Source organism: Brevibacillus schisleri, assembly GCF_055685845.1.
This window is the reverse complement of record NZ_JBVNDM010000001.1, coordinates 4,322,905-4,438,247: the sequence shown is the minus strand read 5'-3', so window position 1 is coordinate 4,438,247 and position 115,343 is coordinate 4,322,905. Positions and strand designations below refer to the sequence as shown.

95 protein-coding genes, 5 tRNA genes, 3 pseudogenes and 2 riboswitches (2 of these 105 only partly in view) are annotated in these 115,343 nt (G+C 46.8%); of the genes and pseudogenes, 70 read left to right on the top strand and 33 right to left on the bottom strand.

Going from position 1 to position 115,343, the window contains the following annotated elements; translation table 11 throughout:
* From ACUUHJ_RS20895 to ACUUHJ_RS20870, 6 genes are all read left to right on the top strand, one after another.
* Positions 1–11,142: the 3' portion of an SDR family NAD(P)-dependent oxidoreductase gene (locus tag ACUUHJ_RS20895; RefSeq protein WP_472299795.1), read on the top strand. The gene continues 60 nt to the left of window position 1, outside the view; the window shows 11,142 of its 11,202 coding nt (coding positions 61–11,202); its start codon lies off the left edge, out of view; the stop codon is at positions 11,140–11,142.
* 18 nt (positions 11,143–11,160) lie between these two features.
* A complete protein-coding gene (locus tag ACUUHJ_RS20890) occupies positions 11,161–18,465 on the top strand; it encodes a beta-ketoacyl synthase N-terminal-like domain-containing protein (protein WP_472299794.1) in 7,305 nt (2,434 codons plus the stop codon).
* 30 nt (positions 18,466–18,495) lie between these two features.
* Complete coding sequence (locus ACUUHJ_RS20885) at positions 18,496–24,504, top strand: amino acid adenylation domain-containing protein (RefSeq protein ID WP_472299793.1); 6,009 nt, start codon at positions 18,496–18,498, stop codon at positions 24,502–24,504.
* A 26-nt stretch (positions 24,505–24,530) separates the two neighbouring features.
* Positions 24,531–26,348, top strand: a complete 1,818-nt coding sequence (asnB, locus tag ACUUHJ_RS20880; protein WP_472299792.1) for an asparagine synthase (glutamine-hydrolyzing) — start codon at positions 24,531–24,533, stop codon at positions 26,346–26,348.
* Positions 26,349–26,414: 66 nt separating this feature from the next.
* The gene (locus ACUUHJ_RS20875) at positions 26,415–27,731 is read left to right on the top strand and encodes a condensation domain-containing protein (RefSeq protein WP_472299791.1); all 1,317 of its coding nucleotides are present in this window, start codon (positions 26,415–26,417) and stop codon (positions 27,729–27,731) included.
* Positions 27,732–27,776: 45 nt separating this feature from the next.
* On the top strand, positions 27,777–28,943 hold the full coding sequence (locus tag ACUUHJ_RS20870) for a cytochrome P450 (protein WP_472299790.1): 1,167 nt from the start codon (positions 27,777–27,779) through the stop codon (positions 28,941–28,943).
* A gap of 115 nt (positions 28,944–29,058) precedes the next feature.
* On the opposite strand, the gene ACUUHJ_RS20865 is transcribed toward ACUUHJ_RS20870, so the two are convergent.
* Positions 29,059–29,283 carry a PLDc N-terminal domain-containing protein gene (locus tag ACUUHJ_RS20865; protein ID WP_472299789.1) on the bottom strand — a complete coding sequence of 75 codons (225 nt, stop codon included), beginning with the start codon at positions 29,281–29,283 and terminating at the stop codon, positions 29,059–29,061.
* 151 nt (positions 29,284–29,434) lie between these two features.
* Here ACUUHJ_RS20865 and ACUUHJ_RS20860 point away from each other — a divergent pair, with 151 nt between their 5' ends.
* Positions 29,435–30,553 (top strand): hypothetical protein, encoded by a 1,119-nt coding sequence (locus tag ACUUHJ_RS20860; RefSeq protein WP_472299788.1) that lies wholly within the window; start codon positions 29,435–29,437, stop codon positions 30,551–30,553.
* Between the two features lie 37 nt (positions 30,554–30,590).
* On the opposite strand, the gene ACUUHJ_RS20855 is transcribed toward ACUUHJ_RS20860, so the two are convergent.
* Entirely contained in the window at positions 30,591–31,481 is an 891-nt protein-coding gene (locus ACUUHJ_RS20855) for a LysR family transcriptional regulator (protein ID WP_472299787.1), read from the bottom strand.
* A gap of 110 nt (positions 31,482–31,591) precedes the next feature.
* On the opposite strand from ACUUHJ_RS20855, the gene hutG reads away from it, so the two are divergent.
* The 3 genes from hutG to ACUUHJ_RS20840 all read left to right on the top strand — a co-directional run bounded on the left by hutG (position 31,592) and on the right by ACUUHJ_RS20840 (position 35,789).
* Entirely contained in the window at positions 31,592–32,557 is a 966-nt protein-coding gene (hutG, locus tag ACUUHJ_RS20850) for a formimidoylglutamase (protein WP_472299786.1), read from the top strand.
* A gap of 12 nt (positions 32,558–32,569) precedes the next feature.
* A complete protein-coding gene (gene gltS, locus ACUUHJ_RS20845; protein ID WP_047068478.1) occupies positions 32,570–33,757 on the top strand; it encodes a sodium/glutamate symporter in 1,188 nt (395 codons plus the stop codon).
* A gap of 457 nt (positions 33,758–34,214) precedes the next feature.
* Positions 34,215–35,789: an FAD-dependent oxidoreductase gene (locus ACUUHJ_RS20840; protein WP_472299785.1), complete on the top strand. Its 1,575-nt coding sequence runs from the start codon at positions 34,215–34,217 to the stop codon at positions 35,787–35,789.
* Between the two features lie 4 nt (positions 35,790–35,793).
* Here ACUUHJ_RS20840 and ACUUHJ_RS20835 read toward each other — a convergent pair whose 3' ends face one another.
* Positions 35,794–36,387, bottom strand: coding sequence for an AAA family ATPase (locus tag ACUUHJ_RS20835; protein ID WP_472299784.1), 594 nt, complete (start codon positions 36,385–36,387; stop codon positions 35,794–35,796).
* Between the two features lie 183 nt (positions 36,388–36,570).
* On the opposite strand from ACUUHJ_RS20835, the gene ACUUHJ_RS20830 reads away from it, so the two are divergent.
* From ACUUHJ_RS20830 to ACUUHJ_RS20820, 3 genes are read left to right on the top strand one after another with little or no spacing between them, the layout of a single operon-like run.
* Positions 36,571–37,044 carry a hypothetical protein gene (locus ACUUHJ_RS20830; RefSeq protein WP_289673729.1) on the top strand — a complete coding sequence of 158 codons (474 nt, stop codon included), beginning with the start codon at positions 36,571–36,573 and terminating at the stop codon, positions 37,042–37,044.
* Between the two features lie 30 nt (positions 37,045–37,074).
* Entirely contained in the window at positions 37,075–37,659 is a 585-nt protein-coding gene (locus ACUUHJ_RS20825; protein ID WP_472299783.1) for a DUF3238 domain-containing protein, read from the top strand.
* 47 nt (positions 37,660–37,706) lie between these two features.
* On the top strand, positions 37,707–38,276 hold the full coding sequence (locus tag ACUUHJ_RS20820) for a GNAT family N-acetyltransferase (protein ID WP_472299782.1): 570 nt from the start codon (positions 37,707–37,709) through the stop codon (positions 38,274–38,276).
* Positions 38,277–38,337: 61 nt separating this feature from the next.
* Here ACUUHJ_RS20820 and ACUUHJ_RS20815 read toward each other — a convergent pair whose 3' ends face one another.
* On the bottom strand, positions 38,338–39,798 hold the full coding sequence (locus ACUUHJ_RS20815; RefSeq protein WP_289673726.1) for a flavin monoamine oxidase family protein: 1,461 nt from the start codon (positions 39,796–39,798) through the stop codon (positions 38,338–38,340).
* Positions 39,799–39,957: 159 nt separating this feature from the next.
* Here ACUUHJ_RS20815 and ACUUHJ_RS20810 point away from each other — a divergent pair, with 159 nt between their 5' ends.
* The 4 genes from ACUUHJ_RS20810 to ACUUHJ_RS20795 all read left to right on the top strand — a co-directional run bounded on the left by ACUUHJ_RS20810 (position 39,958) and on the right by ACUUHJ_RS20795 (position 43,745).
* Complete coding sequence (locus ACUUHJ_RS20810) at positions 39,958–40,521, top strand: putative glycolipid-binding domain-containing protein (protein ID WP_289673725.1); 564 nt, start codon at positions 39,958–39,960, stop codon at positions 40,519–40,521.
* Between the two features lie 22 nt (positions 40,522–40,543).
* Complete coding sequence (locus ACUUHJ_RS20805) at positions 40,544–40,930, top strand: hypothetical protein (protein ID WP_289673724.1); 387 nt, start codon at positions 40,544–40,546, stop codon at positions 40,928–40,930.
* Between the two features lie 17 nt (positions 40,931–40,947).
* Positions 40,948–41,418, top strand: a complete 471-nt coding sequence (locus ACUUHJ_RS20800; protein ID WP_472299781.1) for a macro domain-containing protein — start codon at positions 40,948–40,950, stop codon at positions 41,416–41,418.
* A 362-nt stretch (positions 41,419–41,780) separates the two neighbouring features.
* Positions 41,781–43,745 carry an endonuclease MutS2 gene (locus tag ACUUHJ_RS20795; RefSeq protein WP_472299780.1) on the top strand — a complete coding sequence of 655 codons (1,965 nt, stop codon included), beginning with the start codon at positions 41,781–41,783 and terminating at the stop codon, positions 43,743–43,745.
* Between the two features lie 80 nt (positions 43,746–43,825).
* On the opposite strand, the gene ACUUHJ_RS20790 is transcribed toward ACUUHJ_RS20795, so the two are convergent.
* The 3 genes from ACUUHJ_RS20790 to murB all read right to left on the bottom strand — a co-directional run bounded on the left by ACUUHJ_RS20790 (position 43,826) and on the right by murB (position 46,483).
* The gene (locus ACUUHJ_RS20790) at positions 43,826–45,016 is read right to left on the bottom strand and encodes a multidrug effflux MFS transporter (protein ID WP_472299779.1); all 1,191 of its coding nucleotides are present in this window, start codon (positions 45,014–45,016) and stop codon (positions 43,826–43,828) included.
* 187 nt (positions 45,017–45,203) lie between these two features.
* Complete coding sequence (locus ACUUHJ_RS20785) at positions 45,204–45,557, bottom strand: HesB/IscA family protein (RefSeq protein WP_289673720.1); 354 nt, start codon at positions 45,555–45,557, stop codon at positions 45,204–45,206.
* A 23-nt stretch (positions 45,558–45,580) separates the two neighbouring features.
* Positions 45,581–46,483, bottom strand: coding sequence for a UDP-N-acetylmuramate dehydrogenase (murB, locus tag ACUUHJ_RS20780; RefSeq protein ID WP_472301225.1), 903 nt, complete (start codon positions 46,481–46,483; stop codon positions 45,581–45,583).
* A gap of 220 nt (positions 46,484–46,703) precedes the next feature.
* Between murB and ACUUHJ_RS20775 the strand changes: the two genes are divergently transcribed.
* Together ACUUHJ_RS20775 and ACUUHJ_RS20770 are read left to right on the top strand one after the other, a co-directional pair.
* Positions 46,704–47,333 carry a helix-turn-helix transcriptional regulator gene (locus tag ACUUHJ_RS20775; protein WP_289673719.1) on the top strand — a complete coding sequence of 210 codons (630 nt, stop codon included), beginning with the start codon at positions 46,704–46,706 and terminating at the stop codon, positions 47,331–47,333.
* Between the two features lie 92 nt (positions 47,334–47,425).
* The gene (locus ACUUHJ_RS20770) at positions 47,426–48,121 is read left to right on the top strand and encodes a phosphotransferase (RefSeq protein ID WP_289673718.1); all 696 of its coding nucleotides are present in this window, start codon (positions 47,426–47,428) and stop codon (positions 48,119–48,121) included.
* Between the two features lie 55 nt (positions 48,122–48,176).
* Here the strand turns inward: ACUUHJ_RS20770 and ACUUHJ_RS20765 are convergent, their stop codons facing one another.
* A complete protein-coding gene (locus ACUUHJ_RS20765) occupies positions 48,177–49,592 on the bottom strand; it encodes a sigma-54 interaction domain-containing protein (protein WP_289673717.1) in 1,416 nt (471 codons plus the stop codon).
* Positions 49,593–49,917: 325 nt separating this feature from the next.
* Between ACUUHJ_RS20765 and fmdA the strand changes: the two genes are divergently transcribed.
* Entirely contained in the window at positions 49,918–51,099 is a 1,182-nt protein-coding gene (gene fmdA / locus ACUUHJ_RS20760) for a formamidase (protein WP_472299778.1), read from the top strand.
* A 36-nt stretch (positions 51,100–51,135) separates the two neighbouring features.
* Complete coding sequence (locus ACUUHJ_RS20755) at positions 51,136–51,447, top strand: FmdB family zinc ribbon protein (RefSeq protein WP_289673715.1); 312 nt, start codon at positions 51,136–51,138, stop codon at positions 51,445–51,447.
* Between the two features lie 19 nt (positions 51,448–51,466).
* On the opposite strand, the gene ACUUHJ_RS20750 is transcribed toward ACUUHJ_RS20755, so the two are convergent.
* A complete protein-coding gene (locus ACUUHJ_RS20750; protein WP_472299777.1) occupies positions 51,467–52,201 on the bottom strand; it encodes an SDR family NAD(P)-dependent oxidoreductase in 735 nt (244 codons plus the stop codon).
* Positions 52,202–52,475: 274 nt separating this feature from the next.
* Here ACUUHJ_RS20750 and ACUUHJ_RS20745 point away from each other — a divergent pair, with 274 nt between their 5' ends.
* The 6 genes from ACUUHJ_RS20745 (at position 52,476) to ACUUHJ_RS20720 (ending at position 59,025) form a co-directional block, all read left to right on the top strand.
* Positions 52,476–54,095, top strand: coding sequence for a helix-turn-helix domain-containing protein (locus ACUUHJ_RS20745; protein WP_472299776.1), 1,620 nt, complete (start codon positions 52,476–52,478; stop codon positions 54,093–54,095).
* Positions 54,096–54,127: 32 nt separating this feature from the next.
* The gene (locus ACUUHJ_RS20740; RefSeq protein ID WP_472299775.1) at positions 54,128–54,721 is read left to right on the top strand and encodes a nitroreductase family protein; all 594 of its coding nucleotides are present in this window, start codon (positions 54,128–54,130) and stop codon (positions 54,719–54,721) included.
* Positions 54,696–55,733: a FecCD family ABC transporter permease gene (locus ACUUHJ_RS20735; protein ID WP_472299774.1), complete on the top strand. Its 1,038-nt coding sequence runs from the start codon at positions 54,696–54,698 to the stop codon at positions 55,731–55,733. Before ACUUHJ_RS20740 ends, ACUUHJ_RS20735 begins: the two co-directional genes overlap by 26 nt.
* On the top strand, positions 55,733–56,758 hold the full coding sequence (locus ACUUHJ_RS20730; protein ID WP_472299773.1) for a FecCD family ABC transporter permease: 1,026 nt from the start codon (positions 55,733–55,735) through the stop codon (positions 56,756–56,758). Before ACUUHJ_RS20735 ends, ACUUHJ_RS20730 begins: the two co-directional genes overlap by 1 nt.
* 42 nt (positions 56,759–56,800) lie before the next feature.
* Positions 56,801–57,802: an ABC transporter substrate-binding protein gene (locus ACUUHJ_RS20725; protein ID WP_289673709.1), complete on the top strand. Its 1,002-nt coding sequence runs from the start codon at positions 56,801–56,803 to the stop codon at positions 57,800–57,802.
* A 626-nt stretch (positions 57,803–58,428) separates the two neighbouring features.
* A complete protein-coding gene (locus ACUUHJ_RS20720) occupies positions 58,429–59,025 on the top strand; it encodes a PepSY domain-containing protein (protein ID WP_289673708.1) in 597 nt (198 codons plus the stop codon).
* A gap of 29 nt (positions 59,026–59,054) precedes the next feature.
* Here the strand turns inward: ACUUHJ_RS20720 and ACUUHJ_RS20715 are convergent, their stop codons facing one another.
* Positions 59,055–59,828 (bottom strand): metallophosphoesterase family protein, encoded by a 774-nt coding sequence (locus ACUUHJ_RS20715; protein WP_472299772.1) that lies wholly within the window; start codon positions 59,826–59,828, stop codon positions 59,055–59,057.
* Between the two features lie 143 nt (positions 59,829–59,971).
* On the opposite strand from ACUUHJ_RS20715, the gene ACUUHJ_RS20710 reads away from it, so the two are divergent.
* A complete protein-coding gene (locus tag ACUUHJ_RS20710; protein ID WP_289678124.1) occupies positions 59,972–60,904 on the top strand; it encodes a manganese-dependent inorganic pyrophosphatase in 933 nt (310 codons plus the stop codon).
* Positions 60,905–60,953: 49 nt separating this feature from the next.
* Here ACUUHJ_RS20710 and ACUUHJ_RS20705 read toward each other — a convergent pair whose 3' ends face one another.
* Positions 60,954–61,124 (bottom strand): hypothetical protein, encoded by a 171-nt coding sequence (locus tag ACUUHJ_RS20705; RefSeq protein ID WP_289673706.1) that lies wholly within the window; start codon positions 61,122–61,124, stop codon positions 60,954–60,956.
* 136 nt (positions 61,125–61,260) lie between these two features.
* Between ACUUHJ_RS20705 and ACUUHJ_RS20700 the strand changes: the two genes are divergently transcribed.
* Positions 61,261–62,019: a MerR family transcriptional regulator gene (locus ACUUHJ_RS20700; RefSeq protein ID WP_289673705.1), complete on the top strand. Its 759-nt coding sequence runs from the start codon at positions 61,261–61,263 to the stop codon at positions 62,017–62,019.
* A gap of 47 nt (positions 62,020–62,066) precedes the next feature.
* Here the strand turns inward: ACUUHJ_RS20700 and ACUUHJ_RS20695 are convergent, their stop codons facing one another.
* On the bottom strand, positions 62,067–62,651 hold the full coding sequence (locus tag ACUUHJ_RS20695; protein ID WP_015892195.1) for a pyridoxamine 5'-phosphate oxidase family protein: 585 nt from the start codon (positions 62,649–62,651) through the stop codon (positions 62,067–62,069).
* Between the two features lie 156 nt (positions 62,652–62,807).
* On the opposite strand from ACUUHJ_RS20695, the gene ACUUHJ_RS20690 reads away from it, so the two are divergent.
* From ACUUHJ_RS20690 to ACUUHJ_RS20660, 7 genes are all read left to right on the top strand, one after another.
* Entirely contained in the window at positions 62,808–63,752 is a 945-nt protein-coding gene (locus ACUUHJ_RS20690; RefSeq protein WP_472299771.1) for an MBL fold metallo-hydrolase, read from the top strand.
* 151 nt (positions 63,753–63,903) lie between these two features.
* Positions 63,904–64,052, top strand: a riboswitch (cobalamin riboswitch).
* Positions 64,053–64,204: 152 nt separating this feature from the next.
* Positions 64,205–65,200, top strand: coding sequence for an ABC transporter substrate-binding protein (locus ACUUHJ_RS20685; RefSeq protein WP_289673702.1), 996 nt, complete (start codon positions 64,205–64,207; stop codon positions 65,198–65,200).
* Between the two features lies 1 nt (position 65,201).
* On the top strand, positions 65,202–66,239 hold the full coding sequence (locus ACUUHJ_RS20680; protein ID WP_472299770.1) for a FecCD family ABC transporter permease: 1,038 nt from the start codon (positions 65,202–65,204) through the stop codon (positions 66,237–66,239).
* Positions 66,240–66,247: 8 nt separating this feature from the next.
* Positions 66,248–67,024: an ABC transporter ATP-binding protein gene (locus ACUUHJ_RS20675; protein WP_472299769.1), complete on the top strand. Its 777-nt coding sequence runs from the start codon at positions 66,248–66,250 to the stop codon at positions 67,022–67,024.
* Between the two features lie 12 nt (positions 67,025–67,036).
* Complete coding sequence (gene cobU / locus ACUUHJ_RS20670) at positions 67,037–67,603, top strand: bifunctional adenosylcobinamide kinase/adenosylcobinamide-phosphate guanylyltransferase (protein WP_472299768.1); 567 nt, start codon at positions 67,037–67,039, stop codon at positions 67,601–67,603.
* Positions 67,604–67,881: 278 nt separating this feature from the next.
* A complete protein-coding gene (locus ACUUHJ_RS20665) occupies positions 67,882–68,538 on the top strand; it encodes a YitT family protein (protein ID WP_289673698.1) in 657 nt (218 codons plus the stop codon).
* A 170-nt stretch (positions 68,539–68,708) separates the two neighbouring features.
* The gene (locus ACUUHJ_RS20660) at positions 68,709–69,185 is read left to right on the top strand and encodes a hypothetical protein (protein WP_289673697.1); all 477 of its coding nucleotides are present in this window, start codon (positions 68,709–68,711) and stop codon (positions 69,183–69,185) included.
* Here ACUUHJ_RS20660 and ACUUHJ_RS20655 read toward each other — a convergent pair.
* The 3 genes from ACUUHJ_RS20655 to ACUUHJ_RS20645 all read right to left on the bottom strand — a co-directional run bounded on the left by ACUUHJ_RS20655 (position 69,170) and on the right by ACUUHJ_RS20645 (position 72,478).
* Positions 69,170–70,282 (bottom strand): N-acetylmuramoyl-L-alanine amidase, encoded by a 1,113-nt coding sequence (locus ACUUHJ_RS20655; RefSeq protein ID WP_472301224.1) that lies wholly within the window; start codon positions 70,280–70,282, stop codon positions 69,170–69,172. The genes ACUUHJ_RS20660 and ACUUHJ_RS20655 overlap by 16 nt on opposite strands.
* Before the next feature lie 101 nt (positions 70,283–70,383).
* Positions 70,384–71,193, bottom strand: coding sequence for a WYL domain-containing protein (locus ACUUHJ_RS20650; RefSeq protein WP_289673696.1), 810 nt, complete (start codon positions 71,191–71,193; stop codon positions 70,384–70,386).
* Positions 71,180–72,478 (bottom strand): helix-turn-helix transcriptional regulator, encoded by a 1,299-nt coding sequence (locus tag ACUUHJ_RS20645; protein ID WP_472299767.1) that lies wholly within the window; start codon positions 72,476–72,478, stop codon positions 71,180–71,182. The genes ACUUHJ_RS20650 and ACUUHJ_RS20645 overlap by 14 nt, the downstream gene beginning before the upstream one ends.
* 182 nt (positions 72,479–72,660) lie before the next feature.
* Between ACUUHJ_RS20645 and ACUUHJ_RS20640 the strand changes: the two genes are divergently transcribed.
* From ACUUHJ_RS20640 to thiM, 3 genes are all read left to right on the top strand, one after another.
* Positions 72,661–74,097, top strand: coding sequence for an RtcB family protein (locus tag ACUUHJ_RS20640; protein WP_289678122.1), 1,437 nt, complete (start codon positions 72,661–72,663; stop codon positions 74,095–74,097).
* 280 nt (positions 74,098–74,377) lie between these two features.
* Positions 74,378–74,920 (top strand): hypothetical protein, encoded by a 543-nt coding sequence (locus tag ACUUHJ_RS20635; RefSeq protein ID WP_472299766.1) that lies wholly within the window; start codon positions 74,378–74,380, stop codon positions 74,918–74,920.
* A complete protein-coding gene (gene thiM, locus ACUUHJ_RS20630; RefSeq protein WP_472299765.1) occupies positions 74,886–75,695 on the top strand; it encodes a hydroxyethylthiazole kinase in 810 nt (269 codons plus the stop codon). Before ACUUHJ_RS20635 ends, thiM begins: the two co-directional genes overlap by 35 nt.
* Before the next feature lie 43 nt (positions 75,696–75,738).
* On the opposite strand, the gene ACUUHJ_RS20625 is transcribed toward thiM, so the two are convergent.
* On the bottom strand, positions 75,739–75,942 hold the full coding sequence (locus ACUUHJ_RS20625) for a hypothetical protein (RefSeq protein WP_081437252.1): 204 nt from the start codon (positions 75,940–75,942) through the stop codon (positions 75,739–75,741).
* A gap of 639 nt (positions 75,943–76,581) precedes the next feature.
* Between ACUUHJ_RS20625 and ACUUHJ_RS20620 the strand changes: the two genes are divergently transcribed.
* The 5 genes from ACUUHJ_RS20620 to ACUUHJ_RS20600 all read left to right on the top strand — a co-directional run bounded on the left by ACUUHJ_RS20620 (position 76,582) and on the right by ACUUHJ_RS20600 (position 77,054).
* Positions 76,582–76,674, top strand: a tRNA-Ser gene (locus tag ACUUHJ_RS20620).
* Between the two features lie 8 nt (positions 76,675–76,682).
* Positions 76,683–76,756: transfer RNA gene (locus ACUUHJ_RS20615), tRNA-Glu, on the top strand.
* A 33-nt stretch (positions 76,757–76,789) separates the two neighbouring features.
* A tRNA-Val gene (locus tag ACUUHJ_RS20610) sits at positions 76,790–76,865 on the top strand.
* Between the two features lie 9 nt (positions 76,866–76,874).
* A tRNA-Leu gene (locus ACUUHJ_RS20605) sits at positions 76,875–76,961 on the top strand.
* A 17-nt stretch (positions 76,962–76,978) separates the two neighbouring features.
* Positions 76,979–77,054 (top strand) — tRNA-His (locus tag ACUUHJ_RS20600).
* A gap of 85 nt (positions 77,055–77,139) precedes the next feature.
* On the opposite strand, the gene ACUUHJ_RS20595 is transcribed toward ACUUHJ_RS20600, so the two are convergent.
* The 3 genes from ACUUHJ_RS20595 to ACUUHJ_RS20585 all read right to left on the bottom strand — a co-directional run bounded on the left by ACUUHJ_RS20595 (position 77,140) and on the right by ACUUHJ_RS20585 (position 78,878).
* Entirely contained in the window at positions 77,140–77,505 is a 366-nt protein-coding gene (locus ACUUHJ_RS20595) for a glyoxalase superfamily protein (RefSeq protein WP_289673692.1), read from the bottom strand.
* Positions 77,502–77,825: a hypothetical protein gene (locus ACUUHJ_RS20590; protein WP_289673691.1), complete on the bottom strand. Its 324-nt coding sequence runs from the start codon at positions 77,823–77,825 to the stop codon at positions 77,502–77,504. Before ACUUHJ_RS20590 ends, ACUUHJ_RS20595 begins: the two co-directional genes overlap by 4 nt.
* 144 nt (positions 77,826–77,969) lie before the next feature.
* A complete protein-coding gene (locus ACUUHJ_RS20585; protein ID WP_188068886.1) occupies positions 77,970–78,878 on the bottom strand; it encodes an EamA family transporter in 909 nt (302 codons plus the stop codon).
* A gap of 286 nt (positions 78,879–79,164) precedes the next feature.
* Here ACUUHJ_RS20585 and rarD point away from each other — a divergent pair, with 286 nt between their 5' ends.
* Positions 79,165–80,073 carry an EamA family transporter RarD gene (gene rarD, locus ACUUHJ_RS20580; protein WP_472299764.1) on the top strand — a complete coding sequence of 303 codons (909 nt, stop codon included), beginning with the start codon at positions 79,165–79,167 and terminating at the stop codon, positions 80,071–80,073.
* 71 nt (positions 80,074–80,144) lie between these two features.
* Here rarD and pdxK read toward each other — a convergent pair whose 3' ends face one another.
* The gene (gene pdxK, locus ACUUHJ_RS20575) at positions 80,145–80,972 is read right to left on the bottom strand and encodes a pyridoxine/pyridoxal/pyridoxamine kinase (RefSeq protein WP_289673688.1); all 828 of its coding nucleotides are present in this window, start codon (positions 80,970–80,972) and stop codon (positions 80,145–80,147) included.
* A 170-nt stretch (positions 80,973–81,142) separates the two neighbouring features.
* On the bottom strand, positions 81,143–81,316 hold the full coding sequence (locus ACUUHJ_RS20570; RefSeq protein ID WP_007723176.1) for a hypothetical protein: 174 nt from the start codon (positions 81,314–81,316) through the stop codon (positions 81,143–81,145).
* Between the two features lie 219 nt (positions 81,317–81,535).
* On the opposite strand from ACUUHJ_RS20570, the gene ACUUHJ_RS20565 reads away from it, so the two are divergent.
* Genes ACUUHJ_RS20565 through ACUUHJ_RS20555 form a run of 3 tightly spaced genes read left to right on the top strand, consistent with a single transcriptional unit; the run spans position 81,536 to position 85,264 of the window.
* The gene (locus tag ACUUHJ_RS20565; RefSeq protein WP_289673687.1) at positions 81,536–82,237 is read left to right on the top strand and encodes an ABC transporter ATP-binding protein; all 702 of its coding nucleotides are present in this window, start codon (positions 81,536–81,538) and stop codon (positions 82,235–82,237) included.
* A 24-nt stretch (positions 82,238–82,261) separates the two neighbouring features.
* Positions 82,262–83,722: an ABC transporter permease gene (locus tag ACUUHJ_RS20560; protein ID WP_472299763.1), complete on the top strand. Its 1,461-nt coding sequence runs from the start codon at positions 82,262–82,264 to the stop codon at positions 83,720–83,722.
* A gap of 24 nt (positions 83,723–83,746) precedes the next feature.
* A complete protein-coding gene (locus ACUUHJ_RS20555; protein ID WP_199930012.1) occupies positions 83,747–85,264 on the top strand; it encodes an efflux RND transporter periplasmic adaptor subunit in 1,518 nt (505 codons plus the stop codon).
* A gap of 90 nt (positions 85,265–85,354) precedes the next feature.
* Here ACUUHJ_RS20555 and ACUUHJ_RS20550 read toward each other — a convergent pair whose 3' ends face one another.
* Both ACUUHJ_RS20550 and ACUUHJ_RS20545 read right to left on the bottom strand, forming a co-directional pair.
* Positions 85,355–86,029, bottom strand: coding sequence for a hypothetical protein (locus ACUUHJ_RS20550; protein ID WP_472299762.1), 675 nt, complete (start codon positions 86,027–86,029; stop codon positions 85,355–85,357).
* Positions 86,026–86,814, bottom strand: a complete 789-nt coding sequence (locus ACUUHJ_RS20545) for a methyltransferase domain-containing protein (protein WP_472299761.1) — start codon at positions 86,812–86,814, stop codon at positions 86,026–86,028. The genes ACUUHJ_RS20550 and ACUUHJ_RS20545 overlap by 4 nt, the downstream gene beginning before the upstream one ends.
* Positions 86,815–87,005: 191 nt before the next feature.
* On the opposite strand from ACUUHJ_RS20545, the gene ACUUHJ_RS20540 reads away from it, so the two are divergent.
* From ACUUHJ_RS20540 to ACUUHJ_RS20530, 3 genes are all read left to right on the top strand, one after another.
* Positions 87,006–89,045 (top strand): hypothetical protein, encoded by a 2,040-nt coding sequence (locus ACUUHJ_RS20540; RefSeq protein WP_472299760.1) that lies wholly within the window; start codon positions 87,006–87,008, stop codon positions 89,043–89,045.
* Positions 89,046–89,109: 64 nt separating this feature from the next.
* Positions 89,110–89,304, top strand: a complete 195-nt coding sequence (locus ACUUHJ_RS20535) for a hypothetical protein (protein WP_289673682.1) — start codon at positions 89,110–89,112, stop codon at positions 89,302–89,304.
* A 13-nt stretch (positions 89,305–89,317) separates the two neighbouring features.
* On the top strand, positions 89,318–90,172 hold the full coding sequence (locus tag ACUUHJ_RS20530; protein WP_289673681.1) for an EcsC family protein: 855 nt from the start codon (positions 89,318–89,320) through the stop codon (positions 90,170–90,172).
* Here ACUUHJ_RS20530 and ACUUHJ_RS20525 read toward each other — a convergent pair.
* Both ACUUHJ_RS20525 and ACUUHJ_RS20520 read right to left on the bottom strand, forming a co-directional pair.
* A pseudogene (locus ACUUHJ_RS20525) lies at positions 90,147–90,697 on the bottom strand (GNAT family N-acetyltransferase). The gene ACUUHJ_RS20530 and the pseudogene ACUUHJ_RS20525 sit on opposite strands and share 26 nt — an antisense overlap.
* Before the next feature lie 68 nt (positions 90,698–90,765).
* Complete coding sequence (locus tag ACUUHJ_RS20520) at positions 90,766–91,206, bottom strand: flavodoxin (RefSeq protein ID WP_007723194.1); 441 nt, start codon at positions 91,204–91,206, stop codon at positions 90,766–90,768.
* 140 nt (positions 91,207–91,346) lie between these two features.
* Positions 91,347–91,536, top strand: a riboswitch (Lysine riboswitch).
* Positions 91,537–91,627: 91 nt separating this feature from the next.
* Between ACUUHJ_RS20520 and dapD the strand changes: the two genes are divergently transcribed.
* From dapD to ACUUHJ_RS20495, 5 genes are all read left to right on the top strand, one after another.
* Positions 91,628–92,338, top strand: a complete 711-nt coding sequence (gene dapD / locus ACUUHJ_RS20515) for a 2,3,4,5-tetrahydropyridine-2,6-dicarboxylate N-acetyltransferase (RefSeq protein ID WP_472299759.1) — start codon at positions 91,628–91,630, stop codon at positions 92,336–92,338.
* A gap of 14 nt (positions 92,339–92,352) precedes the next feature.
* Positions 92,353–93,567, top strand: coding sequence for an aspartate aminotransferase family protein (locus ACUUHJ_RS20510; RefSeq protein WP_472299758.1), 1,215 nt, complete (start codon positions 92,353–92,355; stop codon positions 93,565–93,567).
* 6 nt (positions 93,568–93,573) lie between these two features.
* Positions 93,574–94,707, top strand: coding sequence for an N-acetyldiaminopimelate deacetylase (locus ACUUHJ_RS20505; RefSeq protein ID WP_472299757.1), 1,134 nt, complete (start codon positions 93,574–93,576; stop codon positions 94,705–94,707).
* 273 nt (positions 94,708–94,980) lie between these two features.
* Positions 94,981–95,580: a hypothetical protein gene (locus ACUUHJ_RS20500; protein ID WP_289673677.1), complete on the top strand. Its 600-nt coding sequence runs from the start codon at positions 94,981–94,983 to the stop codon at positions 95,578–95,580.
* A 108-nt stretch (positions 95,581–95,688) separates the two neighbouring features.
* On the top strand, positions 95,689–96,051 hold the full coding sequence (locus ACUUHJ_RS20495; protein WP_007723202.1) for a DUF4912 domain-containing protein: 363 nt from the start codon (positions 95,689–95,691) through the stop codon (positions 96,049–96,051).
* 114 nt (positions 96,052–96,165) lie between these two features.
* Here the strand turns inward: ACUUHJ_RS20495 and ACUUHJ_RS20490 are convergent.
* Both ACUUHJ_RS20490 and ACUUHJ_RS20485 read right to left on the bottom strand, forming a co-directional pair.
* A pseudogene (locus ACUUHJ_RS20490) lies at positions 96,166–96,529 on the bottom strand (glucosaminidase domain-containing protein); the annotation flags it as partial.
* Positions 96,530–96,638: 109 nt separating this feature from the next.
* Entirely contained in the window at positions 96,639–97,067 is a 429-nt protein-coding gene (locus ACUUHJ_RS20485) for a DUF1885 family protein (RefSeq protein ID WP_289673676.1), read from the bottom strand.
* A gap of 180 nt (positions 97,068–97,247) precedes the next feature.
* On the opposite strand from ACUUHJ_RS20485, the gene ACUUHJ_RS20480 reads away from it, so the two are divergent.
* From ACUUHJ_RS20480 to ACUUHJ_RS20460, 5 genes are all read left to right on the top strand, one after another.
* Positions 97,248–97,796 carry a MarR family winged helix-turn-helix transcriptional regulator gene (locus ACUUHJ_RS20480; RefSeq protein WP_026134060.1) on the top strand — a complete coding sequence of 183 codons (549 nt, stop codon included), beginning with the start codon at positions 97,248–97,250 and terminating at the stop codon, positions 97,794–97,796.
* Between the two features lie 78 nt (positions 97,797–97,874).
* On the top strand, positions 97,875–98,174 hold the full coding sequence (locus tag ACUUHJ_RS20475; RefSeq protein WP_015892160.1) for a DUF3055 domain-containing protein: 300 nt from the start codon (positions 97,875–97,877) through the stop codon (positions 98,172–98,174).
* 108 nt (positions 98,175–98,282) lie between these two features.
* A complete protein-coding gene (locus ACUUHJ_RS20470; protein ID WP_472299756.1) occupies positions 98,283–99,080 on the top strand; it encodes an alpha/beta hydrolase in 798 nt (265 codons plus the stop codon).
* Between the two features lie 118 nt (positions 99,081–99,198).
* Positions 99,199–99,324, top strand: coding sequence for a GapA-binding peptide SR1P (locus ACUUHJ_RS20465; RefSeq protein WP_015892158.1), 126 nt, complete (start codon positions 99,199–99,201; stop codon positions 99,322–99,324).
* Positions 99,325–99,430: 106 nt separating this feature from the next.
* A complete protein-coding gene (locus ACUUHJ_RS20460) occupies positions 99,431–101,335 on the top strand; it encodes a hypothetical protein (RefSeq protein ID WP_472299755.1) in 1,905 nt (634 codons plus the stop codon).
* A gap of 68 nt (positions 101,336–101,403) precedes the next feature.
* Here the strand turns inward: ACUUHJ_RS20460 and ACUUHJ_RS20455 are convergent, their stop codons facing one another.
* Together ACUUHJ_RS20455 and ACUUHJ_RS20450 are read right to left on the bottom strand one after the other, a co-directional pair.
* Positions 101,404–103,341: a beta/alpha barrel domain-containing protein gene (locus tag ACUUHJ_RS20455; RefSeq protein ID WP_472299754.1), complete on the bottom strand. Its 1,938-nt coding sequence runs from the start codon at positions 103,339–103,341 to the stop codon at positions 101,404–101,406.
* Positions 103,342–103,461: 120 nt separating this feature from the next.
* Positions 103,462–104,934, bottom strand: a complete 1,473-nt coding sequence (locus ACUUHJ_RS20450; protein ID WP_289673672.1) for an aminotransferase class I/II-fold pyridoxal phosphate-dependent enzyme — start codon at positions 104,932–104,934, stop codon at positions 103,462–103,464.
* Between the two features lie 163 nt (positions 104,935–105,097).
* Between ACUUHJ_RS20450 and ACUUHJ_RS20445 the strand changes: the two are divergent.
* Positions 105,098–106,060: pseudogene (locus ACUUHJ_RS20445) on the top strand (NAD(P)H-dependent flavin oxidoreductase); the annotation flags it as partial.
* Between the two features lie 84 nt (positions 106,061–106,144).
* Here ACUUHJ_RS20445 and ACUUHJ_RS20440 read toward each other — a convergent pair.
* The gene (locus tag ACUUHJ_RS20440) at positions 106,145–106,780 is read right to left on the bottom strand and encodes a YktB family protein (protein WP_289673670.1); all 636 of its coding nucleotides are present in this window, start codon (positions 106,778–106,780) and stop codon (positions 106,145–106,147) included.
* A gap of 229 nt (positions 106,781–107,009) precedes the next feature.
* On the opposite strand from ACUUHJ_RS20440, the gene ACUUHJ_RS20435 reads away from it, so the two are divergent.
* The 3 genes from ACUUHJ_RS20435 (at position 107,010) to ACUUHJ_RS20425 (ending at position 109,286) form a co-directional block, all read left to right on the top strand.
* Positions 107,010–107,609 (top strand): hypothetical protein, encoded by a 600-nt coding sequence (locus ACUUHJ_RS20435; RefSeq protein WP_289673669.1) that lies wholly within the window; start codon positions 107,010–107,012, stop codon positions 107,607–107,609.
* Positions 107,610–107,836: 227 nt separating this feature from the next.
* On the top strand, positions 107,837–108,343 hold the full coding sequence (locus ACUUHJ_RS20430; RefSeq protein WP_289673668.1) for a DUF4446 family protein: 507 nt from the start codon (positions 107,837–107,839) through the stop codon (positions 108,341–108,343).
* A gap of 346 nt (positions 108,344–108,689) precedes the next feature.
* Positions 108,690–109,286, top strand: coding sequence for a hypothetical protein (locus ACUUHJ_RS20425; RefSeq protein ID WP_472299753.1), 597 nt, complete (start codon positions 108,690–108,692; stop codon positions 109,284–109,286).
* A gap of 114 nt (positions 109,287–109,400) precedes the next feature.
* Here the strand turns inward: ACUUHJ_RS20425 and ACUUHJ_RS20420 are convergent, their stop codons facing one another.
* Positions 109,401–109,895 (bottom strand): GNAT family N-acetyltransferase, encoded by a 495-nt coding sequence (locus ACUUHJ_RS20420; RefSeq protein ID WP_289673667.1) that lies wholly within the window; start codon positions 109,893–109,895, stop codon positions 109,401–109,403.
* A gap of 320 nt (positions 109,896–110,215) precedes the next feature.
* Here ACUUHJ_RS20420 and speD point away from each other — a divergent pair, with 320 nt between their 5' ends.
* Positions 110,216–110,617: an adenosylmethionine decarboxylase gene (speD, locus tag ACUUHJ_RS20415; RefSeq protein WP_007723244.1), complete on the top strand. Its 402-nt coding sequence runs from the start codon at positions 110,216–110,218 to the stop codon at positions 110,615–110,617.
* Positions 110,618–110,696: 79 nt separating this feature from the next.
* On the opposite strand, the gene ACUUHJ_RS20410 is transcribed toward speD, so the two are convergent.
* The gene (locus ACUUHJ_RS20410) at positions 110,697–111,308 is read right to left on the bottom strand and encodes a YhcN/YlaJ family sporulation lipoprotein (RefSeq protein ID WP_472299752.1); all 612 of its coding nucleotides are present in this window, start codon (positions 111,306–111,308) and stop codon (positions 110,697–110,699) included.
* Between the two features lie 139 nt (positions 111,309–111,447).
* Here ACUUHJ_RS20410 and typA point away from each other — a divergent pair, with 139 nt between their 5' ends.
* Positions 111,448–113,289: a translational GTPase TypA gene (gene typA / locus ACUUHJ_RS20405; protein ID WP_172140079.1), complete on the top strand. Its 1,842-nt coding sequence runs from the start codon at positions 111,448–111,450 to the stop codon at positions 113,287–113,289.
* Between the two features lie 69 nt (positions 113,290–113,358).
* Here typA and ACUUHJ_RS20400 read toward each other — a convergent pair whose 3' ends face one another.
* Entirely contained in the window at positions 113,359–113,832 is a 474-nt protein-coding gene (locus tag ACUUHJ_RS20400; RefSeq protein WP_472299751.1) for a glutathione peroxidase, read from the bottom strand.
* A 231-nt stretch (positions 113,833–114,063) separates the two neighbouring features.
* Between ACUUHJ_RS20400 and ACUUHJ_RS20395 the strand changes: the two genes are divergently transcribed.
* The 3 genes from ACUUHJ_RS20395 to ACUUHJ_RS20385 all read left to right on the top strand — a co-directional run.
* Entirely contained in the window at positions 114,064–114,390 is a 327-nt protein-coding gene (locus ACUUHJ_RS20395) for a YlaH-like family protein (RefSeq protein WP_016740687.1), read from the top strand.
* 10 nt (positions 114,391–114,400) lie between these two features.
* Positions 114,401–114,676: a hypothetical protein gene (locus tag ACUUHJ_RS20390; protein WP_289673665.1), complete on the top strand. Its 276-nt coding sequence runs from the start codon at positions 114,401–114,403 to the stop codon at positions 114,674–114,676.
* A gap of 190 nt (positions 114,677–114,866) precedes the next feature.
* Positions 114,867–115,343, top strand: the start of a protein-coding gene (locus tag ACUUHJ_RS20385; protein ID WP_472299750.1) for a hypothetical protein. The gene runs 906 nt beyond the window's last position; the window shows 477 of its 1,383 coding nt (coding positions 1–477); its start codon is at positions 114,867–114,869; its stop codon lies beyond the right edge, outside the window.

The following is a 115,343-nucleotide window of genomic DNA, read 5'->3' as shown; positions in this document are numbered from 1 at the left end:
GGTCAGGAACTGTTGCCCGGATTAGCCCATATTGATCTGTTGTATCAAATGTTTCGAGAAAATGGTCATGATTACCGCGAGCTTGAGCTTCGTAATCTAACGATCTATCATCCGATCATGGTGGGACAAAATTATGATGTCATGCTGAGCATTCAGTGCACGCAAGGCAAAGCAGGACAGTGGCAGATTCGGATGGAAGGTCGAACACAGCGCAACGGCATTTTAGACTCGGAGAAAAAACTGTATGTCACTGCTGAAATGCATCACCATGCTTCCGCGCCGTTCGATGAAACGCTGGATCTTCCCATGCTAGAGCAAGAGGCAAACAAAAAGATCAATCTGCATGATGTATATGAGCAATGCCGTCGTCAGGAATTGGTCCATACAGGTTTTATGAAGGCAGAAGGAACGATTTACGAAACAGATTCTACGGCGATAATGGATATTTCACTCGGTAAACATGCCCTTCCCAGTGCGGAAGGGTTCATGTTTCACCCGACCTTGATCGACGGGGCTGCGATCGGTTCGATGGTATTGTTCACTTCGATAGTCCAAGAAGAGCAACGACTATTTTTGCCGCTTTTTTATGAATCTTTTCGCGCCACAGCTCTATTACAGCAGCATTGCTTTGTCAGCGTCCAAACCTCATCCATCCAACGAAAAAATGAACTGATGTATATGACGATGGAGTTCTTTGATCGTTCAGGCAAAAAAATTGCGCATTTGCAAAATTTTGCGGGCAAGTTAGTTCGTGATCCTGGTCTGATCCAACCATCAAAGCAAACCGTATCTCTGTCAAAGGAATCGAGTAAAGCACAAGCTTTTTTACAACAACTGCTGGCAGATCGATTACAAGTTCCAGCCGCGTTGATCGATACGCAGATTGGTTACTATGAAATGGGGCTGAATTCACCGGGCTTGTTGGAAGTGGTGAAGGCTGTCGAAGCGAAAGTAGGAGCGCCGCTGTCTCCTACTTTATTGTTTGAGTATACGAATATCGCTGAGTTGGCCGCCTATTTGACCGAGAATCATGCATCCGTATTCAGCGGGCTTGATTTGATGCATCAGGATGGTGGACAAGAATGGCCGCAACCTGCGAGGGTTGTAGATTCATCAGCAAACGCTAAGAGTCATGCAGCGGTCACTGATGAAGAAATTGCGATCATCGGGATGGCAGGGCGTTATCCAGAGGCAAGAAATCTCCAAGAATTTTGGATAAATCTAAAAGAAGGCAAAGACTGCATCAAAGAAGTCCCGAAATCTCGCTGGGATTGGCAGCAGTTTGGAGAACTCAAATCCCCATCTGGAAAGCAGTTGTCCAAATGGGGAGGGTTTATAGAAGACCCGGATTGCTTTGATTCTCCCTTTTTCAGAATATCGCCGCGGGAAGCGGAGACAATGGACCCCCAGGAGCGTTTGTTTTTGGAAACATGCTGGGAAGCGATGGAGGATGCAGGCTATACGCCAAAGACGATTGTTCCGCCTCGTGGGAGCAGTAACAGGCGGCAGGTTGGTGTCTTTGTTGGCGTGATGCACAAGGATTATTCCCTCATCGGAGCAGAAGCGATGTCCCAAGGCGAAATGTTCCCGTTATCCTTGAACTATGCACCGATTGCCAATCGCGTTTCTTATTTCTGCAATTTTCATGGTCCGAGCATGGCGATTGACACCGTATGCTCATCGTCGCTGACAGCTGTTCATTTGGCGCTGGAAAGCATCAAGCGCGGAGAATGTGAGGTAGCATTGGCGGGGGGCGTCAATTTATCCTTACATCCTGGAAAGTACTTGTCCTACGGCATGATGGATATGCATTCGAGTGATGGCTATTGTCATACTTTTGGCAAGGATGGCGATGGGTATGTTTCTGGAGAAGGTGTCGGTACGGTCGTATTAAAGCCATTGCGAAAAGCGATAGAGGATGGCGATCATATTTATGCCGTGGTAAAAGGAAGCAGTGTGAACCACGTCGGATCGGTGAGCGGGCCATCCGTGCCAAGCCCTGTTGCGCAGGCAGAAGTGATTACGGCCTGCCTGGAAAAGAGCGGTGTGGACGCGAGAACGATCAGTTATGTGGAAGCGCACGGGACCGGAACCTCTTTAGGCGATCCGATTGAAATTCAAGGATTGGTGAAAGCGTTTCGTCAATATACAGAAGATCAGCAATTTTGTTCAATAGGCTCGGTGAAGTCAAATATCGGACATGCAGAATCTGCGGCGGGTATCAGCGGTCTGCAAAAAGCTGTTCTTCAGCTTCACCATAAAACGCTTGTTGCTTCCTTACATGCCAAGGAAGTAAATCCGTTTATTGATTTTGGGCAATCTCCTTTTTATGTACAGCAGCGGACAGAAGAATGGAAATCGATGATCATGAAAAGCGGTCAAGAAGTCACCGTTCCGAGACGGGCAGGGGTAAGTTCGTTTGGAGCTTCGGGGTCGAATGCCCATATTATTTTGGAAGAATACATCCCAGCTGAAACAAAGCGGAAAGCACAAGGAATTGGCCATAATAATAACCCAGTGTTGATTCCACTATCTGCCAAGAATAAGGAACGATTGCAGGTTTATGCGCAAAAAGTAGCGGACTTTCTAAAAGGGGTATCATCTGACAATCACCTTCAAGAAATGCTGGAGAAAAAGCTCTGCAAGATTTTATCCAGTATTATTCATGTGGAAGAAAACAGCATTGAGATCGAACAAGAATGGCATGAATACGGAGTAGACCTCGTTCAACTCACACAGCTCAAGCAAAAACTGCAAGAGGAGCTACCCATTCAGCTAGATATCAAGGAGTTTGATCAAAGCAGTTCCATTGCTTCCGTCATCGCTTCTCTCATGGCTAACCATCGAGACGAGATAGAGGGAGAAGTGCAGACTTTTGCTGATCGAGAAACGCAAATCGATCTTGAAAATGTGGCGTATACCCTGCAAGTTGGACGAGAAGCGATGAAAGAACGAGTAGCCTTTGTCGTCGAGGCTATACCCGAGCTGATCGGAAAATTGGAAGCTTATTCGAGAGGCGAGAATACGATCGATCATTGTTGGGAAGGAAGCTTGAAGCCAAACAACGACCAAGATCCTCAACAGCTTATTCAGAGCTGGATTGCTGAAGGCAACATCAGAAAAATAGCTGAATGTTGGGTGACAGGCTATGAAATGGAGTGGGAACAGCTTTACCTGAATAACAAACCGAGACGTGTTCCCTTGCCGACGTACCCATTTGCGAAGAACCGTTATTGGATTCCAAAAAGCAAAAGTAAAACGGTAAGCGGCAAGACAGCAGCTTCACTCACGGGAGAAGCTGCCATTCATCCACTGTTGCAGCGAAATACTTCTGATTTTTCCGAACAGAGGTTTAGTTCCACGTTTACAGGTCAGGAGTTTTTCTTAACGGACCATGTCGTGAAGAAGCAGAGAATCTTGCCGGGAGTTGCCTATCTGGAAATGGCGAGAGCAGCAGCAGAGCTAGCAACGGCTTCCTTGACAGAAGAACCAGCCAAGATTGAACTCAAAAACGTGGTTTGGACACGGCCAATTGTTGTGGGGGACCAGCCTGCACAGATACATATCGGTCTTGTTCCCGAAGAGAATGGTGAGATTACTTTTGAAATCTACAGCAAGTTGGAGGCTATGGATGCAGAACCTGTTGTACACAGTCAAGGCAGCGTCATGTTTCATTCTGTTGCTGAGAAACATGCCCTGAATCTGCCATCCTTACAAGCAGAGTGCGGTCTACGAGCGTTTTCATCCGAACAGTGCTACAGCATTTTTCATGCAATAGGAATGGAGTATGGGTCGGCTCATCAAGGAATTGACACCTTGTATGTAGGGGAGGGTCAAGTTTTAGCCAAGCTGTCCTTGCCAGCCTCGGTCTCCGAAATGGAGAACCCGTTTGTCCTGCATCCAAGCTTAATGGATTCAGCTTTGCAGGCATCGATCGGGCTCATGATGGTTGAAGAAGAGAACCCAACAGCGGATGGTCATTCGAGCCGCAAGCCGTCCTTGCCTTTTGCCATGGAGAAAGTTGAAATTCACAACAAGTGTACTGCCTCTATGTGGGCGTACGTTCGTTACAGTGACAACAGCAGCGCAGATGACAAGGTACAGAAGCTGGATATTGATGTATGCGATGACCAAGGAAGCGTTTGTGTACGAATAAAGGGATATTCCATGCGAGTGCTCGAGGACGGGAAGCAAGCGAGCCATGTTTCTTCAAGCATAGCTTCTTCTGTAACCGCACTGGAGCCTCCTGTGGGGAGTCTCATGCTGTCCGCTGTGTGGGATGTGACTCCAGTTGAGAAGGGGCAGCTTTTCCCTACTGCAGATGAGCAGGTTGTCATTGTGGGAGGAAATGAAGAGAATGTGAGCGCCATTCACCAGTATTATCCACGAGCAAAATTGTTGTCCATTCAGGCTGAGAATACGATTGAGGAAATCGTACACCGACTGGAAGAGCTTGGTTCCATTGATCATCTGGTGTGGATCGCTCCTTTTGATGCGATAGACTCCTTGGCGGATCATCGATTAATTACGGGCCAAGATGAGGGAGTGATTCTATGCTTCCGAACGATTAAAGCCTTGCTTCGCTTGGGATACGGAGGTAAGGAATTGGGGTGGAGTGTCATCACGGTTCAATCCCAGCCTATTCGTCGTACAGATGTTGTGAATCCCTGCCACGCCAGTATTCATGGGTTAATTGGATCGATGGCGAAGGAATATCCAAACTGGAAGATTCGACTTATGGATGTAGAGGCCGAATCTGAATGGCCGTTGGATGATATGTTGAGGCTGCCAAGAGATCGTCAGGGGCGTCCGTGGGTGTATCGTCGTGGTGAATGGTATCGCCAGCAGTTGCTTGCCGTCGATCATCCTCCGATTGATCAGACACGTATGAAGCAGGGTGGCATTTATGTGGTGATTGGCGGTGCTGGTGGCATTGGCGAAGCATGGACCGAATATATGATTCGTACCTATCAAGCCCAGATCATATGGATTGGTCGTCGTCAAAAAAATGAAGAGATTCAAGCGAAGATAGATAGACTTGCCACTTTTGGACCAGCACCAGACTATATAGCAGCGGATGCAACGCAGCAGAAGGCTTTGGAACAAGCTTATGAACAGATCAAGCAAAGGTATACACGGATTGACGGTGTTGTTCATTCTGCCATGGTCTTGGTGGAGGAAAGCTTGGAACATATGCAAGAGGAAGGTTTCCGAGCAGTGCTTTCGTCAAAGGTTGATGTGAGTGTGAACATCGCAATGGTGTTTGAGAAGGAGCCTTTGGATTTTGTCTTATTCTTCTCTTCGCTCATGGCAGTTACGAAAGCTCCGAAGCAAAGCAACTACGCGGCAGGATGTACCTTTAAGGATGCCTATGCTCATCAATTGACCCAAGCATGGCCAAGTACGGTGAAACTGATCAATTGGGGATATTGGAGCAGTGGGCAAGTGGAAGATACTCATCAAGAGATGGTAGAAACCTATCGTCGCTTGGAGCAAATCGGCATCGGCCTTATTCAGCCGCAAGAAGCAATGCAAGCCATAGAGACACTTCTCGCAGGAGCCATGGATCACATTGCTTTCATGAAGATCACGAAGCCAGTTGTCATTGAAGGGATGAAGGTAGAGGAATGGGTGGATGTTCATTCTGCACAGTATCCATCCATGCTACAGTTGTCTGCCCATGAAAATGAAGGGCTTGCTGATGTCGTGGCTGCCTTTATCAAGGAGAGATTGAAGCAGGATTCATCAGCGCGAGTGCGGATTCTCGAACTCGGTGGAGCGGGCACAGAATCTACCAGTTCCTTGCTTTCACAAAAATTACATGCCTATCAATCATTTGTGAGCTTCCACGTTTTTGATCCAGAAGCGGCGTTAGGTGAACAAGGAAGGAATGCTGGTGAATACGACCTGATTATCACAGCAGATAGCCTACACACAGCTCAACAAATCCGCCAAACCCTGCGTACCTGCAAGAATCTCTTAAAAAGGAATGGTCTGCTTCTAGTAAAACAGATGACTGATCAAAACGTACGTAAAGATCTCGTAGCAGTTCTTTCACTACCTCTGGAAGGTTGGCAGAAAGCATTGAGAGATGAGGGCTACCGAGTCGTTTCCTATCCTCAGATGATGATTGCAGAGAGTGACGGCGTTGTCCGAAAGTCCAAACAACAGCAGAAATTAATGAAGACATCTGACTCAACTCTAGCCATTCCTTCTCATTCAGACAGAGGAACAAGCACAGAGGATATGCTTCGTGAGAAAAGCACAGCCTATTTCAAGCAATTGGTCGGAGAGACACTGAAAATTCCATTTGACCAGATCGACTCTTCTGCCGCTCTGGAGGAGTATGGCATTGATTCGATTATGATTGTGCAAATGACGAATGTCCTACGGAAAAAATTAAAGCAGATCAGCACGACCCTCTTTTTTGAATATCAAACGATCGATGCGCTGGTCGAACATTTCATGACAACACAACCGGATGAATTATTAGCATTAGTCGGAATTGACGAACAGCAGTCTATTCAAAAGCAAATAACCAACGCAGTAGCTTCTGCCAAGCCAACCAGAGAGCAAGCTGGCTCGGCAGTTCGAAAGGCAAAGTCCCGCCGTTTCCTGCAAGTTCTTGATACGGAAGCGGAAAAAACAGCAGCGCCGTCCAGACAGGATGTGGCAATCATTGGTCTTTCAGGTCGTTATCCGCAAGCGGGGGATGTCTGGGAGTTTTGGACTCGCCTGAAAGAAGGGAAGAATTGCATTAAGGAGGTACCGCAGGATCGTTGGAATTGGCAAGAATATTTCAGCGAAGAAAAAGGAAAAAGAGGATACATGTACACCAAATGGGGCGGTTTCATCGAGGATATGGATAAATTCGACCCGCTCTTTTTCCAAATCTCGCCTAACGAAGCAGAGCAGATGGACCCACAAGAGCGCTTATTTTTACAAACGGCTTACGCTAGCATGGAAGATGCGGGCTACACGCCTGCCACGTTAGGAGAAAGCAGAAAAATTGGTGTGTTTGTGGGTGTCATGAATGGAAATTACCCGGCAGGAACGAGCTACTGGTCGATAGCGAATCGCCTTTCCTATTTGTTCAATTTCCAAGGACCAAGTCTAGCAGTGGATACGGCGTGCTCCTCTTCTTTGACCGCGATTCATTTAGCCTTGGAAAGTCTGTATAGCGGTACAAGTGAATGTGCCATTGCTGGCGGGGTCAATTTAATTGTCGATCCGTTCCACTATATTCGACTGTCTGGAGCGACGATGCTATCTGCTGGTGACTGCTGCAAGTCATTTGGCGACCAAGCGGACGGCTTTGTAGATGGAGAAGGTGTGGGAGCTATCGTATTGAAGCCTCTGCAAAAGGCGATTGCAGATGGAGACCATATATACGGTGTGATCAAGGGAAGCATGCTCAATGCAGGCGGCAAAACAAATGGATATACCGTTCCCAACCCCATCGCGCAGTCGCAGGTCATCCACGAGGCATTGCAGCGGGCAGGAGTGGATGCTCGTGCCGTCAGTTACATCGAAGCGCACGGTACAGGTACCGCTTTGGGTGATCCAATCGAGATTGCGGGACTGACTCGCGCATTTGGACAATACACGAAAGACAAACAATTCTGCGCCATCGGCTCGGCGAAGTCAAACATTGGACATACGGAGAGCGCGGCAGGAATTGCAGGATTGACCAAAATATTGCTTCAAATGAAGTATGGTCAAATCGCACCATCCTTGCACGCTGAGGTCAAGAATCCAAACATTGATTTCAGGGATACACCATTTGCGGTTCAGCAAAAGCTGACAGAGTGGCAAAGACCAGTCATTGAAATCAACGGAGTAACCAAGGAGTATCCGAGAATCGCTGGGCTATCATCATTTGGGGCGGGAGGAGCCAATGTCCATATCGTCATCGAAGAGTATCGCGAAAAAGATAGACAGCCCGATCGTAACATTCAGCCAGAGCATCCAAAAGTGATTGTGCTCTCAGCAAAGAACGAAGAGCGCCTATTTGCTCAAGTGAATCGATTGTTGAAAGCGGTCAAAGAAGAATCATTCACGGATGCCGATTTGGCTGATATCGCATATACGCTTCAAGTGGGGCGAGAAGCGCTGGAGGAACGCTTGGCTGTTATCGTCAGATCAGTGGATGAGCTTGCGGAAAAACTAACGCATTTTGCAGAAGGTGCAGAGAACATTGCCGAGCTGTATCGTGGGCGGGCGAAACGCAATCATGACACGGTAGCTCTTTTTGCTGATGAAGATATGAAACAAACAGTAGAGACATGGATGGCCAAGGGGAAATTCGCAAAACTGATGAACCTTTGGGTCAAGGGTGTCTCTTTTGATTGGAACAAGCTTTATAGCGAAGATAAGCCACGCCGCGTCAGCCTGCCTACTTATCCTTTTGCCAGGGAGAGGTACTGGATAGATGTTCAAAAGCCAATGGCAACAGGGAGGACTGGGGCTTCTTCCGTTAGCGGGGATATCCTCCATCCATTGCTTCACAAGAACACTTCTGACCTCTATGAGCTGAGATACACCTCGAATTTTACAGGGCAGGAGCCGTTCATGGCTCACCATCTTGGAAGCGGGCAGCGCTTCTTTCCACTCACTGCTTATCTGGAAATGGCACGGGTGGCAGTGAAACAGGCAGCAGGAGATAGAGCGGGGACTTTATCTGGAATCCGAATGTCTCATGTTGTCACAGATGATCCGCTATTGGTGGGCGACGATCTGGTTCAGGTACACGTAGGTATCTATCCAGAGGATACAGGAGAGCTTGCTTATAAAATCTACACCGAGTCGAATGAAGATGATACCAGGTCAGTGATACACAGCCATGGTATGGTCGAATTCACTTCGTTCGTTGAAGTACCAACGTTGGATCTACCTGCCTTGCAAGCTGAGAGCAGTGAGATCCTTACTGCCCGACAATGCTACGAACTGTTAAAAGAACATGGAATGGCGGATCATTCGAAATTTCAAGGGATGGACCAAGTATACAGGGCGCAGGGACATGTTCTGGTAAAACTCTCCTTGCCTTCGATTACCTTGGAGACAGCCGAACAACTCGTTTTCCATCCTAGCCTGCTGGAGTCTCTGTTGCAGTCATCTCGTTATCTCATCGCGGAGGCTACATCATCTGACAGCATTCGCTCCATCCAACTAGATGGTACTTTTACCCTTGAAGAGCTGGAGATTTACGAGAATCATCCTGCTGTGAAGTATGCTCTCATTCGATTCAGTGATAATGTCCAAGCGGAGAATGAGACCGCGACACTCGATATCGAACTATGCGATGAGGCAGGCAGAATTGGCGTAAGGATGAGAGGCTTTTCAATGGGGAGTGAAAAACGGGATACGACGGTTGGAACCACGATGCTCACTCCAGTATGGAATGCCGTGTCCGTAGAAAAAGGGGAAGTCATTCCAGCAACGAGTGATCAAGTAGTCATCGTTTGCGCCGAAGAAAAGGACAGAAGTCTCCTTCAACGTCATTACCCCCAAGCTTCGGTTATCCAGCTTGAGCCAAGTGATTCGATAGAGGTAATCGCAAGTAAGCTGGAAGAGCAGGGTGTGATCGATCATATCATGTGGGTAGCTCCTGACAGTCGTGTGGAATCTGTAAAAGACGAGTCCTTGATGAACGACCAGGAGCGGGGCGTTATTCAAGTTTTCCGCTTGGTCAAGGCTTTGCTTGCGTTGGGGTATCAGACGAGAGACTTGGGCTGGACGATCATTACTGTGCAAGCGCAGGCTATCTACAAACAAGAGCCGGTCCATCCAACACATGCCAGCATCCACGGATTGATCGGATCGATGGCGAAGGAATATCCGAACTGGAAGGTAAGACTCGTCGATTTGGAGGCGCATGCCGAGTGGCCGCTACGTGATATTTTTGCTTTGCCTGCTGATGCACATGGAAACGCTTGGGCATATCGTGAACAGGCGTGGTACCGCCAGCAGCTATTGCCCGTGCAGAGTCCTTCCATTCACCAAACCGTCTACAGACAACATGGCGTCTATGTTGTGATTGGAGGTGCAGGTGGGATTGGACATGCGTGGAGCGAATACATGATCCGCACCTATCAAGCACAAATCATTTGGATCGGTCGTCGTAAAAAAGAGGAGTCGATTCAGAACAAAATCAATCAACTGGCTACTCTAGGGCCGGAACCGCTCTACATCGAAGCCGATGCTACGAATCGTGAGTCGCTGCAGTCTGCTTACGAAGAGATCAAGAAGCAATATGGCAAGATTAACGGCGTGATTCATTCTGCCATTGTTCTCCTTGATAGAAGTCTGGCGAATATGGACGAGACGACCTTCCGAGCCGGACTGGTACCAAAAGTGGAGGTAAGTGTGCGGATGAGCCAAGTGTTTGGCGAGGAAGCATTGGATTTCGTCCTGTTTTTCTCTTCGATTAACTCGTTTACGAAATCGCCTGGACAAAGCAATTACGCCTCAGGCTGCGTCTTTAAAGATGCTTTCGCCCATCAGCTTGCCGAGGAATGGACGTGTGCGGTGAAAGTAATGAACTGGGGATACTGGGGCAGTGTCGGAATCGTTGCGTCCAAGGACTACCAGGCACGAATGGAACAGATCGGCATTGGCTCGATTGAACCTTCAGAAGGGATGGAGGCATTGGAAGTCTTGCTTTCAGGTCCAATGAATCAAGTGGCGCTGATGAAAACGACCAAGCCACTCGTGATGGAAGGAATCAATACAAGCGAATCTGTTGCAATCGTTTCTAACAAAATTTCCTCAAGCATGGCAAGCATTAAAAACAAGGTAAAAAGAAAAGACATACCAAAAGCAGCCTACTTTGCACCAGAAATAGATACAGACAGGAACAGCTTGTTTGATGACGTACAAGCAACGATCATTCAACTCGCCTCTCTCATCCTAAAAGTAGAGAGCGAAGATATCGATACGGATATTGAACTAAAGGAGTACGGATTCGACCCAGTCAAGCTCACCGAGTTTTCTGCCAAAATCAATCAGAAGTACAAGCTAGAACTGACACCTGCTGTGATGATGGACTACCCAACGCTTAAGCACATCACGGAATTTCTAGTCAATACCACCCTGAAATCTCAAACAGACAGAGAACAGGACAAACCGGTTCTATACGTGTAAGTCGAAGGAGTGCCTAGAATGAACAAAATGGACGAGCTTCTCTTAAAGTTACTGTGGGGTCAAATGCAGTCGCTTGGCTGCTTTACGGAAAAGAATCAAGCGCTCAGCGATCTCAAAAGAAAAAGCGGTCTGCTTGACTTATATGACATGTGGCTCGAAGAAACGGCTTCTGTTTTGGCACGGAATGATTATCTCGTTTACGATAGTGCTACGTCTACCGTGATCGATCCGGCTCCCATTTCCAGTACGGCTGTCTGGCAGGAATGGGAGCAAGAAAAAGAAGTCTGGCTAAAAAATCCGGATACGAACTCGCAAGTCAAGCTGGTAGAGGCAACCTTGCGTGCTTTACCGCAAATTCTCACTGGAAAAGTTCGTGCCACAGAGGTCATCTTTCCCCATTCATCGATGGAATTAGTCGAGAAGGTATACAAAAATAACACCGTTTCGGACTACTTCAATGAAGTACTTGCGGATACAGTGGTTGCTTTTGTAGAGGAACGGCTGAGCCAAGATTCTGCTGCCCGAATTCGCATTCTCGAGATTGGCGCAGGTACGGGAGGAACGAGTGCCGTCGTTTTCCAAAAACTAAAGGCGTATGAAGCGCATATCCAGGAATATTGCTACACAGACCTCTCTAAAGCCTTTTTCATGCATGCAGAAAAAGAGTATAGCCCAAGCAATCCTTATTTGACCTATCAGATTTTTAACGTAGAAGAGCCGGTGATGGGACAAGGAATTGATTTGGGCGGATATGATGCTGTCATTGCAGCAAATGTCTTGCACGCCACCAAAAATATTCGACAAACCGTGCGTAACGCGAAAGCCGTTCTAAAGAAGAACGGCTTGCTTTTGCTAAATGAAATGAGTAAAAACTCCATCTTCCTCCATCTTACCTTTGGTTTGCTGGAGGGATGGTGGCTGTACGAAGACCCAGAGCTGCGCCTTTCAGGCTGCCCTGGGTTATCTTCGGCAACGTGGCAGAGAGTATTGGAGGAAGAAGGATTTCAGTCAGTCTTTTTCCCAACAGAAGAGGCGCACGCGATGGGGCAGCAGATTATTGTGACAGAAAGCGACGGCGTGATCCGTCAGCAGCAAATAAAACAACCGCCTAAACCGAAGACGAGCGTAAATACGGAACAACCAAAAGCAAAGAGGCTGAACACACCTTCCGCTCCTAACGGAAAGGCAATCGAGGATGTCCTACGAGAAAAAAGTACGGAATACATCAAACAGCAGGTCGCTGAAACACTGAAAATGCCGAGTAACAAGATGGATGCTTCCGAGCCTTTAGAGGCATATGGTATGGATTCCATTTTATCTGTACAACTGATCAATCAATTTCGGAAAATTTTCGGTGAAACCATCAGCGGTACTTTGTTTTTTGAATATCAGACGGTAGATGATTTAGTCGAGCATTTACTAGAGACACAAAGAGAAGCGCTGATTTTGCTCACAGGATTGGATGATCACAGGCAGACGCAGGAGCCAAATCGAACAGAAGATCATGTTGAGTTTGCCCCATTGACGAAAGTTGAAGGGAAACGAGACACAAGAAAACCGAGAGCATTTGCGTCATCTACCCATTCGCAAAGGACGACGACCAGACCTGCATCCTCCGGTAAAATAGCGATTATTGGCATGAGTGGGCGTTTTGCTCAAGCGAACAACTTGGACGAGTTTTGGGAGAACTTACTGCATGCGAAAAAGTCTATCTCTGAAATTCCAGAAAAGCGTTGGGATTGGACAGCGTATTATCATCCAAATCGAGAGGAAGCCATTTCTCAAGGAAAAAGCTATAGCAAATGGGGTGCCTTCTTAGAGGAATTTGATCAGTTTGATCCGTTATTCTTTCAGATGACTCCGCGAGAAGCAGAAAACATTGACCCTCAAGAGCGCCTATATTTAGAAGAGTGCTGGAAGGCGTTAGAAGATGCAGGCTATGCTTCGTCCAAGATGTCTGCGGAGCTCCGTAAGCGAACTGGGGTTTTTGGTGGCATTACGAAACAAGGCTTTCATCTGTACAGTACGGAAACCACTCATCATTTTCCGACAACCTCGTATTCATCGATGGTCAATCGGGTTTCGTACTATCTAAACTTACAGGGTCCAAGTATGCCGATCGATACGATGTGTTCCTCTGCTTTTGTAGCGATTCATGAAGCATGCGAATACATCCGAAACGGGAAGGGAAGCATGGCGATTGCTGGTGGAGTGAATTTGTACACACATCCGCTTACCTACTTCGGTCTGACTGTGGGGCAGCTCATCTCGCATACTTCTGACAGTGCTGCCTTTGGGAACGGCGGAATTGGTTTTGTGCCAGGTGAGGGAGTAGGGGCAGTTGTTCTCAAGGATTACGATCAGGCTGTACAGGATCGGGATCATATTTATGCCGTGATACGCGGAACCGCTGTCAACCATAAGGGTAAAGCCAATAGCTACATGACACCAAGCCCCCTCCCCATTGCAGATGTGATGGAAGAAGCGTTGAAAGAAAGCGGACTGGACCCTCGATCTATTAGTTACCTGGAAGCTTCTGCCTATGGATCAGACATCGTTGATGCCGTCGAGATGACAGCGGTGACGAAAGCTTTTCACAACCGTCAAGGAGCAGAAGGGGACTATCGACTCGGTTCGGTCAAACCGAATATCGGGCATTGTGAATCGGCTTCTGGCATGTCGCAGCTAATGAAAGTAATTTTGTCATTACAGCATCAGACGCTAGTTCCAACCCTGATTCCTGACGAACTGAATCCGAATATTCCATTCGATCAACTTCCCTTTCAATTGCAGCGAGAGGTATCGGAATGGAAGCAGGTCACAGTAGATGGGCAGACAGTCCCCCGCCGAGCGGGCATTACCAGCTTTGGCGGCGGTGGAGTGAATGCCCATCTTATCGTGGAGGAATACAACCACAATCCATCATCGAGGAGAGTAAACGATTCAGAACCAGAGCTGTTTGTCTTTTCGGCGAAGAATAAAGAAAGATTGCAAGTATACATTCATCGCTGGATTGGTTATTTGCATAAGAACCAGCAGTTGGATATAGCGAATACGGCCTACACTCTGCAAATCGGAAGAGAAGAAATGCCTTGCCGTTTGGCCGTCATCACCAATAATCAGACAGAGCTTTTAGAGCAACTGGAACGCTGGTTGGAACATCAAGAAGAGACGGAACATTGCTTTTTTGGCGATCTCAAGGAAACCAAAGAAATGATCCCAGACCGAGTTGCTCAGGCAGTCAAACCGAGAGATATAAGGGAATTGGCAAAATTGTGGGTTCTAGGCAATCCTATCCCTTGGCAGAAGCTGCATGAAGGGAAGGAGTTATCCAGAGTAGCTAAGCTCCCAACCTATCCATTTAAGAGGAGAACGTGCTGGATAGAACGCAATCAAACGAATCGCACTAGGAGGGAGACGAGCATGAGATCCGCTCATCCAGAATTCGAAAACAAAGCCGTTGAAATTTACACATATAGCGCCAATAGCAGCGAAGCGGAGTTTTCGGAGGATTACTTGACCGTATGTCCATTTGACAAGAAGATTCCAGGCTTTTCAATGAGCCGTGTCATTTTGAACCCGGAAAAATATCCGTTGGAAAGAGAAATGGTAAGAGAGAAGCAAGTAGAGATGCGCCAGGTGCTTTTTTGCAAAGAGAACTTCTCTCGTGTGCAAAAAGTGTTGGACTTCGGATGCGGTCACGGGACAGATGTGATTCAAATAGCAGAGCTCTATCCGCATATAAAAACGCATGGATTTACGATTACGAAGGCGCAAGCTGAGCTAGGCAATCAACGAATCGCGCAGAAAAATCTAGGGGCTCGGGCGAAAATTTTCAATAAAGACAGCTCTAAGGATGCCTTTCCCGACCTCTACGATATTATCGTCGGGATTGAAGTGAGCTTCCATATTCGAAATAAACACGGACTATTTCAAAATATCTCCTCTTCTTTGAACGAAGAAGGAACCGTTCTGTTGATCGATTACATAGCCAATACGCGAGGACCAATCGTAGACCAGAACGTCGAAGTCAGCATTCCCACCGTACAAGAATGGATTGAGCTTTTAGCGGAGCATCAGTTCGTGATTGATGAAATCATTGACGTATCGCCGCAGATTGCTAACGCCTTGCATGATCCCGATGTGGAACAGTACATCAAGCATTTGCCTAAAGCTGTACAAGATTTGTATATCAACACGGTGAATCAATCCATCTCTCTCGAACGAGGGTGGATCAGCTATTGCTTGTTTAAGCTGAAAAAGGCTCCGCATCTTACGTACACGAAGCGTTGTGAATGGAATGCCAGCAAAATATCGAAGAAAAGACCTTATCCAGAAGCGTTAGCGGAAATGATAAACAGCGGTTATATTCCGTATCCGAAACAGCAAACGAGAACTCTGCCGAATCCAAATCAGCATGACCACAGCTCTCATTGGAAGCGGGAAACCATCAAAGAATCCTTGATTGAGGCTTTTGCTACCGTTTTAGGTCTTCAACCAGAAGAACTGGAAGAAGTAGAGACCTTAAAGGATATGGGGATTGGCTCTCTTAACGCCGTTGCCTTATCCGAAATGATTAACAGCAAATTTAATTTGAAGCTACCGACCAGCGTTGTGTTTGAACATAATACGCTAGATGCATTGGCGAGCTATATTGCTAGCCATTTGCAGCAAGACGAGCCTAGCCAGCTCCATTCAAATAAACCATACGTGTCGGTTGCCCATAATCAACCAATTTCATCTGAATATTCTGAACAAGAACGCAATTTTTCGTCAGATCAGTCCATTCCAGACCAGACAAAAATCAAAGCGAGCCTGATGGAGGTCTTTTCTACCGTTTTAGGCTTAAGACAAGAAGAGCTGGACGAAGTGGAAACCCTAAAGGACTTGGGCATTGGATCGCTCAATGCCGTTCAACTATCCGAAGCGATCAATAGCAAGTTTCATTTAAAACTACCAACGAGCGTCGTGTTTGAGCATAATTCGTTAGAAGCTTTGGCGAGCTACATCGCGACTCAGCTACCAGAGCGACAACCAGCGCAGGCTGAAGTGTTTGATAGAAATCAAGGAAATCTGGAAGCGAAGCCAACGTATACAGAGAGAGTCCCATCGCGAAATATTGCCTACGATCCACCTAGAGCAGCCTCCGATGATATCGCGATCATTGGGATTTCCTGCCGTACAGCAGGTGCTCGGGGGCAAGATGAATTCTGGGAGCTCGTTAGTGAGGGCCGGGATTGCATCAAAGAAGTGACCAATCCAGAGTGGCGTGCCTTTTTCAAAGAAAATGCACTCGTCGATGTGCCGATCAAATACGGGGCGATGGAGGATATTGAATATTTTGATCCAGCGTTTTTCAAAATTTCTCCGACCGAAGCCCAATCGATGGATGTCACGCAGCGCATCCTTTTACAAGAGAGCTATAAAGCATTAGAGGACGCAGGTTACACCCCGTCCATGCTGAGGGGAGAACCTGTTGGAACGATTATTGGTGCTATGGCGGGAATGACGGTAGAACAAGATTTCTCTCATTTTGGCATGCTCGGATCGGATACGAGTATACTCGCCTCGCGAATCGCTTATTTCCTTGACCTAAAAGGACCAGCTTTAGCTGTGAACACAGCTTGCTCATCCTCATTGGTGGCGATCGATATTGCTTGCCAAAAGCTGAAGACGGAAGAGGTCAATCTTGCTATCGCAGGAGGAATTACGATTTATTCCCATCCTGCTCCGTTTATCTCGATGAGTAACGCAAGGATGCTATCTCCTACAGGGGAGTGCCGCCCGTTTGATAATGGTGCGAATGGCATTGTCGTTGGGGATGGGGTTGGTGTTGTGATTTTAAAAAGATTGCAAGATGCATTACGGGATAACGACAGCATCTATGGTGTCATCCGTGGCAGTGGAACCAATCAGGATGGACGGACATTGGGCATTACCGTGCCTAGCTTCCAAGCGCAAAGCGACCTGCAAAAATCCATTTACGCGAAAAAACAGATTGAAGTGGAAGACATTCAATATATCGAGGCGCACGGAACCGCGACAAAATTAGGGGACCCTGTAGAGATTCATGCGCTGAGTGAATCATTCCGCCAATTCACGCCGAAGAAACGATTCTGCGCAATTGGTTCTTTGAAAGCTAATATCGGGCATACCACAGCGGCGGCTGGGGTGTTGAGTGTCATCAAGGTTTTACTCAGCATGAAAAACAGGAAGATGGCTCCTTCGATTCATTTTGTCAAAGAGAATGAACACATTGATTTCGAAAACAGCCCTGTTTATGTAAATACCAAGCTGCAAGACTGGCAGACCAATTCCAAAGGCTCTCGATTGGCTGCAGTCAGCTCTTTTGGATTCAGCGGCACCAATGCCCATCTAGTGATCGAAGAGTTTGATAGAGCAAAGGTAAAATTCTCTACTCCTACTGAGGGTCAAGAGATTGCGACGGGAGTCTTCGTGCTGTCAGCTGAATCACGTGAGCAACTAGTAGCCTATGCCAAGCAAACCAAGGCATTTGTAGAGAATCATCCGGATGTGAACCTGGCAGATTTTCTTTTTACCTTTCAGACTGCAAGAGAACCCATGTCTCATCGTGTAGCAATCTTGGTCCACAGTAAAGAACACCTCATTGCGCAGTTAGAGCAATTCATACAAGGGACTGGGGAAAAAACGGCTGATCTGTTTATCGGAGAAAGAAACAAAACGGGCGGCATCAAGATCGGTGATACAGAAGAGGGAAGGGATTTTATCTGCAATCTCGCTCTGAACAAAAAGATCAAAAAACTGGCAGAGCTATGGGTTCATGGGAACGAAATAGAGTGGGAAGCTGTCTATCCAAAAGGAATGGTGAGCCGTCTATCAGGTCTGCCAAGCTACCCATTTGCCAAGGAGCGATACCGTTTACCTAAAGTTGTCGTACGCAACCAAACCCATCAAGAAGCCGCCGCCACCACGGAACTGACAGAAGATAAACAGGGGACTAGAGCAGCAGATATAGCCCAACCAACGGAGGTAACTCGTGTTCAGACTGACGAAGACGACACACCACGTAACGAACTCGTGAGAAAAATTGCTGCAGCTTGGGAAGAGGTACTTGGCGTGAAGAAGGTTGATATCCATAAAAACTTCCAAGACCTGGGCGGCGATTCAATCATGGCCACTCAGATTATTTCCAGATTGAAAAATAGCTTCCCGGTTGATTTGAATCTGGACAATCTCTTTTCGGCGCCAACTGTTGCAGGAATGGCAGAGCTAATTGAAGAGGAACTGATTGCTGTTATTGATGAACTTCCAGAAGAGGCGATTTTGGAGCTAATAAGTTGATGAATTCAACATGTGGGAAGGAGCAATCCGATGATCAACGAAAAAGAATCAGCGAAATCAAGAGATGAGATACTTGCCGAGAGCAGATCGAAGCTTTCTGAGAAGAAACTGGCCTTGCTGGAGAAGCTGAAAGGCTCAAAACTGGAGACGAAAAAGACGGGGATTCCACGGCGTTCAAGAGAGGGCTTCGTGCCCCTCTCTTTTGCCCAGCAAAGACTATGGTTTTTAGACCAGTTGGTACCAAACAGCCCTGCTTATAACGTGGTGGCCGCCTTCCATCTATCGGGTGAGCTTCACACAAACATCATGGAGCGGTGCGTGAATGAGATCGTGAAGCGCCATGAAGCCCTGCGAACCACCTTTCAAGTCGCAAACGGAGAGCCGTATCAGCTAATTGCTCCTGCCTTGCAAATTCCTTTTCCCATCGTCGATCTTACAGGACATCCCGAGCTGGAGAGGGAGGATGAGTTTCGCCGACTCGCAAAAGAGGAAAGCTTGTATGTTTTCGATTTAACCAAGGGACCCCTGTTGCGTGTTACGTTATTCAAACTCGGCGAGGATTTGAATATCCTGCTTTTAAACGTTCACCATATCATCATTGACGGTTGGTCAGTTGGGGTTTTCTTCAGAGAAATGGTTCTGCTTTATCAGGCCTATCTGGCGGGCAAGCCTTCCCCGTTGCCTGAGCTTCCGATCCAGTATGCCGATTTTTCAAGCTGGCAGCGGGAGTGGCTTCAAGGAGAAGTGCTGGAGAAACAGCTATCTTACTGGAGAGACACTCTTGGAAAAGAAAGCAGCGTGTTAGAGCTGCCAGTAGACCGTACACGACCTCCCATCCAAACGTTTCAAGGAGGGAGCCTAAAACTACAAATTCCCTCTTCCCTTTCCCATGCCATAAAAGCGCTGAGCGAGCAGGAAAATGCCACGCTGTATATGGTCATGATCACTGCCTTAAAGATATTGCTGCACCGTTACAGCGGGCAAAATGATATCCGGGTGGGAGTGCCCGTAGCAAACCGTAACCGAGTGGAAATAGAAAATTTGGTCGGCTTTTTTGTAAATACGTTGGTTCTCAAAACGGATGTTTCCGGTAATCAAAGCTTTAGAGAGCTGCTGTCACGTGTGAGAGAAACAGCGAACAGCGCATACAGACATCAGGACGTACCGTTTGAACGATTGGTGGATGAATTGCAGCCTGAGCGTAATATGAGTCAAAATCCACTATTTGAAGTCTGCTTTGTGTTGCAGAACTTTCCTATGCCGAAAAAATCGGACATGTCTGCATTAGGCTTTTCCTTGGTCAAATTTGAAGAGTTCCGTAACAACACATCCAAGTTTGACCTCTGGATTCAAGTAGTCGAAAAAGGGGATATCCTTGACCTCGACGTTGAGTTCAATTCCGATATTTTTAATGAATCGACAATCAGTCGTCTACTGGAAAGCTTTACAATCGTACTGGCAGGTATTGTCGCGAATCCGAACCAGCCGATTGCTGATCTGCCGATTTTGACCGCGGCTGAAGAGCAAAAGCTGTTAGTCGAATGGAACGATACGAAGACGTACTACCCAGAGCAAAATATGTGTCTTCATGAAATAATCGAAGCGCAGGCTGTCAAAACACCAGATGCGCCAGCCGTTATTTTTGAAGAGGAGCAGCTCTCATACTGTGAATTGGATCAACGGGCGAATCAACTGGCGAATTATCTCCGTAAACAGGGTGTACGAACGGAAACGCTTGTGGGTATTTATATGGAGCGCTCCTTGGAGATGGTCATAGGGCTTTTAGGTATCCTCAAAGCAGGAGGAGCCTATGTACCGCTAGATCCGAGCTATCCGCAAGATCGGGTGGCCTTTATGATCACGGATGCGAATCCTGCTTTCCTCTTGACTGCGGAGGGGCTAAAGAACACGCTCCCTGAATACAGTGGACAACTCATTTGCCTCGATTCAGATTGGGAAACAATCAGCATGGAAAGTCGTGTGGCGCCCGCAAGCGGAGTCAACAGCGACAATTTAGCGTACATGATTTACACCTCAGGCTCTACAGGTAAGCCAAAAGGGGCGATGAATGCCCATCGCGGTATCGTCAACCGACTTTTATGGATGCAGGAACAATATGAACTGAATGAAACCGATCGGGTGATGCAAAAGACGCCTTTCAGCTTTGATGTGTCGGTATGGGAATTTTTCTGGCCGTTAATGACGGGCGCCTGCATGGTAGTAGCTCGTCCAGAAGGACACAAGGATACGACCTATCTGGCACGCCTGATCAAAAAAGAGAAAATCACCACCATGCACTTTGTTCCTTCGATGCTTCAAGTATTCCTGGAGGAGACGGAAATTAGTGGCTGCGATACGCTTCGACGCGTCATTTGCAGTGGGGAAGCCTTATCTTATTCAACGCAGGAGCGCTTTTTCGAGTGTCTCGATGCGGAATTGCACAACCTGTATGGTCCTACCGAAGCGGCGATTGATGTCACGTACTGGGCATGTCAAAAAGGAAGCAAGCTTAGATCCGTGCCGATTGGACGTCCTGTGGCAAACACCCAAATCTATCTGTTAGACGAGCACTTAAAGCCTGTGCCCGTAGGTGTCTCTGGTGAGCTGCACATCGGTGGTGTGCAACTGGCTCGCGGATACTATAACCGACCTGAGCTGACAGAAGAGAAATTCATCCCTGATCTGTTCAGCAAAAAAGAAGGGGCACGCCTTTATAAAACAGGGGACCTGGCGCGTTACCTGCCGGATGGAACCATCGAGTATTTAGGCCGAATTGATTTTATGGTCAAACTCAGAGGGTTCCGTATCGAGCTGGGTGAGATTGAAGCTGTATTAGATGAACATCCACGTGTACAAAAATCGGCTGTGATCGTTCATGAATCCGAGCAGAGACCAGGGCATAAACAGTTGGTATCTTATATCGTGCCAGATTCACAGTCCAAGGAAAAACTGAAAAAGGCAACAGAAGAAGCACTTCCTGCGGAACAGGTATCAGAATGGCAGGATGTCTTTGATAAAGCCTATGATGATGAAAATAAATATGAGGCCGATTTCAACATCACCAGCTGGAACAGCAGCTATACAGGTGAACCTCTTTTAGCGGAAGAAATGCGTGAATGGGTCAATTCGACGGTGGATCGTATCCTAGCCCTGCAACCGAAAAAGGTACTCGAAATCGGGTGCGGTACAGGGCTGCTATTATCCCGGGTTGCACCCCATTGTGAACAATATTGGGGAACGGATTTTTCGTCGATGGCGTTGGATTATATTAGTGCGAATCTGATCAACCAACGAGAGGATTTATCCAATGTTACATTGCGTAAGAGCTATGCGGATGATTTTAGTGGGCTAAAGGGACAGAAGTTCGATGTGATCGTGCTCAACTCTGTTGTGCAATATTTCCCGGATGCGGACTACCTGTTGGATGTGCTGAAAAAGGCCATACATGCCATGAATGACAAAGGATCCATTTTTGTCGGTGATGTTCGTAATCTTTCTTTACTGCAAACCTTCCTCACTGAGGTAGAGATGGAAAAGTCACCGGCGACGCTGACCATGGATCAATTGCGGCGCCGCGTGCAGAAACGAATGAGACAAGAGCAGGAGCTGGTTATCGATCCTGCCTTTTTCTATGCGCTTCAAGAGCAGTTGCATCAAATCAGCCATGTAGAAATCAAGCTGAAGCGCGGAAGTCATCATAATGAATTAACACGCTATCGCTATGATGTGGTTCTTCATCTCGGCAAAAAAGTGCAGCCGATTGAGGACTTTTCCTGGCTGGATTGGTATGAAGAGGGACTCCAAAATATAGATGGACTTCGCCAAATCATGACCAAGTATAAACCGCAAATCTTAGCTCTTACAAATATTCCTAATCTCCGGTTGGACAGGGCGAATCGATACCAGTCGTTGCTTGCTGACAAAGATGTAGTCAAAACGGTGGAAGAGCTGAGAGTCGACCAAAACCTTCCAGGCATTGGAATAGACCCTGAGGAGCTTTGGAAGTTGGGTGCTGAGCTTCGATACAGCGTAGATATTGCTTGGATAGGTGATAGAGAGGATGGCAGCTATGAAGCTGTGCTTCGACCTGAGCATCTACTAGAAAAAAGACAGCGTAACACAGTGGTCACCCCGTGGCATCGTCCAGTGAAGAACTACCAGCCGATCGAATCGTATGCGAACGATCCTTTGACAGACAGAGTTGCTCGCCAGTTCATTCCAGAGCTGCGCAGTTATTTACGGGATAAGCTGCCAGATTACATGGTTCCGTCCATCTTTGAGTTTATCAAGGAAATGCCAGTGAACATGAATGGAAAATTGGATCGCAAAGCCCTTCCTACGCCGCTTATGGAAGTGCCAGAGATGGAGGAAGATTTTGTACCACCGACGACGGAGACGGAAAAAATTCTTGCCGATGTTTGGGCTGAAATATTGGGCTTGGACAAGGTTGGCATACATAATAGCTTCTTCGGATTGGGTGGCGACTCCATTCATACCATTCGAGTGGTTGCGAGAGCAAAACAACACGGTTTGGAATTGACTCCACAGCAAATTTTCCAATTCCAGACGATAGCTGAACTGGCAGAGGTTGCAGGTGCAGCTTCCACCCAAAGTGCGAAAGGAACGGCAACAGTAGAGTTACCCACGCTTGATAAACATCAGCTGGATCGGATAAAAGCAGACAACCCATATATGGAGGATGTATATCCGCTAACGATCATGCAAGAGAATATGCTCTATCGATACAAACATCATCCAGAGCCCGGTTTGAATGTGGTTCATCATGCTTTTCGCATCGAGGGTGGTCCTTTCCACGTAGCTGCATTTGAGCAGGCATGGCAGCATCTCATCCAACAATTCCCTGCCTTGCGAACCTCCTTCATCTGGGAAGAGCTGGAGGAACCGATGCAGATCGTGCATGAGAAAGTAGAGATCCACATCAAACAGGAAGATTGGCGCGGTATTCCGGAAGAAAATCAACAGGAACAACTGCAATCCTATATTCAAAAGCTAAGACAACAAGGATTCGAGATGGGCCAAGCACCACATGCGCATTTGGCTCTGCTTCAAGTGGGAGAGGATGTCTACTACTTTATTTATGTCTTCAACCTGATGTTGCAGGACGGCTGGAGTTATACGTTGATCGTGAAGAGACTATTCGAATATTATCAAGCGTTTTCCCAAGGGAAGGCGATTGATATTGAGCCAGTATACCCGTATCGAGACTATGTTGCGCTACAAAAACAGCAGGACTTAACGGATGCCGAGCTGTTTTGGAGGAAAAATCTGAAAGGAATGACCAGCTCCACTCTTGAATGGGCGCAAGCGAGCAGGAAGAATCTTTCTGCCGACGAGCCTCCGTATTCTCAAGAAAGGTTCATCGTATCACCAGAAGTCTCCTCGGCGCTGTTATCCTTGTCCAAGAAGTACCATCTGACGCCATATACATTGGTACAAGGAGCTTGGGCATTGCTGCTCCACCATTACAGCGGCAAGGAAGACGTTGTATTTGGAACGATTTTCTCCGGCCGTAGCATAGCGATGATGGAAGTCGAGCATTCTGTCGGGCTTTTCTTCAATATTCTGCCCATTCGCGTGAGCATTGAGCAAAACATGAGGTTCTTGTCCTGGCTCCAAAACATGCAGTCCAAGGTAGTAGAGACGAGTCAATATGAATACACGCCGCTGAAAAAAATATACGAGTGGTGCGATATTCCACGGGATCGGCTTTTGTTTGACAGCTATCTGGTAAGCGAACAGCTCCCGGATTTTTCCTCCGTGTTTAGAGGATTTAATGATGTCCTCGGTGCTACCATCTATGATTCGATCGCGCAGACGGAGCATCCATTACGAGTCGAGATCCTTTTCTATGAACAAGTGCTAGTCTTGCATATCAACTACTATCGTCGCTTCTTCAACGATCAGGAAATTAGCAGTATGCTGCAGCACTTGAATGCTCTTTTAGAAGGATTGGTAGCGAACTCAGAGCAAAAGGTAAGCGAGCTAGTCCGTGCGATAACGCATCATCCCCAACACTAAATTTGCGAACAAGAGGAGAGGTTACTATGTGTGGAATTGTGGGATGGCTTGATTGGGATGACGATTTGTCATCCCAGCACGCTATTTTGCAGAAAATGGCTCAAGCGATCCAGCATCGCGGGCCAGACGAAGAGGGGTATTGGTTGTCTCCTCGGGCAGCGATTGCGCATCGACGCCTGATCGTGATCGACCCAGAAGGTGGCAAGCAGCCCATGATCTACCGAGAAGGAGATCAGACATGTGTCTTATCGTTCAATGGCGAAATCTACAATTATTTGGAACTGCGCCGTCAGCTAGAGATGCTTGGACACTCCTTTCAAACCAATTCTGACACGGAAGTATTGCTGCACGCTTTTTTGGAATGGAGAGAGGAATGTGTCCGTCATCTCAATGGAATTTTTGCATTCGCCATTTGGGACGAAAAAAATCATCGCTTGTTTTTAGCACGTGACCACTTGGGTGTAAAACCATTGTTTTATTGTCAACGTGGAAGCTCGTTCTTGTTTGGCTCTGAACTGAAAGCCTTGCTTGCCCATCCAAAAGTGAAGCCTGAAGTTGAAGCAGATGGGTTAGCAGATATTATCGGACTCGGTCCGGCGAGAACGCCAGGATTTGGCATTTTCCGCAATGTAAATGAAGTTCGAGCTGGACATTGTGTAACAGTCACAAAGTATCAAATCAGGACAAGGCCATACTGGAAACTCGAGAGCAAGGTGCATACCGATGATTTGGATACAACGACAGAAAAGATACGCGCCCTGTTACAAGACACGGTAAAGCGTCAGTTAATCTCTGACCTGCCATTGGTTAGTATGCTGTCTGGAGGTTTGGACTCTAGTGGCCTGGTCGCTTTAGCCGCTGAAGAGCTTCGTAAAAAAGGGCAGACGTTGCAAACCTATTCGGTAGATTTTGTTGACAATGATCAGCATTTTGAAGAGGGTCTGCTGCACATTAGCTTGGATGCGCCATGGGCGAAATCAGTCTCAGAGCATGTACAAACGAGACATCAAGAGATTACCTTCAACGCTCAAGATCTGATCACTCATTTTCATATGCCGTTGCGAGCGCGTGATCTCCCGGGATTAGGGGAGACAGATACCTCGCTCTATTTGTTCTGCCGGGAAATGAAGAAAAAAGCGACCGTCTCGCTATCAGGTGAATCGGCAGACGAAGTGTTTAACGGGTACCCTTGGTTTCAGAAGGAGAAATTCTTGAATTCAGGCAAATTCCCTTGGATGGAGCATGACGGGTGGAGTTCCTTTTTAAATGAAGAAGCCATCGAGAAGATTCGCCCACAAGAATATCTTCGCAGGCGGTATGAGGAAGGAATTGCAGAGGTGCACCCTTTGGAAGGGGAGACAGCTCTGGAAGCTCAACAGCGCAAAATGTCGTACCTTTTTATCACACGCTTTCTCCCGCTGCTATTGGATCGCAAGGATCGAATGAGCATGTACACGGGGTTTGAAGTACGTGTTCCCTATTGTGATTACCGCTTGGTTGAATATTTATGGAATGTCCCATGGAAAGTAAAAAATATTGATCAAATCGAAAAAGGCTTGCTTCGTAGAGCATTCAAAGGCTATTTGCCGCAGGAAGTATTGTACCGCAACAAAAGCGCATATCCGATGACCTATCATCCAGAGTATTACCATGCGATTTTGGACCATATGAAGCAAATTATGGCGAATCCCAATTCGCCTCTATTACCCTTGATTAAAAAGTCTGTGATCCAATTTGTACTAGATGGTAAAGCCCCCATGAATCTTGCTCAATCAACCAAACTAATCGAATACCTTGTCCAAATCAATATGTGGTTAGAGGAATACAAGATTTCCATTCGATAGAAGCCCAAGAATCTGCTGATAAAAAGGACAGTCAGGATGTTTTTTAGTTGAAGGGGTGTGAAGGAAATGAATGTCAGTGAAGTAAATCAAAACATGGCAATCCCTCAACGACTGCCTGCAAACGGGAGTGACAGGTTTAATTACATGGTCAGCTATCTTTCCGATTGCCAGCTACAAATGGTGCTGGAAATGGACGGACAGGTGAATCAACAGCGATTGCTTCAAGCGATGGAGGCAAGCACCATTGCGGAACCGATCATTGGTTGCCGTTTTATAAAAGATCCAGTCCGCCCCTATTGGGAGCGACGCAACGATTTGGCGTCAAGCGGTTGGTGTTCCTTGCAACTTCTCAGTGAGTCCGATTCCGAAGAAAAAGCCATACAGGAGTGGCTTTCGAGCCCAATAGACATCGATACTGATGCGATGGTCAAAATTCGCATTCTGCGTACCTCGACCAAAGATATCATTTGCATCAAAATGAATCATCTATGCAGTGATGGAGCAGGGTTGATCGAGTATGTTCACTTGCTAGCATCGCTATATAGTGAGCTTGCACAAAACCCTCGATACGTTCCCAAATCAAACCCGGAGGGCAGGGATCAGAGTCGTTTGTTCAAGGAGATGGGTATCCCGAATGGCGGGATGCCGGAAGCTCCAGAACCCCAGGGACCAACACTTCCGTTTACGCCCGGAGAACCAGCTGAAAGGAGACAAGCCATTCGCAAAATACCGCGCGAAGAGTGGCTGGAGCTGGTACAAGGATTTAAACAAAAAGGGTTTACGGTAAATGATGTGATATTGGCTGCCTACATGCGAGCTTTATATCAACAGATGGAGAATGTTCCGGCTGAGCAAATAAAAGTCATGGTGACAGTTAATGTAAGGAAATTCTTACCCAAAGGCAAGGCAGACGCGATTTACAACTTGTCTGGCGTTGTTCACGCTACTATGAATCAAGCAACCGGGAAATTTGCAGATGAGGTAAAAGAAGTGGCCGAATTCATGAAGGATCAACGCGATAATAAAGAGATTTTGCATGATGCGGTAAACACGTTTGCCTTTGTGGAAAATTTCGAGTTCGATCACACCTTGAAGATCATTCAAGATGTAAGAAAACAAATTGTAGCAGATGGAAAAAGTACACCAATATTATCAAATTTTGGTACGATTAGTACGAGTCAAATAATATTCGATGATGTGAAAGTCGCAGGGGCGTATATCGTCTCGCCAGCCTATTACGCACCAGGATTGATGCTTGGAGTCAGTACGTATCAAGATTGCATAACCCTTACTATTTCTTTCTTTGAATCGAATACAGATCGTGGGTTAATAGAAAAACTCCTAGATACCATGATAGAGGAAATCAAGTCCTACCGAGTGTAGCAGTTTGCAGCAATTCCCTACTTATTTAATTAAGGAGTGATTGAAATGAATAAAGTAGTATTCCCTAATGAAATATCAGGTGCCGAGAATCTGCAACAACAGTTTGAACCATACGGCTGGTATGCGGAAATGAGAAAAAATAACCCGGTCCATTACGATGAAAAGCAACAGGTTTGGAACGTATTTCTCTACCCGGATGTAGAGCGTGTGCTGACCGATTACCATCTCTTTTCAAGCGATACAGGCAAACGAATCGCCGGTTCCCTCGCATTGAAAGAAAAGGGCATCACAGAGATGGACCCGCCTGATCATGGAAAAAGGAGAGCGCTTTATACAAAGGCCTTTTCAACCAGAACACTTCAGGAGTGGGAGCCGCGCATTCAAGAAATTTCACGTCATTTGCTAGAGGAAGTAAAAGAAAAGCAAAGCATCAGAATTTTAGGTGATCTCGCAACCCCGATGCCGGTGATTGTCATTGCCGATTTGCTCGGTGTACCGTCCAGTGATTGGATGCTGTTCAAACAATGGTCCGATGTTCTCATCACTTCCGGGACCCGCGAAACGTATGAGGATATTAACCTTAAAAAAGAAGAAATTATGAAGGAAATGGCTGTTTATCTCTCGCCGATCATTCAAGAAAAAAGAGAGAACCCGGCAAAAGATTTTCTTTCCGATTTAACGCAAACAGAATATAAAGGCCAAAAACTATCTGACCGCGAGATTATTGATATTGCAATTAGCTTGCTGCTCGCGGGAAATGTAACGACAAGTACGCTCTTGTTCAGTGTTTTCTACTGTTTTTTACTGGATCGACCAGGCGTATATCGTGAATTAAGAGACAATCCGGAACTGGTAGATCAAGCGATCGAGGAAGTGTTGCGCTTCCGTCCACCAGCACAGGTTTTGATGCGCAAGGTTCAAGAAGATACGGATATGTTCGGAAGTCTGATGAAAAAAGGAGAGATCGTCATGGCATGGCTCGGTTCAGCCAATCGTGATGAAAATACCTTTGCACAGGGAGATCAATTCGATATCCATCGACCGAATAGCAACAAGCATTTATCCTTTGGAAAAGGCTGCCACTTATGCCTGGGCGCACCACTATCCAGACTGGAAGCAAAGGTGATGCTAACAGAAATGCTCAAGTGCTATTCTGACATCTCAATCGGCGGATTTGAGAACGATCTGATCCTCCATGTGACGAGAGCCTAGCTTTTCTTATCTTGTAAAGCAGTTGAGCAGGAAGTTTATCCTGTTCGACTGCTTTTTTTATGGAGTTTGGTTTTTCTAGAAAATAAAAAAGTAAGGACAGCGAATTCCTTACTTTTCAAAACTTATCTTTCCGAATCAATAAATAAACAATCAAACCAATAATCGGAAAAAACAATAAAGCAATAAGCACGATGATGGAGAACTCCTTGCTATTCCCTCGTCTCCTTGCATCACGGTATGCCCAAATACTAATGAGAATATTAATCACGTTCAAAAATAAGAGGAGAAGGACGGGGAGAAACACAAAAAAGGTAGAAGGAGCATCGCCTAGACTAACCAAAGGATCACCTGCTTTTGAATGTTTTCAAGACTTTCCCAATTATATAAAAAGATGATCGAATTGTGAAAACAATTTATTCTATCCGCGTAAAAATTGGTATAATCGGAATGTATTATTTCTACTTCTTACCATCCTTGGGGGCGCTTAACCATTGAGAAAAACTTCGAATAAAAGAAAATGGCTTTCGATGCTCGGCATGATCGTATTGGTAACCGGATGTCAACAGGAACCGACCAAACCGATCACATCGGAGAGCACCGGCCAAACAACAGAGACAACAGCAAAACCAAGCCCTACTCCATCCGTTACACCCAATCAAGAAACGGAGAAAGAACCAACACCTGCACCAATTCCAGCCTCTAGCCCAAACACAATAGCACCTTCCAACCAACCAGTGGAAGAACAACAAAAAGAACCTTTGTCTCCTTATCAAGTACTTAATAAAATCCGGGAAATAGAAAAAGTGAAAGGGGGAACATATCAGGGGGAGTGGAAAGAGGATGAATACACGTTTTACCTACCCGACAAGGACGGGGAGCGCCGAAACGCCCGCTACTATGAACGCTCGACTCACCATGTAAAAGTATATGGAAAAGATGGTTTCAAGTATTACTATAATCTTGTTGATCCCGCTACTTATCCACAGGCAACCTTGGAGGCGGAAAGTATACAGGTGAATCAGGAAACATGGCAGCAAATGGACAAGATCGAGCAGAAGCTGTATACAGGCGAGGATACCTTTCACGCCAAATGGTCGCCGAACTTTCAAGCAGTTGCCTATTATAAGGGAAGTACCGAAGATGGTCAGGCATACATTTGGAAGGTTGGCAACGATTCACCCTCCCCAATAAAAGAGGCCGTTATTGACCGCTATTTCTTTTCGTGGTCTCCCGATTCTGAGTATCTCTTATTGGATACGGGAACGAGCAGACATCGCGGCGGGCAAATCTATCAGGTAGCAAACGATAAAATGAGTGAGCCCTTCTCGTATATTTTCCAATTCCGTTTCTCACCAGATTCGAAATCGGCAGCATTTTCTTTATTAAGTGGGAAAGTTGCGAAGGAAAAATACGGGATGGAAGACGAAGAGACAGAAGACATATGGCTGTATGATTTGGCTACCATGAAGCAGAAAAAGCTGCTTCAAGCCGATGATCACACGGACTACTTCCCACTCGAATGGAAGAGTGAAACCGAGCTCCTCTACTGGAAGAAAGATTATCAGAAGAATACAGAAGAAGAGTTAACGGTGACGATTCCTAAGAGTTAGTAACCCAATACCCTCTATGCGATGTAGAGGGTATTGGCTATGTTTTGGAAGGAAACTTCTCCCGAACTTCCTCTAGAAAAGCCTGCACCGCAGGGGCCAAATAACGATTTTTCAAGTACGCCAAGTAAACAGTCCGCTCCAACGCAGGCGAATCAATCGTTTTCCGAACAAGCGAAGCATCTGTTGATCCAGACAAATAGTTCTCCGGAATAATCGTAACCCCCAGATTCTCTCTCACTAATGTCAACGCAGTTTCAAAGCGTTCAATCTCAAATTTGATTTGCGGGTTGACTTGTTCAAACGAAAAGGCCGTTAAAATATCCTCCCTCGTCTGAAATCCCTCTGTACTAATGATGAATGGCTCATTAGCCAAGTCTTTCAAGCGAACGGATTCCTTTTCCGCCAGCGCATGATCCTTGTGTAGCACCAGCATTAAGCGCTCATCGTACAGGGGAATGGATTCGATATCTTCTTCATCGATGAATTGGTTGGTTATGAGCAAGTGCGTATGATACTTCCGCAGTGATTCCTTTACAGCCTTCCCGCTCAGCACCTCGATTAGCTTAATGTTAATCGAGGGAAAACGTCCCTGATATCCGCGAATGACCTTTGGAATCCAATGCTTTACGGACTCTATGATGCCGATGATAAGATCGCCGTTCCCGGTCAGCTTTACTTCTTCCATCTCTTTTTTTAGCATGTTCATTTGGGAAAGTAGCAGCAATGCTTTCTGATACAAGATTTTACCAGCATCCGTCAGTTCCATTTTCCTCGTGTTTCTCTCGAGCAGTGGCGAGCCGACTTCTTGCTCCAGATTTTTGATCGCGTTACTTAAGGAAGGCTGTGAAATATGCAGTTTTTGTGCGGCTTTGGAGTAGCTCAACTGATCACAAACTGTCACAAAATAGTGCAAATGTTTGATATCCAACCGGATCGCCTGCCCTTATTTATAGCTTGAAGCTATCAATTTATTTGAATTATATATTAGAAATAATAAGTTTGTCATTATATAATCAATAAACAAAAGGTTCAGAAAGGGTGAATAGCTTGCCAATGAATGTATCAGCAGATTTGTGGACCGGCCGGACTGACCATACGGAGAGAAGAAGTAGTTTTCGCTACCATCAGATTGTAGAAATAACGGACTTGGATACATTGCAAGCTGCCAAGGAACGTACAGTCGCTATCATTGGGTTTGAATGCGAGGAGGGAGTAAGGCGCAATCAAGGACGATTAGGTGCAGCCAAAGCTCCAAACGCAATTCGGCAAGCGCTTGCAAGCCTTCCTTGGAAGGTGGAGGAGGGAAAAAGGCTTGTTGATGTGGGGAATGTTGCTTGTCCAAACGAAGAGCTAGAAGCTGCCCAGGAAGAGTTGGGGAATGCCGTCTCTGCGATCTTTTCCAAAGCCATGACGCCCATTATTTTAGGTGGAGGCCATGAGACCTTGTATGGACATTACGTTGGTGTCCGAAAGCATATTGGAAAAGAGGCTTCTCTGGGCATTATCAATATTGACGCTCATTTCGATTTGCGTTCCTATGAAGTTCAGCCTTCATCGGGGACGATGTTTCGGCAAATACTGGAGCATGACAAAAATAGCAGCTATTATGTGCTGGGTATTCAGCGCTTCGGAAATACACAGGAGCTATTTGATAAAGCAGATGAGCTTGGTGTGCGCTATGTGTATGAGGAAGAGATGACAGACGCACGAATGGATGAAATTTGTTTATCTGTAAGCGAATTCATCGAAAAGCACGATCATGTCATGCTGACGCTGTGTACAGATGTTTTAAACGCAGCTTTTGCACCAGGAGTAAGTGCTCCATCTCCTTTCGGCTTAACACCGATGGTTGTTCGCACTTTGATCCGTACCGTTGCCGCTCATAAGAAAACGCTTTCTTTTGATATTTGTGAAGTGAATCCGGTTTTAGATGAAAACGGAAGAACAGTAAAGTTAGGTGCTTACTTGACGAATGAAGCCATCATGGGATTACTAGAGAACTAAGGGGAGACAACTATGACGTTAGCACTTAATCAAGTAACGACGATTTTTCTCGCAGTAGCACTTCTCGTATTAGGTACATTTCTCGTAAAAAAGGCTAGCTTCTTGCAAAAGTTTTGTATCCCGGCACCAGTGGTTGGGGGCTTGTTGTTTGCTATCATTGCAACGGCATTGAAAGCGACCGGAATTTTACAAATTACATTGGATACTTCCTTGCAAAGCTTGTTCATGCTCACGTTTTTTACTACCGTTGGATTGGGAGCGAGCTTTAAGCTGATCAAGCTTGGTGGTAAGCTGCTCGTTATTTACTGGATCGCCTGTGGATTTCTGGCTTTGGCCCAAAACGTAATCGGTGTGTCTTTAGCTTCCGTGTTCGGTATTCATCCATTGATCGGGATGATGGCAGGGGCTGTCTCCATGGAAGGTGGACATGGAGCGGCTGGCGCTTTTGGACAAACGCTTGAGGATATGGGCATTCAATCTGCGTTGGCGATTGGGATCGCAGCAGCTACCTTTGGTCTTGTAGCAGGGGGCTTGGTTGGCGGACCGACTGTGAAATATTTAATTGCCAAATACGATCTGAAGCCGACAGAAACGGAAGAAGTAGTAGAGACAGTAGAAGAAAAAGGACAACCGATTCACTCGAATACCTTCTTCATCCAAGTCTTGTTGATTACGTTCTGTATGGCATTGGGAACGTATTTGGGAGAGCTGTTCTCGACTGCAACCGGATTTGTTTTACCAGGTTATGTGGGAGCGATGTTTGTAGCGGTGATTGTCCGTAATATTGTAGACAAGCTCAATCCAAAGGCAATCGACATGAAGAGCATTAACCTGATCAGTGACGTGACGCTCGGAATCTTCCTGTCCATGGCACTGATGAGCATCAAGCTGTGGGAAGTTGCCGATCTAGCGCTTCCAATGCTCGTAATCGTATTTGTTCAAGTAGTTTTCATCGTTTTGTTTGGGATTTTCGTTCTGTTCCGTTTACTTGGCAAAAACTACGACGCCGCAGTCATGGTCGCAGGCTTTACAGGGCATGGTCTGGGCGCTACTCCAAACGCAATGGCGAATATGGCGGCCGTAACGGGACGATTTGGTCCTTCGCGAAAAGCGTACTTGGTCGTTCCGATCGTCGGTGCCTTTCTGATTGACGTGTTCGCGATGCCAATCATTATTACTACGATTAATTTGTTTAAATAAAGACGATTCAAAAATCCCTTCATGCTGGAGAAAGTCGAGCTGGAGGGATTTTTTTGTGCTTACAATTAATTTGGCTTACTCTCAACCGTTTAGAACTTTACAAATAATAGATAAAAAAGGAAATGATTTCTTGACTGTTCGCATTGTGTTCGCATATATTTACATAAGAACGTACATTCCTGTTTCGGATAACTTTGCAAAGGAGATCTCACCCAACGATACAAGTTTCAGGGTAGAGATGTAGGATGCTTGCTTAATAAGAGACAGCAGGAAGGGGATGAAAAGGGGCAGCAACTCCTAGGCAAATTTGAGGCGCGAATGCAGAGTCAAAGTTTGCACAAGTAGAAGCCGATGAAAAATATTATTTTGTTTTTTGAGAAAATTGTAACCTTTTGTCAATTTTTGCGTACAATCTGGAAGAAACAACCAAAAAGTAGAGAATGTGGAGGGAAGTAGAATGAGAGAACTTCATGCTGATGTGGTAATTATTGGGGGAGGTACTGGTGGCTGCGCAGCAGCACTGGCAGCAGCGAAATCAGAAAAATCAGTTATTATGACGGAAGAAACTGATTGGATTGGCGGTCAATTTACGAGCCAAGCAGTACCGCCAGATGAGCATCCATGGATCGAACAATTCGGTTGCACGCGTAGCTATCGCACATTCCGTGACAGCGTGCGTGATTATTATCGTAACTACTATCCAATGACGGCAGAAGCCCGCGTCATCCCGAATCTTGATCCTGGTAACGGTTCGGTAAGTCGCCTTTGCCACGAACCAAAAGTAGCGCTAGCTGTTTTTTATCAGATGCTTGCTCCTTATATTCACAGTGGTAGACTTACTATTCTGACGAATCATAAGCTGCATGCCGTTCGCATGGCTGGCGATAACGTACTGTCGATCACAGTAGAAGATCAGAAGCATCATGATTTTCATGAGCTGGTAGCACCTTATTTCTTGGATGCGACAGAATGTGGAGATGTGCTCCCGCAAGCCGGCGTAGAATACGTACTTGGCGCTGAATCAGTGGATCAAACAGGGGAGCCAAATGCTGTTGTCGGGCCGCCGCAGCCAAATGATATTCAGGCATTTACGTATTGCTTTGCCATGGATTATTTGGAGGGAGAAGATCATACAATTGCCAAGCCGGAAACGTATGACTTCTGGAGAAACTACAAAGCAGATTTTTGGCCGGACAAGCTGCTTAGCTGGACAGGCTCCAACCCGCGAAATACTGCTGAATCTGTACGATATGAGCTGTTTCCGGGTACTAAGTATTTTCCGCTCTTCACGTATCGTCAGATTGCTGACCCGAAAAACTTCCAGACCGGATTGTACAAGAGTGGCGTAACGACTGTGAACTGGCCGCAAAATGATTACTGGCTCGGCTCGATCATTGATGTGTCAGAGGAAGAGCGTCAGCGTCACCTTTACGGCGGTAAACAGTTGAGTCTCTCCCTTCTGTATTGGATGCAAACAGAGGCTCCTCGCCCAGATGGTGGACAAGGGTATCCAGGACTGCGTCTGCGCAAGGATGTAATGGGAACAGAGGATGGACTGGCTATGTATCCTTATATTCGTGAATCCCGCCGGATCAAAGCGGAATTCACCGTATTGGAGCAACATGTGAGCGCATTTGTCCGCAAAACAGGCAAAGCAGAAGCCTTCGAAGATTCTGTTGGTGTCGGTAGCTACCGAATCGACCTGCATCCGAGTACAGCGAACCGCAATTACGTCGATGTGTCTACCTATCCGTTCCAAATTCCATTGGGCAGCCTAATCCCTGTTCGTGTAAATAACCTGCTGCCAGCGGGCAAAAATCTTGGGGTTACGCATATTACAAATGGATGCTTCCGTCTCCACCCAGTAGAGTGGAACGTCGGTGAAGTAGCTGGTTATTTGACAGCTTATTGCTTGCAACATGGCCTGACTCCTCGCGCTGTCCGTAACACTCCCGATGAGCTGAAAAAGTTCCAAGCGTTCTTGTACGCGGAAGGCGTAGAGTACTTCTGGCCAACCATGTACGCAGTGTAAGAAGTTAGACGATCTGGTTGCCTGAGTTCGGGATTTTACCGAACTCAGGTTTACTCACAGAGAGTAAGATTTCCTCGACAGTTTCCTGAGGCGTTTGCTCGGAAGAATCGATCCACATGCCGAGCTTTGGTGTCTCGGTCTGCAAGATATTATTCAGGTGGGAAATCGTCCAAGCACCATACCCTGTTTTGGGACGGGAAGCTTCTCTCTCTTCAACCGCTTTTTCATTTGGCGTGAGTACTACCACATACAACGGACGGTTTTGGATCATTTCAACAAATTCGCCTAAAAAGGGGCCAATCACAACATCCTGTACAACGACATTAAATCCTTCTTCAAAAAAAGTGTCTGCCGTAGAGGCTGTTATTTTGTAGCGCAACCGCAACTGACGAATGGCTTCTTCTGACGGTTCGGGCATATATTCCTCTCTGCCATTTACAATCATTCGTCGGAACGAATCACCACGCAGATGAACGCCTCGATTTAGCTTTTCAGCAAGTAACTGAGCTACTGTTGATTTTCCCGAAGCCATAATCCCCGTAACGAGAAAAATACATCTTTCTGGAGCATGAACATTGGCGTTCTCTTGCATCATCATCCCACCTTACTTATTTGATGTTATGTGAGTTCATATGTGAAAATCGTTAGATGATTCTTAACTTTTTGAATCATATCATGGCGGTCATGAAAACGCGATTTAGAAAAAGAGGTACAAATAGGATAATATTTCTGCGTGTCGAAAAAGGAAGTACAGTCACACCAAAATGAGGGGAACTTTATCGTGATAGGTCCTATTTTTTTGCGCGGGGAATTAATAGAGAAATTTAGGGAGCATCTATTGAATGTGCCTTATAATCAGGTGATTCATCAAGGAATAAGCTGCGTTGACAACGAAATGAAGAAGGAAAGCACGGATAAAGTAAATGAGATCATCAATCAATTCGTACAGGCTCGTTTCCCTATTGTTTGTTCTGCTGGGAGTAAAAGCTCTATACCATTTTGGGACTATCATCTCGCTTTACAATATGACGAGGAGAAGAGAACAGCTGTCATCTGCGAGTTACTCGTGCGTGAACCAAACGAGGATTATTGTAGAAAAGCGTTGCTCATGGCGTATTATTTATTGGTGAATCCGAAGATGGAAGTAGAAAGGATACAAGCCCCGATGAATCTGTCCCATTTGGCTGATTGTAAAGAATTTGAAGATATCATAATTGAGTTCATTCCGCACCAAAACATCACATATTTGTCTTAGAAGAACAATCACACATGGAGGTGTCAAGGTATGGTGAACCTGATCAAAATCAGGGCAAGTGTATTTATCCCCTTATCATGGACGGAACCAAGGACTGATCCGCAAACAGGAAGAATCATTCAATTCGAAGGAGATTCGCGTGAATTTACCCCGTATGCGGTTAACACCATGCGTTCCAGAGTGGAGCAAGAGGTTGTCGTAGACTTTATGAAGAAAGAAATTTTTACTTATCAGAATACGGGAATCACAACAGAGAAAATCACGAATCCTGATGGCTCGATTCAGCTGCGAAAGGGAAAAGCGAGTACGGAGGGTATTTTGTGCAGGAATATGGTATGGAAAGATGAAGAAGTGAGCTTTGAAATGAGCGCAAGCGCGAGTAATCCCCTGAATGAGCATGCGCCACCGGTTGACTACTTATTGTCGGTAACAGCGAAAAGGGATGGTCTTGTGCAGATTGAAGGAGCGCATGATGGCTTCCCTTGCTTTGAGTTTTATAAGCAAACGGATTTTGGGCCGTTTGAAACGGTTTATACCCATGATTTCCGTGAAACAGGTGATACTCTGGCAGCCTTGGGTGGAGAAATGGAATATCATTTTCGTAAGATGCTGTAGTAGGCACAAAAAATCTCTCATCATACGTTTTTGAGGAGGTTCTTATCGTGAGTAACCCGACGATGTTCGATCAATTCCCTATCATCGAAACAGACAGATTGATCCTTCGCCAACCTGATCAACAAGACATCGAAGATATTTTTGAAGTGTTGTCACATGAAGATGTGGCGAGATATGTAGGGATCGCGAGGTTTCAATCGATCGCAGATGCTGAAAATGAACTTCGATGGTATCGAGACTTATTTGACCAAAAACAGGGACTCAGGTGGGCGGTCACGGATCGTTCTACTGGAAAATTTCTTGGCAGCTGCGGCTATAAACATTATCATGCGGTACATAACAAAGCAGAGATTGGGTATGATCTGAATTTTTCGTGGTGGAATAAGGGGATCATGTCGGAAGCACTGCGGCCCATTATCGCGTACGGGTTTTCGCATATGCATCTAAACAGAATAGAAGCAGACGCAGATACCCGAAATACGGCATCGATCCATTTGCTCCAGAAATTTGGCTTTCAAGTAGAAGGAATCCATCGAGAAACGGAATTTGAAAATGGGATGTACATTGATCTTATGAAGCTGGCGTTGCTTCGAAAAGAATATGAATGGAATTTGTAAAAGAATCGTAGTCGATAAGTAGCGGGGGAATGTACGGAATTTTCATCGTACAGACCTCCGCTTATTTTCTACCCACCTCTACAGCCACGCGTACAGCAGACTCAATCGCTCCTTGAATCCAGCCGTGATGTTCATTCGAGGTGTGCTCCCCGGCAAAGTAAATTTTTCCTTCAGGCGCACCAATGTAGGGAGTTAATTCCGTCTCCTGCAACGGTTTGAACAAGGCAAAGGCACCAGCAGCATAAGGCTGCAACGCCCAATTGTGTGTGACCCCCGTAACGAAGGTTTTGTACACCTGCTCCCCATGAATGTCAGCCAGATGCTTTACTGCTTGCAGCACTTGTTCTTCTCTCGACATGCTGAGCCATGGCAGATCGTCATCCTCCCATGTATAACTGACCAATACGACACCTCCGGGCTGATCAAACCCGTGGCTGGGAAAGTAAGAGAGACGAATAGGTGAATCCGTTACGGTTTGTCCGCTCCTTATTCCCTGTGCTTCCCAGAAGCGCTGAGAAAACTGAACACCTATTTTGGAGGAGGAAACATAGTGGAGCTGACGAATAGCTTTCCATTTTTGATAGGAAAACAGGTCGTACGGTTCGACCTGAACAAACTGCAAGACGGTAAAAGGGATGGTAATAATCGTGATATCACCGGTCATCTGAAATCGTTCGTCTGTGTCGGTACGAACGCCAGAAATGGTCATTTGCTTTCCCGTCTGGACGATTCGCGTCATTTTATGCCGGAAGTATATATGGGCCTGTAATTGTGGAAGAAATGCCTGTGGTAGCTGGTCAAATCCCCCTGTTATTTCGTAAAAACGTGTAGAAGGATCGAACAGGATGAAGTCTCGTAAAATTTCGGGAAAAGCGAGCTCAGGGAAACCCTCGAAGCCAGTCATGACCTTGATCATATCGATAGCGGGGGCGGATAAGGAAGGGCCAACAGGATTGAAGCGCAAGAATTGATCCATGGAAAAACGATCGTATTTTTGGACGACGATGGGCCAATTCTTCGCTGGATCGAGTTTGATGAAGTCGATGACAGACTTAACGGACTGACCGGCTAACTCATTGAAAGTACGACCCTTTTCATGTGGGGCTACAGGGAAGTGGAGGATGTCAGGATTGCGTTCATAGATCCAACGTCTTGTTTTGATGCCATTTATGGAGAGGATGTCGTTGGAAGAGCTGTTGACAAATGGATGAAGGGGAAGAGAGAATTTGCTCACGTATGCTAGGGTAAGTTCGTGCGTATGAGGAATACGCATGGCCCCAGCTTCTAGATAATGCCCATGGGTAAAAGGAGAGCGCAGTGTGAAAACTCTCCCGCCTATCCGGTCCGTAGCTTCCAAAATCGTTACGTTGTGCCCTGCTGCTTTAAGCAACGAGGCGGAAACAAGACCAGCCATTCCAGCCCCAACGATGATGATATTGAGGGGAGAGTGGGTTTTTGGGAGACCGTTGCGAATAATGGACAGCATGTCAGGTTGTGTTAAGGAGAAGGAGGGATTCCCCATCGATTGTCTCCTTTCCATTATTTTCCGTTACTATGATCCTATTCCATGGATGACGCAGGTATGAGTTGTGTAAGCAAGCCGATCATACAGGACTCTACCATTTTCATCCAAGAAATGATAGGATAGAGAAAAGGGGAACAAATGATCGGAGGGCTTCGCGTGTTACCAACGAATGTTATCTGGAAACCGGCGACAGGTGTCGGATATGAGCACTTGAGAATACGGGAGGGGTCGAACAGAATCCACGTAAATAGCATGGTGATCGGGAGGCTGGATGACGCTACCCTTACCAGAATCCAATATGAAATGGTCCTGGATTCAAATTGGGCCACCCGAGAGGTTTCCCTGGCGATTGTGGGTGAAGAAGGAACTTTGCATCTCTCATCCGATGGCAAGGGAAATTGGATAAACGAGATGGGTGAGCCCATTCCTGAGCTCGTTGGCTGTATCGATATCGATATTTCTTGTACACCTTTCACAAATACACTGCCAATCCGGCGTTTGTCGTATTCTCCGGGGGAACCACAGTCTATCCAGGTAGTCTATTTCTCAGCCCATGAGCTAACGTATAGACAAGTCCAGCAACAATATACGCTGCTAGAAAGCAAAGAGAACTCGTCTGTCTATCAATATCGGGCAGGAACATTCGTGGAAAGCATCACGGTTGATACAAACGGATTGGTTCTAAACTATCCAGACCTGTTTATACGTGAGCAGGTGTAGGAGAAAGGAGGGATGGTTCCGCATGGCTGAAAGGTTTATTGCGGGTATACTGGCCAGCTTTTTATTTACGTTTGGGGCTGCGCTTCTGTACTTTCAGGATCGATCCGCGGTTCTTTTCGTTGCGATGTTTACGTTCCCGACGGTATTTCTGTTAGGGATTCCGCAATCTATCGTTATAGATTGGATTATGAAGCGATTACCAAGGAACAAGGGAAGTCTCCTTTTCCTCCTAGAAGCATTGCTGTACATCGTGGCTGGAATCATCGCAACCGTGATGCTTTTCTTCATCGTTATGCATACCTTTACGCTGCTTCCCAAGTTTTATGTCCTGGGCGTAGTAGCATCTTTGCTCTATTTTGTTTGCCTGCGCTTCTTAAGGCGTAAAAGGAGAGTCCTACATGTAGCGTAAGGAAAGGAGTAAGTGTCATGAATGAATGGGTACAAATCGTGTCAGGCAACATTTTGGAAGCTACGGAAAATATCATCGTACAGCAGGTCAATTGCATGGGCGTGATGGGAGCAGGGCTTGCCAAGCAAATAAGAGCAAAATATCCAAATGTTTATACGGAATACAAGCGGCATTGCGAGCAGTATGCGGATGCACGTGGCGACCTCCTTGGACAAGTGCTCTTTTCCCAGATTGGGGAAGGGAGGTACATTGCCAACCTTTTCGCACAGCACGGTTATGGGAAAAAGGGAGTCTACACGAAATATGACATGCTGCAAAAAGGGTTAGAAGAAGTTCTCTCCCTCGCGAAAAAAGAAAATCTGACTATTGCCATACCATACGGGATCGGCTGCGGATTAGCAGGCGGGGACTGGGATGTGGTGAGTAAGCAGCTTGACGAGATTTTTACTGGTTATGGTGTGAAGCTGTACAAATTCGAAGCGGATTGACGCCAGAGTATCACATGCGCTATAGTGAAAAGAACCATATCTAGGGAGAGATGTTGATGTCGGCGGTCGTTCTTAACTAAAGCAATTCCATACAAAAGGTCTTGATTCAACCTTTGAAATTTTGCCATGTAGCAAAGTTTCTTTGTGCTGGGTGATAATCGGCCTTGGAATTAGTTAAGAACAACGGATATCATACAATGCCTTAGGTGAAAATCCTATCATTGCGCCCAAAATCCGTGCTGTGTTCAGCGCGGTTTTTTATTTGGTTGCGTTTTGTTTAGGTATCCCCAAAAAAGGGCGGAGAATGACATTTGTTCATTCTTCGCCCTTTTTTATTTTCCATAAAAAAGGAGAAATCAGCCATGAATGAAAAAGCATTACAGCGTCTCGAATACGACAAGATCAAAGAAAAGGTAATGGAATACGCCTTATCGTACGCAGGGAAAAAGCATGTAGAACAAATGATGCCGATAGACTCTGCCAAAGTAGTGCGTAGTAAGCTGGACGAAACAGCAGAAGCCAAGAACATCCTGCAAAACGGAGCCAGTGTACCAATTCCCGCGCTGGAAGGGATGGAGAAGATCCTTTCCCTCTTGGGGACGGGATATGTCTTTGGCGTAAACGATTTTACAAATCTGTACTTGTTCCTAACGAGTTGCTCACAACTAATGAAGTATATGGCGACAAAAGCACAATTGGCGCCACGGGTAAGCACCTATGCAGCATCGATGTACGACGCCACAAAATTGAGGAACGAAATCGAACAATGCATCCGTCATGGGCAAGTAGTCGATTCGGCCAGCAAAGACTTGTTGAAGGTGCGTAAGCGCATTGTCGTATTTGAAGAGCGCCTGAAAAGACAACTGGATTCGATCGTGAACAAATATCGTTCGATCATGCAAGAAAATGTGATTAGCACACGCAATGGACGTTATGTCATCCCCATCAAAAAAGAACATCGCAAGCAAGTGGCTGGCAGTGTCTTAGATGAGTCGGCGAGCGGTCAAACCGTCTATATGGAACCGACGGAGATCAGCACCGTACAGTTCGAGCTGACAGCACTCAAGGCAGAGGAAGAACGTGAAGTAACAAAAGTACTGATGCAATTGTCCGCGTTCGCAGAAGAATACACCCATGAACTCACCGTGAATGTCGAGACTGTTGGAATGTATGACTTCCTTTTCGCAAAAGCGAAGTACGCATTGGCAATCGGAGGCGCGAATGTCGAACTAAACGAAAAAGGGATCCTCGATGTCAAGGAAGCACGGCATCCGCTACTCGGCCCGAAAATGGTGCCGCTGCATATGAAGATTGGTCGAGAGTACAAATCGCTGATTATTACAGGTCCCAATACAGGTGGAAAAACATTGACGTTAAAAACGATCGGACTGTTAACCATGATGGTACAGTCGGGTTTGCTCGTACCCGTACAGGAAGGCAGTCATTTCTCCATTTTCCGCAACATCGCGGTAGATATCGGAGATGGGCAGAGCATCGAGCAAGCGTTAAGTACGTTTTCGGCGCATATTCATAACGTCCTGGAAATCTTGAAGATTACCGACGCCTCGACTCTCGTCTTGATTGATGAGATGGCAACGGGTACAGATCCAGGAGAAGGAGTCGCCTTGTCGATTGCGATTTTGGAAGAGCTGAACCGAAGAGGTGCGACGGTAATCGTGAATACACATTTTAACGAAATTAAAAATTTTGCCTCCGCAACTGCCGGGTTCCAAAATGCACGAATGGAATTTGACGAGGAGACCTTGCAGCCACTGTATCGCTTGCGAATCGGAGAAGCGGGGCAGAGCTACGCATTCCTGATCGCATTGAAGCTGGGTATCCCGTCTGAGATGATTCAGCGTTCTCGGGAAATTACTCGGAATGGTTTCCTGACGACGACTACCACTATGGAAAGGCTTGAACAATACGAAGACGTCGAGCCGGAAGCGGATGAGGCTCCAAGCTATGTGGAGACACGAGTAATAGAAAAGTCAGAAGAAGTGGAAGTAGACGCAGTCACATCATCCACGCCAAAGCGAGACAAACCATTTGCTATTGGTGATTGTGTATTCATCTCCTATCTGGGGAGAACCGGCATTGTGTTTAGTGCGGAGGACTCCAAAGGTATCGTTGGCGTCATGATTCAAAATCAGAAATATAAAATCAACAAAAAGCGCCTCGTCTTGCATATTGAGGGCAAAGAACTGTATCCAGCGGATTATGACATGGACATTGTTTTCGAGACAAAAGAGAACCGGAAGAAACGTAAAATGATGAGTCGCAAGCATGTCGAAGGACTAGCGATCGAGACGAAGCGGGAGGAGTGATGCGTACAGGAAAAAAGCCGATTTTCTCTAAGAGAGAATCGGCTTTTTTGATGTTGAAGTTGCTGAAAAGAGCGAATAGGCTATTTGGCTGTATTGCTAATCGTTATTTGTTTACTTACAAGCACCATCATGATCGCCAATAGCAAGAAGTAGATAGGCATGGTGACCAGCGAGCCGTTATGAAAATAACTCATGCCACTCGTGATGAGACTGACGATGAGATAGTAGCCCAAACCAAAAATAGCGCCAGCAGTTCCGAGTACATCACCGTAGTGGACAAGAGCTAAACTCAGGCAGTTTGGAATCGCGATCCCAATCCCCAGCAAAAGGGTAAAGAGAGAGGCTACCATGATCACCATCGAGACAAAGGAAGGACTCGCGCCATACAAAGTGAAGCTTGTAAGGCATACTGCTCCAAACGTCGTTACCAGCGAGCCGATCAAAATTAGGCTCTCAGCCGGGTATTTGGTTAGCAGTTTTTTCGAGAGCATTGCCCCGATCACAGAGGCCAAAGCTACGAAAATACCCAATAACCCAAACAGACCAGGCGTCATGCCGAAAAAACCAATGAAAATAAATGGCGCTTCGGCATAGTAACTGAACAACATGCCATTTGTCGCCCCGATTAAGAAGCCAAAAGCCCAAATCCTTTTGTCCATAAAAAGGCGTTTGGCTACAGCTAACGTGCTTATCTTTGAAGCTGTAGTCGTTTTGGTCTCAGGCAACGATACAAATGCGTAAGCAAAAATCACTACGCTCATTGCGATCAGCGTGAAGAAGACAGTCTGATAGCCCAACGATTGATCCACCCAACCACCGATTAAAGGGCCAATTGCAGGCGTAAAAGCGAGAGCAGCGGAAACCTGAGCAAAAACAGCATGCCGCGTGGTGGTATCGGTACTCTCCCGTAGGATGGTTTGGGTCACCACCGATCCTGCACTCGCACCGAAAGCTTGAATGAACCGACTCCATAACAACCAGTCAGCCGAATCGGAGAGGTAGCAACCCAAGCTGCCAAGTCCGTAAACGAAAATTCCCCAGAGCATGGCAGGGCGTCGACCGATAGAGTCAGATAGTCTTCCCCAGCAAAAAACACCAAAGGCAAAACCGAGGAAGTAAATACTGAGTGTCAGTTGGATCATATTGTTACTGGCATGAAGGCTATTGGCGATATCAGGTAACGAAGGCGTGTAGATCGTTTCGCTAATTTGCGGAAAACCCACCAGGATAATCAACAGTAGTAAAGATGGTGTTGAGATTTTTCTATTCACTTGTACATTCCCCCTATATTCCGAAAATCTCAAACAGCGTAGGAGGGAGATTACGGGATAGGGGGTTTACATTTTATCAATCTGGAAAATGAAAGCATATTGTCACCTTACATAATGAATAGGGGGAAATTTTTCAATAGAATAGCATTCATTGGGAATCGGTGACAAGTCATTTTCGTCTGGTGGTTTATTCACACTTTTCTCTTTTCCCACGCTGTAGGGCTGTACGGAAGCTGCTTCCACAGCCGCAGGTTGCAATTGCATTGGGGTTTTGGATCGTAAATCCACCCATCATTCCGGTCTCTTTGTAATCGATTTCGACGCCATCGACATACGGATAGCTTTCTGGATTGACAACCACCTTCACACCATTCATATCGATTGTAGTGTCGCCTTCTTGATACGTATCATCAAAACCGAGTCCGTAGGTCATCCCGGAACACCCTCCGTCCTTTACGCCAAAACGAATGAAGAGAGAAGAGCTTTCTTGTTCGAGCATATGTTGAAGGCGAGTGACGGCAGCTTCGCTTATGTGAATCATTGTGAGACCTCCCTTTTTTATGCTTACTCTTCTCCTGCGATTACAACCTCAGGTACAAGGTGAATGCCTGATTGGCTGTGAACCTTTTCCTGAATCTGCCTCATGAGTGTCCATACATCAAGTGCAGTCGCATTGCCAGTATTCATAATAAAATTGGCATGTTTACTCGATACTTCCGCGCCTCCGTACCGCATGCCCTTAAGACCAGCATCTTCAATGAGCTTTGCTGCAAAATGGCCCGGGGGATTTCTGAACACACTACCCGCACAGTCGAACGGCAGAGGCTGTGTTTGTAAACGTTTTTCTTTATAGCGGTTCCATTGGAGCTTGATGCTTTCGCTGTCGCGCAAAGTCAGCTCAAAAACGGTTTCTGTGATAATCGCATTAGCATCTTGCAAGGAAGAATGGCGATAAGAAAAATCCAAATCTACGGCACGCAAGGAGCGAATGGCTCCCGTTTGCGTGATTACTTCTGCTGAATGGAAAATGTCCGATATATCCGATCCGTTCGCGCCCGCATTCATATACACAGCTCCGCCAACAGACCCGGGTATCCCACCTGCGAACTCCAAGCCACTGAGCCTGTGTTTAATTGCCAACGATGCAAGCTTGATCAAGGAATAGCCAGCCCCTGCGTAAATCTGATTTCCCACGATTCGGGCATAGTCCAAAGCCTTGTTTAGTTTAATGACCGCGCCACGGTACCCCTTTTCTGTGACTAAAAGGTTGGAGCCCTTTCCCATCACCATCCATGGAACATGATGTTCATTCAGGATTTGTAGGACCATGATCAGTTGGGATTTGCTGCTCGGTGTAATCAGTAAATCCGCAGGTCCGCCAATTTTCCAGGTAGTATGTGCCGCCAAAGGCTCCTGATAAGTCACTTCGACCTGTCGTTCACGGAGAAGGGAGAATACAGGTTTCATTCGTTTCACCTATCCTTCTTGGAAAAAACACCTTGCACTACAATCACAGTATAGGAACAAAATTATATATATTCAAATAAAATGTTTAATAAATTGCAGTTGCGTAGGCTTCCCGATGAACGAAGAATGTCACTTTATAAACATGTTTGTTGAATTAGTTATACAAAGGAAATATACTGTGAGCGTATCGTTCTTTTCCAAATAAAGGGGCGAAGAGAAAATGGAGAGATATAGACACCTATCAACACGTGAATACATTCTTTTGCTGCTGAAAAGGGAAGGGGAGCTCAGCACAAAGGATTTGCAAAACAGGCTGGAGCTCACAAAGGTAGCTGTCAGCAGGCAAATGATCTACTTGGAAAAAGACGGTTTTGTTGTGTGCAGAGTAGGTCGTCAAAAAGCAGGCAGACCGATGCACTACTACTCTTTGACACAGCAAGGTAACGAACAATTTCCGAATGATTACGGGCAATTGGCCGTGGATTTGATGGAGCATATCGTGCTGGCCGACGGGGAAGACCGCGTGGATCAATTTTTTGCAAGACAGCAAGAGAAGATTATCCAGAAATACGAGGGACAAATGGAAGGGAAAACGCTATCTGAAAAGGTGGCAGAGATGGCGCGCATCCAAGATGACAACGGATTTATGGCGAGATGGGAACAGGTCAGTGATGAGGAATATGTGATTACGCAGTACAATTGTCCCTATTTTAAAGTAGCGGATCGGTATCAGATGATTTGTGCAAGAGAGCTTGCTTGTTACCGAGTGTTACTCCAAACGAGCGTAGAACGGACGGAATGTGTGGCAATCGGCGGAAAGAGATGTGTCTATCAGATCCGTGCTACGTAATCGTAGCTGTAAGCATCATCACAGCAGATGAAACGGCAAAGGGGAGGGAACGAAAATAATGACCAACGCGAATCCATGGGATGCTGCTGCCAATGCTTGCGGCACTCCTGACGATACCGTATCCGAAGCCAGTTTTTTATGGGGAACCAACCAACGACTACCCATTCCCTTTTTTGGGGTACACGTATCTTTCAGGAACGTTTCCAAAGGGCTTGACCGACGAGCAGCGTGCTTCATCGGCAGTGGCCCTTGCGACGTTTTTAAAAAGCTTACACGCGTTTCCGCCCCAGCGTGCCCGCGAGAACGGGATCGCTCAAGATCATAGGAACCTCCTGGACATTGCACAGAGAAAAGAAAAAATGCAGACGTTCTTGTCTACCTTGGCTGTACATATTTCTGGAGAAGATCGGGATGCGATCGCCAATTATTTACGACAAGTCGTGATAGACCGAATAAGTCCGCGTGAAGTGCTGCTGCACGGAGACCTCCATGTGAAAAATATGCTGGTAGATGAAGCCGGGCAGATATCAGGCATCATTGACTGGGGAGATCTCAATGTGGGTCATCCAGGAACGGATTTGAATGTGGTCTACAGTTTTTTACCGCCACATGCCCGCCAATCGTTTTTCCGGGTGTATGGAGAAGTGGGTGAAGAGACAAAAATATTGGCCAGGATGATGGCGGTGTACATTCCGATGCTGCTTTGGATGCAAGCCATTGATCATAAGGATGAGGTGGTAGCAGAGGAAGCAAGAATGGCGATACGGCGAGCACTCGCTGACGAATAGGACATCAGTAAACGATTTCGGGGGAAAAGCGGCTTACGCTCATCCCCCGATTTTCTTATCCGATTCCTAACTCTTCCATTTTTCGATACAGGGTACTTCGCGCAATACCTAGCTTTTTGGCAGCGGCGCTGATAGATGGAGCTTCTGTGATGGCTTGCTGGATCGTCTGTCGCTCTAATTCGCGCAATAATGGCAAAGGTTCGCTGGGTGCTTCTTGCAGACCATATTGCTGCTGCCATTCGCTTGGGAGATGGTGAGAGGTGACCCACGAATCACCGTACGCATGTAAAAATGCTCGCTCCACGATATTGCGCAGCTCACGAATATTTCCGGGCCATGAATGCTGCTGCAAGATCGCCAGGGCAGATTCACAGATACCTGTCGGACCGCCAGCGTATTGGGTGTGAAGCTGCTGGAGGAACTCGTTAGCCAAGGCTGCAATGTCTTCTTTGCGTTCACGCAGGGGAGGAATGCGTATTTGCAGGATATTTAGCCGGTAGTAAAGGTCTGCACGAAACAGCCCATTCTGTACATCTTCTTCAATGGAACGATTGGTGGCAGCGATCACACGAATGTCCAATGGCTTTTCTTCGTGGGAACCCAATCTCGTCACTTTGCGTTCTTCGAGTACCCGCAACAAAAGCACTTGAAGCTCCAAGCTCATTTCCCCGATTTCATCGAGAAATAGCGTTCCTCCATTTGCCGCTTCAAATTTTCCTAGTTGTCCTCCTTTTTTTGCTCCCGTAAAAGCTCCTTCTGCGTATCCAAATAGCTCACTCGCGATCAGTTCGCGTGGAAGTGCTGCGATATTGACGGCAAGAAAAGGGCCGTCTTTTCGCGAACTGGAGGAATGGATGGCACGTGCCAGGACTTCTTTGCCACAGCCTGTTTCTCCGAGCAATAACGTATTTGATAGCGACTGTGCAGCAATACGTGCTGTATGCAGTTGAGCTTGATAGAGGGGGCTATTCGTATGTACCTCTGAAAACGAATAGCTGCTAGTAGTCTTTGACAAGGTTGACGTATTTGGGCGAATCAAAAAGAGGCGATACCACGTCTTTTCCCCCAGATCGAGTTCCTCTACATACGAATTGGGTAAGCGTTCTTGTTCCCAATCCTCCTCGAGCACAAGGCCTTCCACTAACGAAAAGCGTTCCTTTGCCCGCTTGTTAGCAAAAAGTACGCTGCGCTCGTCACTAAGGGCGATGAGGCATTCTTGGCTATTTTCCGCCCATGCGAAAAGAAGACTCTTCCAATTGGGAACAGAATGAGAGGCATGTCTGAGGGCTGGAATCGCATGATCCGTTTGTAGCAAAAGAATTAGCGCGTCCTTGATCAGAGAAAATTCGTAGGGTGAAAGATTCCCGGTGGCCTGTAATTGCTGATAGAGAGAATGAAAGACAGCATGAGGGATCGCGCGATGTTGGGAACGCTCGATTACGGAGGAAGAATCGAAAGACGAGAGCAGCATGCCGGCTTCAAAAATCGTTCTCGCACCCTTTCTTGGTTATAGTTTGTTTGTTCGATCGTGGGACAGGTGTCCGACAAGGAAGCGTGAAACAAACGACACACAAAGACGAAAGTGATACAAGAGAAGAGGGAGTTTTCTGGTCAAGGGCAGATCAACTGCATGACCTGTTTTGCGACAAGCTCTTTGTCATAAGTATACAGGAGAAAATAGCCAAAAGAATCGGTACGATTAAATTTTTATCGGGGCCAGCAAGCATTGGCATGTCTTTTGCTTCTTTTTGTGTATGTACGCATATGCCATTTCGAACAAGTGAGGGGGAAGCAGCATGCCAGAAGTTTTATTTCGAGTTGACTTGAACAAACCGATGGAGGAGCAGGATACACCTGGTCACAACAGATGGCATCCAGACATTCCAGCAACCGTTTCCGTGAATCCGGGAGCTGTTTTTCGCATGGAATGTAAGGACTGGACGGACGGGCAGATCTCGAACAATGATGACCCTTCCGATATTCGCGATGTGAACCTCAATCGCGTCCATGTACTTAGTGGACCTGTCTGGGTGAATGGAGCAGAGCCAGGGGACCTCTTGGTTGTCGATATTCTCGATATCGGGGCACTTCCCCAATCGGAATGGGGCTTTAACGGGATTTTCGCCAAAGAAAACGGCGGGAGCTTTCTCGTTGATCATTATTCACAAGCGGCCAAGTCGATCTGGGACTTCCACGGCATTTACACGACTTCTCGTCATTTGCCAGGAGTCAAATTTGCCGGGATTCTTCATCCAGGCTTGATCGGTACCGCACCTTCCCATCAGCTCCTGGATCGCTGGAACCGAAGAGAGAGTGACCTCGTAGCGACAAATCCTGAACGAATGCCGCCACTCGCGAATTTGCCGACCCCGCACAGTGCCGTGTTGGGTAGTCTAAAAGGAGCGGAGTTTGATCGGATTGCCAGAGAAGCGGCTCGGACTGTCCCTCCTCGCGAGCATGGCGGTAACTGCGATATTAAAAACTTGTCCAAAGGCTCTCGTATTTACTTCCCGGTTTATGTAAATGGGGCGAAGCTGTCCATGGGCGATTTGCATTTTTCACAAGGAGACGGAGAAGTGACCTTCTGCGGCGGAATTGAAATGGCAGGTTGGCTGGATCTTCATGTGGACATCATCAAGGGCGGGATGGCGAAGTATAACATCGTGAACAACCCTGTATTCAAGCCGGGTCCAGTAGAGCCTCGCTATACCGAATATCTCGTTTTCGAAGGAATTTCCGTCCACGAGACGACAGGGCAGCAGTTGTATATGGATGCTCATGTCGCTTACCGCAATGCATGCCTGAATGCCATCGAATATTTGAAAACAGCGATGGGTTTCACGGGGGAGCAGGCGTACATGCTGCTGGGAACGGCACCGGTGGAAGGAAGAATTGCAGGAATCGTCGATATTCCGAACGCATGCTGCACCTTGTCTATCCCGACAAGCATTTTTGATCGAGATATCTTGCCGAAGTAGGCAAGAAAAAGAACGCGAAAGAGGGAGCCAAATACGATGCCGAGATACGATTACATGTGCGAGGAATGTGGTCCATTTGTACAATGGCTGAAGATGAGCGAGCTGACAGATAGCGTTGCGTGTCCCGATTGCCAGCTGCCGTCAAAACGGTTGTATGCCGCACCAGGATTGATCATGACACCGCAAGCGCTGCGACAACGGATCGAGCGTGGCGTGGAACCAAAAGTGGTACGGAAACAACCGAATTCCCATGAAGGAGCAGGGTGCAGCCACAGCCACGGTAGTCAGGCGCATCGGGGACATACCCACAGCCGTGGGGGCAAACGTCCTTGGATGGTAGGGCACTAAACGCCCCTTTGCTACGTTATTACCGCAGATATCCGCCGTTGTTGATGTCAAAAGTCGCTCCGGTGTAGTGTTTGGACTTCTCCGATAACAGGAAAACGACGGTATCTGCCACGTCAGCTGGCATTACAGGGCTATCGATGAGGCCGTGAGCTAGATATTCTGCCCGACGCCATTCTGGAATGGTGTCCATCATCGGTGTAGCAACCATAGTGGGTGCTACCGCATTGACCCGGATGTAGGGAGCGAAGTTCATCGCGCAGCTTTTCGTCAAGCCGAGAATGGCCGCCTTCGAGGTTCCATAGACTGCATCCGAGCTGCCCTCGATTCCGGATACAGAGGACAGGTTGACGATAGCTCCTCGTTTTTGGGCAGGAAAAAGGAGCTTTCCGAACATCTGTGAGAAATAAATGCAACTTTTTACGTTAATCGCGAGCACCTTTTCAATTGTTTCGAGGTCGTAGTCCAGAATGTTTTTCGCCAGGTAAATGCCTGCGTTATTGACGAGACTGGTACAATCCGCATGCTCTGCCTCGATATGCGCAAAAAAAGCCGCGACCTCCTCATATTTGCTAACATCCACACAATACGTATGTAGTCTTTCTGCTCGATCCATCTCATCTTCCAGTGCCAGCAAAGCTTCCTGATTGAGGTCACACGCGATGACAGCGGCCCCTTCTTGCAAGCAGTGCATTACTACGGCTTTCCCGATCCCAGAAGCTGCTCCTGTTACGATTACCTTTTGATTGCTCAGCATACCTGTACCTCTTTCTGTCTGTGTTTAAGTAGAAACATAGATGGGAAATCTGAGATGCTTTGTTAAAATATAAGATTTTTAAAAATATTTGTCTAGGAAGAGTGTCAATAGAATAGCTTACGTGGAAAGAGAAAACGTCGAGTGGTCATCTTGATGATCGTTTGGCGTTTTTTTGCTTTTTCACATGCAAGTAAATTGCAGTTTTGCCAAGTCTCTCGTACAATTGGTGAGAATTGTTATCAATTGCTGCATCATGATTCAAGAGGAGTTATTTATGAGAAAAACAGACAAATATAGTGATCCGAATGTCATCACTGTAAATGATGTGCAAGTTTTGTCCATTTCAAAAGAATGGAAGCTTGCAGAAGCGAGAGATAGAAGCGAACAAATAATCATGTTGGTAATAGAGGGCAGGGCGTCATTTCGGTTGGATAAGACAGGAGGGATGCTGAACCAGGGAGATTTCATGGTCATATCTCCAGAGGATATGCAGGAAGGACTCGCCCTTTTGCCCATTACGGAGAATATCTATGTATGTTACGTAGCGCTTTTGGCTGCTCATGCCAGAAAAGAAAGGGATGGCTGGCTCATAGACGAAATGATGCTACCGATCCAGGGGAAGCACCATATCGAAACAATCTCCTTGATTCACCATCACATCGAACAATTGCATCTGGCATGGCGAAAAGATCACTTCGATCAGGCAACCATGCAGATTCTTTTTTGGAAGCTATGGCAAGCGATTATGGCTGGAATCACGCTGCAAGAGAAAAAAACAGATCGTCAACAACTTCTTCAAGGGATCGCTGAGCATATGGAGCAGCATTGTGAGGAGACTTTTCAGATCGAGGAGATGGCTCGCTACTCAGGAATGACGCCGACCCTTTTCTATCAGCAGTTTAAGGAGTACACCTCGCTCACTCCCTTGCAATTCATCAATCGAAAACGAATGGAGAAGGCTTGTCAGCTTCTGGTGACGCAGGATGTGATGATTCCTGAGGTAGCTAATGAAGTGGGCTATCGGGATGTGTACTATTTCAGTCGGATGTTTAAAAAGATCGTTGGCGTTCCCCCTTATCGCTTCAAGAAATCGTTACAAAAGAAAATCGCCGTACTCCATCCAGCGATCATCGGTGATCTGCTTGCATTGGGGGTTTCAATCCAACATCTGATCCCTGTTTGGGAAAAGCATCGGCAAAAGAGGCCGTACTCCCAGATGGAAGCAGCCATACTGGAATTTGACCTGTACCGTCTGCATCAGATGGAGCCGGATTTGATTGTCGGAACAGATCAGGTTGCACCCTGGCTTGAACAATTGGAAGCCATTGCACCGACACAGCTTATTCCTTTCAAAACAACGACCTGGCGAGATCATTTGCAGCAGGTAGCTGCCATGCTGGGAATTACAGAGGTGGCGACGAGTTGGCTCTATTATTATGATCTGAAAGCAGTTGCAGCCCGCGAGCGTATCCGCAAAAAAATTGGGAATGAAACCGTTATGGCAGTGAGGGTTTGGGATGGGGGAGCCCGTATATTTGGTGCGAGAAGGCGGAAAATTTCTGATATTTTATACGGTGACCTACAGATAAGACCGCCAGTGGGAACAGATCATTTTGCCTTTCTGGATATCGCGAGCCTGGATGAGCTTCAAGATTTTCAGGCTGATCATATTCTGCTTTTCGACGAAAGGAAAATTCGAACGGATGTACGCAAGCATCGATTAAAGGGAAATGTACATCGAGCTGGGGTATATCCTTGGCTGCATTATTCCGCACTCGGCCATGAGCAGGCCATATCAGAGGCGCTCACGCATCTTGCAGCGTCACAGGAATGTACAAAAAAGGAATCAGGTTCTTCAATTTTCTTGCGTCCACAAGTTTGTGATAATGATTGAGAATGAGTATCACTATTGTTGGAGGGAACGAGATGGAACCATCATTGTATCCGATTGCACAAGCGATCCGTGACCGCAGAACCATAAAGAAATTCAAGCCAGACCCGATTCCACTGGAATTGATTCGTGAGTTACTGGATGTAGCTGTCTGGGCACCTAACCACGGACTACGCGAGCCTTGGCGATTCGTTTTGTATATGGAGGAAGGCAAGCAGGTTGTCGTCGATGCCATTCTTCAAAACGCCATGAAAAAGCGAGATTCGGAATTGCTTTTACGCGTCCCGACCTATCTTATGGTTATCGTAAATGAAGACTCTCGGCAAAGAGAACGGGAAGAGGACTATGCGGCAGCCTGCACGTTGATTCAAAACTTTCAGCTAGCGGCGTGGGAGCGGGGATTGGGTGTCGTTTGGAAAACGGAACCGTTCACGTATCAAGCAGGATTTTTGCAAGCGGTAGGGGTACGTGCGGAGGAAAAGCTCGTAGGAATGCTTCAGCTTGGCTTTCCGGAGGTCATCCCGGAAGCACGGGCGAGAAGGGCTGCAAATGACAAGCTGACCGTGATTCATTCGAACGTTGCTCTGGAGGATAGGAAGGGAAATGTCACTGTCACAGCCGATCGCTAAAAATGCTTCGCTTCGAACTAGGCCGTGGATGGCGACCGTGTTGATTGTTGCGGGGATCTGCGCCATCCTTTTCGGGCTAGGTTCATCCATTATCACAGGAGTGGCTAACATCTCGTTTGCCACCGTTTGGAACTCGATTTTTCATTATGATTCTAGCAACGAGTATCACGTCATTATTCAATCACTGCGAATGCCGCGTGCCTTGGCAGGAGCGCTGGTGGGAGCTGCTTTTGCCGTAGCAGGAGCCATCATGCAAGGGGTTACGAGAAATCCGATTGCGGATACGGGCTTGATGGGCATTAATGCAGGGGCAGGATTCGTGCTCGTACTCGTTTTTGCTTTTGCGCCAGGACTCCCTTTTGAGTCTATTATTCTCTTTTCTTTTATAGGAGCGGGTCTGGGAGTAGGGCTTGTATATGGACTGGCCTATTTTTCCAAAAACGGTTTGACACCTTTACGGCTCGCGTTGGCTGGGGCAGTCGTTAGCTCTATCCTATCAGGGATTAGTCAGGCGATATCCCTCCTCTTTCAGATCAACTACGATCTGGCATTCTGGTCAGCAGGGGGGATCTCTACAGCGGAGTGGTTTCAAGTATCCGTCATGATGCCCTGGATTGTGGGAGGAATCATTGTGGCTATGATCCTATCTCGCTCCATTACCATTTTGAGTTTGGGAGAAGAGATCGCAGCGGGACTCGGACAAAAGACCAGGCTGGTGAAGGGCTTGTCGGCGGCTGTCGTCATGGTGCTGGCGGGTGCTTCGGTCTCGACAGTTGGCGGTGTTGGGTTTGTAGGTCTTGTTGTCCCACACATCGTCCGTTTTCTGGTTGGGGTTGATTACCGCTGGATTATTCCTTGCTCGGCAATCATGGGAGGCGTTTTGGTTGTTTTTGCAGACATCGGAGCCAAAATGATAGCGATGCCCTACGAAACACCGCTTGGCGCCATTATCGCTGTCATCGGGGTCCCCTTCTTCCTGTACCTGGCACGTAAGGAAAGGAGGGAGTGGTAGTGGACATCGATCCATTTTCTCAAAAAAGAAAAAGCCGTAGTGTCCGACTGATCCTTCTTTTCGCGGTACTTTTGCTTGTCGGTTTTGTCCTGAGCTTGAACACGGGACCGTACAGTATTGGGCCCTTCGAGGTGTTGCAGACATTGCTCGGGGAGGGCTCGAAAAAGCAGAGCCTCGTGTTGTTTGAGCTGCGGCTTCCTCGTATGGTGATTGCGGTCATGATTGGGGCTGGGCTTGCTGTATCGGGGACGATTTTGCAAGGAATCTCTCGCAATGGTCTGTCTGACCCTGGCATTCTTGGAATCAGTTCAGGTGCTGGACTGGCCGTATTGTTGTTCGTCTCTACTTATCCCGCGACGAACATGGCTCCGCCTTTTTTGATGCCGTTTCTCGCACTCATCGGTGCCACTGCCACAGCAGGCATCATCTATATGCTTGCATACAAGAAGGGGCACGGCATATCTCCTACTCGTCTTTTGCTTACAGGGATTGCAGTAGGGGCGGGACTTAGCGCCATCAGCATTATTTTGACACTTCAGTTGAATCCACGAAACCTCGAGTTTGTCGTCACTTGGCAAATGGGATCGTTGTGGGGCTCCAATTGGAAGTTTGTGCTGGCACTTTTGCCGTGGATAGTGATTCTGCTACCGTACGTGTATCGGAAGGCAAATGTACTGAACCTGCTCAGTATGAACGAACATATTGCAGCAAGTCTGGGTGTATCTCTTCAACGGGAGCGACTGGCTTTGATGGCCGGGGCGGTTGGTTTGGCTGCGTCGAGTGTAGCGACAGGTGGAGGCATAGGCTTTATCGGTTTGCTTGGCCCGCATATCGCCCGCAGATTGGTCGGACCCCAGCATCAATACATGCTGCCCATTACGGCGCTCGTCGGTTCATTGCTCGTATTGGCCGGGGATACGATAGGGCGAAGCATCATGCCAGCTACAGAAGTACCAGCGGGTATTGTTATTTCCCTCATTGGTGGGCCTTATTTTCTGTATTTATTGATCCGGACAAAGGGGTAAGACACGTTGAAATCAGGAGATGAAAAAAGGAGTTCAATCCATATGAAAAAGCAATTATCAGGCATTCTGTCCGTAATCTTAGCCACAGCCGTCGTAGCGGGTTGCGGAGCAAGACAGTCGACTACAGACACAAACGCTAACAATAAAACGCAAACGGTTGAGGCAGGAGCATCACAACCCGATACGAAAGGGACAGAGGTGCCTGTGTATCCTCGAACCATCAAGCATGCGATGGGGGAAGTCACACTGGAGAAAAAGCCGAAGCGTGTTGCTTCTGTCGATATCATGGGAACAGATTACTTCCTCGTGCTAGATTTTGCTCCGATTGTATCGGAAGGCTTTGAGTCGACAAAAAGCAAGTCACCCATTTTTGCGAAGTATGCGGAAGGGAAAACGGTGAAGGATCTGGGTGGAAAAACGAATTTGGAGACTTTGTTGGAGATGGACCCAGAGGTTATTGTCATGACAAGCACCGGAAAAGGCTCCAGATTTGAAGAATTCAACAAAATGGCTGATTCCATCGTCATTGATTTCTCTGTGGATGCACCCACCCGCCTCATGAAAATAGCTGAAGTTATTGGCAAAGAAGATAAGGCGAAGCAAGTTTTGGCGGATTTTGATAAGCTGAAAAGCGAAGCAAAAGCAGCAGCAGACAAACATAAAGGAGAAACGGTGCTATTCCTCGTTTCCAATGGCAAGGATTTTACGGTGATGCATCCCAAAAACTTCCCGATTTACTATGAGGAAGTGGGACTAACGCCGATAGCAGGATTGCCCGAGGATGGAAAGATTGGGGGGCGTATCGGAATCGAGGCATTGAGTGAGCTCGCTCCCGATCATATCTTTATTGCTGAGAACCGCCGATCGGCAAAAGCAGAAGAGCCGGAAGGGTTGATTCATATCTGGAAGGATCATCCTGTCTGGAAAAACCTCAAAGCAGTGAAAAACAACCAGGTTTACAAGATGGATACACTCGCGGGCGATACGTTCTTCCTGGGAGAAATCGCTGGATTGGAAGCCATTAAGAACAATCTCGGAAAATAGAAATTCTCCCTAAGGTTCGTAACCATATAAGAAGCACTCCACAAGATTAGTAGAGTGCTTTTTTTTATTTCCGATTATCTGATTCCGTATAGGCAGAGGAGATAGCTTGTGTTGCTTGTGCCAATTGGATTCGTGCTGGGTTTTTCACTTCCAGGGTCATAACGGACATGAAGACCGTATGCATCGTTACGAAAAAATAGATTCAAAAAAAGATGTTTTTCAAAAGTGGTGATTCCACGGAAAAATCGTTTCTCCTTCTCATGTAAGAAAAAATAGAAAGTAATTAGAAACGATATGTATTACACTGCCATTCACGCTCTCTTTCGTATGTCATCGAGTCGACTGTTGTCCTCTCGATTGCTTTCATTATACGGAAAAAAGCGGAAAGCACGCAAAAGCGCGAATGGTTCATTTGCGTCGATTTAAAGCCAGTATGGTTCGTTTTTGCCAGTAGAAAACACGCGCTCTTTTTGTTAATCGCTGTGGCTCCCTGGCAATTATGAATTCTGTGAGAGGTCTCTTCTATTTTCTCATCAATTTCTAATCTCTCTCTTTTTTTCCTTCATCTGCCCTTTTTATGATAAAGTAGATCAAACAAACCCAGTCGAAAAAAGGAGCGAGATCATATGAAAAAAGTAGTCATGACCATGGTAGGAGCACTGATTGTAGGGAGCCTTGGCGTAACAGCCTTTGCACATAGCAACCAATCTTACAGTGTACCGCAAAAGAACACTTCTGCCGTGTACTTGCAAATCGACGATGATGTGAAACATAATTGGGCGAAGATCGTGCGCATCACGCCTGAAAAAGCACTGAAAAAAGTTCGGGATGTACAGCCTGGTACCATTATCGAATGGAAGCTGGATGAAGAGGACGGTTTCCTCGTATACAAAGCAGAGATCAAAAACAAGCAGCAAGAGATTGATGTGTACGTCGACGCGATGACTGGCGATGTGTGGCAAACAGTTGACCACGATGACGACGATGATCATGACGACGACAACGACGATCAGTGGAAAAAACAACCAGTGAAAATCAGTGTAGAACAAGCGAAAAAAATCGCGCTGGCTAAAGTGAACGGCACCATCAAATCCATGAAACTGGATGATGACGATAACCACTATGTGTATGAAGTGGAAGTGAAAACGGCTAAAGGACAGGAAGTCGATTTGGAGATTTCCGCTACAACAGGCGCTGTACTGGATGTAGACTGGGACGATTAATCTAGGTAGCTATCCTTCTCAACCGATCCTCAATAAACAGAGGGTCGGTTTTTTTGTGCAAGTGCCTCTAAAAATTCCATTGCTTCTTGATCCGTAGGTATCTCTCGGACATTCTCCTCGGCAAACTTCTGGGCTTGCGGATAGTTCGTGGAAGCGATTTGTTTTGCAGCAGCCTCTATGTCATAGGGTGTAAAGCGATGCTCGTAGCTGTCACCATCAAGAAGTAACCAATATGCCCCTGGTTTGTTGGCAAACGGCATGCCCACACTTCCTGCATTGAGGATACGCAGATCGCCAAGGCGACGTTCAAATTGGACATGCGTATGACCGCAGATGACTATTCGTTGCAGCGTTCGCTCAAAGTAAGTGGCCACAACTGTATCAGGAGTGAGTGGGGTGAAAATATCTTCATCATTGGTGGGAATGGCATGGCAGAAGAGTACGTCCTCATAATTCTCGCGTGTTAACGTGTAGGTAAGAGGGAGTTGCGCCAGAAAGTCACGATCAGAGCGGCTCAATTGCTCCGCAACCCATGACGTGATTTCTCGGACAGAATCGGACATTTCCAAAGCCTGAGCCTCTCCGTCAAATGTGAGAAGTACTTCACGCTCGCCATTACCACGGATGAATTGCAAGGGTGTATCCAATTGGAAGAGCATTTCAAGTGTTTGGACGGGCATCGGGCCTGAGATCGTATCACCCCCGATGACAATAAGATCAGGCTTCACTGCTTCCAGTTCTACCAATACAGCCTGTAGTGCAGGGGCATTCCCGTGAATGTCATACAGTGCTGCCACTTTCATCTCACATCGCCTCCCGTTCATTCCTGATTGATCTTCAAAATCGTATTTTCAATGATCCGATTTGAACCTATAATGTATCTTGGGCATATCCTCTAAGCTGTGGTATAATTTGGAAGCCAAATTACGATTAAGGAGTATGGATGATGGAAAAAAAACTAATCTTCGGTCATAAAAATCCAGACACAGATTCCATTTGTTCAGCGCTTGTGTACGCTGACTTGAAAACAAAATTGGGCGCGAATGTAGAGCCTGTACGCCTCGGTGTAATCAGCAGCGAAACTGCGTTTGTGTTGAATTACTTCCAAGTAAAAGAGCCGCGCCTCGTAGAAACCGTGGCGAATGAAGTAAATGAAGTCATCCTTGTAGACCACAATGAGCGCCAACAAAGTGCGAATGACATTGAGCAAGTGCAAGTGGTAGAAGTGATCGACCATCACCGTATTGCGAACTTTGAGACGAGCAATCCTCTCTACTTCCGTGCCGAACCGGTTGGATGCACGACTACCATTTTGAAGAAAATGTACAAAGAAAACGGCGTAGACATTCCAAAAGAGATGGCGGGATTGATGCTTTCTGCTATCATTTCGGATACGTTGCTGTTGAAATCCCCAACTTGCACGGAGCAAGATGTGGCGGCTGCTCATGAGCTGGCTGAAATCGCAGGTGTCAATCTGGAAGCATACGGTCTGGACATGCTCAAAGCGGGGGCAGACCTGAGCGACAAAACAATCGAACAATTGCTCACATTGGATGCAAAAGAATTCCAAATGGGTAATGCGAAAGTAGAAATCGCACAAGTAAATGCAGTAGATGTCAATGATGTACTTGCACGCCAAGGCGAACTGGAAGCAGCTATGAATGCAAACATCGCTGAAAAAGGTTTGGACCTGTTCGTGTTTGTTGTAACGGATATCTTGAACAACGATTCTGTTGCGATCGCTCTTGGTAGCGCAACACAAGTGGTAGAAAAAGCGTACCAAGTAACATTGGTAGACAACAAAGCTGTTCTGAAGGGCGTTGTCTCCCGTAAGAAGCAAATCGTACCGGTATTGACTGATACATTCCAAGCTCTGTAAAAAGAAAGGTGGCTGCCATGCACAGGATGCGGGCAGCCATTTTTTATTTCTACATTCCTTGGCTAGGATTATTGTGCATCTGGAACAAGGTTTGCTGGGCATAAGCATCGTCACTGTAATGCGTGATGGCATGTTTATCTCTGGCTTTGAGGCTAAGCAACCCTGTTAATCCCCATCCGGCACCGACTACGGCTACAATGAAACCGATGATATAGAGCATCGAAGTCCCCCCTTGTATGGCGTTATCTATATTTTAACAAATTATGGATAGAGAGTAACGCCAATTTTATGCTGAAAATGTGTTTGACATTGACGGTCCGTAAATGTGTACGATCAATTTGTCAGGAGGAATGAACATGGAATATACGGTGCAAAAGCTAGGACTCCTGGCGGGTGTCAGCACCCGGACGCTCCGATACTACGATGAAATTGAGCTTCTCAAGCCGGCGAGAATCAATTCGTCAGGGTATCGCATTTACGGACAGCTTGAGGTTGATCGATTGCAGCAAATCCTTTTTTACCGCGAGCTGGGTGTGAGCTTGGAGGAGATCAAGGAGATCCTGGATTCACCAACCTTTGATGCTGACCGAGCACTGTGGGAGCACCGCGAGAAGCTCCTGGAAAGGCGAGCGCAATTGGATGCGTTAATCGCCAATGTCGATTTGACATTAGCACAAAGAGAGGGGACCAAAACGATGAGTGACAAACAAAAATTTGAAGGCTTCAAGCAGAAGTTGATTGACGACAACGAGGCACAATACGGAGAAGAAATTCGTGCAAAATATGGAAGTGAGCAGGTTGACAAATCCAATCAGAAAATAAAAGGAATGACCGAGCAGGAGTACGCCGCACTTGAGCAGTTAAATGAAGAACTGCATGAGACGTTGGCAAAGGCCTTTGCGACGGGAGATCCTGCTCATGAGCTTGCGCAAAAAGCAGCAGATCTTCACCGTCAATGGCTCAGCTTTTATTGGGACAGTTACAGCAAGGAAGGGCACGCAGGTGTTGCCCAGATGTACGTCGATGACCCGCGCTTTACTGCTTACTATGACAAGGAACAGCCAGGTGTAGCCGCGTTTCTCCGCGATGCAGTGGTCATTTATACCAGCAAGTAAAGAGTTTTCAAACAAAGAAGCTGCGAGCAAGGCAGCTTCTTTGCATTTTACGCTTCGTTATCCCCACCTACTGCGGGAAAAAGCTTTTGTCCCAATGGTGTTGGCAATCCATCCATGCTTACTACGTTGTTTTCCTTTTGATAAGCAAGCAGTTCCTGCTCGTCTTTAGCCAAAGTCCATTTCTGAAGGGTGTCGCGTTCTTTTGAGTAGGAATAGAAGGGGATAGCCCAGCCGCAAGAAGTCTTTACTTCCTGTACGTTTACGGTAATGATTTGACGAGCACCGGGCAGAAGCGGGAAGTCTTTTACGAGCTCATCCCACCGAGGCGAATCTGGGAGAATAACCGTTCCTTTGCCGAATAAGCGCATGATCAGAGGGGGGCCTTCAAATGCACAAAACATGAGAGTAATCCGGCCATTTTCCTGTAGATGTGCACTGGTTTCGTTTCCGCTTCCGGTCAGGTCTAAATAGGCCACCTCGGTAGGCGATATGATGCGAAAGGAATCGTACCCTTTCGGTGAAAGATTCACGTGACCATCTGTGTCCATAGGAGCAGAGGCAACGAAGAACATTCGCTGCTTCTTGATAAACTTCTCATGCTCAGGTCTTAACTCAGAAAAAAGCTGACCCATTTTGCACCCCTCCAGGTAAAGGAATTGTTTTTACTACCCTCATATTACGATGAAAATATGAAGAATTTGTGTTGTTTTTCCCAGTTCGTCCAAAATTGATGATAAAGTGTAAATATTCCCTCAATAAAATGGTTTTTGAAAAGGAGGAGCATTTACATGCAATCATCACAGCCAATTTACTTAGGGGAGCGCATCCATTTAATAGACGGTTTCGATATGGGCTGGGCGGAACGCACGGGGACATATGTCATCGCTGAAGAAGAACTGACTTTGGTCGAAACAGGGCCAAGCCCCTCCGTCCCATACATCAAGACCGGCCTCGCCAAGCTCGGTTTTACCCCGGAACAAGTAAAATACATCATCGTGACGCACATTCATTTGGATCATGCGGGAGGAGTGGGACTTTTTCTAAAGGATTGCCCAAACGCAAAGATCGTCGTCCATCCAAAGGGTGCACGTCACCTCGTTGATCCAAGCCGACTGATCGCAGGGGCGAGAGCGGTGTACCATGATGATTTTGATCGATTGTTTGATCCGATTGAGGCTGTTCCCGAAGAGCGAATTTTGATTCGTGGAGACGGAGATACACTAAAGATCGGGGCGAATTGCATGTTGGAGTTTCTGGATTCGCCAGGTCATGCCAATCATCATTTCAGCATCTACGATCCCGTTAGCCGCGGCATGTTCACAGGTGATACGGCAGGTGTACTTTATCCGCAGCTTAAAAAGGACGGTATACACCTCGTGCTGCCATCTACTTCTCCGAATCAGTTTGACCCAGATGCCATGTTAGCGTCTCTACGTCGATTTGAAGCGCGCAAGCTGAATTGCATTTACTTTGGTCATTTTGGGATGTCTGAACAGGTAGACGATGTGTACCGCCAAATACGTGAGTGGCTCCCTGTGTTTGTGGCGGAAGGAGAATCAACACTTGCTGCTGGACAAACATATGCTGACCTGTCTCGTAAGTTATTGGAACGAGTCTCGGAGCATCTACAGTCACAAGGCATCAATGATGACCACGAAGTTTTCGGAGTACTCAAGCTCGATTTACAGGTGTGCGCCATGGGCATTCTGGATTATTTGCACAAACGAGGGTAAAAGCTTTGCCAAAAGCATTCCATTTGCCTGAACCCTTTGTTCAGGCGCTTTCATTTTTAGCAGACAAGAAAGTAATAGCTTACGTGTTTGTCATTCTTTTTTCACCCAAGGAATGCTATGATGTAGGATGAGTCATGGACTGTGACAATTTCAAACGTAACAGCAAATAGGTGCCTCGTCTTTTCTCAAAAAGATCGGGTGAAAAGGGAAGTCGGTGAAAATCCGACGCGGTCCCGCCACTGTAAATCGGCTCGTTACTCAGCCGTAAGCCAGGAGACCTGCCTGTTTGTTTTCGTGCCTGTTGCCTTCGCGGAAAGGATCGGCCTATTTCAGGAAGCAGTCCTGTCTGTTTGCCCTGAGGTACCGACCCTTTGATTTCCGAATGGAAGCAAGGGTCGCTTTTTTTATTGGAAGGTACAGTCAATCAGACACGCAGAAAGGAAGTTCTACATATGAAACGTTCATTGCGATTCATGATCCCACTACTAGTTGCGGCGAGCCTCGCAGGTTGTGCGGGTAACGATAACAGCCAGCCAGCACCTGGTGGACAAACAAGTGCACCGCAGACAGCACCGCAAGAGAATACAGCCGAGCAGCCTGCAAAACAAACTACGTATCCGTTGACAGTCAAGGATGCGACAGGAAAAGAAGTAACCTTTGCAAAAGCTCCTGAGCGAATCGTCTCCACATCACCTGCCGAGACAGAGATTTTGTTCGCATTAGGCTTGGAAAATCGGATTGTAGCTGTCTCGGACTATGATGATTATCCAGAAGCGGCGAAGGCAAAACCGAAAATTGGCGGCGTCGTCAAACCGAATGAAGAAGCGATTCTCGCTCAAACGCCAGATATGGTCGTCGGTGGGATTTCGATGGAGAAGCCAGTGGCTGACAAGCTCAAATCACTCGGGATGCCCGTCTACATTACCCATCCGACAAAGATGGATGACATCCTAAACAATGTGTTAGCGATGGGAGTGATCACTAACAAACAAGAACAAGCCGAAAAAGTCGTCGCGCAAATGAAGAAGGATATCGCGTACGTTCAAGATGCAGTGAAACATGTAAAACCGGAAGAGAAGAAAAAGGTATACCTTGAATTTTCCCCAGGCTGGACAGTCGGAAAAGGTGAATTCATGGACGAACTCATCACACTGGCTGGAGCGACAAACATTGCTTCTGACACACAGGGCTGGAATCCGATCAGTGAAGAAAAGATTTTGCAAAACGATCCAGACGTCATTTTGTATGCGAGCGGAATTACCGATGAAAAGACTGGCGTCAAGCTGGAGGATATGATCGCCAAGCGTAATGGCTGGGATAAAATGAAGGCGATTCGTGAAAAACAAATCTTTGGCATGGACCAAAATATTTTGTCCCGTCCCGGTCCGCGTATTACACAAGGCTTGATCGAAGTAGCGAAGGCGATTTACCCAGACTTGGTGAAATAAAATGAAGAAACGATTGTTCATATGGGGAGGAGTCAGCTTTCTCGTCCTTCTGGCATCAATAGTCATCAGCATCTCGATGGGGGCGGCACATCTCCCCATTTCGCAAGTATGGCTCATCCTGCTCCATCAAATCTCGGGCTTGTCTGAGTGGATCACCGTAACGTGGCCGGAGTCATCTGAGCAAATTGTCATGAAGGTTCGTTTTCCACGCGTTGTATTGGCTGTTTTGATTGGCGCCTGCTTGTCTCTTGCGGGAGCGGGTTTTCAGGGAGTTTTGCGAAATCCTCTCGCAGATCCGTTTACGATGGGCGTGGCATCAGGTTCTGCTGTCGGAGCAGCCTTTTTGATCCTGTTTGGCTTGCAAATCAGCTTTTTGGGTGCATGGAGCACGCCTGTTGTCGCTTTTCTTACAGGACTGCTCAGTTTATGGATCGTACTCGGACTCGCGAACACGCAAGGAAAGCTGCAAACGGAGACCCTGATTTTGTCTGGTGTTGTGGTGCAGGCTTTTCTCGGCTCACTCGTTTCCTTTATGGTGTCGCTATCCGACCAGACGGTGAATGAGATCGTGTTCTGGCTGATGGGCAGCCTGTCATTTCGGGGCTGGGCCTTCACGTATGTCTTGATTCCGTACTTGGTCATAGGCGGAATGGTGCTGGTAAGCTATGCACGTTCCTTGAACCTATTTGCGTTAGGCGAGCGGCAGGCTGCGCATCTCGGCGTCCATGTAGATCGAACGAAGCTGGTGGTTTTGGTCGTCTCGACTCTTCTGACGGCAGCGGCGGTTTCTATCGCGGGAATTATCGGGTTCGTTGGCCTAGTGGTACCGCACCTCGTCCGTATGCTTGTCGGTCCTGACCATCGAATTTTACTGCCAATGGCTGCGATCTGCGGTGGTATTTATGTGCTGTGGGCCGATACTCTCGCCAGAATGCTGCTAAGTCCAACGGAAATCCCGCTCGGTGTCGTGACAGCATTTCTGGGTGCACCGTTTTTCGCGTATTTATTAAAGCAAAATAAACGCTTTAGGAAGAGGTAACGTATGCAATGATCAATGTGCACAGCTTGCAAAAATCGTATCAGGATACGCCAGTTTTGCACGGAATCGATTTTTGCGTGGACAAGGGAGAATTTTTTGGCATTATCGGACCAAATGGAAGCGGTAAATCCACCTTGCTGAAAATGATTTCAGGGGTCATTAAGGCAGATGCAGGAGACATTTTGCTTCAGGAGAAAAAGCTTCATTCCTATCCACGTAAAGAGCTTGCCAAAATACTGGCTGTATTGGAGCAAGAGGGGCTGCCGCCAGTGGGCTTTCGCGTTCGAGAGGTGTTGGAGATGGGGCGCTTTCCTTACCAAAATTGGCTGGGGGAAGAGAAGCAGGATGTAGCATCGCTCATTGATGAAATCGTACAAATGCTCGGCCTTGAACATTTGGAGGAGCGCACACTGGATCAGTTGAGTGGTGGGGAAAAGCAGCGCGTAGCTTTGGGGAAGGCATTGATCCAGAGACCTCAGGTGCTGTTGCTTGATGAACCCACGACTTACCTCGATATCGGGTACCAGATTCAGCTTATGGACATCGTGCGAAAATGGCAAAAGACGACCCGGGTGACGGTCATTGCTGTGCTGCACGATCTGAATCTGGCCTCCCTCTACTGCGATCGTATTTTGATGCTGCATAAAGGAAAGCAGATAAGCGTCGGCACACCAAAAGACATTTTGCAAAGTGACAGAATAGAGGCTGTATACGGAACCAGACCGATTGTCATGGAGCATCCTGTTCATCGTTTGCCGCAAATTATTTTGCAATCGCAAGTGTAAGGAGACAAAAGCATGATCGTACTGATAACAGGTGGAGCACGCAGCGGAAAAAGCACGTTTGCCGAAAAATACGCGGCTCATTTGGGCTCCTCGGGTGTTTACATCGCGACCGCACCAATCACTGATGAGGAAATGGAAGAGCGGATCTTGCAACATCGCGACCGCCGCTTGCAGTCCATCTTTCCTTGGCAAACGATTGAGGAGCCGTATGCATTGACAGAATGGCTGACGAAGCTCGAAGCACAAAAGGACATACAAGAACAGCAGACAGTGATTTTGATTGATTGCTTGATCCTTTGGCTTTCCAATTGGCTTTTGCATGATGGGGAGGAGCAGTCGTTTGAGGGTGTGCTCCAACAGGTGGATGTGCTGGTAAACAAGATAAAAGACTACCCGGGGACCGTTTTGCTGGTGACAAATGAAGTTGGCGACGGACTCGTCCCGCAACATCCATTAGGCCGAACGTTCCGAGACCTAGCGGGGCTGATGAATCAGCGCGTGGCAGCTGTTGCTGATCAAGTTTTTCTTGTCACAGCAGGGATTCCGGTGGAACTAAAAGGACAAGCTTTCCGATTTTAACGTGGTGAAAAGACGGTTTCGAGTCGTCTTTTCACCTTTTTTATGATATAATACAAGAAAAGCCATGGAAGGGATCAGGATACCATGCGTCCCCATAGGACGATCTGGAAACGTTTTGACCTCTCCTACATCTAGCTTCGTAGTAGTCGCTCGTCACTGAAGACGACTAATCTACTACGAAAGCGAGGCCCTTTGTATGAGTAGCGACTTATACTTGCGATGTTCCTCGGTAGTCGGTTGGTCGTCTGTGCCTAAACCGACAAAAATGCGAGGAAACCATGATGAGGAGAGCGCTGCAGTTATCTAAGCGTTATAGTATGATTTTGTTTGGAGCTTGTTTACTTGCTTTTGCGTATTATCACATTAACTTTCAGAACCATTTGTCTGAAGGCGGGTTTGTTGGCTTGGGGTTACTGGCGAAATACGCCTTTGACTTGTCGCCAGCGATGGTGATGCTTTTGCTGGATATTCCACTGTTTTTGGTTGCCTGGTTAGTAAGAGGTCGCCAGTTCATCTGGGACACCATTTTTGCATCACTTGCTTTTACCGTGTTTTACGATTTGTTTGAACGATTTTCACCGATTGTCATGGATATGAGCAGAATGATGCCGCTGGCGTCTGTCTTGGCCGGTGTATTGACCGGGCTAGGTACCGGATTGGTTCTGCGCTATGGAGCTGCGACAGGTGGAGACGATATTTTCTCCCTGTTGATCAGTAAGTACACGGGATTGTCCATTGGTACGGTCTTTCTTTTACTGGACGTTATTGTGCTTTGCATGTCGTTCTGGTTCGTGCCGATGAAAGAGATGATGTATACCATTTTAGCCGTTGTCATTTCCAGTCAAGTCATTACCTGGACCGTCAATCATGGTACAGGAGTGGAGGTCATGGAAAAGGAGCACGGGCATGGAAGCGTCTCGATGACCCACCGGTAATGAGTAGATATTCAGTTGAAAAACATGCCTATACAAAAGCAAGCAAAAGGCCAAGTCGGTTTTCATGTCGACTTGGTCTTTTGAGCGTTTATGACCGTTTTTGTACATAATATCCTGCTTTCCTAGTGGATACTAACCAACACAGATACTATCGATGGAAAGGACCTGCCATGAGCGATCCGTTTTTTAGCAACTATAAAGCATTCGTCGTCATACCGGCGGATGAGAAGCAAATGGGACCGGAGCCTTTTAGCCCGAACGATTACGCCAGCCATTTCATCCTGACGTTTTCACTGTACGATGCGGTTATTTCCTCTTGGAGGGAAGCGACAAAGTATAAAGTGCAGGCAAAAAAAGGGCTGTCGAATGTGATCGAGGGTTTCAACGCCAAACGACGTGGTACAGCCCGTCTGCATCTGTTGGAAATGGAAGAAGACCAGGCATATTTCGTCCTGGCCTTGTCGTTGAAAATCCAAAAGGACAATGAAAAAGCGCTCATGGAGACGATCACCAATCTGCTGGACAAAGATTTCGCTACCGACTTGTTGATCGGCGAGACCTGGTATCAGATCATTGGTGCCAAAGGGAAATTCGAGCGGAAGCTATTCTCCTACAATGTCCAGCCGTACGATTATCGCCCGAAGTAATCTGCTAGGGCTTCCGTAATCGCCTGGGCAGCTTTGTCCTGATAGGACGATGTACGGACGATGCCTTCATCCTTTGGATTCGATAGAAAGCCAAGCTCAATTAAGACGGACGGATTATTATTTTCGCGTAGGACGTGATAATTGCCGAATGAAATGCCGTTGCTTCTTAAACCGATGCCACTTGCCAAGCGGGACTCAATCGCTCGAGCTAATGGCTCATCCTTGCCTTGCGAATAATAAAAAGTAAGGGTACCGCTATTTGGCTTCACAGAAGAATTGTAATGGATGCTAATGAAGGCATCTGCTCCCTTTGATTCGCTAAAAGCGACACGCTGCGCTAGCGAAGGCTTTTCTGTGTCACTTGTCCTCGTCATGAAGACTTGCGCACCCCGTTGTCGCAGCTTGCTGGCGAGCAGCATGGCCGTTTTGTAATTCAACGTTTTTTCCATGCTATTCCACTGCGTTCCCTGTGTCCCGACATCGGAACCGCCATGTCCCGGGTCGATGACGATGACTTTTCCTTTTAAGCCTGGCGATTTGGTGCTTTTGGTCACCGGAGCGTTGGCATTGGCCTTGGCATCGCCAATATATGTCGCAGACACCCAGCCCGTCTGTCCATTGGAAGTTCTCGCTTGGATCCAGTCACCTTGCTTTTTCAAAATATCTACACGGGTTCCTCTGGGTAGCGAGAGGACAATCTCATGGCTCGTGCTTGGTCCTTTGCGCATTCGAAGCGAATCGGCCAAAACCGTACCTTGCTGGCTTTTGGCAACGGCTGTATTGGCTGATGAAGAAGCTGAACCCGCACTCGTTACCGCTCCTTTTTGCAAGTAATACCCCGCGACCCAGCCTACCTTTTGATTGTATCTAATTTTTGCCCAACCATATGCTTCATCCGTAATGGTCACGACGGCTCCTTGCGGCACGGTAGCGACAACAGAGGCATTGGGGGCTGGTTCACTGCGAACGTTCAGAGAGGTCGCGACCACCTTTGCCTGGATGACACTTGCTGCTTGCGCCGGCTCTGTATGAAACGGCCATGACAGACTAAGCCATAGCCCACATAGGAGGGACGCTTTTTTACATGTTGTTTTCATCATTTCTACCTCTGACTTGGATTAGCTATATCTCACCTGAACTATGATAAGGGAAATGCAGGAAATCGAATAGGGTATGATTTCCTGATTTTTTGGGACAATTAAAGTGGAGTTTCGGTATATCTTGCCAAGGCGTTCGTTGCCGACTCTGCCATTCGCTGTTTGAGCTGATCGTTTTCTACTACTTTTACCCGGAGGCCGAGAAAACGAATGCGTGATAAAATAAACTCCTGTTCGTCGGATAAAAAGTGCAGGGTGATCGTGTACACCTGCGATTCTGGGTCAAAAGCGACCTCCTTGTCAAAGCAGGAAAACGCGTACAATATGCGCTGGAGCTCAGCGTTGTAACGACGGATGACCACAATTTTTGCCATCTGCTTGCGCTGTTGGATCTGTTCCAACATAGCCGGTAAAAAACTGTCATACCATACATCTTCTATGTAAAGCTCATCGACGGAGCGAATGAGATGCAGCGGAGTCGTGATCAGGCGATTGGTAGACATGTTTAGCCAGATCAGGTACCAGGCCTTCTTGGCAAGTGAATATTCCAGCTTGTAGGGAACCCCTCGTTGATTGCGAAAAACCGGGCCTTTGTTCGTGGCTGCGGTTATTTTTATGTGATTCTTGCCGAGAATGATTCGTCGCAAGGTGCGCACGAGTGGGCTCCAGAGCTGTTTGGCCTGTGTTTGCGCTTTTTCCACGAATCGTTCTTGTTCGGTCCATTCATTTTCTGGCGTATGTGTCAAACGGCGAAGCTTATCGAGTGTAGCGGGCTCGAAAATTTCTGCCGCAGACGGATTCGCCAGCATCAGGGAGAGCCACGCTTTTTCGTGTGAGGTGACCGGATAAACCCCCGCTTCATCCAGTCGTGTCACTAGCTGGTAATTATGTATCTTATCAAACAGATTCATAGTAAGCGAGCAGCTCCTCCCATTCTTTTTGGAATTGCTTGCGAAGAAACAGCGGTTCAAGAACTTCCACGCTCGAACCGAAGCTGCGAATCCACGGTGTAATTTCCATCGTGCTGTTCACGTTTATCTCGTACACAAAGCTCTCCCGTGATTCTTCTGTCACAATCCCCCATTGCCCCTGTGCCTCCACTCGCTCTTGGATAAAGGAATGAGGCGTGTCGCGAGGCTGAAAAAAGCGAAGGCGTACCGTTACGAGTTTTCCGGTATCAATCAGCCAACTGTGTGCAATGCGCTCATCCGCACTTGCTTGCAAGGAAGTGAAGATTTCCGGCGTAACAGATTTGCCTGTTACGAGCTTGGTCATACCTTCCACACGGTATTTGCGCAGCGGACCATCATTGCCGCATCCTTGTGCCAGCAAGTACCATCTGCCGTATTGATGATCAAAAATAACCCGGAGTGGAATTGCTTTTTGATGTTGCCCTGTTGTATCCCGTTGGAAAGTCGGATTCGTATTTTGAGAATCGTAAAACTTCCGGCGTTTGGGCGTGTAGTAGTGAAATTCAACGATTTTTCGCTGACGAATGGCTTCCGTGAGAAGTAAAGCTTGATATTCATCGAGAATACGTGAGACGAAATGATATTTGTATAAAAACGCAGATGCATCGGTTAACTTCAGGCGATGCTTGAGATAGCGCTTCACTTTTTCTTGCAGAAGATAACCAGGGACAGCCGGTAGTTTTGTATTGGCCATGAAGTCGATGAAATCGTACAGATCCAAAAGCTCATCGTCCGTCAATGAGTCCAGTAGCTCGTCATCGAATTGATAAACGTACGGTCTGACCTCACTAACATTTTTTATCACACCAATTTCTTCGAGGTATTTCATGTCCTGGCGAATTGTTTTTTCATCGGGCTCTGTATCTACAAACGTCTCCAGTAATTCTTTAATGGAGAGGGGCTGCTGTTTGAGCTTTTCCAAGATGTGCGAAAGTCGCTCTACTTCCGAATCCTTCAATGATTTCGCATGGTACAAAAACATCAAGAAATTGTCCGTCACCTCAAAATAGTTGTAACGAAGCTGCGTGTAATACTCTTTTTTCTCCTCATCGCCGACATGCTGATAAAAGGTCGATTGGATGTCCTTCAGCTTTTTCATCGTTTTATCAAGCGTATGAACGGAGATCCCGAGTCGCTCGGCTAACTGTTGCCGATTGTAGGCACCAGCGGTTAAAAACAGGAGACGGAGCAATTGCAGCTCTTTGTCAAAGCTTTCGCGTGCCATTACACTCATCCTTATTCACTCGTCATTTATTTCCAAATTAGTCCTCATATTACGAAGAGGCTGAAGAGAAGTCAATGAGAAAGTGAGGTTCGTAATACTTTTACCATGTTCAAATTACATGCGCAGATGGAAAATAAGGGTATGAAAAACAGCGCAGCTGTGAGAGACAGGAGAAATAGATGATGAAAACAATTTTGCATGGAAACAACCATCGTGAAGTGAAGCTGGAGCATGGAAATGTGCACGTTTTTGCGAATGACGAAGTCTTTGCGAGCTTCGGTGAACGCGTATACCAAATGGCAGACAATAATTTGCGTATTCCGCGAAATGTTTATTTTTCGTATACCCCTGATGCGCATGTAGGCGTTGGGACTTGCATTGGGACGACAGCGGTTTGGAATCTTGCCGATGGATTTGTCTCGCCATCCATCGTCGGATCAGACATTGGATGTGGAATGCGTGTGCATCTGACTCCATTGCATCGGGACGACCTCAAAGACAAGAGTCTAAAGCGGGCTTTGATCGAAGCGATCGAAGCGTACGTCCCGACAAACGAACGGGGAAATACGCATTTTACGGATATTCGCTTGGAGGAAGTGGTGAAGCATGGCTTACAAGGACTGCCGAGCAACTACATTCCAGACACAGAAGCAGCTCCTGACACCTTTAGCCGTTCTTTCTCGCATGTGGAAAAGTACACATTTGAATTCGACCATTCCTTCCTGGAGCAAATACCGCAAAAATCTTGGAGTCGTGCGTGGGGCCAGTTGGGAACATTAGGGGGCGGTAACCACTTTATTGAAATCCAGCATATCGAGATCGCGGAGGAGAACAGGGAAATTGCGAAAGCGTGGGGACTGTTCGACGGCCAGGTCGTCATCATGATTCATTCCGGTTCGCGGGCGTGGGGGGCTATGTTAGGGAGGGATTACACCAAAAGCTTCAAGGAAGTCATGTACAAATGGGGGATCCATAATCCCGAGCCAAGCCTGGTATATGCTCCGATCCAAAGCGAGGAAGGGCAACAGTATTTGAATTTGATGTACTCCGCGCTGAATTTTGCGGTAACGAATCGGCATATGATTGGATTTTCAGTCGAGCAGGCGTTTCGCGATATTTTTGGTAGAGAGACGCGTACACCAGTCCTGTATGATCTGATGCATAATTACGCTTTGAAAGAATTCCATCGCAATACGCCGGTGCTCGTCCACCGCAAAGGAGCGACGAAGGCGTTGCCAGCAGGCCATTTCCAAAATCCGAAGGCTTACCGTAAAACGGGACATCCAGCATTGATTCCAGGTTCTATGGGAACATCGTCCTATATCATGGTTGGATCGGAGGCTGGCGCCAAAAACTTTTATTCGATCTGTCATGGTGCTGGGCGTGTTCGTTCCCGCAAAGCAACCAAGGAGCTTGTGACCATCGATCAATTCGAGCAGGCAATGCGCGTGGGACAGGAAGATGAGATCATGGTGAATCACCGTTCGCTCGCTTCCATCCTTGATGAATGCCCGCAAGCCTATAAAGATGTGGATCAAATCATTGATTCAGTTGTGGGAGCAAATCTTGCCTCTGTCGTAGCAAAATGTAACCCTATTATTGCCATAAAAGGAGTATAATGAAGAGTGGCTTCCTGAAAATTTTGGGGGAGCCACCTTTTGTGATTTAACTTACACTAAAATACAGAAGTTAAATTGTGAACAAATTGCTGAGAAGTTTCAAAAAATAGGTTCGAATGTAACATAAATTGCATGGCTTCCTCAACCGATACCAAAAGAGAGACAATATAGGGGAGATAGGGGAACAGATATGCCTACATACTATTACTTCACCTGCCTAAAATGCCGAACCCGGGGGGGAGTTTTCGGCGAACAGGCCTGGGGCTGGGGAAACTTTGACATGATCGAGTCCTTCAAATACCTGGCTCACCACATCCGTACTTGCGGAGAAGATTCGATTCGCGTGATTTCTGAGGATGTAGATGATTATGTAGATCAGTTACACGGAGAGTACAACACCTTCCTTGAGCAAACGAAGCATATATTTCCGCATTCCAAGGATTGGGAGTTCCTCGATCGATGGAAAACACTAAAAGTAGAAGAAATGAAGATAAAATGGGTCGAGGAAAACAGGATCATGCATCCAGATGATCGGATGAAAATATGCGGAGTGCTTGATGCCGTGGATATCTTGAAAGAAGGGGCGGGAAGAGTCTCGTTCAGTGCTAGTGTGACGGACGATGATGGGAAAGTGTGGAAAATCGTAGCGAATATGCGCGAATTACCCATCTTAAAACACGCGTATATCATCATTGGCGTCATACAAGAGCATTCTATATTAGGAGAAGTCATCGAGGTGTACAAGATGATTCCACGAGTCTCTGTTCAGGAGGAAAGGGGTAACGATCATGATTCTGGAGACAAGCGGGCAATTACTAATTAAAGTACGCGAGGAAAATCCACTCGTTCATAACATAACGAACGTAGTTGTCACAAACTTTACAGCAAACGGCTTGTTAGCTCTTGGTGCATCCCCTGTCATGGCGTACGCCAAACAAGAGGTGGCAGATATGGCAAAGATCGCCGGAGCTCTTGTATTGAATATAGGGACATTGAATGAGGATGAGGTCGAAGCGATGTTGATCGCAGGAAAATCCGCGAATCAGCATGGAGTGCCTGTTTTGTTTGATCCGGTAGGGGCGGGAGCAACATCGTATCGAACCGAGACAAGTCAACGTCTTGCGCAGGAACTCGACCTTTCTTTCATTAGAGGAAATGCTGCCGAGATTGCGAATGTCATCGGGGAGCGTTGGGAGATTAAAGGTGTAGATGCGAAGGAAGCTAGCGGAGATGTCGAGGACCTAGCGAAAGCAGCGGCGAAAAAACTAAGAACAATCGTTGCGATTACGGGCAAAGTCGACATTATTTCGGACGGTGAAACGACTTACTCGATCCATAATGGTCATCCAATCTTAACGAAGGTGACCGGAACAGGCTGTTTGTTAACGTCTGTTATGGGAGCGTTTGCAGCCATTGCAAAAGACAAGCTGATGGCAGGAGCTGCGGCATTGGTATGCTACGGTGTTGCTGCTCAGCTGGCAGCCGAGAAAGCAGCGAAAGTAGGTCCAGGCAGTTTCCAAATCGAATTTTTGAATGCCTTGCATAACTTGACCGCAGACGATGTTCACCGTTTTGGCTACATCGAAAAAAGGGAATAAAAATTCCCCTTTAAAAAAGGGGAGAAAAATGGCCGTAGAACGATTAAGCTAGATATGTTAGACAGTAGCTGTAATTTCGTAGTGAATAAGACAGCAGCTTCTTCTGGTGCTCTGAGAGTGATAGGAATATAAATTCAACGTGATCATCATCGTATGGACGGACATAAAAACGGGAAATACCATGACAAATAATTTCTCTCTTTAACGTCAGTGCCACACTGGCGTCTGTTCGTATGTGCAATTCCACGCTGCGTACCCTCCTTGGACATTCAATAGAGTACCAAAAAAATACAAGGAAAAACAAGGTAATTAAGTCTGAATCATGTCCAAGTTGTTACCGTTTTTTGGATGAAAACTGACAAGGAGAACGATTCAGAAAAGGCTAGCGAGGATTGCTGGGAAAGCACCCTGTACGAGAGAAAAAATTCGAAATGATTCCGGCCATTCTCCCTTTTTCCGTTGTGTTGTTTACTTTACTTCGAAGGCAGCGTACGAGCTCTTGATCGCAGTGACATGAGAAATAGCCGTGCTTTACATAGCATTCATCATGCCTCTTGCAGCATCTGTCGACATCATCAATTGGCGCAGCCGGCCCGGAGCATCCAGGCCCACACCAGTTTCCGTACAAACAGGGGAAGCCTACTGATCGGCGTTTTCTTTTTGACAACTGACATCACTCCGTCTTGTAAAGGAATACTACTTGTATCATATTGAACAAGAAGGGAAGTTGCTTTAGGCAATCTCCCTTTTTTCGTTTCGATAGATAATCGCCTGACATGAATGGCTCGGAGATGGACAAAGGGAAAAACTTTCAAAATATCACTTGATATCATGTTGTGAATATGATAGATTAATTCTTGCCGAAGCGAACGCTTGCAGGCTCAATGGATGGATGTCCGAGCGGCCGAAGGAGCACGATTGGAAATCGTGTAGGCGGTGTCGAACCGTCTCGTGGGTTCAAATCCCACTCCATCCGCCATCTTACTTGGCCCGTTGGTGAAGCGGTTTAACACAGCAGCCTTTCACGCTGTCATACAGGGGTTCGAATCCCCTACGGGTCACTTAGAAAAATCCCTACATCTTGTAGGTGATTTGGAGGCTTAGCTCAGCTGGGAGAGCATCTGCCTTACAAGCAGAGGGTCGGCGGTTCGATCCCGTCAGCCTCCACCATTTTTATATGCGGTCGTGGCGGAATTGGCAGACGCGCTAGATTCAGGTTCTAGTGGTGGCAACACCGTGGAGGTTCAAGTCCTCTCGACCGCACCAAGCAAACCCTATATATGGCGGTCGTGGCGAAGGGGTTAACGCACCGGATTGTGGCTCCGGCACTCGTGGGTTCAAGTCCCATCGATCGCCCCATCTATTTATGTTCAAAATGTAAAAATGAAATAGCCCAGCGGTGGCTCCTGTAAAGGAACTCCGGCTGGGCTTTCTTTGTATTTGTTTACGAGTGATCAGGCTGATAAAAGTGAAGGCGATTGCCAAAAGGATCGGTCACGCTCACCTCACGCGTTCCCCACGGCGTCTCCTCTAAACCAGGACGAGCATACTTGTACTCTTGACGCAATAGGGACTGATGAAAAAGCTCAATGTTCTCTACCTGTACGCGAATCGCTGAGCCAGGACAAGCATCCCCGTGATGCTCAGACAGATGAAGTGTGCACGACGGAGAGGAAATTTGCATGTACAAAGGAAAATGATCCTCGTACTGATGCTCCCAATCAATCTGAAAGCCTAGAAACCCCACATAAAACTCTCTTGCCTTCTCAACATCAAATATACGAAAAATCGGCGTGATAATCTGATTCATTTGCCCAGACACCTCCGGATTGTATGGAGGGAGGCGAGGTGCATCCCTTCGTGAAAAATCGTTCGGACAAGCACTTGTGCAATCGTATGCATGCCAGATTCCGTTGCGGGAAACTCTTCTTCTAATCGATCCTTGTAAGCGGCTTGTATCTTCTGAGGTTGTTCTTGTAATAGGGAGACGAGCACGGCGAGTTTCGGTGGCTGCGTATCCCAATCAGCAGGTTTTGTCCCGAAGTTAAACCATTCGCCATCGATTGCTTTTAATGTCTCCTGTCGATAATCCTCAAGCTGCTGGAATAACACTTTATGCCGTTTTTCCATATCCTTCCCCCTAGGTGGCAGTCTTCGCTAATAAATTCGAGTCAAAGATTCTACCTTCCTTCTAAAAGAAGTGGGAGCATCATCAAAAAAGCGTGCAGAGCCAATTCGCCTGCACGCTTTTGATGCTGCTTATTAGAAACGGCGCTACATTCTTTCCTGCTCGAGGGCGTGAGAAGGGGAGAATAGTTTCCGCCATTTTACTTGCGGTACGCAGATGGCAGCAAGGATCATGAATACGCCACCCCATTGAGGGAGAGAGACAGTCTCTTTAAGTACGAAGCTCGACAAGAGCACGACGGTGGGCAGTTCGACTGCACTTAAAATGGTAGCCAGTCCATTGCCGATCCGTGGCACACCGACAGCCAAACAGAAGATGGGAATGACCGAACCGAAGATCGCAACCAAAAGACCAAGCGGCAGCAACCCTTGCAAAAGCTGACCATTTACCAGGAAAGTTGGTGGATAAACGATCGAGAGCATCAGGGCAGCCATACTAATCGAAATCGCGCTTCGCAAGTAGGGGTCCATTCCTGGAAGGATTCGCCCGCTAAAGAAAATAACCAAGGCAAAGGTCGCGCCCGACATAAGACCAAAGATCAATCCGACCATGTCTACACTCTGAATTCCGCTTTCGCTAAGTCCACTTGCAAGAACGGTCCCTGCTCCAAGCATAGCCAGAGACACCCATTTTTCAGCGGTTGGCCATTTGCGATCCACAATCGCCTCCAGCAAAACGCCGATCCAGGTAAACTGAAAGAGAAGAACGATTGCGAGCGAAGCCGAAACCCGGCTAACAGCCTGATGGTAAAAAAGACTGGTTGAGGCCATCATGAGGCTGGCTGGTGCCAAAAGCAACAAATACTTGAACGAAAACCGTTGCTTGGAGAAAAAGATGGCCATGACCGTCATGATCAATCCGCCAAAAATCAATTGGCTTCCACTCATTTCAAATGGCGTAAAGCCGAGTTGAAAAGCATGCTTCATGAAGATCGAGAGGACACCGTAGCTGCACGCACCGAGTAAAACTAAAAAGATAGATCGCCAGTATGTCATAAGTAAAAGTTCCTTTCGTATGACTAAACTCGGAAGAATAATGACTATTGTACTACAGGTCTAAAAGTGGTACAATAAAATTTTTGTCCATACTTTACTGTGCTACTAAGGTAATTAGATAGCTGCATGCATTGGTAATATGGTAACGGATGAAAGTGTAGGGGACACCTTCTTTTACGTGAGAATACATAGCTGTTTTTTCGTATTTCCGTTACACTACTTCATAGAGAAGAAGTGTAAAAGTCGTCTATAGAGAAAGAGAAGGCGAAACACATGGAGGAGCAGGATGAGACAGGGGATTATTTATGCAATCGTGGCGTATTTGGCTTGGGGGTTACTCCCACTCTATTGGAAGCTGTTTCAGGCAATGGGGGCATGGGAGATACTCGCTCATCGAATCGTCTGGTCGATTATTTTTGTCGCAATCATTATTCAGGTAACGAAACGCTGGCGCAGTATGTGGGGAGCGGTTACTGGTTTTAAAATGTTCGGAGCATTAGCGATATGTTCACTGCTAATCAGCGCAAACTGGCTTATTTTTATCTGGGCAGTGAATAACAATCATGTCATGCAAACGAGTCTTGGTTACTATATGAATCCTCTCATCACGGTACTGCTTGGAGTCCTTTTCTTAAAAGAAAAAATGCATGCTGGGCAATGGTTAGCGCTTATACTCGCGGCTTTCGGAGTCCTGTTCATCACCTTCCAGTACGGTGAGATTCCATGGGTCTCTTTATCACTTGCCCTGACTTTTGCTTTTTACAGCTTGGCGAAAAAACTCGTCCGCTTGGAGGCGATGGTCGGACTGGCTTGGGAGACGCTGTTTGTGGCCCCTATTGCTTTCGGTTATTTGTTGATGCTACAGGTCAATGGGACGGAGACGATGACATCCTTAGCGTGGTGGCAACTTTTGTTGCTGACACTGGCGGGGGTAGCTACTGCCATGCCGCTCTACTGGTTCGCCCAAGCAGCGACGAGACTCCCACTTTCTGTTGTGGGCTTCATTCAATACTTGGCGCCTACGATATCGCTTTTATCAGCTGTTTTCTTGTTCGGTGAGCCTTTCACCCAAACACATTTCATCAGCTTTGGATTCATCTGGTCTGCGCTCATCGTATTTACAGTGTCTTCTGTACGTATAAAACGAAAAGCTTCCCCAATCAATCCCGAGGTTGCTATCAAAAAACAAGCGTAACCATAAGAAAACTCCTGGCCCGCCGAGAAAGACTCGGAGCTGGTCAGGAGTTTTTGCTTACCAAGATGTGATTAGCAAATCGCTTCGCCGTGCTTTTTCATGCGGTACGCGCCATGATTAGTAGGTCCCACATATTGATTGAGCGCAAACGAGTGACGAATCGCTTCGGTAATAAATTCTTTGGCAACAGCTACTGCGTTGTGTACAGAGCTTCCTTTTGCCAATTCAGCACAGATTGCAGCTGAGAACGTGCAGCCGGCACCATGAGTAAAGCTCGTCTCAAAGCGCTCTGATTCCATTACCTCGATCGTTTTCCCGTCATAGAAAACATCTACGGCATTTCCGCTTTGAAGCTTGCTGCCACCTTTTACCACGACATAAGAGGTGCCGAAGTCGTGGATGCGCTTCGCCGCTTCCTTCATGTCATCGACACTTTTCAGCGCGCCCATTTGGCTAAGAATACCAGCCTCGAACAGGTTAGGAGTCGCAACTGTTGCATTCGGGAGCAAGACTTCGCGCAGGCTGACTGCAATTTCTGGATGGAGAGCTTCATCTGCACCCTTACAGATCATCACAGGGTCAACGACAACATTTTTCAAATCGTATTGTTTTATTTTACGGGTAGCGAGGTCAACCAATTCAGTGGTTCCGAGCATCCCAGTTTTTACAGCATCTACGCCAATTCCTGCGAGTACGGTTTCGATTTGTTTTTCTAGGATCGCAACATCGATCGGAAACACTTCGTGGAACCATTCGTTATGTGGATCTTGGGCTACGATAACGGTGAGGGCGGTCATCCCGAAAACACCAAGCTCCTGAAACGTTTTGAGGTCTGCTTGCTGACCAGCTCCGCCGCTGGTGTCGGAACCTGCAATGGTGAGTGCTTTCTTCATGGTCATTGTGATTATCTCCCTTTGTATACCGCTGCACAATCGAAGCGGATCTATACTGTCATGCGCTGTAATGCCTCTTTCTCTATTAAAGAGGAAGAAATCGGTGCTGTCAATAATATCCCCAAAATATAAAAACCGCCTCCCATAGCGGGAAAGCGGTTTATGTATGTGTGCATTTATGCTTGAGAAGCAGCGTGGTGAAAAGAGAAGCTGATGGTAGTGGACATGGACTTGGAACGCTTGGTTGCAAGCTGTTTGGCTTGTTTTGCTGCCTCAAACATACTGGGTGCCTTGATGATTTCAACCCATCTGCGTGTTGCTGTTTCAAATAAAAAGCGATAGATAGTCATCTTTTTCGACCTCCATGGTTTGTTGACATCTACATTGTAATACGTAACAGACTGCAAGAGGTTACATAGCTGTTACATATTTTTGAAAGAAATATGGTTATTCTGTAAATCGTAAAATGTTTCCGAAAGAAGCGTTACGTTTTGCGAAATGTTACGTCTTTAGTATGTGATGTTTACGAAAGCTTCCATTTTTAGAGAACGAATGAGGTGCGACAAACGATGGTCAATTCAACAGGAGAGCTGACGGTGACAGGGGTCAATCACAGCTACGGAACGGGAAAAATCAAAGTGCCCGTGCTGTATGATATCAACCTTCATATCAACCAGGGAGAATTCGTAGCTCTGTGTGGCTCGTCGGGGTCAGGGAAGTCTACGCTCTTGAATTTGCTTGCAGGTTTGACCAAGCCGGAAGAAGGGAGTGTCATGGTTAGCGGAGCAGAGATTTCCAGCTACAACGAAAACGAACTATGCATGTTTCGCCGCAAAAACATGGGCTTTATCTTCCAGTCATACAATCTGCTCCCAAATCTGACAGCGTTGGAAAACGTAGAACTTCCTTTGATTTTTGCAGGCGAAAGCAAGAAAAAACGTCGGGCGAAAGCAACAGAAATCCTACACCGCGTAGGGTTGGAAGGTCGTATCGACCACAGACCCAATGAGCTTAGTGGTGGACAGCAGCAACGTGTCAGTATTGCAAGAGCGCTCGTTAATCAGCCTGGCATCATCTTGGCGGATGAGCCGACGGGGAACCTGGACTCGAAGACAGAACAGGAGATTCTCCTTTTAATGAGAGAAATGAACAAGGAAAATGGGACTACGTTCATCATCGTTACCCATGAGCAGGAAGTAGCGGAACAGTCCGACCGCGTTATTTATCTCCAAGACGGACGGGTTGTACAAAAAAGGACAAGACCAGCGTAGGCGAGGGTATGAGGTGAACAAACAGTGAAGGTAATGGATTCTTTTCGCATCGTCTGGAGGAATCTGTGGCGAATGAAGCTACGGACAGCCCTCACGTCGGTTGGTGTCATGATCGGGACGGCTGCAATCGTCGCGATGATGGCGCTTAGTTTAGGGCTTAAGGAAAGTGCGGTAAAAAGCTTGGAGAACTTCGGGAACTTGACAGAAATGGACGTCGATGCATTGCGCTGGTACGAGGAAAATGGCGAGTGGATTGATGTCCCAGAGGATAAGGTCAAGAAGCTGAATATGCAAGCGGTGCAGGATTTAAAAAAGATTCCAGGCATTCAGGCTGTTATGCCGATAAAAGAATTACGAGAGCAAGCGAAGCTTAAGGTAGGTAGACGAGAAGGTTACGTACAGCTTATTGGGGTGGATGTAAATGAGTCGGCTGCCTATCGAAAAAATGACATTGAAAAAGGAAGCTATCTGACAGGGGCGCCACAAGAGATAGTAGTTGCTTTCGATGTATCCAGAGAATTGCGTGACGTAGAAAAGGAAAAGCGCGAGGAACGGCGAAGAAAAGCCGGAGCTGGCCGGCATGAAATGTCCCAGATGCCACCTCCTGATATAGGGGGCGGAGATGCACTGACCTTCAATCTTGTAGACAGAGCAGGGACTCTCATCTTGTCACGCGAATATCGCATCGACGATGAACCGAAATACGAGAAAAAAGAACTGCGTGTGAAGGTTGTCGGTCAATTGAAAAAGTCAGAAGAACGTAACTCGTCAGCCGCGGTTTATGTACCGATTAACGTAGTGAAAGAGCTGAACGAGTGGGTCACGCGCAGTCGAGGTGACGAAGTCGAAGAGGGAGCATCGCGCAGATCACGCGATAAAGCCAAAAAGGATACTTTTGAATTTGACAGAATTACAGTCAAAGTAGAATCTCGTGAAAAAGTCGAGAGTGTAGTCAAAGCGTTGAAGGAAAATGGTTTTGAAGTATACTCGCCTGCACGTGAGCTGGAAACCATCAATAACTTCTTCTTCGTGATTCAGATGGTCCTCGGAGGAATTGCAGCAATCTCCTTACTTGTCGCAACGATTGGAATCGTCAATACGATGATCATGTCGATTTTAGAGCGAACCAAAGAGATTGGCATCATGAAAGTAATCGGAGCCACTGTGTTGAATATTCGTTGGCTGTTCCTAATGGAGTCAGGCTTTATTGGCTTAATTGGTGGACTAGCTGGTCTCGGCATGGCGTGGGGAGCTGTTGAGCTCGTGAATTACTTCGGAGCGTCTGGCGGTCTCTTGGATAGTCTGAACATGGGCTATGGCGGTGGAGGAGACCCTGAGGCTGAGCCGACAAAGCTAGCGGTCATTCCAAGCTGGCTGGCACTCTTTGCGATTGGCTTCTCCTTTGTTATTGGGGTGTTGGCGGGAATCTTCCCGGCAATCCGCGCATCTCGTTTAAGTGCACTGCAAGCGATTCGATCTGAATAAGTGATGAAATGTGGGGAACGTAAGATGAACAAGAAAAAATGGATCATTATCGCCACGGTCGTGGCCGTTCTTGGAGGGGGTAGCTATTACGGCTATTCGTACTTCAAGGGCGAAGAGGTTACAGAAGAAAAGCCAGAAGAAAAACCGAACTTCCCGACAGCGCTCGTGGAACGTGGTGAGGTCAAGAAGACGATCAACTCAGCAGGTACAGTGGAAGCGAAGGCGCGTGAGGAAGTCAAGCCAGAGCTCAATGGCAAGGTGCAACGTGTGCTAGTCAAGGAAGGTCAGTCTGTGAAAAAAGGCGATGTCTTGTTCACGATAGACAGCTCTGATGCACAGCTGGAAATTCAAAAGCTAGAGCTGGAAATTTTAAAAGCGAAAAAAGAACTAAGTGAAATTAAACAGAAAAAAGACAAGATCACGGCTACCAAGGAAGGGAAAGTCATCGAAGTCTCAGTGGAAGAAGGGCAAGATGTCAGACCAGAAACAGTAGTCGCCAAACTTGCTAATACCGACTATTTGAAAATTATTGGGCAATTTACCTCTTATGAGTCTGAACGATTCAATGTAGGTACAAAAGTGAAGGTATTCATTCCGACTTCCATGTATTTTGTGGATGGTGTTGTCACGGAAGTGGATAGAATAGGTGAAAAAGTAGAAGGTGCGGGCGGAATTCACAATGTAGAGGTATTGGTCAAGAAGCCTGGGGCCATTTATGTTGGGGACAAGGGTGAGGTACAGTTCACGGATGATAAGGGACTCTTATATGTAAGCCGAAATCAGAAAGAATTCCAGCTGCCAGATGAAATGGAGATATTGGCTGGTACTTACGGGAAAATCGGCAAGATCGACGTGAAAAAGGACGATGTAATCAAAGTAGGGCAACAACTGTTCAAGATGGATATGGAAGCGTCCGGTATGGAGCTGATGGAAAAAGAACTAGCGCTAAAAGGGTCCTTATTGAATATGGAGCAGAAAAAGCGTGAAATTGCGAAGAACCAAGTAACAGCGCCAATTAGTGGTGTCATCACCAAGCTAGGTGTAAAAGAAGGCGAAGCGCCAGGGTCAGAACCTGCGGCCATTATTATGGACACAACTTCTGTTTACTTTATGGCAGCCGTTGGAGAGCTTGATATTCCCGCGATTAAGATCGGACAAAATGTCGATGTTTACGTGTATGCATTTGGTACAGAGCCGTTTAAAGGCAAAGTCGTAGAGCTCCCGAAAGAAGGGAAAAAAGAAGACAAGGAAGTTCGTTTCGCGGTAAAAGTGGAACTACTAGACAAGGCTGAATTTAAGCATGGGATGACGGGAGACAACGATATTATCGTCGCTCAAGCACAGAATGTCCTGCGATTGCCAAGCAATGCGGTTGAAATTCTGGGGCCAGGTCAGGGTACGGTAATGGTGAAGGATCCGAGCACTGGAGATCCGATGCCGAAAGACGTACAAATCGGGATTGAAGGCTATGATTTTATTGAAATCAAAGGCGGCTTGAAAGAGGGAGAAGAGGTTCTGGTGACCAACGCCGAAGGCATGTAAAAGCCAATTGAATTCGTTTATAGCGACAGCCCCGTTGCCACTGGCCAAAAACCTTAGGAAACGGGGCTGTTTTTTACACGCATACGATTTTCAACGATTTAAAAGTAATGGTAACGTTGCGGACACTTTCGACGTCAAACTATGTAAAGGATGGGAGATCTTACAGCCGTTTTCCTTTGCAAACTGATCAGCAACAGGTACCATGGAGAGCTGTGCCACTGCAATTAGTTGATCTGGAAACGTTTGGCAGAGCTGATACAAGGCGTCTTTTATTGCTTCTCTGTACGCTTCTTGCTTGTTTTCCATGAGCAGGGCAAAAGCATTTTCGACGAGAGATACTTGTACCTCTGGATGAAGGTTGTGGGAATGGGCGAGCTTCGCGAGACGCTCCATCGTAGGTTGGACAGTAGCAGGATTGGAGAACAGCAGGACTTGTGGCTTAGAATGACGGGCAAGCTCATGAAAAAATGGTCCATCGATCGTGAAGAGTGGGACAGTGGCAGTTGCTTCAACCTCTGGTGTTACCAGTGCGGCATACTGTGTGCAAGTGATCACGATTGCATCGACCGCGCAGCTTTGCATCCAGTTTAGCTGCTCACGTAATTTGGCTTGTGCCTGTTCCGTGGTATGGACAGGAATTCCCGCGTTTTGCAGGAGCAAGCCTGGATCAACAAAATGAAGGAGCTCTACTTCAAAGGCTGCGAACGCATCTGATAAGAGTGAAATATTTGAATAATGTCCATGGAGACAGGCAATACGGGTCATCGTGCAGCCCCCCCTTGTAGAGTATCCTTATGGGCAAGGACGCGAATACGCTTGTAATCGAGCACCCAGTGTCCCTCTTGAAACAGAGCAGGACGCAGTATGTCAGTGATTTCCCTACATACTTGCTGGATTTCATCTGAGGACAGTCCCGCGAAAAAAGGACTGCAAAAAGAATTCAGCCAATGTGACAGGCCCAGGTCTCCATCAGCCATGACTGTCGGTCGATCAAAATGGGAAGCAAGCACGACGTGGAAGCCTTGCTTTTCCAAAAGAGTCGTGTACTCTCCTATGCTGGGAAAATACCAAGGTGAGCGCTCATCGGCAGATATTCCTCTACGTGCTAAAACAGTCCGTAATGCCTTTGTGATTTGTCCACAATTGCCGTGTCCTCCAAATTCGGCGACAAAGCGTCCACCGGGAGCTAGAGCCATCCAAATGGTTTCAATGACTTCAGCAGGACGTTTCATCCAGTGGAGTGCGGCATTGGAAAAGACAGCGTCGTAACTGACAACTGTACGATACGTATGCGCATCGGCTACTTCAAAAGCAAACGGCGGATATTTTTTGCGAGCAGCCTCAATCATGGTGGCAGAAAAGTCGATTCCTGTCACATTGACTCCTGCAAGCGATAGTTCGGCACACAGGTCACCTGTTCCACAGCCTAAGTCAAGAATGCTTTCTCCGGGAGCCGGCTGTAGCCAGTCCACTAACCCTTTGCCGTATTCAGAAACGAAATTCATTTTGGCGTCGTACAGTCCGGCATTCCATTGATTGGTTTGTACCATCTGAATCCCCTCCTTTTCATCCATTTTTACCGACTAGGGAGATATAAGTCAAATCTATATAAATTATAAACCGGATAGTATTTAACTATATCTAGCGCGTGAAAAAGCTTTATGATCGTAAAGGATATTTCGCCGTTTTTGTCGAATGATCACAGTTGAAAATTGTAAGGAAGAAAGTAGGAGGACAATTCGTGAAAAAATGGGTTGTAAAAACACTTCTAGTGTGTTTGGCAACGGGCACCCTGTTGTCAGGTGTGTCAGTACCGCCAGCCATGGGGGCCGGGGCAACAGCATCCATGAAAAAAAACAGCCAAGTATCTAAGCCACTCCGGCAGCAGCCTGTTCACGATATGGTTATCTTTAACGATTATCAGGTTGCAGGACTCGATTCAAATGGTTGGAACTGGGTGAAGAATGATGAGTTTATTCTTCCTCCCGAGACACCACTTGATATTGACGTGATACAGACCACTTATGGAACTGGCACCAACATCAATCGGAAGCAAGTTTTATTGGATGGAGTAGAGTTACCGGAGTATCAAGCCGAAAATACCTCGTCACAAACTACTTTCAAATGGCAAGTACCTCGGTTTACCATTCCAGCACAAAAGCTGTCTGCTGGCTCGCATACCTTGACCTTTGTTGTGACAGATGCCAAAGGGAAGAGCAGCACAGTGCATGTGCGATTTCTGGTAGAGGCCATAAATTACCCGAGCATATTTAACGGGGAAAAGGCAGAGGGAGAACCAGTACCAAGTGGCGGGCAAACGGCGATTTTTGGAATGATGGGTTCACACGACTTTACCAGTTCTGTACGGGGCACGTGGAAATTAACAAATAAGTCCACGAGTACAGAGATGAGGTCTGTTCAAGAAACCATATTTTCGACGGGGACATTGTTGACGGGGCAGTATGAGCTCCTCTTTGTTCCGGATGATACAACCATGTCACCTTGGATGACGACAATTCAAGTAGGCGTTGCAGAGCTGTACATGGGAACAGATGCAAGCGGTCAAAAGCTGACGCAAGATCAGAAAATAACAGCGCCAGCAGCACCAGGGAAGGTTCCATTGTATTCGCCAATCCCAGGAAGATGGTCGGTGAACGGGACAGGACAAACCTTGACAGACGCGCAACATTTTGAGGTGGACATTCCTGAGAGATTGGCTGGAATCACAATCGCTGTCATGTTTGAGCCTGTTTCGGGGCAAAAAGAGAAATCGTCTTTGTGGGGCGATACTTCGGCGACAACGGTTCAAATACAAATACCAGGTGCACCAAATGCCTGCGGCCCTGCTGATGGAAATGTCACGATGGATGTGTTGATGCAGCAAAACGAAAAATCAACACCGACGGTAGAAAAGATGAACCTGTATTCCTCTGATAATACAGTCAAGCTGTATCAGAATCCTGTTCATCTGATCTGGCTGACCACTGCTGCCGAGCACATTGAAAAGGGAAGTGAAGCAGATGATGATGAGGGGCCGGGTGTATGGGCGATCGATAACGTCATTGTCGATGAGAACAAATTGAATTGGGATCACACGGGATTGCTGTTGTCCGGCTACAAGCCAGGCCGCTACAAAGTCAACTACTATAGTAAAAGAGACCCAGCGCAAGTCTGGTGCGGCTATGTTCAAGTGATAGAAGATTCGCCTCCAATCAAGTCGTATCCGGCATGTGAGCCAGGGGATACAGGTGTAAGTCCGCCAAGTTCGCCACTTCTTCTTCGAAGCGAGAGCGGCAAGGAATACCGGGACGGACAAAAGATTACCGTGAACGCAGGCGATGATCTCGAAATGGAAGACCTAAGGCTGATCGCTACTCATGCTGAGCTAGTCGGATCCAAAAAGATCAGGGATAAGAGCGAAAAGAAGTCCTACTATATGCCGAAATTTGAATGGAAACATGGCGAGATCGGTATTGGTGCCAACCGGAAGCACAGTAATGGTACCATTTCCTCAGAAAATCGGATCGAGATCTTTTTCGGGGAAGAAGAGATCGCCAGCATCAAGCCCAGCAAAGGTGATGGCGACGATAGTGAGGGGCTTGAATCACTGAATTTGAAAAAGTATATCGATACGGATAAGCCTGGGGAATACAAGATCAAGGTAACGAATACGCTCAGCAATAAGACCTGCACGGTTATCAACTCCAAAAGAAAGTACACGAAGAAAAACGATGTAAATGAGCATAATGAAACATTGACGCTTACAATTGAAGTGAAATAGTAGTATAGGAAAACCCCCTTGCATTTTGGCATGGGGGTTTTCGACTACAAGGGGAGGAAGTTCTGTGACAAATGAACAGAAGGTAATCTTGGAAAAGTTCGGCTTTCGGATCGAAGGAGAGCAAGTGAAACATTTGAAGCTGGGGATCGTAAGAAATAAAAAAGAATTCGTCTGCCACGCCACGCCAGAAGAGTTGCAGGACTATATCAAGTCCATCTTGCGCAACCAATGTCAGTGGAAGCGAGGAGAATCTGAGTGAGCAGGCAGGGAGGTTGTTGGGGTTGAAAGAGTCTAGGGAGACATTGGTTACGGCCTTACGCGAAGTGGAGGACTGGGAGAAGGACCAGAACGACTTGTGGTTCTGGGAAAAGCTTGGCAGACTTCCTTTTGTTCTCTTAGATCGGATTACGCCTGCATTTGTTCAGGAGAAGCTGGGAAAAGCCGTAGATGAAATGGCAGCCTTTCTCGAGACAGGTGGGACTTATTTGGTGCAGGCTGAATCGATATACAAGCGGTTTGACAAACGGTTAGAGGGATCCGGTACTTCTGTCATTGGCAAGGAGGAGATTGCTGCTGTACCGCTTACAATCATGAATGATGTCGCAATGGAGCTGAAGGATTCACGTGCGAATTTTGCCACAGTACAAGGTGCGACGACTGGCTTCGGGGGGATATTTACCCTTGCGATCGATATCCCGCTATTGATGGGGACATCCCTAAAAGTATTACAAGAGATGGCACTTGCCTATGGCTATCGACCGGAAGAGAAGAGGGAGCGGCTGTTTGTCGTCAAATGCTTGCAATTTGCTTCATCAGACATCGTAGGGAAAAAAGCGATACTCGCTGAGCTCTCCCGCTTTGATGAACCAAATGCGCAGAGAGAGGTAATGGCACAATTGCAGGGATGGCGTGAAGTCGTGGTTACGTACACAGAAAACTTCGGGTGGAAAAAGTTATTTCAAATGGTGCCTATTGCGGGTATTTTGTTCGGAGCGTATTTGAATCGCTCAACCGTAAAGGATGTCGCCGAAGCGGGGATGATGCTGTACCGCAAACGGCGCATCCTAGAGCGTCTGCGCGAGATTGAAAAGAGCATGGAGATTACACAGACCACTCCTCAGCAGTAAGAGCGTAGATGAGATGGTCCTCCCATACACCGTTAATTTGCAAATAGCGTAACGATAGCCCCTCCTGGCGAAAACGGTTTTTTTCCAAGACGCGAATGGAAGCTTGGTTGCGAGGAATGACAGCCGCTTGTACCCTGTGTAGCCCAACATCCGTAAAAGCAAAGCGAAGGGCAAGATTTACAGCTAGTGTTGTATAGCCTTTGCCATTGCAGGCCTGATCCATGAAGTAGCCAATCGTCGCATTTTGCCATGCGCCGCGTGCGACATTTGACAACGCTACACGTCCAATCATTTTTTCGGATTCACGGGAGAATACACCAAAAGCATAGGCAGTACCACGTTCAAAATCATTCTGTGCTTGCGAAATCTGTTCTTGCTGTGCTGGAAGGGTCAGAAATGAAGCAGGGCGGATCTCGGTTCAAATGGTTGGAGAAATTCATGATTACGCAGCCGAAGCTCTAGGAGCTCGGCTGCGTCTTGTTGGTGGAGAGGCCGTAACAGAATCTCGTCTGTATGTAGTGACATGAGATCAATCCTCCTTAAAAAGTTGGATTGATAGTATAGCATGTGCCAGAGTATTTGGGAAACATCGATTAGCCGAGCAATTCAGCGAACGATACCCCAAATGCTTTGCAAGTTTCCACTTCTTTTGCTGTAGGAGAAAGCTCGATTTTTAAACCCTCCAGAGGAGTTTCTGCGCCACGCTCGCTCGCCTTTTTCAGCAAAATATCAACAGCTGCACCGACATGCTCGTAAGCGGAATCGCAAGAGCCAAAAGCAACAACCTTTTTCCCGCTGAGGTCAATATCGTCCATTTCCTCATAGAAATCCAGGCATTCATCTGGGAGTTCGCCATCGCCCCATGTGTAGGCACCAAGCAAGATTCCGTCGTAAGCCTCGAGTTCTTTTGCATTCGCGTCCATTACTTCTTTTATCTCCAGCTCTGCACCAGTTGAACGAATACCTTCTGCAATTGCTTCAGCAATTTCCTGTGTATTCCCTGTCATGCTCGCGTATACCATCAAAATGCTCATAAAACGTAAAACCTCCAGTTAGATAATGAGTATCATTCTCACAAATAAAATTAATGAAAATGATAATCGTTGTCAATAACTTTTTTCATCTTGCCACGTTTCATTGATTTTGGTAGAGTTAAATAAAATCAATATAATATACACTAAATAGAGGTGCGCCGAAGAAGAGTAAGCCTTTTCGCAATCTGCCAGGGGGCAGGAGAAGGAAGAAAGGCTAAAGCGCCGAAGCTTATGCTATGCCCCTACGTAGCACAGGCTGGGGTGTCTCATGAAAAATGAACATCCTGTCACAAGGGACCTTACATCTTTTTGTGGAGCGCTATTTATGATTTGCTTACGTAGTATCAAAAGCAATGAGATAGCGAATGCACTCATTGCTTTTTTTGATTTACCATGCTGTTATTTTGAGGAGGATGTAACAATGAACATGATGGATGCTAACGAAATTATCGCGTTTATTCAAAAAAGCGAAAAGAAAACACCTGTGAAGGTATATGTGAAAGGGAATCTGGAGGGAATCGACTTTGGTGCGAGCTCCAAAGCCTTCATTACTGGTCCGACTGGTGTTGTTTTTGGTGAGTGGAAAGAGATTGAGCCAGTGCTCGCTGCTAACGTAGACAAAATTGAAGATTATGTAGTAGAAAGCGATCGTCGCAACTCCGCTATTCCATTGTTGGATACAAAAGGGATTCAAGCGCGTATTGAGCCAGGCGCGATTATCCGTGACCAAGTGACAATCGGTAACAATGCGGTCATCATGATGGGTGCTTCCATTAACATCGGTGCAGTGATCGGTGAAGGTACGATGATCGATATGAATGTTGTAGTAGGTGGACGTGGAACCATCGGGAAAAACTGCCACATCGGCGCTGGATCGGTTATCGCAGGCGTTATCGAGCCGCCGTCTGCACAGCCAGTTGTTGTCGAGGATGATGTTGTCATCGGAGCAAATGCTGTCATTCTGGAAGGTGTACGCGTAGGAAAAGGTGCTGTTGTTGCAGCAGGTGCTGTCGTCATTGAAGATGTACCTCCATACGTAGTCGTTGCGGGAACGCCTGCACGTGTGATCAAGCAAATCGATGAAAAAACTCGTTCCAAGACAGAGATCAAGCAGGAGCTACGTCAGCTGTAAGGGAGAGAGTGCACATGGACTGGCGTTCGCTCGATGAACAATATATCGTCTCCTCTTATAAAAGACTTCCGATTGCCATAGAGAAAGGCGAAGGAAATTACTTGTACGATACGAATGGGAAGAGTTATCTCGACTTGTTTACTGGACTCGCGGTAAACGTTTTGGGGCATTCTCATCCGCGCATTGTACAGGCTCTGCGTGAGCAGGGAGAGCGCTTCTTGCATATTTCCAATGTATTTTTAAACAAGCCGGCTATTCGATTAGCGGAGCGTTTGGTTGCAAACAGCATCAGCGGTAAGGTGTTTTTCACCAACTCTGGTGCGGAGGCCACAGAGTCTGCGATCAAGCTGATTCACAAATGGACGAAAAACGAGGGAGCAGGTCGTGAAGGCATCGTTGTTTTACGCAACAGCTTTCACGGGCGAACACTTGGAGCAGTGCGTCTAACGAGGCAGGCTCACGTCTATCAAGACTTTCCTCAGCCAGCTTTTCCTGTTTATGAACTGGATGTGGAGGACACAGCAGGATTGCGAGCGATTTGCCAGGAGGCAAGACCCGCTGCGGTCCTTATGGAGCCAGTCTTGGGTTCCGGCGGTGTCGTGCCACTAACAGAAGCGTTCTTGCGAGAGGTAGCTGCCATCTGTGAACAAGAAGGCATGCTCTTTGTCATGGACGAAATCCAGACAGGAATGGGCAGAACAGGAAAGCTGTTTGCTTATGAGCATGCAGGCGTAACGCCAGATCTCATCCTATTCGCCAAAGGCATAGGGGGAGGGCTACCTCTCGGCGGTGTCATCGCTGGTCCAAAGCTGATGAACCAGTTCAAACCGGGGGATCATGGAACGACATTCGCACCATCGCCATTGTCTGCTGCCCTGGGGAATGTCGTGTTGGACGAATTGCTTAATCCAGCCTTCATCGCTCATGTAGAAGAAGTGATTGCGTACCTGTGGTCGGGCTTGGAAGCGTTACGAACGCGTCTTCCAGATCAACTGCAATCCCTTCGCGGAAAAGGCCTGATGGTTGGAATTCCACTCTCTTCCACCCCAGAAGAGGTAAGCCACTTGCAGCAAGCATTGCTTGACGAAGGAATCCTTGTAGACGTGACGCAGAAAACGATTGTTCGTCTGCTTCCGCCACTGACGTTGACAAAAGCCGATGTCGACCGTTTCCTTGCCGTGTTTGAGGAGCAATTAACAGCAAGAACAGGCACGAAAAAGGAGGCGTAGTAGACCATGACGACTTCCTTGTTTACACAAATTCGCCGAGATTTGCACCAAATACCGGAGCCAGGCTTCGCTGAAGTGAAGACGCAGCAATACTTGCTCGATTATTTGAAAAAGCTGCCTCAGGAGCGAATCGAGATTAAAACGTGGCGGACAGGCATTTTGGTCAAGCTGGCAGGAACAAAGCCAAAACGACTAATTGCTTGGCGGACGGATATGGATGGCCTACCGATCGTAGAGGAAACGTCCTATCCGTTTCGATCGCTTCATCAAGGGTATATGCATGCTTGCGGCCATGACATGCATATGGCAATCGCTCTTGGCCTCCTGACGCATTTTACTGAGCATTCGATCGCAGATGATTTGCTGTTCCTCTTCCAGCCGGCAGAAGAAGGCCCTGGTGGTGCTTGGCCGATGATGGAAAGTGAAGAGTTTGCAGAGTGGCGACCGGACTGCATTTTTTCCCTGCATATCGCGCCAGAATACCCAGTTGGTCAAATTGCAACAAAGTCAGGAATTTTGTTTGCCAACACTTCTGAGTTGTACATTGATCTGGTCGGCAAAGGGGGGCATGCAGCCTTCCCTCACAAGGCGAATGACATGGTGGTTGCAGGAAGCCATCTGGTGACACAGCTTCAATCGATTATTTCGCGCAATATCGATCCATTGGATTCTGCCGTCGTAACGATTGGCAAGCTGGAGAGCGGGACGAAGCAAAACATCATCGCGGAGAAGTCCAGGCTAGAAGGGACGATTCGAACCTTTTCGATGGAATCGATGGCACTTGTCAAGAGTCGCATTGAATCTCTCGTAAAGGGAGTGGAAATAGGCTTTGATTGCCAGGCAACGATTGACTATGGCGTTGGCTACTGCCAGGTTTACAACGAGGAGCAGCTAACGACAGACTTCATGCAATGGGTACAGGCACAATGTGAAGATGTAACTCTCATCACCTGCAAGGAAGCCATGACCGGAGAAGATTTCGGGTACTTTTTGAAAGAAATCCCCGGCTTTTTATTCTGGCTGGGTGTGCAAACGCCATACGGCTTGCACCATTCCAAAATTGAGCCCAACGAAGACGCGATCGAGGTTGCTATTCGACTGGTCTCCCGGTATTTTACTTGGCTTTCGCAACAGGAGTAGCAGGTGTCAGGAGCAAAAAAAGAGTGGCTGGATGGCCGCTCTTTTTACTTTGTCATTCCCAGCTGTATTTTGGTCAAGAGTAAGAAGTAGTTACTAACATCTCTGTGTATAAGTCTTTCTTCCTAAGGTTTTTGTGCTTGTGGATATTGTGGATATTGTTGAAAAAACTTATCAGGGCAGCACAACTATTTCCTTTTCCAAACGTATAAACTAGGGAGAAGAAATTCCGGAAAAACAAGCGCTGCCGCGCACACATACAGGAGGATTATTGACATGAAAAAAGCATGGTTATCGGCCTTGTTGGCGTTGACTGTAGCAGCAGGGGTGGGGAGCACTACTGCGCTGGGAGAAGGTGCGATGCGCGTATTTTTCGGTGCGGAAACTGTAGCGAGTGAAATGCCAGCATCCAAGGCTGAATCGGTAGAATCAATAGTGAACAAGCTCGGTGGTTTCGTCGATTACGATCAGCAATCGGGCAAATTGCATGTGATTAAGCCAAACGTAAATATTATTGTGGTCGAAGGGATTCAGCAGACCCGCAATAAAAATGTCGTTTTCAGCAACCCTGTCAAAGGATACAGCGATAAAAATGTGCCTCGTACGTTTAACGTTTTCGTAGAGGTTGATGACGCGCCTATCGCCAAAGACTTGCGCATGCAGCTCGTGTTGGTCGGACCGGACGGCAAAGAAGTGTCTAAAGGGAAAGAGTGGAAATACTCCACACAGAATGCAAACAGTTTTTATTTTTCTGAGCCTTTTGTATCTACGAAACTCGAAGCATACGGCACTTATAAAGTACAAGTTCAAATGAAATCAGAGAAATTCACTTCTTATGTAACCGTCGGTGAAAATACGTTTACAGTTGGACGCTAAAAATTATGGCTTGGATGCGTTTCCACTTTATATGTCCCCGTGCTATAATATACGGAAAAGCCAATATACTTGGTAATAGCAAGTAAAAGAAAGGAACGATGGGAGCGAATGGAGACAAATCCCCCGCGATCGTCCACGGATGTAGAAGGCCCGAGTATACGCATTGCCTGGAAAGATGAGCAGTCCATTCAGGCAGAGTGGAGCATGACGAAGGAGTTCGAGCAAGAAATAGAGCGAAAGTTTGCTATTCCATTTGCTGAACTGCCTTTTGTCCTACGCCTTTTTGATGTGACGTACCGCAAAGAGATCCGAAATGATGGCACTGACCTTTACACTGATTTTGATATCAACCACCGTTCTTCCGAATGGATTTTGTACGGAGTGACGCAAGGATTGGAATATTGCGTCGATCTGGGAATTCGGATGGTGGACGGAAGGTTTTATTCGCTGTCCAGGTCTCAAATGATTTGATCAACGTGCTCAAGCAACGTTACGACTGAGGCAACTGCATTTTTATACGAAACAGCCCCATTACCCACAAGATTTGCTTGGTGGCAATGGGGCTTTTGATTTTTATTCATGGACTCATGGTTTCTCTCGCTGTTTGTCCAACAGTCGCAGGGCAATTGCTAAAACAGCCCATACTGGCATTGGTTCATCTAGCTTATTTAAGCTTATTTAGCCAATCGGGCGAGGTCAGTAAGCCCTCCTGTAACGCACGATTTCCCAGCTCCCGTTTCCAGGGAGGAATCGATTGTGGCTCTTCCGGGCCAAATTGATCGTACTGGGTCAAGTTGTACGTCTGAATGGGGCGCGTCAGCTTTTCAGCGTACGCAGGATCGGTAGCGTAGCCGGCTTCCTCTAAAGCCTGTGCGGCTTGTGCGGGAGTCGTGGCTGCAAGCACGTTTTTGTAAGCGGGCTTGCGTAGAAACTGGGCATGGTCCTCCATAAGCTCCCCCCCTTCCCTCTCTTTGTTATTCGTATGAAAAAAAGAGGTAGGGGGGAATAGGCTTGAACATGAAAAACAGTCGATATGACTCGACTGTTTCCGTTTTTCTTTATGGCTTTCGAGGTTGGAAATATTGAATGCGGTTGTTGAAGAGGTGGAGCTCTGCTTTATAATCACGTGCCAAGTATCGACAGTACTCATTTGCCTTGTTTTTGTCGCCATGTGTGGCTGATTCAGGGAGGGACACTTGTATGTAGTGCTTTTGGGAACCGTTTTCATTTTTGCTCCCGACTCCAACAACGATGGCTTTGTACATATTTGGGTCTTTTCCTTTGAGAAGGAACCACGCGTCCTTTCCTTCAGGGCGTTCTTCTAGGGTGTAAGGGAAAGCGGCGTCAGCATAGGTCCAGCCCAACTGCTTTCCTGTTTTTGTGGTCATGTCAACGTATCGCGTAAACTTGGCTTTCACGTCGTCAATACTTGCAGATGCTGCGGTAGAACCATCAACGAAATAGATGTAGGCCGATTGAAGTTTCACGACTGCACTCACTCCTAGTACCGGTATTCTGTGCGTTAAGTGTAGCATTGTCTTCCACTCTTTGGCAATGAGGCAGTTGGCGACCAAAAACAATTGCGCGTTTTTTCTGAAAAGTGTAAAATATATATCATATTTATATGCCGTTAGATGAACGATAAAGGATCATGGAGGAATATACGCATGCAGGAGGCCTCAATTAGACATGTATTCGAAGCTTTAAACACCATGCGCGCCATCGATGTGGTGAACAAAGAAGACTGGGAGCGGGCAGCGAAGGAAGCTGAATTGGATTCCTCCGTACAGTTAAACATTCTCTGGATCATCTACTGTTATGAAGGTGTACGCGTCACGCAAATTGCAGATTGGACCTTCTGGCATCCCTCTTCGATTGTCATTCATATCAAGAAATTAATGGAGAAAGGCATGGTGACCATCGAAAAGTCGGAGTTGGATGGGCGTGTCGTTCACGTATACCCGACTGAAAAAGGAAAAGAAGTATTGGAAGCCAGTCGAAGAAGTGTACCAGATATTTTTAGATTGACGTATGCATTGGAGAAAATGGAGGAACGATACAGTACAGCAGTAGTTGAACTGTTCTTTGAATGTCTCTCCTTTGTCGCGCAATCGTTGCATGGTGCAGAAAAAGTAAGATGGATTCAAGAAGGCGAAGACAGGGTCATGAACCCGACACGCCTGGTAAATGATGCTGTTTGGGTAGCAAAAACGTAATTTTTCGCTTATACTAGTGAATAATCCGAATATTTTACGAAATTCGGAGGCCAAAATACTGTTGAGGAGGGATTGCTGATGGAGCACTACGACCACTTATACGACGTATCGGAGAATGCTAATGTACGTTTTCTCGGTTTTATTTCAGAGGGAACACGATACGACTTTGGCATGGTATTTACACACAAGTTTTATGGGAAGCCGTTGGTGATCTGTATGCAGACAGGGCAATCGACTCTTCTCAGTTCTGAAGATGCGGTGAATCCAGGATACCTGCAAAAAATTTTCAGGCTGGATTCGGAGAACGAGGCAGTCGCGCTTGCTGAGTTTTTTCAGGAGCATTTACCATCCATTCCATTTGAAGAAAATCAGTATTAGGTAACGAGCAGAAGTTTATCTTCTGCTCGTTTTGGTTTTTTTTGTAAAATACGACCCTCCGTTTTTTAGTATAATCGATAGAAATCAAGCAGTAGGAGGACAGGGAGAATGGGTGTACATAAATGGTCGGCCAATAATTCTCGGGGAGCCATTGTTCTCGTCCATGGAACGGGAGAGCATCATGGGCGTTATGAACATGTAGCGTCTTATTTCAATCAAGCAGGCTGGGACGTATATGCGGAAGATTTGCCGGGATGGGGGCGCTCTCCTGGGAGACGGGGGCATATTCAATCATTCGAAGACTATTTGTCCCGTGTACGTGAGTGGACGAGTACCGCTCTTGCCGATGCGTCTGGGGAGAAGCCAGTATTTTTAATGGGGCATAGTTTGGGTGGTCTCATCGCGACTCGCTTTATTCAGACGGATGAGCGGAGCAAAGAGTTGGCCGGGTTAATTCTCACATCTCCATGCATGAAGCTCAAATTGGCTGTACCGGCGTGGAAGGCGCAATTGGCACAATTTCTCGATCAGGTCTGGCCAACCCTTGTCATGCCGAATGGAATTACTCCCGATATGGTATCGCGTGACGAAGCTGTTCAGGCTGCTTATCGGAACGATCCGCTCAATTATTCCAAGGTAAGTGTCAGATGGTTCACGGAATTGAACCGATCTATGGAAAAGGCGTGGGAGGAAAGGAATCGAATCAAGCATCCTGTCCTTGTTTTGCAGGCTGGGGCTGATACATTGGTTGATGCGGATGCTGTGGAGCAATTTACAGCCGGCCTTTCAGACAGACAAACATTTGAGCGATTCGCAGGCTTGCGACACGAAATTTTGAATGAACCTGAAAAGGAAGAAGTTTTGCAAAAAATCGTGACCTGGTTGAATGACAATATTCCGTTGTAATGTGACATACTAATTATCAACAAATGCATCTTGACTCCGAACGTTGTAGCATATTAAGATGAATGTAACATAACATTTAAAGGAATATGTGAATCAATTGAATGCGGAGGGGACATAGATGGGAACTATCGTATGTCAGACTTGCGGAACCATCATCGAGCATTTTGAAAGTAACTCAGTGAAAACGCTTTATGCGGTGTGCAACTGTGACTGCCGACCTGGTGAAAGACAGGAAAAAGAATAAAAAATAGTCAACAGGCCTACGGTGAGGCCTGTTTTTTTTGACAACCTTTTCCGTATGGAGGATAATGGAGAAGAGTGAAAATCGTTGTAAAAGGAGGAATTGTTTCATGAAGCGAAAACCGATGCAGGGAATGCTGGCCGCTGCACTTTTGGTCACATCTCTGTGGAGCGGGACACCGGCGCTTGCCTACAGTATTGGTGATGAAGAAAAAATCGATGCGAGCAAGCCGGAGATTTCCGGAGCCGGTTATGACATTTCCAAAAAATATGCCGTGTGGATGGTTGAAGGGGAAGAAACCGTAACCCTGTACAATCTCGATAAAGGTACACAAACGCAAATTGGCGACAAGGAATCTAAAAAGACGAATCCCAAAGTCGATGGTGAGTATGTCGTGTGGATCGACTCCCGTGATGGTGGCTCGGACGTCTACTTGTATGACATCGCGGAGCAAAAAGAAACGCGTTTGTCAGATGGATCAGCAACTGTCGATGGTGTGGAGATCGGGGATAAAAACGTCGTCTGGACAGATAACGGGGATGTTTATCTGTACAAAATTTCTACAGGTGATACAGAGGTCGTATCTGCGAATGGAAAAGCAAGCAACCCAGTGGTAAGTGATGCGTATGTCGCATGGGAAGATGAGCGAGATGGCAACAGCGATATTTACTATTACGATATCAAAGCCAAACAAGAAAAGGAAGCTGTCGTCCAAAAAGGCGATCAAGGGCGTCCTACTCTTTCCACAAATAAAATTTTGTATGAGAATCGCTCCTATAATCAAATCTACGTGCATACCATCAGCAATGGCAGAAACAAAGAATTGACGAACGGTTCAAGTGACAAAGAATTTGTACATACGTACAAAGATGATTATGTGTATGGGGAAGGTAATGATCTGATCTATCGTACCGTCGATAAATCGTCCAAAAAGAAGATTGACTCCAACCTTTCTGGAAATGTAGGACCGAAAATTTATGGTGACTACATTTTGTATGCCAAAAAGGACAGTAATAAAAAGCTCCAGCTTCATCTGTATGATCTGGACGATAAAGAGCAAGTTCCGCTGGGTAATGTAGGTGGCGATCCTATTGATCCAGCTGGCCACGATCGTTATGTCGCGTATGTATCAAAGTCTAAGAATAACAATGCGATCGTTCTTTACGATATGGAAAAAGGAACGAGCAAAGCCATCAGTGGTTCAGATCAAGATGCTGCTCGCCCTGTCGTAAGCTCTCGTTATGTCGTCTGGTATGATCAGCGGGAAGACGCACTCTTCTCCTACGATATTCGTAAAGGTGTCCAAACGCAGATTACAAACGAAGATGATGATCAAAAGCCGAGTGAGAAGTTTTACGAAATCGACGGAGAGCGTCTATTGTGGGTTAATGTCGATCGCAGAGCAGAAGTGATCATCACAAATCTGTCCACTGGAAAGTATACTGAGGTAACAAGGCTGAAAAGTGAACCGTTAAGTGTTGATATTTCTCAGGACTATGCAACCTGGGTAGTCGAAGAAGGCAAAAAGAATGCGTCGATCGTTCTCTACGATATCGAGGCAGATAGAGAAAGAGAAATTCGTAAAAACGTAAAAATAGACAAAGCAGCGATTGGCGATGATTTCGTGGTTTGGAGCGAAGATACTGGCAATTCCAAAGCAGGTTGGGATTTGTACTATTACAACATCGACCGTCAAAAAGTCAATCCGCTGCTACGCTATTCGGATGGCGACCAGAAAAATCCACAGGCTTCACGAAATATGATTTTGTTTGAAGACAATCGTCTGTCCGGAAAAGGCAAGCAGTTCTACTTTGAGCTATATGATTTCGAAGAGGGGTCATTTAGCGATATCGAGTGGGATGATGATGCGGAATTGAAAAGCCCGTGCATGGGTGGGAATCGCATTGTCTGGGTAGATGATCGCGACAAAACTCCTTACGTTTACACGTTGGCGTTCGCTTCGGGTGCTGACGACGAAGACGATGATGATGATGATGAAAAAGACGAGGACTGATTCTGAATAAATCGAGTCAGGATCTCTCAGAGAAGACAGACGAAAGGATTTCTTTCGTCTGTTTTCTTTTACGTCCGGCATAAATACGGCTTCAAAAGGACGAGTGCTATGAGAAATAAAAGGACGGCGACATAAGCAGGCAAGAGATGAATAAAATCAACATAGCCAACGGTAAAATGTATGCCTATGCCAGAAACAAAGCCTGGAATGCCTGCTAAAAACAATGTCCACCAAATCCACGCTTCTCCTCGCCTGATCCCCCAAAGACTGATCAGCAAGACGGCTAGGCCATTCGAAACTAATGCCCCGCCAAAGCCAGCACGGTCATGAGCAATGACCGGAATTAATCGCTCGTTGTAAGACTGCAAGGTATCAGCTGACACGCAGAGAAAGACGAGGTCGGAAGGAACGAAGACACCAGTGACGCCGATGATCGAAATGATGATACCAGCCCCTGTTAAACCAAATCCGATGATGACAAAGAGCAACTGTCCCCATAGTGCCATTCGCCAATCTCGATCATTGTGAAGCTGAGGAGGTAGGCGAGTCAAATGAACCTTCGCTGGTGTCCGTAATACGAGCAAAAACATGGGGAACAATACTAGCACTAAAATCGCGTGCAAGTAATCGAAGTACCCATATCCAATAAATAAAAAGATGCTGAAAAATCCAACGGCTCCGGAGACGAGCAAGATGGTCCACGTCCAGTGAAGCTCTTTACGTAGGCCATGGTAAGCCAGTTGGCTATACAAAATTCCTATGGATATCATCGTTCCTGCCAGACTAATCCGATCGTGCGACATAAAAGAGAGGATTTGCGCATTTAAGAATGCAAGCTGGTCGGCTGACATCCCGAGAAAGCGTTCGTCGTAGGGGAGGACGACGGTTGTTGCGGCGACCAGCCAGGCAAGTGCCCCGCCGATCATCATGCCCAAGCCCAACAAGATGCCCCATACCCAAGAAGGAAATAAAAAAGCAGGTCGCTTTTCTTGTGGAGGGTTTGTGGCTGGTTGTGATTGCAAGATGGCTTCGTTCATTCGTTTTGGCAAGCCAGGTCCAGAATAGACCAAGCCACTGTGCAACTGAACAAAGTCGGCACCCGCTGCCAGAAAGGTCAGAGCATCTTGTGGCTCCAGAATCCCACCTGATCCAATGATAAGAGCATCTGACCACTGTTCCCGTGTCCAGGAGACAAAATTGACCGCTTGTTTGTGTGAACTCCTCCCTGTGGTGTAAACAGAGGTGTTCGCGCGTGATGAATCTTCCTGGATGATGCCTCCAGCGACAACTAGACCGTTGAGTCCTGCTTCTTTTGCCGAGGTGAGAATCGGGAGTGCTTCCGTTTCTGAAAGGCTCGGAGGAATCGCCAGCAAGAGAGGTAGGTCAGTTTGGCTGCGCAAACAGGAAAAATGTTCCTTCCACGCTGTATGGCTCCAGTCTGGCTGTCCCAAATTCGCGCGCGTATCAATTGTGAAAAACGAACAGATGTGCTCTAATTTGCCGATCAGCTCCTGAAGCTCTTCTGAGGCTTCTCTCAGGCTGGTTTCTGGTTGGCAGGCCAATCTGACTCCGATCGGAATTTTGATGCCAGAAGACCCCGTCAGGCGCCTCAGAAGGTCATCTATACCATTATTTTCCAAATAACCGGAATAGTGGATATTCATGGCGGTAATGTCACGTTGAACGGTGCCGTGAGAAACGATCGGATCTTTGGACACAGGTCCTAGCTCTAGAAACCCGAAGCCGAATTTGGACAGCGCCTGAATGGCGATGCATTCCGTGTCCAATCCTGCACCCAACCCGACTGGGGTAGGGAACGTGACTGCGCCCATTGTTTTGGAGAGCTGCGAGGGTGGTTCCATATGTCCCATCCATTCGATGATGGACGGACCACCCGGAATTTTGGCCAAAGTACCGATTGATTTCAAGGTAATTGATCTGGCCCGTTCGGGTGGCATGAGAAAGAGAAGTGGCCGAAATATCGTTTGATACGACCAGTCTGGCATGACAGCATCGCACACCTTTCCTGATTTTTCCCAATTTCATCTTATCTCAAAATGCTTGCATAAAAAATAAAAAAGCTGCTCTCTCGTGAAAGAGGCAGCCACTTTTTCAGTTCGGATCGCTTAGCCAGAAATGGCGGTTTGTCTTTTTACGACTTTGATCGTTTTCAGTGTCTCATCTTCAGGACCTTGTACGGGTAATCCGACTCGAATGTTCTCCTGGATGTATGCGATATTTTCCTCAGTGATTACCTCCCCAGGCAGGAAGATCGGGATGCCTGGAGGATACACCATGATGAACTCAGTGATGACTCGACCTGCTGCTTCCGCTAACGGAATCGTCTCTGTTTCTGCATAGAAAGCATCTCGAGGGGTGGTGGACAGCATAGGGATATTCGGCAGGGAGATGGTCGGCTTGTCTTCTGCTTGTACGTGCGAAAATTCAACGGACAGATCACGCAAGCCATTTACCAGCGCACGGATGGATTCTTCCGTATCTCCGGCAGTAACGAAGCAGAGGATGTTATACAGATCGCTCATCTCTACCTCAATGTTATACTTGTCACGCAGCCAGTTCTCGACTTCCCATCCAGTGATTCCGAGATCGCGTACATGGATGAGGAGCTTGGTTGGATCCATCGCAAAAGTCGCAGGCTTTCCAAGAATCTCCTTGCCAACGCAGTAAATACGCGGGATTTCGTTAATCATATCGCGTGCTTTTGTTGCCAGCTCCATCGCTTGATCCGCGAGCATTTTCCCGTTGAGGGCCAAGTGCTGACGCGCCATGTCCAACGACGCGAGGAAGATGTAAGACGTCGAGGTCGTCGTGAGCATACTCATGACCGTTTTCACCCGATCCACATCGACGAGCCCTTCCCGTACATTCAAGATCGACGTTTGGGTCAAAGAGCCACCCAGCTTGTGTACGCTGGTCGCAGCCATGTCGGCACCTGCTTGCATGGCTGAAATCGGGAGTTCATCGTGAAAATGAATATGCACACCATGCGCTTCGTCGACCAATACTGGAATTTCATAGTTATGGGCCGCCCGCACGATCTCACGCAGGTCACCTGCAATACCGAAGTACGTTGGGTTAATCACCAACAGAGCAGCAGCATCAGGGTGGGCTTCCAGTGCTTTTTGCACGGCCTTCACTGTGATCCCGTGAGAAATACCCAGACGCTCGTCCATGGCAGGGTGAATAAAGATGGGGATTGCTCCAGCGAAAATAATCGCCGACATAATCGATTTGTGCACGTTACGCGGTACGATAATTTTGTCGCCAGGACTGCAGGTCGCCATAATCATCGCCATGATGGCACCGCTTGTACCTTGTACGGAAAAGAATGTATGGTCAGCGCCGAATGCCTCGGCTGCCAAATCTTGTGCTTCTTTAATCATTGCCTTCGGGTGATGCAAATCATCCAATGGCGCAATGTTGATGAGGTCTATCGAAAGAGCGTTGTCCCCGATGAACTCGCGAAATGCCGGATGCATACCCATACCCTTCTTATGGCCCGGAATGTGAAATTGAATCGGGTTCCGGTTGACGTGCTCCAACAACCCGCTGAACAAAGGAGTTTTCATTTGTCTCACTACGATCGCCTCACTTTACTAATCAAGAATAATAAGGGGAAAAACAAACAAATTGAGTATAGCAAAATAGGGGGGGAAAGCAAGCGAATTTTTATTCAGGTTTACGTGTGGTAGCAGGAGTTTAGCCTGTAAGCCGAGAAGGTCATTTACACGAGGTGATAAAAGGATGAAAACGAGAGTAACAGAACTACTTCAAATAGCATACCCAGTCGTTCAAGGCGGCTTGGCTTATTTAGCTTACGCAGATTTGGCTGCGGCTGTGTCAAATGCGGGGGGGCTAGGTCAAATTACGGCGATGTCCTTGCCATCGGCTAAAGCGCTGCGAGAGGAGATTCGTAAGGTTCGTGCATTGACCGATAAGCCATTTGGTGTGAATTACGCAATTGGTCAACACGGTCGGCCGTATGAAGAAATGCTGGATGTGGCGATTGAAGAAGGAGTGACAGCTGTTTCGGTAACAGGAGGAAATCCAGAGCCACTGCTGCGCAGACTCGATGGTCATCCCATCAAAAAGCTTGTCTTGGTTGCGTCTGCCCGACAAGCACAAAAAGCTGAATCGATCGGCGCGGATGCTGTGATGGCTGTCGGTCAAGAAGGTGGGGGTCACCTAGGACGAGATGATATCGGGACGTTTGTTCTGATTCCGCGTGTGGTGGATTCCGTGAATATCCCGGTATTGGCTAGCGGTGGCATCGGCGATGGTCGGGGAATTTTGGCAGCGCTTGCACTTGGTGCAGAAGGTGTGGAGATGGGAACGCGATTTATTGCGACAAAAGAATGTGTCCATGCCCATTCTGCCTACAAAGAGGCGTTAGTTACTGGAACGGAGCACGATACCGCAGTTATCAAGCGCACACTGGGGACACCTGCGAGGGTCGTTCGTACACAGGGCTCTGATCATATTCTCCAATTGGAAAAAGAAGGGGCAGGCTACGAGCAGTTAAAGAGCTTTATCAGTGGAGAGAGCAATTGCACATTTATTTATGAGGGCGACAGCCAGCGAGGCTTTGGGTGGGCTGGTCAGGTTATTGGATTGATTGATGATGTACCTAGTGTCCAACAATTGTTTGACCGCATGTTTGGCGATGTGAACAAGTCTTTGGATCGACTGCGGTCTTTTTCCTAAAACAAAAGAACAGGCCTGCGTTTTTCAAATGAAAGCGGACCTGTTCTTTTGCATATAATTTAACTAAAGAAAGTGGGAGGCGTTCTATCCACGAGAATTTCCTAATGTATAGAGCTTACTCAACACGCCAAATGTTTCTTCGAGACGACTCACCAATGCTTCTCCGTCTGCCAGAATTGGATCATGACGATCAATGGTAATTCCGCAAAGCAACTCCGCTTTTTTTACCTGTGCCAGCCTGTCCACCAGCTTTTTCACGCCAGCCGTGCCCAATTCTTTTTGAGACGTACTTGCTGGTTGCATATGATCCGGGGACCAGTGAAAGTGCTCCGGAACCATCGCAAGAACCTCATCCAGATGCTTGTTAAATGCATGGCTGATGATCTCTTTGGAAGGAGACTCGTAGATTACCGCGTACCAAACGAACAAATGTGTTCCCCACAAGCCGATTTGAAAGTGCGGATGTTTTTTGTAACCGCGTTTATCATTAGCCCAGGCAACCCACGTATCAGCTGGTGGGTTCACCGTACGGCGTGCATGTTTTGCTATGTGCGTAAACATTTCATCCCCGGTTGCTACGGAGAGAAAAGGCGCAAAGTGTTGGCTGAGTACTTCGAATTTGGGACGGACATTGGTTTTGATCGCATCCATCCGAGCATCTAGTCCATCAATGGCAAAAACATCAAAATCTTCTTGACGAAAACCTGGAAACGTTGGCATTAACAAACACCTCTTTTAAGCATCATCAAACCCCACTAGAAAGAAAAGGGCGATCGTCCCCGTCAAGGGAGCTTGGAATCCTCCATATGATATCATACCATCCAGGAAAAAAATACATGCCGAGTTTATGAATAGCAAAACCAAAGCCTGAATAATATGATATACCACTCACTCCCTTACGGCGAAAACGATATCTGAGTATTCTGTCAACGGGAGGGGCCTGTAGAAGATGAATCTCGGCATGGAGTTGGAGTATTTCCATTTGGCAGTTTGGTTTGACCGCAAAACATTGCACGCGATGGTGCAGGCCCTGGTGGAAGCAGGGGTGAACGTCACGTGGAAAGAATCTCCCGAGCAGTTTCACCTCCTCGTGAACACCACAGATGGCCGATCCGACTGGAAAATGCAGCGTTTAAATGGGTCCTATAAGCTGCACATTGCAGGCATTCCTGTCAATGATTCTCGGGTGGCACTCGTACTGTACCACTTCGTAGAGCGGGCAAAAGGGCATGCCATGATCAAGGTCACTTTTGAAGAGTGCGTCTTGCTGAAGCAAATCCAGTACGGAGAAGTTATCAGAATAGTGGAATTAAAAGGAGCTGAGAAAAAAGTGATCTATGAAAAATTTTGCAATGTAACGATGGATCAGGTAATTGCCGCGATGAAACGACGTGATTCGGAAGAACGCATCCCGGTACTGCGTCTGGAGTTGGATTATGAACTGGCGACGTTGTATGACGCGATGCAAGCCAAAGACCAAAGTCAGATGAAACACTCCACAGAGCGATTAAAACAGCTCCGTCGGGAAATGTTGCTTTTGGAAGCGTAGGCAGACTGGAGGATAGCCAAAGGACGATGAGTTTGACACAAACCAATACGGAATGAAAAAGCGACATCTCAAACAAATGAGGGTGTCGCTTTTTTTGGTGGAAAAGTCGCTCATTTAGTAATTGTTATTTTTATAAAAGACTTGTTTGAATGGGAGGCCCGACGGTTGTACAATAAAGAAGGTTTTTAACAGCATATTTACGTACGCGCCAGAAAGGAAGAAAAGTTTTGGAAGCATTCCTATCACAAATCCCCACTGTAGCGATCCTGCTTTTAGCCGTCATCGCATTAACACTGATCCTGTTATGGATCGTGATTATGCAGTCAGTTCGGACCAGTCGATTGAGGAAATCGATCAACCGGATTATGACAGGGACGGGAGGAGCCAATCTCGAGGAAGGCTTGCATAAACTGCTGGATCAGGTAGAGGAAATGAAAAAGCAGCATAGCGATCAGCAGTTTGCCATCAATCGTCTGTCACAACGAATGGCAGCGCAATGCGGCAAAATAGCGATTATCCGTTACAATGCCTTCGGGGATGTCGGCAGTGATCTTAGCTTTTCGCTGGCGGTAACAGATGACGCTGGGAACGGCGTCGTGATCACCAGCATTTTTGGACGAGAAGAATCTCGCGTGTACGCCAAGCCGCTTGAGCAGGGTACATCGACCTACCATTTGTCTGAAGAAGAACAGGCTGCGATCAAAAAAGCGATGACCTCAACCGCAGGGATATAAGTCGCTTTGAATTTCAATGAAACAGCAAGCATTTGAGTGAATCAGGGAGTTCTTTTCATTTCCTTGCTTCTGATTGCGGATATTCCGGTTTTTTGCTAAAATTCATCGTCATTTTGCTCAAGACTTTTGAGGGCACCTGAGGTATAATAAAGATGTCAAAAATGGCTTTTTTGCGAAAAACAAAAAGTAGGTGATCCGCCTTCATTACCCAAATCGATTTTCGATGCGGAGGGCAAGGCCAGGTTCTACAGCGTTCTTTTGTTGATACTTAGCGTATCTCCTCTGTTTTGGATAACTGTTCGGTCATACTCGACCCATGCAAACCAAAAGAATTGAGGAGATATTTATGGCACAGCGTTTAGCAACTAATTACGCCAAGGCCTATTTTACGGTGAATGAAGAAGAGCTGAACCAGTTCGTTTCGCTTTTCACCAATGAACACATTTCAGTCCAAGTCAAAGTGTGTGACAATGGCGATCGTGACGTAATCTTGAATGACAAGAACGGCGAGATTCAATTGAGTTTCTGTCGGGTTGGCAGCCGCTACTCATGCGACAGCTCGTATCTGATCCGAGATCGGCAGCTGGCAAATGCTATGAGAAAAGCAATGAAAGCGTTCCGAGGCTATGGAATTGTCCACCGGATTTACGACGGCTTCACAATGGTGTATCACTACGATCAAGGATCGGTTGTGAGCATTCAGGAGCTAACCGGAGACGAAGAAGTGTCCGTCTTTGAAAATAACTCTCTGCACATGGCCAATGAGCTGGAGGCTTTGTTCCAGCAGGATGGCAGCGAGCAGGAGATTGAGTCCTTACGTCAAGAAACGGACCGATGGCTGGATTTGCGTAATTGGGCAAAGAGAACTGCCCCAGAAAAACTTCCAGCAATTGATGTTCGATTGGTAACGTTATCACGACGTCTATTTGAATTAGAAGTTTAGTGAAAGAAGGGTGCCCGGGGCGCCCTTTTTTATTAATGTGATCAGGTAGCGAGTAAGAAAAAGCGGGTTTCCTCCTAACAAGAGGTGCCCGCTTTTACTATTTGTCCTTCACATTTAGCGCAAGGGTAATGGCTTGCTCATATTGTACCAAATTTCTCCGGCGTGATCTGAGCTGGAAACACCGTTGTTGAGGTATCCATGTCTTTCATAATAGCCAATCAAATTATCTTTACACGTAAGAGTGATCGTCTCGCGACCGGACACTTTTGCGGATGCTTCCAGATGTACTAGGAGCATAGAGGCAATGCCGCGATTTTGAAAAGTGGGAGAAACCGCTAAGCCTAAAATTGTTTGATGACCGCCAGATGCCGGATTTTCTTTAATCGTTTGAAAAAGATCATCGGTAATGAAGGGGGATTCGATGACGGGTCCATTGATCAAGCCCGCAATGATCCCATCCGCTTCCGCTACAAAAAAACTGTCAGGAATCAATCGAATACGTTTCTCAAATGCTTCCTGTGTTGCAGCTTCTTCTGGTGAGAAGCAAAGGTGCTCGATAGCGATTAGTGCTGGCAAATCTTCTGGTTTGGCATTACGGATAGTAATCATGTGCTGTGATCATCTCCATTCAGGTTCCTTTCTAAAAGTTTAGCATATATCATAATAGGTGAAAGCCACTTGTAGCAGGCGTCGGTTCTCCATTCTGTAGAGACAGTCGTCATGCCTATTTGTAATGTTCTTATAGATTATTGAAAAAGGGTATTGTCAAACTAGGCCGATGCATGGTATTGTTGTTTTCGTTGGAAACAGGATTAGGAACCAGGATTCACTTTAAAGGGTGGATAACAACGGAAACCGCCCCCGTTAGTGAATGACGCAGGTCCTAGCGATGTTTAACATTACACTCGTTAGGAAGGGGGAACCGAAAGATGGAATATTCGACTTTCGGAAGACACGTTGCTGTTGACACATGGGGAGTTCAGTTTGATTTGTTGAACGACGCAGAATTTTTGAAAAAGGAAATGATTGAGGCTGCTGAGGCATGCGGTGCTACGGTACTGAGTGTGCAAGCGAAGCAGTTTTCTCCTCAGGGTGCTACCGTACTAGTTCTTCTCTCGGAAAGCCACCTGTCCATTCATACGTATCCTGAGCGCGGCTTTGCTGCTCTGGATTGCTACACGTGTGGGGAAACCGTTGATCCGCAAATCGCCATCGACTACTTGGTATCCGTGCTGAAGCCGGAAAAAACTTACGCGAAGAAATTAGTTCGTGGTTTGGGTGAACTGCAAGTTGTTGAGCCAGAAATGAAACTGGTTGAAGCGGCAAAGTAAGTAACAAATGGAAAAGTTTTCAAGAGGTGCGGACTGATTCCGCACCTCTTTTATATGGAGCTTCGATTCCTATTTGTCATCATGGAGTGACAATAGGAATTCTGCGGCCAATATCGTGGAGCAGAGAACGAAATTCCGTGGATGTATTCGTGATTTGACTGTTCATGTCGGGTCTCACATCAACTTGATTGGTCCGATGCGTTGCTTCTTCATAAATATCTGCATGGATGGCACGAATCCGATCAAATGTGGCTACGTCGGAGGCTACTTGGATGGAGAAGTTGGGAACACGTGAACGAACGGCTGAGTGGACTTGCTGTTCGATTATGCGCGTTTGCTCAGGGCCAAAATTTTTTCGAACACGAATTCCGATGACAGCATCTGTCCCACTCACAAGAACAGTAGCCCGCTCCACGCCAGGTACTTCATCTGCGACCAAGGTGAGCTGTTCAGCCAAATCCTGATTGAAACCATTGACCGTATAGCCTTTGTGATAATTGCGGGCATTGATTCCGCCAGTGTAGGCATGATAATCATGAGCGAGGCTTGTCCTGGCACCCGGGGCTTGCTGATAGGTGGTACTTTGTGTGTGTGCTTGATTTTTTGGATGGCTGCTCGAGCTTGCGCATCCGGTCAACATGGTTGCAATCGTAAGCAAGCCAACCAAACATTTCGGGTCGTACCGATTCATACGTATGCCACCTCCATTTTCCTTAGTATGACGAAAATAAAGTCGCTTACTCTGGAAGTGGCTCCCGTAAAAAACTGCCCATTGTGCCGCGTTTCACTACCTGTTAATATGGAAGGTATGCATAATAGAGGAGGTTCACATGAAGCGTCTTGACATACGCAACATTGCAATTATTGCCCACGTTGACCACGGAAAAACCACGCTGGTTGACAAACTTTTGATCCAATCGGGCACATTCCGCTCGAACCAACAGGTAGAAGAGAGAATGATGGACTCTAACGACCTGGAGCGCGAGCGTGGAATCACGATCCTGGCGAAAACTACTTCTGTCAAATACAATGATTTCACGATTAACATCTTGGATACACCAGGCCATGCTGACTTCGGTGGCGAGGTTGAGCGTATCATGAGCATGGTGGATGGCGTTCTGTTGATCGTCGACGCCTTCGAAGGCTGTATGCCACAAACGCGCTTTGTATTGAAAAAAGCGCTGGAAGCAAAAGTTACCCCTATCGTTGTCGTGAACAAAGTAGACCGCGACAATGCACGTCCTCAAGAAGTTATCAACGAAGTGTACGACCTGTTCATTGATCTGGATGCGACGGAAGACCAGCTGGAATTCCCAATCGTATATGCTTCCGGTCTGCAAGGGATTGCAGGACTTGAGCCAGATAAGCTGGAAGGCGACCTTCGCCCACTGTTTGACACCATCGTAGAGCATATGCCTGCTCCTGACGCAGACGAATCTGCTCCGCTCCAAATGCAAGTAACCATGTTGGATTACAACGACTTTTTGGGTCGTATCGGGATTGGCCGCATCTATCGCGGAACCATGAACCTGAATGAAATGGTATCTGTCACTACTCGCGACGGCGAAGTGAAAAAAGCACGGATTCAAAAGCTGTTCGGTTTCTCCGGTTTGCAACGTGTTGAGCAAAAAACAGCAAGAGCAGGGGATATCGTAGCGATTTCTGGTATTGACGATATCAACGTAGGGGAAACGGTTTGCCACGTTGATCATCCAGAGGCATTGCCACTCTTGAAAATTGACGAGCCAACTCTGCAAATGACGTTCCTTGTGAATAACAGCCCGTTTGCCGGTCGCGAAGGTAAGCACGTAACCTCCCGCAAGCTGCGTGATCGTCTGATGTCTGAGCTGGAGACAGATGTATCTCTGCGTGTAGATGAAACAGATTCACCAGATGCGTATGTGGTTTCTGGACGCGGTGAATTGCACTTGTCCATCTTGGTTGAGAACATGCGTCGTGAAGGCTTTGAGCTGGGTGTGTCCAAGCCTGAGGTTATCATTCGTATGATCGATGGACAAAAAATGGAACCGGCTGAGCTGTTGATCATTGATGTGCCTGAGGAGTATACAGGGGCGGTTATGGAGACATTGGGTCAACGTAAAGCCGAGATGGTTAACATGATCAACAACGGCTTCGGACAAGTTCGCCTGGAATTCATTATTCCATCCCGCGGTTTGATCGGATATCGTACAGAGTTCTTGACGATTACACGCGGTTACGGTATTCTCAACCACTCCTTTGACAGCTATCGTCCACTTGTACCAGGAGCGGTAGGAGGACGTCACGCAGGGGTACTTATTTCCCACGAGACAGGAACAGCTACCACGTATGGCTTGATGTCCGTAGAAGATCGCGGAACCATGTTCATTCACCCAGGTACAGAAGTATACGAAGGCATGATCGTGGGCGAGCACAACCGTGACAACGATCTTGTTGTTAACGTATGTAAAGAAAAGCATGCGACCAACGTACGTTCTGCGACCAAGGATGAGACTGTCAAAATGAAGGCTCCTCGCATGTTGTCTTTGGAAGAGGCACTGGAATATCTGAACGATGATGAGCTGTGCGAAGTAACACCTCAATCCGTTCGTCTGCGCAAAAAATATCTGAACAAATCAGATCGTGAGCGCTATGAGAAGCAAAGACGCTATGAAGCACAACCGCAAGCGTAAGATTGAAAAGAAAAGAACGCCACTTGATCCTGTTTGGGGATGAAGTGGCGTTTTTATATGGGCTTGTCCTTACAACAGACTCTCGATATCAGAGCTGAGTTCTTCGGGTTGAGTACGAGCACTGATGCGTTTCACGACGCGACCGTTTTTATCCACGAGGAATTTGGCGAAGTTCCATTCGATATCTGGATTTTCTTCGCTCGGAGCATGCTCCTTCAAGTACTGATACAACGGGTGGGTACCAGGACCATTGACATCGATCTTCGCAAAAAGCGGGAACGCCACGCCGTAATTGCGATCGCAGAACGTTGCGATTTCTTCTTCTGTTCCAGGCTCTTGCCCAGCGAATTGGTTGCAAGGAAAGCCGAGAACGACGAGACCCTTATCTTGATAACGCTCATACAGCTCCTGTAGCCCTTTGTATTGAGGGGTAAGTCCGCATTGGCTGGCGACGTTCACGATTAGCAGTACGTGGCCTTTGAAGGCGGCCAAAGTCTTTTCTTCACCGGAAATCGTTTTGACGGCAATAGCATACAAGCTCATCTTATTCCCACCTTTTTCTACTGACATATCCTCATCATAGCATGTACGGCGAAAATCATGCCAGGTACATGGAAGGGCCTACCGTTTTTTGACACAGAATCCACCACCTGATAAAGTAAGAAAGATAGCGTTTTCCTAAGAAAAAAGGAGTAACTATTCGTTTCATTCCGCCTATGAGGTGGCATGTGAAGCGGTAGGGGTTTCACCGCTTGAAGACAGGAGAGATAAGTGATGGACTGGATACAAATCGCATCAACCTATGTGCCAACGAATCCAGATCAGCTCACAGCATATGACAGCTTTCGCATGTGGGCTGATAAATATCGCGCTTGGATTTTGTTTGCGGAATTAATTATTGTCTATTATCTTGGATTTGCTACCCGTATCCGTATGCCTATTTTGAAAAATGTGCTCTTGTACATCCTTTTATTTGTTGGAGCTCTCATTTTCGCTATTTTGGATGTGCAGCTTCCTGTGAAAAGTGCAATGCTGGTGGCGATCGCGATTCTCGTGATTGTAAAGGTACGGATCAAACCGGAGCAAACTGGGCGAAAGTGAGGAGAACCGCGTGAAGCGTGAAGATGCACTTTTTAATTGGCTCCAAATTCAAGTGGTTGCCGATGCGCGACCAGAAGACCGCTCTGCTTTGGATACAGCTGCTTTTTTCTTGCAATTGCTACATGAGGATCACCAAATGAGCGATATCGGTTATCGTCAGGAAGGTAGCTGGTATGTGTTATCGGGGAACGCTGAAACACAGTCCGTGGAAGTGCGATACCCTGCTGAATCAGTCGAAGCTTTATTGGTCGCGATTGAAAGTGAGCCCAAGTACAACTGCAACTAACGGGACAAAGACTCCTCTCGACTTGCCGAAATGATTCGGAAGTTGGGGGGAGTTTTTTAGTTTCACATGCTTTTCATAGGTAATAAGACGCGGTTTCCTGGATGCTGCAACTTTTGAAAATGATTTCCCGTCAATATGAAAGACCCAAGCAAGCAGGGGGATTTTGGCAGACTAGAAGGGGGAACTACCATTGAAGAAGTACATGACCAAGCCCGTATTAGCAGTTGTGACAGCGGCAGGTATTCTTGGCTGTTTAACGCCAATTTTTGCCAATGCAAGCTCAATTGCTAGTCCAAGTGCTACAAAGGTAGTCATGAATGACGAGGGGAAGCAAGTCACGCGCTACAATTTAAAAGAACTGGCTAAAAATGATCCAACCACGTTGAACATGCTCTTGAAAAATCAAGCGGATCACTTGTACATTATTGTAGATGAAATCAACTTGAATACGAAGCTCCAAACGTATATGGAAGAAAACAAAGCGGAGTGGGAGCGTATCTACAACGAGTACTACAGCGATATTTGGCTGGAAGTGCGCCTGACAGAGAATGCTGAAGAAATCGTGAGCGTAAATGCCAAGACTGAAAATAACAAGGTGTACATAAAGGGGATTGTGACTTCGGAAGTCACCAAGGTGGTAGTGAAAAAGCCGAATTCCGACATCATT

Excerpts from the sequence above, each read along its gene's own strand:
- ACUUHJ_RS20890 (WP_472299794.1), top strand. The coding sequence starts at position 11,161 with ATGAACAAAATGGACGAGCTTCTCTTAAAGTTACTGTGGGGTCAAATG.
- ACUUHJ_RS20885 (WP_472299793.1), top strand. The coding sequence starts at position 18,496 with ATGATCAACGAAAAAGAATCAGCGAAATCAAGAGATGAGATACTTGCC.
- asnB (WP_472299792.1), top strand. The coding sequence starts at position 24,531 with ATGTGTGGAATTGTGGGATGGCTTGATTGGGATGACGATTTGTCATCC.
- ACUUHJ_RS20875 (WP_472299791.1), top strand. The coding sequence starts at position 26,415 with ATGAATGTCAGTGAAGTAAATCAAAACATGGCAATCCCTCAACGACTG.
- ACUUHJ_RS20870 (WP_472299790.1), top strand. The coding sequence starts at position 27,777 with ATGAATAAAGTAGTATTCCCTAATGAAATATCAGGTGCCGAGAATCTG.
- gltS (WP_047068478.1), top strand. The coding sequence starts at position 32,570 with ATGACGTTAGCACTTAATCAAGTAACGACGATTTTTCTCGCAGTAGCA.
- ACUUHJ_RS20840 (WP_472299785.1), top strand. The coding sequence starts at position 34,215 with ATGAGAGAACTTCATGCTGATGTGGTAATTATTGGGGGAGGTACTGGT.
- ACUUHJ_RS20835 (WP_472299784.1), bottom strand. The coding sequence starts at position 36,387 with ATGATGATGCAAGAGAACGCCAATGTTCATGCTCCAGAAAGATGTATT.
- ACUUHJ_RS20825 (WP_472299783.1), top strand. The coding sequence starts at position 37,075 with ATGGTGAACCTGATCAAAATCAGGGCAAGTGTATTTATCCCCTTATCA.
- ACUUHJ_RS20815 (WP_289673726.1), bottom strand. The coding sequence starts at position 39,798 with ATGGGGAATCCCTCCTTCTCCTTAACACAACCTGACATGCTGTCCATT.
- ACUUHJ_RS20805 (WP_289673724.1), top strand. The coding sequence starts at position 40,544 with ATGGCTGAAAGGTTTATTGCGGGTATACTGGCCAGCTTTTTATTTACG.
- ACUUHJ_RS20800 (WP_472299781.1), top strand. The coding sequence starts at position 40,948 with ATGAATGAATGGGTACAAATCGTGTCAGGCAACATTTTGGAAGCTACG.
- ACUUHJ_RS20795 (WP_472299780.1), top strand. The coding sequence starts at position 41,781 with ATGAATGAAAAAGCATTACAGCGTCTCGAATACGACAAGATCAAAGAA.
- ACUUHJ_RS20785 (WP_289673720.1), bottom strand. The coding sequence starts at position 45,557 with ATGATTCACATAAGCGAAGCTGCCGTCACTCGCCTTCAACATATGCTC.
- murB (WP_472301225.1), bottom strand. The coding sequence starts at position 46,483 with ATGAAACCTGTATTCTCCCTTCTCCGTGAACGACAGGTCGAAGTGACT.
- ACUUHJ_RS20775 (WP_289673719.1), top strand. The coding sequence starts at position 46,704 with ATGGAGAGATATAGACACCTATCAACACGTGAATACATTCTTTTGCTG.
- ACUUHJ_RS20770 (WP_289673718.1), top strand. The coding sequence starts at position 47,426 with ATGCTTGCGGCACTCCTGACGATACCGTATCCGAAGCCAGTTTTTTAT.
- ACUUHJ_RS20765 (WP_289673717.1), bottom strand. The coding sequence starts at position 49,592 with ATGCTGCTCTCGTCTTTCGATTCTTCCTCCGTAATCGAGCGTTCCCAA.
- fmdA (WP_472299778.1), top strand. The coding sequence starts at position 49,918 with ATGCCAGAAGTTTTATTTCGAGTTGACTTGAACAAACCGATGGAGGAG.
- ACUUHJ_RS20755 (WP_289673715.1), top strand. The coding sequence starts at position 51,136 with ATGCCGAGATACGATTACATGTGCGAGGAATGTGGTCCATTTGTACAA.
- ACUUHJ_RS20750 (WP_472299777.1), bottom strand. The coding sequence starts at position 52,201 with ATGCTGAGCAATCAAAAGGTAATCGTAACAGGAGCAGCTTCTGGGATC.
- ACUUHJ_RS20745 (WP_472299776.1), top strand. The coding sequence starts at position 52,476 with ATGAGAAAAACAGACAAATATAGTGATCCGAATGTCATCACTGTAAAT.
- ACUUHJ_RS20740 (WP_472299775.1), top strand. The coding sequence starts at position 54,128 with ATGGAACCATCATTGTATCCGATTGCACAAGCGATCCGTGACCGCAGA.
- ACUUHJ_RS20735 (WP_472299774.1), top strand. The coding sequence starts at position 54,696 with ATGTCACTGTCACAGCCGATCGCTAAAAATGCTTCGCTTCGAACTAGG.
- ACUUHJ_RS20725 (WP_289673709.1), top strand. The coding sequence starts at position 56,801 with ATGAAAAAGCAATTATCAGGCATTCTGTCCGTAATCTTAGCCACAGCC.
- ACUUHJ_RS20720 (WP_289673708.1), top strand. The coding sequence starts at position 58,429 with ATGAAAAAAGTAGTCATGACCATGGTAGGAGCACTGATTGTAGGGAGC.
- ACUUHJ_RS20715 (WP_472299772.1), bottom strand. The coding sequence starts at position 59,828 with ATGAAAGTGGCAGCACTGTATGACATTCACGGGAATGCCCCTGCACTA.
- ACUUHJ_RS20710 (WP_289678124.1), top strand. The coding sequence starts at position 59,972 with ATGGAAAAAAAACTAATCTTCGGTCATAAAAATCCAGACACAGATTCC.
- ACUUHJ_RS20705 (WP_289673706.1), bottom strand. The coding sequence starts at position 61,124 with ATGCTCTATATCATCGGTTTCATTGTAGCCGTAGTCGGTGCCGGATGG.
- ACUUHJ_RS20700 (WP_289673705.1), top strand. The coding sequence starts at position 61,261 with ATGGAATATACGGTGCAAAAGCTAGGACTCCTGGCGGGTGTCAGCACC.
- ACUUHJ_RS20695 (WP_015892195.1), bottom strand. The coding sequence starts at position 62,651 with ATGGGTCAGCTTTTTTCTGAGTTAAGACCTGAGCATGAGAAGTTTATC.
- ACUUHJ_RS20690 (WP_472299771.1), top strand. The coding sequence starts at position 62,808 with ATGCAATCATCACAGCCAATTTACTTAGGGGAGCGCATCCATTTAATA.
- ACUUHJ_RS20685 (WP_289673702.1), top strand. The coding sequence starts at position 64,205 with ATGAAACGTTCATTGCGATTCATGATCCCACTACTAGTTGCGGCGAGC.
- ACUUHJ_RS20680 (WP_472299770.1), top strand. The coding sequence starts at position 65,202 with ATGAAGAAACGATTGTTCATATGGGGAGGAGTCAGCTTTCTCGTCCTT.
- ACUUHJ_RS20675 (WP_472299769.1), top strand. The coding sequence starts at position 66,248 with ATGATCAATGTGCACAGCTTGCAAAAATCGTATCAGGATACGCCAGTT.
- cobU (WP_472299768.1), top strand. The coding sequence starts at position 67,037 with ATGATCGTACTGATAACAGGTGGAGCACGCAGCGGAAAAAGCACGTTT.
- ACUUHJ_RS20665 (WP_289673698.1), top strand. The coding sequence starts at position 67,882 with ATGATGAGGAGAGCGCTGCAGTTATCTAAGCGTTATAGTATGATTTTG.
- ACUUHJ_RS20660 (WP_289673697.1), top strand. The coding sequence starts at position 68,709 with ATGAGCGATCCGTTTTTTAGCAACTATAAAGCATTCGTCGTCATACCG.
- ACUUHJ_RS20655 (WP_472301224.1), bottom strand. The coding sequence starts at position 70,282 with ATGAAAACAACATGTAAAAAAGCGTCCCTCCTATGTGGGCTATGGCTT.
- ACUUHJ_RS20650 (WP_289673696.1), bottom strand. The coding sequence starts at position 71,193 with ATGAATCTGTTTGATAAGATACATAATTACCAGCTAGTGACACGACTG.
- ACUUHJ_RS20645 (WP_472299767.1), bottom strand. The coding sequence starts at position 72,478 with ATGGCACGCGAAAGCTTTGACAAAGAGCTGCAATTGCTCCGTCTCCTG.
- ACUUHJ_RS20640 (WP_289678122.1), top strand. The coding sequence starts at position 72,661 with ATGAAAACAATTTTGCATGGAAACAACCATCGTGAAGTGAAGCTGGAG.
- ACUUHJ_RS20635 (WP_472299766.1), top strand. The coding sequence starts at position 74,378 with ATGATCGAGTCCTTCAAATACCTGGCTCACCACATCCGTACTTGCGGA.
- thiM (WP_472299765.1), top strand. The coding sequence starts at position 74,886 with ATGATTCTGGAGACAAGCGGGCAATTACTAATTAAAGTACGCGAGGAA.
- ACUUHJ_RS20595 (WP_289673692.1), bottom strand. The coding sequence starts at position 77,505 with ATGAATCAGATTATCACGCCGATTTTTCGTATATTTGATGTTGAGAAG.
- ACUUHJ_RS20590 (WP_289673691.1), bottom strand. The coding sequence starts at position 77,825 with ATGGAAAAACGGCATAAAGTGTTATTCCAGCAGCTTGAGGATTATCGA.
- ACUUHJ_RS20585 (WP_188068886.1), bottom strand. The coding sequence starts at position 78,878 with ATGACATACTGGCGATCTATCTTTTTAGTTTTACTCGGTGCGTGCAGC.
- rarD (WP_472299764.1), top strand. The coding sequence starts at position 79,165 with ATGAGACAGGGGATTATTTATGCAATCGTGGCGTATTTGGCTTGGGGG.
- pdxK (WP_289673688.1), bottom strand. The coding sequence starts at position 80,972 with ATGACCATGAAGAAAGCACTCACCATTGCAGGTTCCGACACCAGCGGC.
- ACUUHJ_RS20570 (WP_007723176.1), bottom strand. The coding sequence starts at position 81,316 with ATGACTATCTATCGCTTTTTATTTGAAACAGCAACACGCAGATGGGTT.
- ACUUHJ_RS20565 (WP_289673687.1), top strand. The coding sequence starts at position 81,536 with ATGGTCAATTCAACAGGAGAGCTGACGGTGACAGGGGTCAATCACAGC.
- ACUUHJ_RS20555 (WP_199930012.1), top strand. The coding sequence starts at position 83,747 with ATGAACAAGAAAAAATGGATCATTATCGCCACGGTCGTGGCCGTTCTT.
- ACUUHJ_RS20550 (WP_472299762.1), bottom strand. The coding sequence starts at position 86,029 with ATGACCCGTATTGCCTGTCTCCATGGACATTATTCAAATATTTCACTC.
- ACUUHJ_RS20545 (WP_472299761.1), bottom strand. The coding sequence starts at position 86,814 with ATGGTACAAACCAATCAATGGAATGCCGGACTGTACGACGCCAAAATG.
- ACUUHJ_RS20520 (WP_007723194.1), bottom strand. The coding sequence starts at position 91,206 with ATGAGCATTTTGATGGTATACGCGAGCATGACAGGGAATACACAGGAA.
- dapD (WP_472299759.1), top strand. The coding sequence starts at position 91,628 with ATGAACATGATGGATGCTAACGAAATTATCGCGTTTATTCAAAAAAGC.
- ACUUHJ_RS20510 (WP_472299758.1), top strand. The coding sequence starts at position 92,353 with ATGGACTGGCGTTCGCTCGATGAACAATATATCGTCTCCTCTTATAAA.
- ACUUHJ_RS20505 (WP_472299757.1), top strand. The coding sequence starts at position 93,574 with ATGACGACTTCCTTGTTTACACAAATTCGCCGAGATTTGCACCAAATA.
- ACUUHJ_RS20500 (WP_289673677.1), top strand. The coding sequence starts at position 94,981 with ATGAAAAAAGCATGGTTATCGGCCTTGTTGGCGTTGACTGTAGCAGCA.
- ACUUHJ_RS20495 (WP_007723202.1), top strand. The coding sequence starts at position 95,689 with ATGGAGACAAATCCCCCGCGATCGTCCACGGATGTAGAAGGCCCGAGT.
- ACUUHJ_RS20480 (WP_026134060.1), top strand. The coding sequence starts at position 97,248 with ATGCAGGAGGCCTCAATTAGACATGTATTCGAAGCTTTAAACACCATG.
- ACUUHJ_RS20475 (WP_015892160.1), top strand. The coding sequence starts at position 97,875 with ATGGAGCACTACGACCACTTATACGACGTATCGGAGAATGCTAATGTA.
- ACUUHJ_RS20470 (WP_472299756.1), top strand. The coding sequence starts at position 98,283 with ATGGGTGTACATAAATGGTCGGCCAATAATTCTCGGGGAGCCATTGTT.
- ACUUHJ_RS20465 (WP_015892158.1), top strand. The coding sequence starts at position 99,199 with ATGGGAACTATCGTATGTCAGACTTGCGGAACCATCATCGAGCATTTT.
- ACUUHJ_RS20460 (WP_472299755.1), top strand. The coding sequence starts at position 99,431 with ATGAAGCGAAAACCGATGCAGGGAATGCTGGCCGCTGCACTTTTGGTC.
- ACUUHJ_RS20455 (WP_472299754.1), bottom strand. The coding sequence starts at position 103,341 with ATGCCAGACTGGTCGTATCAAACGATATTTCGGCCACTTCTCTTTCTC.
- ACUUHJ_RS20440 (WP_289673670.1), bottom strand. The coding sequence starts at position 106,780 with ATGCCAACGTTTCCAGGTTTTCGTCAAGAAGATTTTGATGTTTTTGCC.
- ACUUHJ_RS20435 (WP_289673669.1), top strand. The coding sequence starts at position 107,010 with ATGAATCTCGGCATGGAGTTGGAGTATTTCCATTTGGCAGTTTGGTTT.
- ACUUHJ_RS20425 (WP_472299753.1), top strand. The coding sequence starts at position 108,690 with ATGGCACAGCGTTTAGCAACTAATTACGCCAAGGCCTATTTTACGGTG.
- ACUUHJ_RS20420 (WP_289673667.1), bottom strand. The coding sequence starts at position 109,895 with ATGATTACTATCCGTAATGCCAAACCAGAAGATTTGCCAGCACTAATC.
- speD (WP_007723244.1), top strand. The coding sequence starts at position 110,216 with ATGGAATATTCGACTTTCGGAAGACACGTTGCTGTTGACACATGGGGA.
- ACUUHJ_RS20410 (WP_472299752.1), bottom strand. The coding sequence starts at position 111,308 with ATGAATCGGTACGACCCGAAATGTTTGGTTGGCTTGCTTACGATTGCA.
- typA (WP_172140079.1), top strand. The coding sequence starts at position 111,448 with ATGAAGCGTCTTGACATACGCAACATTGCAATTATTGCCCACGTTGAC.
- ACUUHJ_RS20400 (WP_472299751.1), bottom strand. The coding sequence starts at position 113,832 with ATGAGCTTGTATGCTATTGCCGTCAAAACGATTTCCGGTGAAGAAAAG.
- ACUUHJ_RS20395 (WP_016740687.1), top strand. The coding sequence starts at position 114,064 with ATGGACTGGATACAAATCGCATCAACCTATGTGCCAACGAATCCAGAT.